The organism is Paenochrobactrum gallinarii (genome assembly GCF_014205685.1).
Lineage (GTDB): Bacteria > Pseudomonadota > Alphaproteobacteria > Rhizobiales > Rhizobiaceae > Paenochrobactrum > Paenochrobactrum gallinarii.
The window spans coordinates 57,672-173,014 of sequence record NZ_JACIIU010000003.1; the positions used below are offsets into that span (position 1 = coordinate 57,672).

The 115,343-nt window shown below is 50.6% G+C and carries 104 protein-coding genes, 1 tRNA gene, 1 pseudogene and 1 riboswitch (2 of these 107 cut by a window edge); of the genes and pseudogenes, 60 read left to right on the plus strand and 46 right to left on the minus strand.

Going from position 1 to position 115,343, the window contains the following annotated elements; genetic code table 11:
• Positions 1-923, plus strand: partial view of a chaperonin GroEL gene (gene groL / locus FHS77_RS04670; RefSeq protein WP_184220775.1) — the 3' portion only. The gene continues 730 nt to the left of window position 1, outside the view; the window shows 923 of its 1,653 coding nt (coding positions 731-1,653); the start codon falls outside the window, past its left edge; the stop codon is at positions 921-923.
• A gap of 421 nt (positions 924-1,344) precedes the next feature.
• Here groL and FHS77_RS04675 read toward each other — a convergent pair whose 3' ends face one another.
• Positions 1,345-1,737, minus strand: coding sequence for a winged helix-turn-helix transcriptional regulator (locus FHS77_RS04675; RefSeq protein WP_184220778.1), 393 nt, complete (start codon positions 1,735-1,737; stop codon positions 1,345-1,347).
• Positions 1,738-1,924: 187 nt separating this feature from the next.
• Between FHS77_RS04675 and FHS77_RS04680 the strand changes: the two genes are divergently transcribed.
• The 5 genes from FHS77_RS04680 (at position 1,925) to FHS77_RS04700 (ending at position 6,399) form a co-directional block, all read left to right on the plus strand.
• Entirely contained in the window at positions 1,925-2,485 is a 561-nt protein-coding gene (locus tag FHS77_RS04680) for an NADPH-dependent FMN reductase (protein ID WP_184220780.1), read from the plus strand.
• Positions 2,486-2,594: 109 nt separating this feature from the next.
• The gene (locus FHS77_RS04685) at positions 2,595-2,843 is read left to right on the plus strand and encodes a hypothetical protein (RefSeq protein ID WP_184220782.1); all 249 of its coding nucleotides are present in this window, start codon (positions 2,595-2,597) and stop codon (positions 2,841-2,843) included.
• Between the two features lie 122 nt (positions 2,844-2,965).
• Positions 2,966-4,366, plus strand: a complete 1,401-nt coding sequence (gene fumC, locus FHS77_RS04690) for a class II fumarate hydratase (RefSeq protein WP_184220785.1) — start codon at positions 2,966-2,968, stop codon at positions 4,364-4,366.
• Between the two features lie 143 nt (positions 4,367-4,509).
• Complete coding sequence (locus tag FHS77_RS04695; RefSeq protein ID WP_184220788.1) at positions 4,510-4,923, plus strand: DoxX family protein; 414 nt, start codon at positions 4,510-4,512, stop codon at positions 4,921-4,923.
• Positions 4,924-5,163: 240 nt separating this feature from the next.
• Positions 5,164-6,399: a sugar MFS transporter gene (locus FHS77_RS04700; protein WP_184220790.1), complete on the plus strand. Its 1,236-nt coding sequence runs from the start codon at positions 5,164-5,166 to the stop codon at positions 6,397-6,399.
• Positions 6,400-6,447: 48 nt separating this feature from the next.
• On the opposite strand, the gene hisG is transcribed toward FHS77_RS04700, so the two are convergent.
• The 4 genes from hisG to FHS77_RS04720 form a co-directional block, all read right to left on the minus strand.
• Entirely contained in the window at positions 6,448-7,149 is a 702-nt protein-coding gene (gene hisG / locus FHS77_RS04705; protein ID WP_184220793.1) for an ATP phosphoribosyltransferase, read from the minus strand.
• A complete protein-coding gene (locus tag FHS77_RS04710; protein ID WP_184220795.1) occupies positions 7,146-8,270 on the minus strand; it encodes an ATP phosphoribosyltransferase regulatory subunit in 1,125 nt (374 codons plus the stop codon). The genes hisG and FHS77_RS04710 overlap by 4 nt, the downstream gene beginning before the upstream one ends.
• A 4-nt stretch (positions 8,271-8,274) precedes the next feature.
• Positions 8,275-9,786 carry a histidine--tRNA ligase gene (gene hisS / locus FHS77_RS04715; protein ID WP_184220798.1) on the minus strand — a complete coding sequence of 504 codons (1,512 nt, stop codon included), beginning with the start codon at positions 9,784-9,786 and terminating at the stop codon, positions 8,275-8,277.
• Between the two features lie 133 nt (positions 9,787-9,919).
• Positions 9,920-10,585: a DNA-3-methyladenine glycosylase I gene (locus tag FHS77_RS04720; protein WP_184220801.1), complete on the minus strand. Its 666-nt coding sequence runs from the start codon at positions 10,583-10,585 to the stop codon at positions 9,920-9,922.
• A gap of 190 nt (positions 10,586-10,775) precedes the next feature.
• On the opposite strand from FHS77_RS04720, the gene FHS77_RS04725 reads away from it, so the two are divergent.
• Positions 10,776-10,916: a hypothetical protein gene (locus tag FHS77_RS04725; protein WP_184220804.1), complete on the plus strand. Its 141-nt coding sequence runs from the start codon at positions 10,776-10,778 to the stop codon at positions 10,914-10,916.
• 23 nt (positions 10,917-10,939) lie between these two features.
• Here the strand turns inward: FHS77_RS04725 and glcF are convergent, their stop codons facing one another.
• The 3 genes from glcF to FHS77_RS04740 are packed head-to-tail and all read right to left on the minus strand — an operon-like array spanning position 10,940 to position 14,986.
• Positions 10,940-12,241 (minus strand): glycolate oxidase subunit GlcF, encoded by a 1,302-nt coding sequence (gene glcF / locus FHS77_RS04730; RefSeq protein ID WP_184220807.1) that lies wholly within the window; start codon positions 12,239-12,241, stop codon positions 10,940-10,942.
• 3 nt (positions 12,242-12,244) lie between these two features.
• Positions 12,245-13,465, minus strand: a complete 1,221-nt coding sequence (glcE, locus tag FHS77_RS04735; RefSeq protein ID WP_184220810.1) for a glycolate oxidase subunit GlcE — start codon at positions 13,463-13,465, stop codon at positions 12,245-12,247.
• 12 nt (positions 13,466-13,477) lie between these two features.
• Entirely contained in the window at positions 13,478-14,986 is a 1,509-nt protein-coding gene (locus FHS77_RS04740) for an FAD-linked oxidase C-terminal domain-containing protein (protein WP_184220813.1), read from the minus strand.
• Between the two features lie 246 nt (positions 14,987-15,232).
• Here FHS77_RS04740 and FHS77_RS04745 point away from each other — a divergent pair, with 246 nt between their 5' ends.
• Positions 15,233-16,156, plus strand: coding sequence for a LysR family transcriptional regulator (locus FHS77_RS04745; RefSeq protein WP_184220816.1), 924 nt, complete (start codon positions 15,233-15,235; stop codon positions 16,154-16,156).
• A gap of 35 nt (positions 16,157-16,191) precedes the next feature.
• Positions 16,192-17,001 carry an FCD domain-containing protein gene (locus FHS77_RS04750; protein WP_184220819.1) on the plus strand — a complete coding sequence of 270 codons (810 nt, stop codon included), beginning with the start codon at positions 16,192-16,194 and terminating at the stop codon, positions 16,999-17,001.
• A 25-nt stretch (positions 17,002-17,026) separates the two neighbouring features.
• On the opposite strand, the gene FHS77_RS04755 is transcribed toward FHS77_RS04750, so the two are convergent.
• Positions 17,027-17,167 carry a hypothetical protein gene (locus tag FHS77_RS04755; protein ID WP_184220821.1) on the minus strand — a complete coding sequence of 47 codons (141 nt, stop codon included), beginning with the start codon at positions 17,165-17,167 and terminating at the stop codon, positions 17,027-17,029.
• Between the two features lie 392 nt (positions 17,168-17,559).
• On the opposite strand from FHS77_RS04755, the gene FHS77_RS04760 reads away from it, so the two are divergent.
• From FHS77_RS04760 to FHS77_RS04780, 5 genes are all read left to right on the plus strand, one after another.
• The gene (locus FHS77_RS04760) at positions 17,560-18,294 is read left to right on the plus strand and encodes a 16S rRNA (uracil(1498)-N(3))-methyltransferase (protein WP_343060954.1); all 735 of its coding nucleotides are present in this window, start codon (positions 17,560-17,562) and stop codon (positions 18,292-18,294) included.
• A gap of 127 nt (positions 18,295-18,421) precedes the next feature.
• Entirely contained in the window at positions 18,422-19,795 is a 1,374-nt protein-coding gene (locus FHS77_RS04765; RefSeq protein ID WP_184220827.1) for a glutamate--cysteine ligase, read from the plus strand.
• A gap of 157 nt (positions 19,796-19,952) precedes the next feature.
• Positions 19,953-20,906, plus strand: coding sequence for a LysR substrate-binding domain-containing protein (locus FHS77_RS04770; RefSeq protein ID WP_184220829.1), 954 nt, complete (start codon positions 19,953-19,955; stop codon positions 20,904-20,906).
• Between the two features lie 52 nt (positions 20,907-20,958).
• Positions 20,959-22,590: an exodeoxyribonuclease VII large subunit gene (gene xseA, locus FHS77_RS04775; protein WP_184220832.1), complete on the plus strand. Its 1,632-nt coding sequence runs from the start codon at positions 20,959-20,961 to the stop codon at positions 22,588-22,590.
• Between the two features lie 219 nt (positions 22,591-22,809).
• Positions 22,810-23,541 carry a L,D-transpeptidase gene (locus FHS77_RS04780; protein ID WP_184220835.1) on the plus strand — a complete coding sequence of 244 codons (732 nt, stop codon included), beginning with the start codon at positions 22,810-22,812 and terminating at the stop codon, positions 23,539-23,541.
• Between the two features lie 32 nt (positions 23,542-23,573).
• On the opposite strand, the gene FHS77_RS04785 is transcribed toward FHS77_RS04780, so the two are convergent.
• The 6 genes from FHS77_RS04785 to FHS77_RS04810 all read right to left on the minus strand — a co-directional run bounded on the left by FHS77_RS04785 (position 23,574) and on the right by FHS77_RS04810 (position 31,550).
• On the minus strand, positions 23,574-24,863 hold the full coding sequence (locus FHS77_RS04785) for a protease (protein WP_184220838.1): 1,290 nt from the start codon (positions 24,861-24,863) through the stop codon (positions 23,574-23,576).
• Complete coding sequence (locus FHS77_RS04790; protein WP_184220841.1) at positions 24,860-26,065, minus strand: MFS transporter; 1,206 nt, start codon at positions 26,063-26,065, stop codon at positions 24,860-24,862. The genes FHS77_RS04785 and FHS77_RS04790 overlap by 4 nt, the downstream gene beginning before the upstream one ends.
• A 213-nt stretch (positions 26,066-26,278) precedes the next feature.
• Entirely contained in the window at positions 26,279-26,725 is a 447-nt protein-coding gene (locus tag FHS77_RS04795) for a pseudoazurin (protein ID WP_374786209.1), read from the minus strand.
• 264 nt (positions 26,726-26,989) lie between these two features.
• Positions 26,990-27,811, minus strand: a complete 822-nt coding sequence (locus FHS77_RS04800; RefSeq protein ID WP_184221237.1) for a DMT family transporter — start codon at positions 27,809-27,811, stop codon at positions 26,990-26,992.
• Positions 27,812-27,896: 85 nt separating this feature from the next.
• Positions 27,897-30,308 carry a PIG-L family deacetylase gene (locus FHS77_RS04805; RefSeq protein ID WP_184220844.1) on the minus strand — a complete coding sequence of 804 codons (2,412 nt, stop codon included), beginning with the start codon at positions 30,306-30,308 and terminating at the stop codon, positions 27,897-27,899.
• Between the two features lie 24 nt (positions 30,309-30,332).
• Complete coding sequence (locus FHS77_RS04810; RefSeq protein WP_184220847.1) at positions 30,333-31,550, minus strand: ROK family protein; 1,218 nt, start codon at positions 31,548-31,550, stop codon at positions 30,333-30,335.
• Positions 31,551-31,876: 326 nt separating this feature from the next.
• Between FHS77_RS04810 and FHS77_RS04815 the strand changes: the two genes are divergently transcribed.
• The 6 genes from FHS77_RS04815 (at position 31,877) to FHS77_RS04840 (ending at position 38,492) form a co-directional block, all read left to right on the plus strand.
• Positions 31,877-33,124, plus strand: coding sequence for a sugar ABC transporter substrate-binding protein (locus FHS77_RS04815; RefSeq protein WP_184220850.1), 1,248 nt, complete (start codon positions 31,877-31,879; stop codon positions 33,122-33,124).
• Positions 33,125-33,260: 136 nt separating this feature from the next.
• Positions 33,261-34,184, plus strand: a complete 924-nt coding sequence (locus FHS77_RS04820) for a carbohydrate ABC transporter permease (protein WP_246431229.1) — start codon at positions 33,261-33,263, stop codon at positions 34,182-34,184.
• Positions 34,181-35,032: a carbohydrate ABC transporter permease gene (locus tag FHS77_RS04825; protein ID WP_184220853.1), complete on the plus strand. Its 852-nt coding sequence runs from the start codon at positions 34,181-34,183 to the stop codon at positions 35,030-35,032. Before FHS77_RS04820 ends, FHS77_RS04825 begins: the two co-directional genes overlap by 4 nt.
• Positions 35,033-35,035: 3 nt before the next feature.
• Complete coding sequence (argH, locus tag FHS77_RS04830; RefSeq protein WP_184220856.1) at positions 35,036-36,550, plus strand: argininosuccinate lyase; 1,515 nt, start codon at positions 35,036-35,038, stop codon at positions 36,548-36,550.
• The gene (locus FHS77_RS04835; RefSeq protein ID WP_184220858.1) at positions 36,550-37,596 is read left to right on the plus strand and encodes an ABC transporter ATP-binding protein; all 1,047 of its coding nucleotides are present in this window, start codon (positions 36,550-36,552) and stop codon (positions 37,594-37,596) included. Before argH ends, FHS77_RS04835 begins: the two co-directional genes overlap by 1 nt.
• Entirely contained in the window at positions 37,593-38,492 is a 900-nt protein-coding gene (locus FHS77_RS04840; RefSeq protein ID WP_184220860.1) for a carbohydrate kinase family protein, read from the plus strand. The genes FHS77_RS04835 and FHS77_RS04840 overlap by 4 nt, the downstream gene beginning before the upstream one ends.
• Before the next feature lie 122 nt (positions 38,493-38,614).
• On the opposite strand, the gene pcaQ is transcribed toward FHS77_RS04840, so the two are convergent.
• Complete coding sequence (pcaQ, locus tag FHS77_RS04845) at positions 38,615-39,529, minus strand: pca operon transcription factor PcaQ (protein WP_184221241.1); 915 nt, start codon at positions 39,527-39,529, stop codon at positions 38,615-38,617.
• Positions 39,530-39,623: 94 nt separating this feature from the next.
• Here pcaQ and pcaD point away from each other — a divergent pair, with 94 nt between their 5' ends.
• The 11 genes from pcaD (at position 39,624) to FHS77_RS04900 (ending at position 49,466) form a co-directional block, all read left to right on the plus strand.
• Positions 39,624-40,433 (plus strand): 3-oxoadipate enol-lactonase, encoded by an 810-nt coding sequence (gene pcaD, locus FHS77_RS04850; RefSeq protein WP_343060955.1) that lies wholly within the window; start codon positions 39,624-39,626, stop codon positions 40,431-40,433.
• 15 nt (positions 40,434-40,448) lie between these two features.
• Entirely contained in the window at positions 40,449-40,856 is a 408-nt protein-coding gene (gene pcaC, locus FHS77_RS04855; protein WP_184220863.1) for a 4-carboxymuconolactone decarboxylase, read from the plus strand.
• Complete coding sequence (pcaH, locus tag FHS77_RS04860; RefSeq protein WP_184221245.1) at positions 40,856-41,596, plus strand: protocatechuate 3,4-dioxygenase subunit beta; 741 nt, start codon at positions 40,856-40,858, stop codon at positions 41,594-41,596. Before pcaC ends, pcaH begins: the two co-directional genes overlap by 1 nt.
• A gap of 1 nt (position 41,597) precedes the next feature.
• On the plus strand, positions 41,598-42,215 hold the full coding sequence (pcaG, locus tag FHS77_RS04865; RefSeq protein WP_184220866.1) for a protocatechuate 3,4-dioxygenase subunit alpha: 618 nt from the start codon (positions 41,598-41,600) through the stop codon (positions 42,213-42,215).
• Between the two features lie 3 nt (positions 42,216-42,218).
• Complete coding sequence (locus FHS77_RS04870) at positions 42,219-43,268, plus strand: 3-carboxy-cis,cis-muconate cycloisomerase (protein ID WP_184220869.1); 1,050 nt, start codon at positions 42,219-42,221, stop codon at positions 43,266-43,268.
• A gap of 166 nt (positions 43,269-43,434) precedes the next feature.
• Complete coding sequence (locus tag FHS77_RS04875) at positions 43,435-44,607, plus strand: ABC transporter substrate-binding protein (protein ID WP_184220872.1); 1,173 nt, start codon at positions 43,435-43,437, stop codon at positions 44,605-44,607.
• Positions 44,608-44,754: 147 nt separating this feature from the next.
• Complete coding sequence (locus tag FHS77_RS04880; RefSeq protein ID WP_184220874.1) at positions 44,755-45,624, plus strand: branched-chain amino acid ABC transporter permease; 870 nt, start codon at positions 44,755-44,757, stop codon at positions 45,622-45,624.
• Complete coding sequence (locus FHS77_RS04885) at positions 45,621-46,607, plus strand: branched-chain amino acid ABC transporter permease (protein WP_184220877.1); 987 nt, start codon at positions 45,621-45,623, stop codon at positions 46,605-46,607. Before FHS77_RS04880 ends, FHS77_RS04885 begins: the two co-directional genes overlap by 4 nt.
• The gene (locus FHS77_RS04890; protein WP_184220880.1) at positions 46,607-47,356 is read left to right on the plus strand and encodes an ABC transporter ATP-binding protein; all 750 of its coding nucleotides are present in this window, start codon (positions 46,607-46,609) and stop codon (positions 47,354-47,356) included. The genes FHS77_RS04885 and FHS77_RS04890 overlap by 1 nt, the downstream gene beginning before the upstream one ends.
• Positions 47,353-48,069: an ABC transporter ATP-binding protein gene (locus FHS77_RS04895; protein WP_184220883.1), complete on the plus strand. Its 717-nt coding sequence runs from the start codon at positions 47,353-47,355 to the stop codon at positions 48,067-48,069. Before FHS77_RS04890 ends, FHS77_RS04895 begins: the two co-directional genes overlap by 4 nt.
• A gap of 194 nt (positions 48,070-48,263) precedes the next feature.
• Positions 48,264-49,466 carry an MFS transporter gene (locus FHS77_RS04900; RefSeq protein WP_184220886.1) on the plus strand — a complete coding sequence of 401 codons (1,203 nt, stop codon included), beginning with the start codon at positions 48,264-48,266 and terminating at the stop codon, positions 49,464-49,466.
• A 72-nt stretch (positions 49,467-49,538) separates the two neighbouring features.
• Here FHS77_RS04900 and pcaF read toward each other — a convergent pair whose 3' ends face one another.
• From pcaF to FHS77_RS04915, 3 genes are read right to left on the minus strand one after another with little or no spacing between them, the layout of a single operon-like run.
• Entirely contained in the window at positions 49,539-50,741 is a 1,203-nt protein-coding gene (gene pcaF, locus FHS77_RS04905; RefSeq protein WP_184220889.1) for a 3-oxoadipyl-CoA thiolase, read from the minus strand.
• Positions 50,742-50,749: 8 nt separating this feature from the next.
• Positions 50,750-51,523: a CoA-transferase subunit beta gene (locus FHS77_RS04910; protein WP_184220892.1), complete on the minus strand. Its 774-nt coding sequence runs from the start codon at positions 51,521-51,523 to the stop codon at positions 50,750-50,752.
• Positions 51,524-51,536: 13 nt separating this feature from the next.
• Positions 51,537-52,388 (minus strand): CoA transferase subunit A, encoded by an 852-nt coding sequence (locus FHS77_RS04915; protein ID WP_184220894.1) that lies wholly within the window; start codon positions 52,386-52,388, stop codon positions 51,537-51,539.
• 225 nt (positions 52,389-52,613) lie between these two features.
• On the opposite strand from FHS77_RS04915, the gene FHS77_RS04920 reads away from it, so the two are divergent.
• Positions 52,614-53,369: an IclR family transcriptional regulator gene (locus FHS77_RS04920; RefSeq protein ID WP_184220897.1), complete on the plus strand. Its 756-nt coding sequence runs from the start codon at positions 52,614-52,616 to the stop codon at positions 53,367-53,369.
• Here the strand turns inward: FHS77_RS04920 and FHS77_RS04925 are convergent.
• On the minus strand, positions 53,366-54,274 hold the full coding sequence (locus FHS77_RS04925; protein WP_184220900.1) for a helix-turn-helix domain-containing protein: 909 nt from the start codon (positions 54,272-54,274) through the stop codon (positions 53,366-53,368). The two genes, FHS77_RS04920 and FHS77_RS04925, sit on opposite strands and share 4 nt — an antisense overlap.
• Positions 54,275-54,384: 110 nt before the next feature.
• Here FHS77_RS04925 and pobA point away from each other — a divergent pair, with 110 nt between their 5' ends.
• Together pobA and FHS77_RS04935 are read left to right on the plus strand one after the other, a co-directional pair.
• On the plus strand, positions 54,385-55,554 hold the full coding sequence (pobA, locus tag FHS77_RS04930) for a 4-hydroxybenzoate 3-monooxygenase (RefSeq protein WP_184220902.1): 1,170 nt from the start codon (positions 54,385-54,387) through the stop codon (positions 55,552-55,554).
• Between the two features lie 140 nt (positions 55,555-55,694).
• Complete coding sequence (locus FHS77_RS04935) at positions 55,695-55,847, plus strand: hypothetical protein (protein WP_184220905.1); 153 nt, start codon at positions 55,695-55,697, stop codon at positions 55,845-55,847.
• 142 nt (positions 55,848-55,989) lie between these two features.
• Here the strand turns inward: FHS77_RS04935 and FHS77_RS04940 are convergent.
• Positions 55,990-56,066: transfer RNA gene (locus FHS77_RS04940), tRNA-His, on the minus strand.
• Positions 56,067-58,042: 1,976 nt separating this feature from the next.
• Between FHS77_RS04940 and FHS77_RS16470 the strand changes: the two are divergent.
• Positions 58,043-59,587, plus strand: a pseudogene (locus FHS77_RS16470) (PAS domain S-box protein); the annotation flags it as partial.
• Between the two features lie 194 nt (positions 59,588-59,781).
• Entirely contained in the window at positions 59,782-61,692 is a 1,911-nt protein-coding gene (locus tag FHS77_RS04950) for an AsmA family protein (RefSeq protein WP_184220911.1), read from the plus strand.
• 10 nt (positions 61,693-61,702) lie between these two features.
• Here FHS77_RS04950 and FHS77_RS04955 read toward each other — a convergent pair whose 3' ends face one another.
• The 5 genes from FHS77_RS04955 to FHS77_RS04975 all read right to left on the minus strand — a co-directional run bounded on the left by FHS77_RS04955 (position 61,703) and on the right by FHS77_RS04975 (position 67,518).
• Positions 61,703-62,524, minus strand: a complete 822-nt coding sequence (locus FHS77_RS04955; RefSeq protein ID WP_184220915.1) for an ABC transporter permease — start codon at positions 62,522-62,524, stop codon at positions 61,703-61,705.
• 4 nt (positions 62,525-62,528) lie between these two features.
• Positions 62,529-63,437, minus strand: coding sequence for an ABC transporter permease subunit (locus FHS77_RS04960; RefSeq protein ID WP_184220918.1), 909 nt, complete (start codon positions 63,435-63,437; stop codon positions 62,529-62,531).
• Positions 63,438-63,450: 13 nt separating this feature from the next.
• The gene (locus FHS77_RS04965; protein WP_184220921.1) at positions 63,451-64,596 is read right to left on the minus strand and encodes an ABC transporter ATP-binding protein; all 1,146 of its coding nucleotides are present in this window, start codon (positions 64,594-64,596) and stop codon (positions 63,451-63,453) included.
• 179 nt (positions 64,597-64,775) lie between these two features.
• Entirely contained in the window at positions 64,776-65,879 is a 1,104-nt protein-coding gene (locus FHS77_RS04970) for a polyamine ABC transporter substrate-binding protein (protein WP_184220924.1), read from the minus strand.
• Between the two features lie 223 nt (positions 65,880-66,102).
• Positions 66,103-67,518: a helix-turn-helix domain-containing protein gene (locus FHS77_RS04975; RefSeq protein WP_184220927.1), complete on the minus strand. Its 1,416-nt coding sequence runs from the start codon at positions 67,516-67,518 to the stop codon at positions 66,103-66,105.
• Positions 67,519-67,765: 247 nt separating this feature from the next.
• Here FHS77_RS04975 and aceA point away from each other — a divergent pair, with 247 nt between their 5' ends.
• From aceA to FHS77_RS05005, 6 genes are all read left to right on the plus strand, one after another.
• Positions 67,766-69,055, plus strand: coding sequence for an isocitrate lyase (gene aceA / locus FHS77_RS04980; RefSeq protein WP_184220929.1), 1,290 nt, complete (start codon positions 67,766-67,768; stop codon positions 69,053-69,055).
• Between the two features lie 20 nt (positions 69,056-69,075).
• The gene (locus tag FHS77_RS04985) at positions 69,076-69,318 is read left to right on the plus strand and encodes an SMc00767 family acetate metabolism repressor (RefSeq protein WP_184220932.1); all 243 of its coding nucleotides are present in this window, start codon (positions 69,076-69,078) and stop codon (positions 69,316-69,318) included.
• Positions 69,319-69,532: 214 nt separating this feature from the next.
• Positions 69,533-70,966, plus strand: coding sequence for a glutamine synthetase family protein (locus FHS77_RS04990; RefSeq protein WP_184220935.1), 1,434 nt, complete (start codon positions 69,533-69,535; stop codon positions 70,964-70,966).
• Between the two features lie 238 nt (positions 70,967-71,204).
• Positions 71,205-72,518 (plus strand): NAD(P)/FAD-dependent oxidoreductase, encoded by a 1,314-nt coding sequence (locus tag FHS77_RS04995; RefSeq protein ID WP_184220938.1) that lies wholly within the window; start codon positions 71,205-71,207, stop codon positions 72,516-72,518.
• 10 nt (positions 72,519-72,528) lie between these two features.
• Entirely contained in the window at positions 72,529-73,110 is a 582-nt protein-coding gene (locus FHS77_RS05000; RefSeq protein ID WP_184220940.1) for a cysteine hydrolase family protein, read from the plus strand.
• Complete coding sequence (locus FHS77_RS05005) at positions 73,107-74,366, plus strand: multidrug efflux MFS transporter (RefSeq protein WP_184221247.1); 1,260 nt, start codon at positions 73,107-73,109, stop codon at positions 74,364-74,366. Before FHS77_RS05000 ends, FHS77_RS05005 begins: the two co-directional genes overlap by 4 nt.
• On the opposite strand, the gene FHS77_RS05010 is transcribed toward FHS77_RS05005, so the two are convergent.
• Entirely contained in the window at positions 74,363-75,112 is a 750-nt protein-coding gene (locus tag FHS77_RS05010) for a glucose 1-dehydrogenase (RefSeq protein ID WP_184220943.1), read from the minus strand. The genes FHS77_RS05005 and FHS77_RS05010 overlap by 4 nt on opposite strands.
• Before the next feature lie 298 nt (positions 75,113-75,410).
• On the opposite strand from FHS77_RS05010, the gene zwf reads away from it, so the two are divergent.
• The 3 genes from zwf to edd all read left to right on the plus strand — a co-directional run bounded on the left by zwf (position 75,411) and on the right by edd (position 79,505).
• A complete protein-coding gene (zwf, locus tag FHS77_RS05015; protein ID WP_184220945.1) occupies positions 75,411-76,886 on the plus strand; it encodes a glucose-6-phosphate dehydrogenase in 1,476 nt (491 codons plus the stop codon).
• 21 nt (positions 76,887-76,907) lie between these two features.
• Positions 76,908-77,606 carry a 6-phosphogluconolactonase gene (pgl, locus tag FHS77_RS05020; RefSeq protein WP_184220947.1) on the plus strand — a complete coding sequence of 233 codons (699 nt, stop codon included), beginning with the start codon at positions 76,908-76,910 and terminating at the stop codon, positions 77,604-77,606.
• 84 nt (positions 77,607-77,690) lie between these two features.
• Positions 77,691-79,505, plus strand: a complete 1,815-nt coding sequence (gene edd / locus FHS77_RS05025) for a phosphogluconate dehydratase (RefSeq protein ID WP_184220949.1) — start codon at positions 77,691-77,693, stop codon at positions 79,503-79,505.
• Between the two features lie 58 nt (positions 79,506-79,563).
• On the opposite strand, the gene folD is transcribed toward edd, so the two are convergent.
• Positions 79,564-80,463, minus strand: coding sequence for a bifunctional methylenetetrahydrofolate dehydrogenase/methenyltetrahydrofolate cyclohydrolase FolD (gene folD, locus FHS77_RS05030; protein WP_184220951.1), 900 nt, complete (start codon positions 80,461-80,463; stop codon positions 79,564-79,566).
• Between the two features lie 241 nt (positions 80,464-80,704).
• On the opposite strand from folD, the gene proC reads away from it, so the two are divergent.
• Positions 80,705-81,517, plus strand: a complete 813-nt coding sequence (gene proC / locus FHS77_RS05035) for a pyrroline-5-carboxylate reductase (RefSeq protein WP_184220953.1) — start codon at positions 80,705-80,707, stop codon at positions 81,515-81,517.
• A 102-nt stretch (positions 81,518-81,619) separates the two neighbouring features.
• On the opposite strand, the gene FHS77_RS05040 is transcribed toward proC, so the two are convergent.
• The 5 genes from FHS77_RS05040 to FHS77_RS05060 all read right to left on the minus strand — a co-directional run bounded on the left by FHS77_RS05040 (position 81,620) and on the right by FHS77_RS05060 (position 86,588).
• On the minus strand, positions 81,620-82,390 hold the full coding sequence (locus FHS77_RS05040; RefSeq protein ID WP_184220955.1) for an ABC transporter ATP-binding protein: 771 nt from the start codon (positions 82,388-82,390) through the stop codon (positions 81,620-81,622).
• Positions 82,387-83,151 (minus strand): ABC transporter ATP-binding protein, encoded by a 765-nt coding sequence (locus FHS77_RS05045; protein ID WP_184220957.1) that lies wholly within the window; start codon positions 83,149-83,151, stop codon positions 82,387-82,389. Before FHS77_RS05045 ends, FHS77_RS05040 begins: the two co-directional genes overlap by 4 nt.
• Positions 83,144-83,947 (minus strand): ABC transporter permease, encoded by an 804-nt coding sequence (locus tag FHS77_RS05050; protein ID WP_184220959.1) that lies wholly within the window; start codon positions 83,945-83,947, stop codon positions 83,144-83,146. The genes FHS77_RS05045 and FHS77_RS05050 overlap by 8 nt, the downstream gene beginning before the upstream one ends.
• Complete coding sequence (locus tag FHS77_RS05055; protein WP_184220961.1) at positions 83,944-84,906, minus strand: ABC transporter permease; 963 nt, start codon at positions 84,904-84,906, stop codon at positions 83,944-83,946. Before FHS77_RS05055 ends, FHS77_RS05050 begins: the two co-directional genes overlap by 4 nt.
• Before the next feature lie 62 nt (positions 84,907-84,968).
• Complete coding sequence (locus FHS77_RS05060; protein WP_184220963.1) at positions 84,969-86,588, minus strand: ABC transporter substrate-binding protein; 1,620 nt, start codon at positions 86,586-86,588, stop codon at positions 84,969-84,971.
• A 386-nt stretch (positions 86,589-86,974) separates the two neighbouring features.
• On the opposite strand from FHS77_RS05060, the gene FHS77_RS05065 reads away from it, so the two are divergent.
• The 4 genes from FHS77_RS05065 to hemA all read left to right on the plus strand — a co-directional run bounded on the left by FHS77_RS05065 (position 86,975) and on the right by hemA (position 90,358).
• Positions 86,975-87,337, plus strand: coding sequence for a BRA0787 family protein (locus FHS77_RS05065; protein WP_246431230.1), 363 nt, complete (start codon positions 86,975-86,977; stop codon positions 87,335-87,337).
• 108 nt (positions 87,338-87,445) lie between these two features.
• Positions 87,446-88,186, plus strand: coding sequence for a glycosyltransferase family 25 protein (locus FHS77_RS05070; protein ID WP_184220966.1), 741 nt, complete (start codon positions 87,446-87,448; stop codon positions 88,184-88,186).
• Positions 88,187-88,196: 10 nt separating this feature from the next.
• Positions 88,197-88,907 (plus strand): polysaccharide deacetylase family protein, encoded by a 711-nt coding sequence (locus FHS77_RS05075; protein ID WP_184220968.1) that lies wholly within the window; start codon positions 88,197-88,199, stop codon positions 88,905-88,907.
• Positions 88,908-89,080: 173 nt separating this feature from the next.
• Entirely contained in the window at positions 89,081-90,358 is a 1,278-nt protein-coding gene (gene hemA / locus FHS77_RS05080; RefSeq protein ID WP_184220969.1) for a 5-aminolevulinate synthase, read from the plus strand.
• 134 nt (positions 90,359-90,492) lie between these two features.
• Here the strand turns inward: hemA and FHS77_RS05085 are convergent, their stop codons facing one another.
• Both FHS77_RS05085 and mscL read right to left on the minus strand, forming a co-directional pair.
• A complete protein-coding gene (locus tag FHS77_RS05085) occupies positions 90,493-91,581 on the minus strand; it encodes a branched-chain amino acid aminotransferase (protein ID WP_184220971.1) in 1,089 nt (362 codons plus the stop codon).
• Between the two features lie 214 nt (positions 91,582-91,795).
• Positions 91,796-92,209 carry a large conductance mechanosensitive channel protein MscL gene (gene mscL, locus FHS77_RS05090; RefSeq protein WP_184220973.1) on the minus strand — a complete coding sequence of 138 codons (414 nt, stop codon included), beginning with the start codon at positions 92,207-92,209 and terminating at the stop codon, positions 91,796-91,798.
• 217 nt (positions 92,210-92,426) lie between these two features.
• On the opposite strand from mscL, the gene FHS77_RS05095 reads away from it, so the two are divergent.
• Positions 92,427-95,927 carry a hybrid sensor histidine kinase/response regulator gene (locus tag FHS77_RS05095; protein ID WP_184220975.1) on the plus strand — a complete coding sequence of 1,167 codons (3,501 nt, stop codon included), beginning with the start codon at positions 92,427-92,429 and terminating at the stop codon, positions 95,925-95,927.
• 7 nt (positions 95,928-95,934) lie between these two features.
• On the opposite strand, the gene FHS77_RS05100 is transcribed toward FHS77_RS05095, so the two are convergent.
• Positions 95,935-96,582 carry a response regulator transcription factor gene (locus tag FHS77_RS05100; RefSeq protein ID WP_184220977.1) on the minus strand — a complete coding sequence of 216 codons (648 nt, stop codon included), beginning with the start codon at positions 96,580-96,582 and terminating at the stop codon, positions 95,935-95,937.
• 470 nt (positions 96,583-97,052) lie between these two features.
• Here FHS77_RS05100 and pip point away from each other — a divergent pair, with 470 nt between their 5' ends.
• The 3 genes from pip to FHS77_RS05115 all read left to right on the plus strand — a co-directional run bounded on the left by pip (position 97,053) and on the right by FHS77_RS05115 (position 99,671).
• Positions 97,053-98,000: a prolyl aminopeptidase gene (pip, locus tag FHS77_RS05105; protein WP_184220979.1), complete on the plus strand. Its 948-nt coding sequence runs from the start codon at positions 97,053-97,055 to the stop codon at positions 97,998-98,000.
• A 232-nt stretch (positions 98,001-98,232) separates the two neighbouring features.
• Positions 98,233-98,577, plus strand: coding sequence for a DUF952 domain-containing protein (locus FHS77_RS05110; RefSeq protein ID WP_184220981.1), 345 nt, complete (start codon positions 98,233-98,235; stop codon positions 98,575-98,577).
• Positions 98,578-98,579: 2 nt separating this feature from the next.
• Complete coding sequence (locus FHS77_RS05115) at positions 98,580-99,671, plus strand: quinone-dependent dihydroorotate dehydrogenase (RefSeq protein WP_184220983.1); 1,092 nt, start codon at positions 98,580-98,582, stop codon at positions 99,669-99,671.
• 3 nt (positions 99,672-99,674) lie between these two features.
• Here the strand turns inward: FHS77_RS05115 and FHS77_RS05120 are convergent, their stop codons facing one another.
• From FHS77_RS05120 to FHS77_RS05130, 3 genes are all read right to left on the minus strand, one after another.
• Positions 99,675-101,030, minus strand: a complete 1,356-nt coding sequence (locus FHS77_RS05120) for an MATE family efflux transporter (protein WP_184220985.1) — start codon at positions 101,028-101,030, stop codon at positions 99,675-99,677.
• A gap of 98 nt (positions 101,031-101,128) precedes the next feature.
• Positions 101,129-101,620, minus strand: a complete 492-nt coding sequence (locus FHS77_RS05125) for a CAP domain-containing protein (RefSeq protein WP_184220987.1) — start codon at positions 101,618-101,620, stop codon at positions 101,129-101,131.
• A gap of 81 nt (positions 101,621-101,701) precedes the next feature.
• Entirely contained in the window at positions 101,702-101,968 is a 267-nt protein-coding gene (locus tag FHS77_RS05130) for a DUF6460 domain-containing protein (protein WP_184220989.1), read from the minus strand.
• A 456-nt stretch (positions 101,969-102,424) separates the two neighbouring features.
• Here FHS77_RS05130 and FHS77_RS05135 point away from each other — a divergent pair, with 456 nt between their 5' ends.
• Positions 102,425-102,757, plus strand: coding sequence for a hypothetical protein (locus tag FHS77_RS05135; RefSeq protein ID WP_246431231.1), 333 nt, complete (start codon positions 102,425-102,427; stop codon positions 102,755-102,757).
• A 60-nt stretch (positions 102,758-102,817) separates the two neighbouring features.
• On the opposite strand, the gene FHS77_RS05140 is transcribed toward FHS77_RS05135, so the two are convergent.
• A complete protein-coding gene (locus FHS77_RS05140; protein WP_184220993.1) occupies positions 102,818-103,909 on the minus strand; it encodes a 2'-deoxycytidine 5'-triphosphate deaminase in 1,092 nt (363 codons plus the stop codon).
• Positions 103,910-104,103: 194 nt separating this feature from the next.
• Positions 104,104-104,183: riboswitch (SAM riboswitch) on the plus strand.
• Positions 104,184-104,240: 57 nt separating this feature from the next.
• Here FHS77_RS05140 and metA point away from each other — a divergent pair.
• The 3 genes from metA (at position 104,241) to apaG (ending at position 106,951) form a co-directional block, all read left to right on the plus strand.
• Positions 104,241-105,179: a homoserine O-acetyltransferase MetA gene (gene metA / locus FHS77_RS05145; RefSeq protein ID WP_184220995.1), complete on the plus strand. Its 939-nt coding sequence runs from the start codon at positions 104,241-104,243 to the stop codon at positions 105,177-105,179.
• Positions 105,180-105,263: 84 nt separating this feature from the next.
• On the plus strand, positions 105,264-106,457 hold the full coding sequence (locus FHS77_RS05150) for an O-succinylhomoserine sulfhydrylase (protein ID WP_184220997.1): 1,194 nt from the start codon (positions 105,264-105,266) through the stop codon (positions 106,455-106,457).
• 101 nt (positions 106,458-106,558) lie between these two features.
• Positions 106,559-106,951, plus strand: coding sequence for a Co2+/Mg2+ efflux protein ApaG (gene apaG, locus FHS77_RS05155; protein ID WP_184220999.1), 393 nt, complete (start codon positions 106,559-106,561; stop codon positions 106,949-106,951).
• 65 nt (positions 106,952-107,016) lie between these two features.
• On the opposite strand, the gene FHS77_RS05160 is transcribed toward apaG, so the two are convergent.
• Genes FHS77_RS05160 through FHS77_RS05170 form a run of 3 tightly spaced genes read right to left on the minus strand, consistent with a single transcriptional unit; the run spans position 107,017 to position 110,150 of the window.
• Complete coding sequence (locus tag FHS77_RS05160; protein ID WP_184221001.1) at positions 107,017-108,006, minus strand: Hsp33 family molecular chaperone; 990 nt, start codon at positions 108,004-108,006, stop codon at positions 107,017-107,019.
• A 7-nt stretch (positions 108,007-108,013) separates the two neighbouring features.
• Complete coding sequence (gene argF / locus FHS77_RS05165) at positions 108,014-108,940, minus strand: ornithine carbamoyltransferase (RefSeq protein ID WP_184221003.1); 927 nt, start codon at positions 108,938-108,940, stop codon at positions 108,014-108,016.
• Between the two features lie 4 nt (positions 108,941-108,944).
• Positions 108,945-110,150 (minus strand): aspartate aminotransferase family protein, encoded by a 1,206-nt coding sequence (locus tag FHS77_RS05170; RefSeq protein ID WP_184221005.1) that lies wholly within the window; start codon positions 110,148-110,150, stop codon positions 108,945-108,947.
• A 734-nt stretch (positions 110,151-110,884) separates the two neighbouring features.
• Between FHS77_RS05170 and FHS77_RS05175 the strand changes: the two genes are divergently transcribed.
• A complete protein-coding gene (locus FHS77_RS05175; RefSeq protein WP_184221008.1) occupies positions 110,885-111,460 on the plus strand; it encodes a GcrA family cell cycle regulator in 576 nt (191 codons plus the stop codon).
• A gap of 57 nt (positions 111,461-111,517) precedes the next feature.
• Here the strand turns inward: FHS77_RS05175 and FHS77_RS05180 are convergent, their stop codons facing one another.
• From FHS77_RS05180 to FHS77_RS05190, 3 genes are read right to left on the minus strand one after another with little or no spacing between them, the layout of a single operon-like run.
• Positions 111,518-112,645 carry a glycosyltransferase family 4 protein gene (locus FHS77_RS05180; RefSeq protein WP_343060957.1) on the minus strand — a complete coding sequence of 376 codons (1,128 nt, stop codon included), beginning with the start codon at positions 112,643-112,645 and terminating at the stop codon, positions 111,518-111,520.
• A gap of 11 nt (positions 112,646-112,656) precedes the next feature.
• A complete protein-coding gene (locus FHS77_RS05185; RefSeq protein ID WP_184221010.1) occupies positions 112,657-113,892 on the minus strand; it encodes a glycosyltransferase in 1,236 nt (411 codons plus the stop codon).
• Positions 113,889-114,698: a polysaccharide deacetylase family protein gene (locus FHS77_RS05190; RefSeq protein ID WP_184221012.1), complete on the minus strand. Its 810-nt coding sequence runs from the start codon at positions 114,696-114,698 to the stop codon at positions 113,889-113,891. Before FHS77_RS05190 ends, FHS77_RS05185 begins: the two co-directional genes overlap by 4 nt.
• A 155-nt stretch (positions 114,699-114,853) precedes the next feature.
• On the opposite strand from FHS77_RS05190, the gene FHS77_RS05195 reads away from it, so the two are divergent.
• A protein-coding gene (locus FHS77_RS05195; protein WP_246431233.1) for an oligosaccharide flippase family protein crosses the window boundary here: on the plus strand, positions 114,854-115,343 show its 5' end (the start). Its footprint extends 785 nt past the window's final position; the window shows 490 of its 1,275 coding nt (coding positions 1-490); the start codon lies at positions 114,854-114,856; its stop codon lies beyond the right edge, outside the window.

Here is a 115,343-nt window from a genome sequence, read left to right on the forward strand (position 1 = left end):
CCAAGCCACTCGTCATCATCGCTGAAGACGTAGAAGGCGAAGCACTGGCAACTCTGGTTGTTAACAAGCTGCGCGGCGGCCTGAAAATTGCTGCTGTTAAGGCTCCGGGCTTTGGCGATCGTCGTAAGGCAATGCTCGAAGATATCGCTATCCTTACCGGCGGTCAGGTTATCTCCGAAGATCTCGGCATCAAGCTGGAATCCGTAACCCTCGACATGCTCGGCCGTGCGAAGAAAGTTGCAATCAGCAAAGAAACCACCACTGTCGTTGACGGTGCAGGTGCAAAAGCTGAAATCGAAGCCCGCGTTGGCCAGATCAAGCAGCAGATCGAAGAAACCACTTCTGACTACGACCGTGAAAAGCTGCAGGAACGTCTTGCTAAGCTTGCTGGCGGTGTTGCAGTTATCCGCGTTGGCGGTGCAACTGAAGTTGAAGTTAAAGAACGCAAAGACCGCGTTGACGATGCTCTGAACGCAACCCGTGCGGCTGTTGAAGAAGGTATCGTACCAGGTGGTGGTACTGCATTGCTTCGCGCTTCTGCAAACATCACTGCAAAAGGCATCAATGCTGACCAGGAAGCTGGTATCAACATCGTTCGTCGCGCTCTGCAGGCTCCTGCTCGTCAGATCACCACAAACGCCGGTGAAGAAGCATCTGTTATCGTTGGTAAGATCCTCGAAAACACTTCTGAAACCTTTGGTTACAACACTGCAACCAACGAATACGGCGATCTGATTAAAGCTGGTGTTGTTGATCCGGTTAAGGTTGTTCGTACTGCTCTGCAGAACGCAGCTTCTATCGCTGGCCTGATGATCACCACTGAAGCCATGATTGCTGAACTGCCGAAGAAAGACAGCGGCATGCCAGCAATGCCAGGCGGCGGCATGGGTGGCATGGGCGGCATGGGCGGCATGGACTTCTAAGAAGTCCATCCAGGCATTTCATAGCACAGGCGCTTGCGCCGGTGCGGCAATGATAATGCGTCTAATAAATGAAAAGCCTCTGATTATTCAGGGGCTTTTTTTATGTCACTGATTCTAAAATGGACGCTTAAATTTGCTGATAAATCACTAAGCAGAGTTGATCTACGTTGGCACAATGCGCGCAGTTAGATTTAATTTTATGGTCGCGTTACCATGAAGGGTGGTTTCTTCAAGGAAACTTAGAGACTTTGCCTCAATCCCAAAGAGTTGTGATTGCGCATAGTTTTAAAACATGCTCTGTATTATGGGTGAGATATATATGAATTTCTCACCCCCCCACTTTTATGGGAAGTTCATTCTCACATTGAAAAGACAGGCCTAAAGTGCCTGTCTTTTCTCAATGAATACGACCTATAAAATTTTATTCAGCCGCCTCTGCCAATTCAGGATTTTGCGCAGCATCATATTGCAGACGTGCATTTTTAACCCGCTGCTCATTGGCAATCGCCCAAGCACTCAATCCCCGCACCGGCACAAGCAAATCACGACCCAGATCTGTGAGCTGATATTCCACCTTTGCAGGAACGCCCTGATAAACGGTGCGCAGCACAAAGCCGTCACGTTCCAGCGAACGAAGTGTTGTAGTGAGCATTTTTTGCGAAATACCGTTCACTGTACGCTTCAGCTCATTAAAACGCATCGGCCCATTGCCAAGATAGCTCACAACAAGCACAGTCCACTTGTCACCAACTCGCGATAAAATCTCGGTTACGGCCTGACAGGCAGGTGTAACTCTAAATAATTCAGGTTTCAAAAAAGTGCCTCCTTGCCGACATCTGTTAGTTACTTATATAGGGTAAGTAACCATTGGTTACCAGAGTATATTCAAATTCACTTAAACGAATAAGCTCACATCAATGGAAAAGAATTCAGGCATTTGTGGTGGGTGGCACTCCAATGCATCACCGCAAATGCAAGACACCAACAATGAGGTAATTTAAATGAGCAAGCTTAAAGTCGCCGTTATCATTGGCAGCACCCGCACCGAACGTTTTGCACCAACACCAGCAAAGTGGTTTGCAGAAATTGCAGCGCAGCGCTCTGATCTCGAAGTCGAAGTCATCGACGTTGCAGATTACCCAATGGGCTTTTACGGCGATCCGGCAACCACTGAGGCGGAGAATCAAGCAGCAGAAAACTGGAAAACCAAACTGCGCTCATTTGATGCTTATGTACTGACCGTTGCCGAATACAACCACGCCCCTACCGGCGTACTTAAAAACGCCATCGACCATGGTGACTGGATCCAGAAGCCAATGGGCTTTGTCGGTTACGGCGGCGTTGGTGGTGCGCGCGCGGTTGAACATCTGCGTCAGATCGCGGTAGAAATGACCTCTATGTCAGTTAAAACCGGCGTCCATATCCTGTTCCCGGAATATCTGGCCGTGGTCAAAGGCGAAAAAACATTGAATGAATTTGCACATCTTAACGATGCTGCAAATACCATGCTGGATCAGCTGCAATGGTGGGGTTCAGCGCTTAAAGACGCCCGTTCTAAATAATATTTGATATCAACAAGCCGGATAATGCACGTCAATTTGCAGTGATCCGGCTTGCTCTTTGCATTTTCTGCCCTATCTTCTTAAATCAAGAGACTGAAGGAGAAACTGCATGCGCAAAGAACATCCGATCAGCACAGCCCCGCAAGACGGTACCAAAGTTTTGGTGCAGTGGATTGACGAAGACGATCAGACCAATGAGTCGGTCGCGCAATTCCGCGCTTTAGATCGACTACGATCAAGTGGCGGAGACTGGGATGAAAATGACACCGGATGGTGGATTTTCACCGATAGCAAAACCCAGAAAAGAATCGAACCGGTTTTATGGATTACCGAGGATGAGGACGATCAAGAAGCCTGATCCCAAGCGGCTTTAACTTGGTTCTTCCGCTCCCATCCATTTCAGCTTATTTGCCGTGCGATGAAACCGGCGCATGGAAGCCATACCCACATCTAAATCAGATGAGAAAACGGAGTCCCTGAATGACTGCTACCCGTGTTGAAACCGATAGTTTTGGTCCGATTGAAGTTGCTCAGGATCGCTATTGGGGTGCACAAACCGAACGCTCTTTGCATAATTTCAAGATCGGCGGCGAACGCCTGCCGCTCCCTCTCATCCATGCGCTTGGCATTGTCAAACAAGCGGCGGCCGAAACCAACATGGAGCTCGGCAAACTGGATCCGGTACTGGGTCGTGTCATCACCATTGCCGCAGCCGAAGTCGTCAACGGTAATTTTGACGATCATTTTCCGCTTGTTGTCTGGCAGACCGGCTCCGGCACCCAATCCAATATGAACGCCAATGAAGTGATCTCCAACCGTGCCATCGAATTGATGGGCGGCGAAATGGGCAGCAAAAAACCTGTCCACCCGAATGATCACGTCAATATGAGCCAGTCGTCGAATGATACATTCCCGACGGCAATTCACATTGCAACCGCGCTGGAAACAGTCAATAAGCTGTTGCCGTCGCTTGAATATCTGACCAGACATCTCAAAGACAAAGAAAATGCCTTTGCGAAGATTATCAAGATTGGCCGCACCCATACACAGGATGCAACGCCAGTTACGCTGGGACAGGAATTTTCCGGTTATCGTGCAGCGCTTGAATATGCCGCGCACCGCATTAAACAGAGCCTTGAAGATGTAATGCTTTTGGCGCAGGGCGGCACTGCGGTCGGCACCGGCCTCAATGCACCGGAAGGCTTCGACACCGGCTTTGCCGATGCCGTATCAACCATTACCGGTTTAAGCTTCAAAACCGCACCAAACAAGTTTGAAGCGCTCGCCAGTCATGGCGCACTTGTACAATTCCACGGTGCCCTCAACGCGCTTGCCGCTGATCTCTTTAAAATTGCCAATGATATCCGCTTTCTGGGCTCAGGCCCGCGCTCAGGCCTTGGCGAATTGAAGCTGCCGGAAAATGAGCCGGGCTCATCAATCATGCCGGGGAAGGTCAACCCGACACAAGCCGAAGCACTGACCATGGTTGCCACCCAAGTCTTTGGTAATAATACCACTGTGAGCGTCGCTGCCAGTCAGGGGCATTTTGAGCTGAATGTGTTCAAGCCGGTTATCATCTTCAATGTGCTGCAATCGATCCGCCTGCTCACTGATGCAATGCGTTCTTTTGCCGACCATTGTGTTGCCGGCATTGAAGCCGATGAAACCCGCATTCAGGCATTGCTTGAGCAATCTTTGATGCTTGTGACAGCACTTGCTCCGGCCATCGGCTATGATAATGCTGCAAAAATCGCCAAAACTGCCCATGTTAACGGCACGACTTTGCGCGAAGAAGCGTTGAAAAGCGGTCTTGTTTCAGAAACCGATTATGATCGTCTTGTGCGCCCTGAAGATATGCTGGCGCCAACACCGAAAAAATGAGATATTTTGCAATGTCAGCGCGGTTTTACAGTTAAAATCGCGCTGCGTCGTTCACTAAATGGATACAATTAGTCGACCAAGCACTGACTTTTATGGACAGCATACAAGGTGTATTTAATCTGTAATTACAAACGGAGATACCTATGTCATTCCAAAGTGAAACTGCAAATTCCGGCCTTAACAGCATTGCTGTTCTTATCGGCCGTGTTTTTATTTCCATCCTGTTTATTCTTGCCGGTTGGGCTAAGCTGACCGCAATCGGCGGCACCGCCGGTTATTTTGGTTCACTCGGTCTGCCAATGCCAACTGTCACCGCAGTTCTGGTTGGTCTGATTGAGTTTCTCGGTGGCCTTGCAATTCTCATCGGCTTCCAGACCCGTATCGCTGCTGTGATTGTTGCCCTCTTCACCATCGGTGCCATTCTGGTGGCTCATATGGATTTCTCTGATGGCCTCAATGTTATGATGGCACAGAAAAATCTGGCCATTGCCGGTGGTCTTCTGGCTCTGGCAGCATATGGTGCCGGCAGCTATTCGGTTGACGCAAAACTACGTTAATCAAATCCCCCGCCTGATATTTTTAAAAAGCCGTGCCTTACCCGCACGGCTTTTTAGCATTTACTTATATAAAAAATCGAATTATTCCTATGCATGTTTAATAATATCCGGCAGCAAAACCAGTCAAAGATAATATTCAAACCGGCTTTTGGCCACGCATAGCCTGCTTATTTTTTTGCTGTCTTTAATGCCCATGCCGCCCCTCAAGGCACAATTTTATTTTATTGATCAGAGATTATTATGGCTCTTTCACCCGCACCAAATGGCCAGCTCAATGCGGCTACCCCACCTCATGAAAATTACACTTCAGCACTTTCCAGCCTCGCGGCACTGTTCTTCTTATTTGGTTTCATCACCTGTCTGAATGATATTCTCATTCCACATTTAAAGGGTGTCTTTCAGCTGAATTACACCCAGACAATGCTGATCCAGTTTTGTTATTTCGGCGCTTATTTTATTGTCTCGGTTCCTGCCAGCGCCCTCATCAGCCGTATTTCTTACAAGTGGGGCATTGTTGTCGGCTTACTTATGGCGGCACTTGGCTGTGTCTTATTCATTCCGGCCGCCTCTTATAAAACGTACGAACTCTTTTTAGGCGCACTCTTTGTTTTGGCTTCCGGCGTTACCATTTTGCAGGTCGCAGCCAATCCTTACATCACCATTCTCGGCTCACAAGAAACCTCAGCCAGCCGCCTGAGCCTTACACAAGCCTTCAACTCGCTTGGCACCACTCTCGCACCGTTTTTTGGCTCTTACCTGATCCTTTCTGCTGCCGTATCCGATGCAGAGTCCGGAGCCGATAGTGTGCGCGTTCCCTATCTGTTGCTGAGCCTTGCTTTATTGCTGCTCGCCATCATTTTCGCAGCTCTGAAACTGCCGGATGTGCGGCGCAAAATCGAAGTGCAAGAGGTAGCAGAAGGCTCCGCATGGCACTATCGCCATTTGCTGCTAGGCACAGTTGGCATTTTTCTTTATGTCGGCGCAGAGGTCAGTATCGGCAGCTTTTTGGTCAATTTTTTACACCTGCCTGAAATTGCTGGCCTACCGGAAAACCAAGCCGCACATTATGTTTCTTTCTATTGGGGCGGAGCGATGCTTGGCCGCTTTATCGGCTCAGCTGTGATGCGCTATGCCGATAGCCGCAAAGTGCTTGCCTTCAATGCTTCGATGGCAATTTTGCTCTTGATTGTTACTGTACTCACCAATGGTTCACTGGCCATGTGGGCGGTTTTGTCGATTGGCTTATTCAACTCGATCATGTTCCCCACCATCTTCAGCCTTGCGGTTAATGGCTTAGGCAAACATACCAGCCAAGCATCCGGTATTATATGTCTGGCAATTGTTGGCGGTGCGATTGTTCCGCTCCTGCAAGGCATGATAGCTGACTATATCGGCGTGCACCTGGCTTATATCATGCCCGTTATTTGTTATATTTATATCGGCTACTATGCTTTGATCGGCAGCAAGCCTGTTTGAAACAAAAAAGCCGGTCATCACTGACCGGCTTTTGATGCCTGTAGTCTATCAGTCAATATTGCTTATTCCTTGACGAATACGCGCAATCACATCCTGCACACGCGGATGATCAAGATTACGCCGTGCGGCCACCAGACAGGCTTGTGAACGCAGGATCACGCCATCTTCAAGCACTTTGAGCTTGTTCGCGCGCAAAGTGGAACCGGTCGAGGTAATATCGACAATCATGTCCGCTGAACCCGCCGCAGGCGCACCTTCTGTTGCCCCCAGACTTTCCACAATGCGGTAAACCTGAATGCCGTGTTTTTGTGAGAAAAACTGCTGGGTCAGGCGCCAATATTTAGTGGCAATACGCAAACGGCGACCATGACGCTGGCGGAAATCTGCTGCCACATCATCCAGATCAGCCATAGTCGTCACATCGCGCCACACTTCCGGCAGCGCCACCACCACATCGGCATGGCCAAAACCAAGCGGCACTTCAATGCTCACGCGCTCATCGGCATGGGCTAAAGTTTCGCGGATCAGGTCTTCTCCCGTTACGCCTAAATCAACCGAACCATAGCCCAGCTCGCGTGCAATTTCAGAAGCCGACAAAAACAAAATGTCGAGATCATCCACGCCTTCAACGCGGGCGCGATAATTACGATCATCGTCCGGCAAAATCACCTTGAATCCGGCAGCACCGAGAATTTCCAATGATTTTTCTTTTAGCCGCCCCTTGGACGGCAGTGCTAAAACGACACTCATAACGGCTCTCCGGCAAGTTTGCGCAACCGGTCAAGCCAGATAGAAAACCCGACGCCGGGAATAGGTTCGCTGGCACCCAGCATGGTCAGCAGACGGTCATAGCGACCGCCACCGACAATCACCTGTTCCTCGCCATCTGCCGTCTGGCGGATTTCATAAACAAGGCCGGTGTAATAATCGAGCGGACGACCAAAAGAGGCATCATAAATAAGCTTGTCCGTATCAATGCCGCTGGCAGCAATGGCACGCGCACGCGCTTCAAATTTCTGGATTGCTGATGCCAGATCCAGATCATGATCGGCTGCAAAAGCTCGCAATGTAACCGTTGCCACATTGAGAGACGCCCGAATATCGAGAAAACCTTGCAAGGCAGATAGAGCAGCAGCCGGAAATTTAATGGCGGCCAGATCTTCTTTTTCAATCAGACGGCGGGCAATTTCTGCTGGTGTACGGCCAGCGGAAGGCGAAATACCTGCCTCCTGCATTTCCAGCTCCAGCACTTGCGCCAGTCCTGCTTCATCGCCTTCTGCGATCAGTGCCATTATATTATCAGGCAGCTGATCCTGTGGTTGCGGAGCAGACAAATCCGCCAGTGTTGTGCCTAAACTTTTCTCGTCACCAAAAGCACGCAGCAGTTTTTTGCGCCAGCCTTGCGGCAGGCCAAGTGCCTTAACAAGGGCGGCAAAAACCGCCTGATCACCCAGCACAATGTCAAAATGAACATCAGGGGCAGCAGCCTTCACACAAGCCAGCGCATCCGCGATAGAACGGGCATCCGAAGAAGCCTCGTCCGTCTCGCCTAAATCTTCGATGCCGGCTTGCAAAAACTCGCTCGCACCATCACGGCGCTGGCGGAACACTTCACCCAAATAAGCGTAACGCTTCGGTGTGGCGGCATTCAAGGCAATATGATTACGGCAGACGGGTATTGTAAACTCCGGACGCAAGCACAGACTGTCGCCATTCTCATTTTCAGTGAGAAAAATACGTCTGCGCAAATCTTCGCCCGCCATATCCAGAAAAGGATCAGCAGGCTGAATCAGCGGAATAGATACCAGATCCGCTTCCATGCTGGTCAGCGCGGAAGAAAGATCGCGAATAAGAGAAGAATTACCCGTCATGCGATTAACTCAAACCTTTCGCGCGGTCATCTGCCTGAGCCGCCAAGATTTTTTGAACCTCGGTGACTAAATCCTGCTCTTTGACAGTGACCTGAGCCGGACGACTGGCGCGCCACTCTTCATTGCTTTCAATTTCACCGGAAAGACGCTTGCCTTCGATCAAATCTTTAATCTGCACTTCGCCTTGCGCGCGCTCATCACCACCTTGAATGATGGCCAGCGGCGAATTGCGACGATCAGCATATTTCAACTGATTGCCGAATTTCTTCCAATTGCCCTGATACATCTCGGCGCGGATACCTGCATCACGAAGGCTCTGGGTAAATTTCTGATAATGGCCCAAGCTTTCCGCATCACCATCCATGACGGTGACGAGAACCGGTGCAATGGTTTCTTCCTGCCCGATTTTACCGAGATTTTTCAAGGCAGTCATCAAGCGTGACACACCAATGGAAAAACCGGTTGCCGGAACCGGCTGGCCGCGGAAGCGCGACACCAGACCGTCATAGCGGCCACCGCCACCGACAGAACCGAATACAACTTTTTCACCTTTTTCATTGGTGACATCAAATTGCAATTCGGCTTCATAAACAGGGCCGGTATAATATTCGAGACCGCGCACAACTGACGGATCGATTTTCACGCGACCCTGATAGTTGCCGGCATCAAATAGTGCCTGCATCTGCGCAAGTTCTTCCACGCCTTCAACACCGCGTGCATTGCCTTCAACCACTTTGCGCAAATTGGCAATGGTCTGCTGGCCATCTTCGCTGCCTGCCGCAGTAAATTCCAGCACTTTGGCAATCGCTGCCGCATCCAGTCCGGCGCCTTTGGTAAAATCGCCCGATTCATCGCGGCGGCCTTCGCCGAGCAGCAGCTTCACGCCTTCTTCGCCGAACTTGTCGAGCTTATCGACCGCGCGCAAAACATTAAGGCGGCGATTGGCATTTTCATCACCTGCCAAGCCGATCGATTCCAGCACGCCGTCCAGTACCTTGCGGTTGTTAACGCGAATAACATAATCACCACGGGCGATGCCTAAGCGCTCCAGCGTATCCGCAGCCATCATGCACATTTCCGCATCAGCTGCGACACCCGGTGCGCCCACTGTATCAGCATCAAATTGCATGAACTGACGGAAACGGCCAGGGCCCGGCTTTTCGTTGCGGAATACCCAACCATTGCGATAGGTGCGGAACGGCAACTGAATTTCATTGAAGTTTTCAGCAACGTGACGGGCAAGCGGCGCGGTCAGATCATAACGCAGCGACAGCCATTGCTCATCATCATCCTGCAGTGAAAACACGCCTTCATTCGGACGATCCTGATCCGGCAGGAACTTGCCCAGCGCATCGGTATATTCCACCAGCGGTGTTTCAATCGGCTCAAAACCATATAATTCATAGACAGAGCGGATCGTCGCCAGCATTTTTTCTGCGGCGCGCAAATCCTCCGGCACCCGGTCAACAAATCCACGTGGCAAACGCGCTTTCATTTTAGCGGTTTTATCCGTCATATCTCATGCCCAATCACTGGTTATCACTTAATTATTGCGGCGCAGTGCCGCCTTTCCCTGTCCGTTTCCTAACCGATCAAATCCGGTGCGGCAAGGCATATATAGTCAAATGACGCTACCAAACTGCCAGCAATCAAGCTACAGGACGCTTGAACGCCGCCCGCATAGCGTCAATCTTGTCGCGGCAATGGCAGCCCTCAATATGATCATTGATCAAACCCATTGCCTGCATAAAGGCATAAACGGTTGTCGGCCCCACAAATGACCAGCCACGCTTCTTCAAATCCTTGGAGATTTTTGTCGATGTTGCCGAGGTCGGATTAGCAATTAAAGTCGGATAATCCACTATCTCAGGGCGCTCTGATTTATCCGGCTCAAAGCTCCAGAAATAAGCCGCCAGCGAGCCTTTTTCTGCAACCAGCTCAATTGCACGTTTGGCATTATTGATAGTGGAGCGAATTTTGCTCTGATGGCGCACAATGCCTGCATCACCCAGCAGACGTGCCACATCATCCTCGCCATAAAGCGCAACTTTGTGAAAATCAAAACCATCAAAAGCAGCACGGAAATTTTCACGTTTACGCAAAATCGTCAGCCATGACAGACCAGACTGGAAACCCTCCAAGCAAATCTTTTCAAACAGGCGCTGATCACTATCAACGGGATGCCCCCATTCATGATCGTGATAATGGAGATAATCAGGCAAGGTTCCCGGCCAAAAACAGCGGATTTTCCGGTCTTCACCTTTAATAAGTCCGGCTGCCAAGCCGTTCTCAATCGCCTGCTCGCTATCACTCACTGACTTTGCCTTCAAAAATCATCATTTTAAAATCTTTTTAACCACAAATCATAAGATCAGACTAACTACAATTCGTAAACTCGCTGATTATTTAAAATTTAACACCAGATAGCACCAAGCTGTTTACTATTCCGTTGGGTTTATCAGCGATGATCGTGTGATTACACCAGTGCTTTCAGGATTTACCTTCATGCAGCCAAGACATCTTTTATTAATTGCTTCGGTCTTTGCAGTCAGTGTTTCTGCGGTTTCGGCGACAGCTGTTCTGGCCAATGCACCAACGCAAACGGCACAGGCAGTGAAAATCACTCCCCATGCCGCTCAACACTGATAGTTTAACTTTTAACGCCTGAATTAAGCCGCCAAAGCACTCAATTCCACCGGCTTTGGCCCGCCATATGCCCAGTCAAGCAGCTCGACAGTGTGCACAATCGGCAAACCAGTGCCGCCCGCAATCTGCGTCATGCAACCAATATTACCCGTGGCAATCAAAGCCGCACCGGTTGCTTCAATATTTCCCACTTTTCGCGTCCGCAATTTCGCAGCGATTTCCGGCTGCATAATGTTGTAGGTTCCGGCGGAACCACAGCACAAATGCCCTTCCAAAGGCTCACGCACTTCAAAACCTGCCAGCACCAGCAAATCTTTTGGCTGACGGGTGATTTTTTGCCCGTGCTGCATTGAACAGGCCGAATGATAAGCAACACTTAAAGCTTTCGGGCTTTCAGGCTTTGGCAATTCAAGCGTCACCAAATATTCAGTCACATCTTTGGCCAAAGCTGAAACTCGTGCAGCTTTTTCTGCATATTGCTCATCCAGACGCAGCATATAACCATAATCTTTAATGGTCGTGCCGCAACCTGAAGCGGTGATAATAATGGCATCCAAGCCACCTGCTTCAATCTCGCGCGTCCAGACATCGACATTATGGCGCGCCTGTTGCAACGCTTCTTCTTCGCGCCCCATATGATGCACCAGCGAGCCGCAGCAGCCCTCGCCCTTCGGCATCACCACTTCAATATTAAAGCGTGCGAGAAGACGCAAAGTCGCTTCATTAATGCCGGGTTTTAACACCGGCTGCGCACAACCATTTAAAATCGCTACACGACCACGGCTCTGTTGTGGCTTTACAGGCTCAAGTGTTGATTTTGGTGCAATTTCAGAGGGTGCCAAGCGCAGCATTGCGGCATAGGGTTTCAGCGCATCAAATTTATCAAATACAGGCGCCAGCGGGCGACCAAGCTTTGCCATCCGCAGCGCCAAACGGAAACGCGCCGGATAGGGCAGGATTTTCGCCAAAATGCCGCGTGTGATGCGGTTCATCAACGGACGCTGATAGGTCTTTTCAATATGGGCGCGCGCATGATCAACCAGATGCATATAATTAACACCGGACGGACATGTGCTCATGCAGGAAAGGCAAGACAAACAGCGATCGACATGACGTACGATTTCCTCATCCGCGTCACGGCCGTTTTCAAGCATATCTTTGATGAGATAGATACGGCCACGCGGGCTGTCCAGCTCATTGCCGAGTGTCACATAGGTCGGGCAAGTGGCAGTGCAAAACCCGCAATGCACGCATTCACGCAGAATTTTTTCTGCTTCATTGACTGCCGGATCCAGCAATTGTTCAGGGCTGAAATTCGTCTGCATGTTTTAAGCTCCGGCCTGATTTTCAAACGGATAGATACGACCCGGATTGAGAATACGCTCGGGGTCAAATTGCCCCCGCAACCGCTCACTCAGCAGTGCCAAGGCTTTTGGCTGCGGCTCAAACACATCTAAATTCGCGCGCATTTGCTCAGTTCCACGTACCAAAGTGGCATGACCGCCACCATATTTGGCAATGAGTTTACGCAATAACAGCGCTTCCGGGTCAGCTTCCATACGCAGCCAGGCCAAGCCGCCCTGCCAGTCATAAAAAGCGTCAACACCAGTGTGAAGGCGTAGTTCTGCCACCATCTGATGTGCCATCATCGGCGTCATGGATACACGCCAAACCGCGCGACTGCCTTGATCGACGAAAGGCAAAACATCCCTGATTTCACGCCAAAGCGTGACGGATTGCGCCTCATCCAGCACTTCTATTTCGCCGCCGAGCAGCTCTTGCAGCTGCTTGCAACGATGTTTGACCGATGGTGCAAAGCCCTCAAGCCGCAAAACAGTGGCGGATTCCGCCCCCAAAGCACCGCCTAAAAACCGCCAGACAACACTGACCGGCAAATGCGCAGCAGAGGCAACCTCTTCACGCGAGCCCATCGCCATCGCCATAATGCGGGCAGCCTGCTCATCATCAAGCCCGCGCACCGCCAATGTGGCAAAGGTTTCCGGCACCGGCAGCACTTTAAAAGTCACTTCCGTCAATACGCCCAAAGTGCCCCATGAATTGGCCATGCCTTTGGAAAGATCATAACCGGTCACGTTTTTAACCACACGGCCACCGGATTTAAACAATTCACCACGCCCCGATACCACCCGCACACCCAAAACATGGTCACGGGCAGAGCCTGATTTAATACGGCGCGGGCCGGTCAAATTGGTGGCAAGCATGCCGCCTATGGTGCCTTGCCCCGAGGGTTGCCCCAGCAAAGGGCCATAATCCATCGGCTCGAACTGGAAGGACTGATTGTTTTGCGCAAGCAATGCTTCAATCTCTGCCAGCGGTGTTCCAGCCTTGGCGCTGATCACCAGCTCATCCGGCTCATATAAAGTGATGCCGCTTAAAGCCGACATATCAAGCACATGCTCGGTTGCAATCACACGGCCTTGCGTACGTTTGGAACCCTGACCAATGATTTCAAGCGCTTCGCCCGAACCTACGGCCTGTTTAACCAGTTCAACAACGGCTGTTTCGTCTTTGGGATGAAAAATCGTCATAATGTTCTCGGCTTAAAAACGCGGCAAATCAGGAAATGCCAGTGCACCACGATGCACATGCATGCGGCCAAGCTCGGCACAACGGCGCAGTTGCGGAAACACCTTGCCCGGATTGAGCAAATGTTTCTCGTCAAATGCGCATTTCACCCGCATCTGGTGATCAAGATCAACCTCGTTGAACATTTCCGGCATCAGGTCACGCTTTTCAACGCCTACGCCATGCTCACCGGTCAACACACCGCCAACCTTGACGCAAAGGCGCAAAATATCAGCTCCGAATTCTTCGGCTGCCTGCAATTCCCCCGGAATATTCGCATCATAGAGGATCAGCGGATGCAGATTGCCGTCACCGGCATGAAACACATTGGCGACACGAAGCCCGTGACGCACTGACATTTCACGCATACCTGCCAGTACTTCCGGCAAGGCTTTGCGCGGGATTGTACCATCCATACAGAGATAATCCGGCGAAATGCGCCCGACCGCCGGAAAAGCCGCCTTGCGCCCTGCCCAGAAAGCATTGCGCTCTTCTTCGGAGCGCGACAACTGACATGTGGTTGAGCCATTGCGCTGCGCAATCGCCTCCACCATTTCAATCAGATAATCCACTTCAACCGGCGGGCCATCGAGCTCCACAATCAGCAAAGCTTCCACATCCAGCGGATAGCCGACTTTAACAAAATCTTCTGCCGCTTTGATGGCAGGACGATCCATCATTTCCATACCGCCCGGAATAATACCGGCGCCGATAATTTCTGCGACACAGACACCTGCCTGCTCGCTGGATGGAAATCCGATCAGCACAGCGCGTGCTACTTCCGGTTTTTGCAAAATCCGCACGGTAACTTCCGTCACCACGCCCAGCAAACCTTCCGAGCCGGTCATCAGCCCCAGCATGTCATAGGCTTCACTGTCGAGATGTTTGCCACCGATGCGCAGCACTTCGCCGCTGATCAGCACCACTTCAAGGCCGAGCACATTATTAGCGGTCAGGCCATATTTAAGGCAATGCACACCACCGGAGTTTTCGGCAACATTACCACCGATAGAGCAGGCAATCTGGGAGGATGGATCAGGCGCATAATAAAAGCCCTCATGCTCCACCGCTTTGGTAATACCTAAATTGGTGACACCCGGCTGCACAACGGCGACACGGTTAGGATAATCGACCTGCAAAATGCGATTAAAGCGCGACATCACCAAAAGCACCGCATCGCCTAAAGGCAAGGAGCCGCCGGAAAGCGAAGTGCCAGCGCCGCGCGGTACAACACGGATCGAATTTTCATAGCAATAGCGCAAAACCTGCGACACCTGCTCAACCGTTTCCGGCAAAACCACCACTAAAGGCAGTTGCCGGTAGGCGGTCAGCGCGTCGCTTTCAAAAACGCGCATCGCATTGGTGCTGTCGACAACACCTTCACCCAAACCATTATTGGGCACAATCGCACGCAAAGCTGCAATAATTTCATCGCGACGCGCCATGACTTTTTCGTCAAGCGCAGGCATTACCAATCCACTCATGAAAGCCTCCTCACGCCAAAGTGCATTTGGCACGCTCGCCGTCAAGTGGTAAATTAATTTTACCAGCGGACAAACTGCCTCACTCCCCTTTATTATAAAGCAGTTTAGCCTGTTGTGAGGTGCATGAAAACCAGATCACTTGCACTCATAGGAGGATTAAGTTTACATCTGCCTTTTAAGTGCATCGGGCATCAACTGCTTTTCAGCTGGCAAACCGGCTTAACTTTAAAATCCTGACGGAGCGAAATGAGCAATCTGGCTGATATGGAAATTTTTGCGCGCGTTGTTTCAAGCGGCAGCATGTCTGCGGCAGCGCGTGAGCTGAGCCTTTCGCCCGCCGTTGTTTCCAAGCGCCTCAGCCGATTGGAAGAACGCTTAGGCACAAGACTTTTGCAGCGCACCACCCGCCAGATTGCACTGACCGAAGCAGGCCAAGGCTATTATGAGCGGATCTTAGGTATTTTGGCCGGCATTGAAGAAGCCGAAGATTTTGTAGCCCGGCGCTCGCAAGATGCGCGCGGCACATTAAAAATCTCAGTTCCCACCTCTTTTGGCCGTATGCATATCGCCCCGCATCTTGAGCCCTTCATGCGGGAAAATTCCGACCTCACCATCAATATGATGCTGTCGGATGAACTGGTTGATATTGTCGGCGATGGCTATGATCTGGCCATCCGCATCGGCGAATTATCCGATTCGACCCTTGTGGCACGCAGACTTGCTCCGGTCACACGCATTTTAGTGGCCTCGCCGCATTATATTGCCACACGCGGCATGCCGCAGACATTTGATGATTTAGACCAGCATTCTTGTCTGGCACCGCATAATAATGAAGCGTGGCGCTTAGAAGGCCCCGACGGCCCTGTCGTATTGCGGCCTTCCGGTCCGTTGCAAACCAATTCCAGTGAAGTGGTGCGCGAAGCGGTACTGGCTGGCATTGGCATCGCCCAACGCTCCACATGGGATATTGGCCCTGAGCTTGCAGCCGGTAAACTGGTGCAGGTACTGCCTGCCTACACAGCCTCGCGCAATGTGGCGATCCATGCAGTTTATCCCTCACGCCAGTTTCTGCCAGCCAAAGTGCGTTTGTTCATTGATTATCTGGCTGAACTTTATGGCACTGTCCCCTATTGGGACAGCGGCATTTACCCTGAACACCATAAGAAATAATTGTCCCTACCTGACTATGAAGTAAAGCTTGATCCATGACAGAGACCAACAGCGCCACGATTTTTACCACTATCAAATCGAGCAAAACCTCGGATGAAGTGGTGCGCCAGATTGAGGCTCTGATTTTGGAAGGCGTGCTGCGCGGTGGTGATCGCCTGCCTTCAGAACGCGAACTCGCCTTACAATTTGATGTCTCGCGCCCGATTTTGCGTGATGCCCTAAAGCGGCTGGAGCTTTCCGGTCTGGTTGTCACGCGTCATGGTGACGGCACATCTATTGCCAATGTCATCGGGCAGGTTTTCAGCGAACCGGTCGTAAAACTTTTTCCAGCACATCATAAAGCAGCAGCTGATTATCTTGAATATCGCCGCGAGATCGAAAGCATTGCCGCGCAATATGCGGCAGAGCGCGCCACCAGCGCCGACAAAGCCTTGCTCACCGATTTGATGGAGGGCATGGAAAAAGCGCATCAGGCTAAAGACTATGCATTAGAAGCAAAGCTGGATGTCGAGTTTCACAATGCTATCGGCGAATGCGCCCATAATATTGTGCTCTTGCACACACTGCGCTCTTGCTATCAGCTTTTGAATGATGGTGTTTTTTATAATCGCAGCATTGTCTATGACAGTGCGGAATCATCCACCCGCCTGCTTGATCAGCACAAAGCGATTTATCTCGCCATCATGGCTGCAGACAAAGAAGCCGCCGCCAAAGCCGCTGCTTCTCATATTCGTTTTCTGGAAGTGCAGATGGATAAAAAGCAGCGCGCCATGATGCGCGAAAGAACTGCTCAATTGCGCGCCCTGCAAAGAGGTGTCGCAACAGAAAGCCCTGTTGACGATTAAGCAAACAGGGCTTTAAAAATTAGGATTAATGACGGTGTGAAACCGAAACGCCGTAACCGTCGCTGGAAACCTGATCACCGGCATCTACGGAAAAAATACCTGCTGCCATGAAAACTATACCGGAAAGCATCAATACGGTTACTAAAGTCGCGTGTTTAACGGTCATCTTTTAAAACTCTCGGGCATCAAGTCATGTGGGGAATTGGGTTTTATCAAACAGGATCACGACTACCGGACTAAACGCGGCTTTGCCATCCTGTTTGAAAAGATCATGTGCCAGTTACATCTCAAAAAGATTACCGGCAACTAAACCAACAGCACTTATGCAGTTCTTTCAGGCGCCTGACAGAAATAACAGGGGGGCTGTGGCAAGCTTGCAACGAAAACTGCTCCCTTGTAGTTAATTTACCGTATCGATTTTCATCATCCGCATGGCTCTCATGCAGTTGGCGCGCATTTTTTTAAAACCGGCACTGGCGTATTGAGCTATTGATTCCTTTTACCATCCTCACCAGCCGCTCTTGACCTGCCCTGATGCTTTCTGCCATCGATAATTTCATGAGAGCAAATTACAAAATGCAACGACTATATCTGGATGCTGATTTGGCCGCAGATGCGGTGATTGAAGCACCAACTGAGGCTGCCCATTATCTGACCCATGTGCTGCGTATGAAAGCAGAGGCACAGGTGCTGGTTTTCAATGGCCGTGATGGTGAGTGGAAGGCGACCCTCAAACCTGAGGGCAAAAAGCGCCTGAACCTGCAAATCACCGAGCAAACACGCGTGCAGCCGGAAGCATCAAAACTCATTTATTGCTTTGCTCCGCTCAAGCAAGGGCGCCTTGATTACATGGTGCAAAAGGCCGTGGAGATGGGTGCAGGTGTTTTGCAACCTGTCATTACCCAGCACACGCAGGTGCCAAAACTTGGGCTAGACCGTATCAAGTCCAATGCTACAGAGGCTGCCGAACAATGCGGCAATTTAAGTCTGCCGGAGTGCCGTGAAGCTTTGCGCTTTGACGCGTTTTTAGAACAATGGGACACATCCGTTCCGCTGATCTTTTGTGATGAAGGGCACGAATCAAATAACCCCTTAGAACAGTTGCAAGCACTGCCACGCGGTGTTTATGGAATTATTATTGGCCCCGAGGGTGGTTTTTCGGAAAGCGAACGCCAATATCTGCATAACCAACCCTTTGTGACCTCAATCCCGCTAGGACCCAGAATTTTGCGAGCAGATACAGCAGCAGTTGCGGCTCTTACTCTTGTTCAGGCCGTGCTGGGTGATTGGTAAGCTATGCTGATTTTGCAAGGTCACATTTTTCCGCAACACAGAGTTTAATCGAAATAGGCTTGCTTGATTTGACAATTGCGTCCTATCACTCAACTAATTGCATCTATTAATTTAAGGATCGGACAGCATGGCGCGCGATACAACTGACGAGACAGCTATCTCGGGCGTTGAAGACTTAGCCCTTTATCTGGCTGACGGCTGCAAGCCGAAAGACAAATGGCGCATTGGTACCGAGCACGAAAAATTTCCATTCTATGCTCAGGAAAACAGCCCTGTTCCTTATGAGGGCGATAAAGGTATCAAGGCGATTCTGGACGGCATGCAGGCCAAGCTTGGATGGGAGCCGATCATCGACGAAGGCAATATTATCGGCCTCGTCGAGCCAACCGGTCAGGGTGCCATTTCGCTGGAACCAGGCGGTCAGTTTGAATTGTCAGGTGCACCGGTATCGAGCATTCACCAGACCTGCCGCGAAGTAAATGCGCATCTGGCGCAGGTGCGTGAAATTGCTGAACCGCTCGGCATCCGCTTTCTAGGGCTCGGCGGCAGCCCGAAATGGACACTGGCAGAAACCCCTGTCATGCCAAAATCACGCTATAAAATCATGACCAATTATATGCCTAAAGTGGGGACACAAGGCTTGGACATGATGTATCGCACGTCCACAATTCAGGTAAATCTGGATTTTTCGTCCGAAACGGATATGCGCCGCAAAATGCAGGTTTCGATGAAATTGCAATCGGTCGCAACCGCCCTTTTTGCAGCCTCTCCGTTTACCGAAGGCAAGCCGAACGGCCTGCAATCATGGCGCTCGGATATCTGGCGCGATACCGATAATCAGCGTTCCGGCGTTCTGCCATTCGTCTTCTCAGAAAATTTCGGCTTTGCCGATTATGTCGAATGGGCGCTTGATGTGCCAATGTATTTCATCCTGCGTGACGGCCATTATCATGACTGCACCCATGTGACCTTCCGCCAGTTCATGAATGGCGCATTGAAGGGTGAAGTTGCTGATCCGGTGCCAAATCAGGGCGACTGGGCAAACCATATCTCCACGCTTTTCCCTGAAGTGCGCTTGAAGCGCTTCCTCGAAATGCGCGGTGCCGATGGCGGCCCTTGGCGTCGCATTTGTGCACTTCCTGCCTATTGGGTTGGCCTTCTTTATGATGAAGAAGCGCTGGATGCAGCTGAGCAGCTCACCAAAGACTGGACATATGAAGAAGTGCTCGCACTTCGCAACATCGTTCCGGCACAGGGTTTGCACAGCCCGTTCCGCGGCCACAAGCTGCATGAAATTGCCCGTGAGACACTGGCCATTTCCAAGCTCGGCCTGAAAAACCGCAACAAGCTCAACAATGACGGCTTCGACGAAACCTGTTTCATCGCGCCATTGGAAGAGGTTATCGCCCGCGGCAGCACCGAAGCTGAAAAAATGCTGGAAGCATATAACTCGGTCTGGGGCGGTTCCATCGACCCGATTTTCCTCGAATATGCTTATTAAGATACTGATTTAATTTATCAGTTCTGTTTTGACGAAGGCCAGACAACCGCTCACCGGTGATCTGGCCTTTTTCTGTGCTACAATTATGCTCATTGATTTATCACAAAAATAGATAGATTATCACCGTTCAATAATAATAAAAACGGATATATAGGCAATGAATACTCCGCTCGATCTGGATCAGCTGCAAACCTTCATTGCAATTGCTGACAGCGGCAGTTTTACGCGTGCCGCAGAAATGATTTTTAAAACCCAGTCTGCGGTTTCCATGCAAATGCGCCGCTTGGAAGAGCGCATCGACAAACCGCTTTTCGAACGCGATGGCCGCAATAACCGGCTGACCGAAGACGGTCAGAAGCTGTTGATCTATGCGCGTCGCATGCTCCGCCTCAGTCAGGAAGCCATTGCCTCTTTCGACGATCAGCAGCTGGAAGGTCATATCCGCATCGGTATGCCGGACGATTATGCTGACAGATTTCTGCCCGAAATTATGGCTCGCTTTTCACGTTCCAATCCACGTATTGAACTATCGGTGGTTTGCGAACCATCAATGAACCTCAACGAACTGATCAAAAAATGTGAACTGGATCTTGCACTTGTGACCCAATGCGATCAGGTGCATCCGTCAGAAATTCTGCGCACCGAACCTCTGTTATGGGTTTCTTCAGCCAGCCATAATATTCATGAGGCGGAAACATTGCCGCTTGCTGTCGGGCGTTCCACCTGTGCGTGGCGTCGCTCGGCCATTCATACTCTGGTGGAAGCCCAGCGCGATTACCGCATCTTGTTTACCAGCTGGTCGGCCAGTGTGCTGAGTGCTGCGGTATTGGCAGGGCTTGCTGTTGCCGTGCTTCCCGAATGTGCGCTGCGCCCTGGTATGCGTGTGCTGACCGAGGCTGAAGGCTTTATGCCCTTGCCAAAATTCGGCATCGGCATTTTGCGCGGTGCCAGCAAACAAGCCGCCATTATGGATGCGCTGGTGCAGCATATTGTGGCAAGCCTTGAGACAATCTCTGCACCGCCGATTGCATCACTCAACCCTGAATATCATCTGGCCGCACACCAAAAACAAAAGAAAAGCAACGCACATTATCTGGCGATTGACTGGTGATATATGTGCCTCACTGCTTGACCCCGGAGCGTAAAAACTGGCCAATAGGCATATGAATAATCTGTTCGATTCGCCGCCTCCAGCCGCAGCAACTGCCAAAAACAACAGTTCAAACGTGGCTGAATATTCTGTCTCTGAAATTTCGGGTGCACTCAAGCGCTCGATTGAGGAGCAATTCGGCCATGTGCGCGTGCGCGGTGAAATCTCCGGTTATCGCGGCCCCCATTCATCAGGGCATGCGTATTTTGCGCTAAAAGACGACAAAGCCCGCATGGAAGCGGTGGTTTGGCGCGGCTCGATGAGCAAATTGCGCTTCCGCCCGGAAGAAGGCATGGAAGTGATTGCCACCGGTAAACTTACCACCTATCCGGGCTCTTCCAAATATCAGATCGTCATTGAACAAATGGAGCCAGCTGGTGCCGGCGCCTTGATGGCGCTGCTGGAAGAGCGCAAACGCAAGCTTGGCGCTGAAGGTCTGTTTAATCCGGCCAACAAACAACTCCTGCCATTTATGCCGAAAGTGATCGGCGTTATCACCTCGCCGACCGGCGCTGTCATCCGCGATATCATCCATCGCATCACCGATCGCTTTCCGTTGCATGTGCTGGTCTGGCCGGTACGGGTGCAGGGCGAAACCAGTGGTGCTGAGGTGGCTGCGGCCATTGATGGCTTTAATAGCCTTCAGCCTGATAGCGGCATTCCCCAGCCTGACCTCCTCATCGTGGCGCGTGGTGGCGGCAGTCTGGAAGATCTGTGGGGCTTTAATGATGAAGTGGTGGTTCGCTCCGTTGCGGCATCCCACATTCCGGTTATTTCCGCCGTGGGTCACGAAACCGACTGGACATTGATTGATCTGGCCGCCGATGTGCGTGCACCTACCCCGACGGGGGCGGCTGAAATGGCGGTTCCGGTGCGCGCTGACTTGCAGGCAAGCCTTGCGTCCCATGCTGCACGTCTTTCTGCTGCCATGTCCCGTTATTTAGATCAGCGTCGCCAGATGCAACGGGCACTTGGCCGTGCCATGCCGGGTGCCGATCAGTTGCTGGCACTGCCGCGCCGGCATTTTGATGAAATAAGCAGCCGCCTTGAGCGCAGCCTGCAAACACTGACCCAACATAAGAAAATGCAATTTGAAGGCGTGGCGCGTCAGTTTTCGCCGCATTTGCTGCGTCGTAAAATTGCCGAACACAAACGCGCAACCACACAGTTGAACGAGCGACTGCCGCGCGCTCTGGCAAGTTTTTTGCGTGAACGGCGCACCGCTTACACCTATCGCGCCAACCGTTTAAATGCTGAACCTATCATGCGCGAAGTGGCACAACATAAAGCGTCCCTCAACCAGTTTGACCGCCGCCGCGATCAGGCCATTGGTTTGCGCTTTGAACGCCTCAAGCGACGCAGCCACGAGCTGGAGCGCCTGATGCGGACATTATCGCATGAAAGTGTGCTGGAGCGGGGTTTTGCCATTGTCTTTGATGATCAGGGCAAACCGATCAAACAGGCCGCCCATATTGATAATGGCGCGGTGCTGAATTTGCGCTTTGCTGATGGCGAAGTGGCAGCAACCGCTCATAAAGATGGCGCGCCTGTCACGCCAAAACCAGTGATTCCATCGCCTGCGCCAAAACCGAAGCGCCCTGCCGCCCCCCCGAAGGACAACAGCAATCAGGGCTCATTGTTTTAAAATCGGTCTTTAAATTTATCATTCATATTTGCTTAACCATAATAGCACTGAAACTGTGCCATTACGGCAACGCTATTCGTGACATATAAGTCACAGGCAGCACTTGCTCGTCTTTTCTGCCATCAGCCGTCCTTATCTTAAGGCTCACTTAAGCTTGTTCCGGCTTGTTAGCCCAGATCTCAAGCATAAGTTTGCCTTTGTATTTAAAGTGAAAGCCCTATGAAAGATAAAACCAACAACATGACACAGCTTTTGTCCCGCAGAAACTTTCTGATCGGTGCCAGTGCCATTACGCTTTCAGGCTGCGTTTCTACCAATCCTAATATGCGCCCCGCAGCAGATGTAACACCGGCCAAAACAGCAGCTAAAGCCGCTGTACCGCCGATGTATGAAGCATTGCCATATGAAGATTTTCCGATCCCTGCCGTTGATGTTTCCAAAGTGCCGCAAAAATACTGGCGCACGGAAGTTGATTATTTCACCGATGAAAAGCCCGGCACGGTAATTGTCGACACGCCTAATAAATATCTTTATCATGTGCTGAAAAATGGCCGTGCCATGCGCTATGGTATTGGTGTTGGTCGTGACGGCTATGCATGGTCCGGCCATGCCATCATCGCCTACAAACGCAAATGGCCACGCTGGACACCGCCGGATGAAATGGTTGCCCGCCAGCCAGCACTTGAACCATACAGCATTAAAAATGGCGGTATGGGCCCGGGACTTAAAAATCCGCTTGGCTCCCGCGCGCTCTATATCCATAAAGATGGCCGCGATACTATTTATCGTATCCACGGCTCCCCTGAAGCATGGACCATCGGTAAGGCCGTTTCCTCCGGCTGTATCCGTATGCTCAATCAGGATGTCATCCATCTTTATGACAATGTGCGCGATGGCAGTAAGATTGTGGTTATCCCAGATCCAAAGGGCAGCCTTTCGATTTCAGCATAAAACAAATAAAGCGGGCTTTTCAGCCCGCTTTTTTATTTATTGATCTCTGCACTTTTAAGCCGGAACAACCGCCGCCATGTGCTCGCAGGCGGATTGACCAGCGCACTTAACGCACGCGCATAATCAAGCACCAGCCCCGGTGTCCATGCCATTGTTTCAGCCCGCTGACGCATTAAACCTGCTGCCCATAACTCCGGATAGGATATAGCACCAAGTACTGACAAAAGCGGCCAGCGACGCTCACGAAAACCACCTTCAAAAGCTGCATCCAGCGCGTGTGCCACAGATGAAGAGCAATTACGATTGGTCAGATTATAGGTTGTATCCTGACTATAACGCTTCCAATAGCTGCGCAGTTTTTGCACATCAGCACCGACAAGGCGCACTTTGACGGTGGATTCACACCAGCCATCCGCCTCTTCACGATAAGAAGATAAAAAGCGTCCCGGCACATCATTATCAACGGTTGCTCGTAAAATCCGGCCAAACTCATCCGGTGAGCGGTCGATCTCCACCGCCGGATAATGGCTGATATAAATGTCGGGCTGCATTTCCAAAGCCGCATGACCGGTTGAGATCACCCCTTGCGCATCCACCGCAGCGATATAGCGGTTGATCGCGCGCTGACGCAACGGCGTGGTGGCATTGCCGGTTGGCGTCCAGACATGCACAATCACCTCACCACGCTCGGTTTGCGCCGTTTCCTCTTCAAACGCCCCATTAAACAAGCATTGCTCGCCTTTGAACATCGAGGTAATCGATGCCCCCGGTTTCAACCGGCGAATACGCACAGCAATGCTGATAACGCCCACACTCGCCATCATCATCACCGCACCAACATTGCAACCAACAGTGCCTTCATACCAGGTTGGCCATGGCTGCAGCACAAAGATCGCCAGCACAATTTCAACCAGACCGGCAATGATCCCCGTTCTCCAGCGCGCATAACGCACCACAATGGCACTGCCAATGCGCACACCACCATCGATAAGAAAGCTGATACCGAAGATCATCGCCAGAATGAAATTGGTGGCGTAAGACGACATCAAAATCAGAATGGCAATGATAAATAACAAAATACCCTGAAAGAGCCGCATCTGCTTGGCGGTGCCGTAACTGCCAAAAGCCGCAATGACACTCACCACCGCCTCTGGCAGCAAGAAATAACCAAAGGCATAAGACGGTATCAATGTATGTCCATCAATCGCATCAATAAAAATGGCAAGACCGGCGATAAACCAGATCAGGCCAATCGCAAAAAGCTTTTTCCAATGATGCTGGATGATGTCCCGCCCCAGTAAAAGCAGCATAATTCTTATCACGATGTAGCCTCATCCATAGTCTTTTCAAAGCGACCAATGAAAAAAATAAACCCGAGAAATACCGCACAGGCCATGCCGACAAAAATCGGCAGACCATGAGCAGTCATATCCATTGAAAGACCAGCAAGGGTTGGCCCGAACAGTGCGCCGGCACCCCAAAACAGACCCATTGCCGCATAAATACCGACCAGATCGGTACCGCGGAATTTGCTGCCGATAATGGCGAGCATAGTGGTGTAAATTCCAACAAATACCCCGCCCCAGATAAACAGTGCCGGATAAGCAATCCAACCGGATTGCAAAATGAATGGCCAGAAGAACGCACCGGCAATCGACAGAACACTTAAAATCACCATCAGTCGGAAGCGATCCATTTTATCGCAAATCCAGCCGATCGGCAGTTGCAACAATATGGCTCCCACCATCAAAATGGTAATCAGATGCGTGCCGCCCTGCTCGCTCCAACCAAGACGCACCGCATAAAGAGACAAGAAAGACAAACCAGCCGTTTCAATGCCGGCGTTCAGGCCTGTCGTGCCCATTGCAATAGGTGCGGCACGCATATAGCGAAGCAAATTCAGATTATGTGTTTGCTGCATCGCCGGTGCCTGAACACCACGATAACAGATAAAAATCAGTGCCAGCAGCGCAATCACGCTACCGATAAAAAACGGCAGCACACCCTCATAACCGGTAAAAGAAAGGATCAGCGGCCCGCCGGCAAAACCAAGCGATAAAAAAGCTGTATAAGCGGCCATGATGCGTCCGCGCGTTGCATCTGTGCTCAATTCGCTGGCCCATGTCTCGGTCAGCACAAATAGAATTTCGGCGGCAATACCAAGACCAAAACGCAACGGAAACCACAGCCAAAAGCTTGGCATAGCCGGAAAAAGCGCCAATAAGACAGCAGTCATAATCAGTGCAAGGATAATGAGCCTGCGCGTGCCATAACGGCTTGCCCAGCGCGGCAACATGGGCGCCACACACAACACCCCAAGCGCGTGCATGGCGGCATTGATGCCGATGATCGTTTCGGTCACGCCCTGCTCTGTCAGCGCTAATGCAACAAGTGGCGCTGTCAGACTATAAGTTAAGCCAAAAACCGATGCAGTGCCGATAACAACTGCCAGTGACAGCAGCAGACGGGCACGGGATACTTCAAACGCAGGCCTTAACGACCCGTCATGGTTGGTATCACTCAATGAACCTCACTCGGCGGTTATTGAAATGACACCGCCCCCCTCTAACTATATTAAAAACAGCCGTTCTTTATTCTCTATAGAACTATATAGAAGGCTAATCACCATTAAAAATATAACAAATGGCATAAATTATAGTTAAACAGCAGAGATTCATTCAAAAAAAATGCCGGAAGATTTTCATCTTCCGGCACTGTTTTTACGAAACCGTAAAAATTACTTAGCAGCAGCCTGTTCAAGCAATGGCAGCATGCGTTCTTTTGCCTTTGGTGGCATTTTTGCATTTGGAGCAGTATCAATGTTGCTCAGGTCATCGCCAACAACGACGAGTGCAACCATGCCCATTGCAAAGTGTGGCAGGCACTTAACGCCGTAAACACCTTCTTTGTCGAAAGTAACTTTTACTTCCTTGTTGATCTTGCCTTTAAAGGTGGTGCCACCTTCTGGCATCATATCCTTCATGCTTTCCGCATTGTGTGAAGGATCGGTCGGTACGAAAGTTACGGTGTCGCCGACAGCAATTTTGGTGAGCGCTGGTTCAAAAACCATATCGCCGCCTTCACCCTTATTGAGCATTTTAACTTCAAAATCTGCAGCCAGTGCAGGTGCGGATGCTGCTGCGAAAGCAATCGCAGCTGTAGCGAACAATGTAGAAATTTTCAATTTTCTGCTCCAAATTCGGAACTAGTAAGAAACTTACTTAGCTTCATTTGACAAAAATGGTTTCAACCGCACAATCCGGGGGAGGTTCGATATGCGGCCCATCTCTTGGTCAAGTAGGTAAATGGTTTAAGAAAGTCAATAAATTCTGCAAAAACTTTACCAATATACATAAAAATATAAGTAAATTTGATCTTTAAAAGTCCTGTTTTTGCGCAAAAAGGACTATATTCTCATAACAAAAAAGTGAACCATTGTAACAATGTTTCAGAGGTGTTTCTTAGCGCGACGCTCCCAGACAGAAGTTAATTGTAATGAACCCAATACAATGACGGAGCCGATGATTATTTTGAGTTCCGGTATATCGTCAAAAAATACATAGCCGGTTATCGCCATCACCACGATGGAAAGATAGCTGACCGGTGCAAGCACACTGGCGTCGGCCAGACGATAGGCACGCAAAAAGCAATATTGCCCCGCTTGTGCCAGCAAACCAATGCCGATCAATGGTATCCAATCAACTGTTTTAACCGGCTGCCAAGTGATAACGGCCGGTATAGCGGTCAGCACCACCAGCCCCACCGTATAAAACACCATCATCACTGTAGTGCTTTCATCGCGCAATTGGCGCGTCTGAATAGTCGCCAGTGATCCGAAAACCACATTGACAGCAATCGCCACCAGGCCGACGCTCCAGACAAAGCCACCGCTTGGATTAAGCATAATCAACACGCCGCCAAAGGCGATGCCAGCACCAATCCACTGAATACGGCTGACCTTTTCTGACAACATTACCACCGCCATCAGCATGGTGACCAGCGGCCTTGAAAAGCTCAGGGCATTGACGACCACCAGCGGCATCAAGGCATAGGCAAAAAACTGACTTGTCAGTGCTACAGCATTGCAGACAATGCGGGTTAAGTTGCGCCACGGGTGGCGAATATGCAGCATCTGGTGCCGCTCACGCCAAATGAGCGGCAAAATAAAAATCAACCCGATCAACGCACGGATAAAAACAAGCTGAAACGCCGGGTAAGAGACCCCTTGCGCCTTCACCAATGCCGACATGGCACCGGCAACCAGCATCATATCGGCAAGAGACCAAATAATGGCCTCTCCGGTCGAGCCCTTGCCGGATGACGCGTTTTTCACGCTTGTTTTATCCGATGCTGTATCAGGCCGGTTGAACAAGATTAGCCACCAGTCGGAAAACGCCCGGCACCAATTTGTCGAGCTGATGATGCAAAACAAGACTTGTATGCGTATGGCGACCCTGACCGATTTCTGCACTCAGCAATGCGCCAAACAATGGCTGTTCATTGGCATCATGCATCGATAAGAGCGGCACATAGGCATCATCCCAACCAGAGATGAAATAGAGCCCGCGTTCTTTATCCCAACCGTCAAAATCACTCATGTCAATATGGTTCGGCCCTTTAAGCAGTTTATGCTCAGGTTGCAGGATCGTTACATCAGAGGCCGGATCGGTTACGCGCCAGCGTAAAGAAGGCGTGCCGATATTCAGGCGCAACGGTGGCGTTGTCTCCGGCACCCAGCCATCGGACGGGCGATGATAAAGGCTCACCAAATGCCCGCCTTTATGCACAAAATCATGCAATTTAGCAGTGGCCGCGGCCAGATCTTTACGCAGACCAAAAGCAAAAATACCAACGACAATGGTAGTAAATTGCGACAAATCACCAGCAAAATGCTTCTCGGTCAGCATAGTGACGTCAAGCCCCATGCGTGAGAGCCACAGACCCACGCGATCCGCTCCACCGCCGGCATAACCGATTTTAGCGCCCTTTGGCAGTGTCAGATCGAGCGCCAGCACCTGCAACAATTCCGGCTCGCGATAACTCAGCGCACCAATATGAGGATAGCTGATATGATCCACTTTAAACGCTTCGCGTCCATCAATCTGCGGCGTGAAACGCAGCAAACCCTGTTCAGGCTTTTCAGGACGCGTTAAAGTCACTTGCGCTCCGTCCTGGCTGACGCTCCAATTTTCAGGCGCAATAAAACGAACAGGAGCTTGCGCACCATTGATGCTCATATATGTCGTCAGATTTTCGGTGCTTTTATCTTGCAGCGGCAAAATAAAAGCAGGCGGATCAAGGGTCAGCGAACTTGCCGGAAGCACGGCAAATGGTTCTTCGAGATCAAATTGTGCGCTGGCCTGATAGCCGGAAAAATCCGCAGTCAAAACGATATGTGCCTGACCATTTCCTTGCAGAGATGTCCAGTCCGGCTCAAAAACAGGTGAATATTCGGCCTCTGTCTCGGCAATAATATCAAAATTAAAATGCCTGCCATTTTGTTCGGTGGCAATCACCCCAACACAGACGGGGAAAATCGCCTCGACCCGCACTTTATAGCGGCGATACTCATCACTGAGGCTAACCTTCAACCCGGTAGCTTGCCCAGGCATTAAGGTACGCGAGGTTAAAGCGGCATTTTCAAACAGATTTGCTGCCTCAAAAAGCGCATGATGAATTTGCGTCAGCTTTTTGCTCAGACGATGTTCGTGCAGTTTCAGGAAATCTGCTGAAGCATGTTCACGCGCAATTTCAATGGCTTTTGCCGCTTCAACCAGACAAGCCATAATCGCACCGCGATCAGGAAAGGCTGAAATCCCATGATCCAGCGCATCCTGCGCATCACGCAAGCTACTGACAGCCTTGGCAGAAAGCCCCGAAAATGCCGCCAACTGTTCCAAATTAGCCGGCAAACCATCCAGCACGGATGTTTCACTGCGCGTTTTAACGCTGTTAAGCAACAGATGCAGCGGCCATTCTGTTTTCGGATTTTCCGGCCAATAGCCCATGCCCTGACTGGCGTGATAATAACGTGACCATTCGCCGATACGGTCATAATCAGCACCTGTTGCCACATCACGGCCTTCCGCACGCACGGTTACAGTGGCAGATGGCGGCGGCACTTCATCATCATAATAACCATTGCTGCCACCAGTCCATGCAGGCAGATAATATTTACCCACCTGCCAAACGCTCAGGCCTTCATCAAAATGCTCCGGATAGGCTTTCGGGTCGGCTGCTAAATGAATCGCTTTTTCAGCTGCGCGTGTCATCGCACGGTGATGGCCGTGCTGTCCCGGCACATCCAGAAAAGTCGGAATAACAATATCAGGACGATCAGTGCGGTAGGCGCGAACCAAGCGCTCTATAGTGCGATCTTCGCCCCAATGTAAGAAAGTGCCATCGCCATCTTTGGAAAAACCGAAATCATGCACCGGATCCTGCGGGCCATGACCAAGCCATGTCACATCGCTGTCTATGGCACGGGCGGCTTCTTCCAATTCGCGGCTGCGCACAGCGCCCAAGGCACCGCTGCGTTCAGGCCCCAGCACATTTTGCCCGCCTTCGCCGCGGGTGGAACAGCCGATAATCACCCGCATGCCTAAAGCAAAACGGAAATAAGCCAGCATACCGCTCTGCTCATCATCAGGATGCGCGCCGGTGTTCATCATAGTGACAGTTGATTGCAAACGGCTAAGGCTGCGATGCAGGCGCACCAATGCCGGTGCTGCCATCTGCTTTTCAATTTTTTGACGTGCCGTAAGCATGTTTATTCTCCAGATATTGAATTTTTAAAGATCAGATGCCGTATCAAGCTTCGGCGTCATAACCTCAAATAGCGGCAGGGCAGCAGCGCCCAAAGCCGCGGTAAACTGGCCGGTTGCCCCGAGAATCACCCGCGGCATCACCCGTTCCTGACGGCTTGCCACCGAAATCGGCAGCGTTCCCATCATGGTCACCAGTTCCTGCAAAATAGAATCCGGCAGCATGCCGCTTAAAATCACGGTCTGCGGATCCAGAATATTTTCTATCATCGCGATCATCGGCGCCAGATGCGCTGCCGCCTCATGAAGCCAGTTCATCAGAACCGGATTTTTCTCCTCATAGAGTGTTACCAGATCATCAAATTCTGTATTTTCAATGCCGGCCTGATTAAGCGCTTCACGCAATGAATAATGCGAAGCGTAGCGCTCAAGACAGCCCTGCTGGCCGCATGCACACGGGCGCCCTAATGGCGAAACCACCACATGGCCGATTTCGCCCGCATTGCCGAATGCACCGCGAAACGGCATGCCATCAACAATCATACCAAGCCCGATACCAGCGCCGAAATAGATCATCGCGAAACTGGAAATACCGTGTCCGGCACCAAAAAGTCGCTCGCCCACGGCGGCCGCAGAAGCATCATTTTCAATGATAACTGTCTCGCCGCATGCTTCACTTAAAAAAGCCGCCGCATCAATATCCGCCCAGCCCGGCAATGTTGTCGGGCCGACCGAGGTCATGCCTTCCACATCAAAAGGCCCTGGCATCACAGCACCAACACCCAGCAAAGGCGCGGTAAAACTCTGTTTTATTTCAGCAATTTCATTTGCAAACTGTTTGGAAAGTTTTGCAGGGCTGGTGTCTTTCACTGTCGTAATACGACGCAGACGCGGCTGACCGGCAAGATCAAGCACCGTTGTCACCAAATGATCAGAGGCCATTTCAATGCCGATCGTCATCGCGCCATCGGGATTAACCGCAAATTGCTTGGGCGGCTGGCCGCGGCCGGCGCGCAGACGTCCCGTTTGCATCAGCAGATTTTCACTGACCAGCTCATCAACAATATTGGCAATCGCTTGTGCAGTCAGATGCGTCAGACGCGCAATATGCATACGCCCGAGTGAACCGTGCTGGCGCACGACATCCAGCACCACACGACGATTATGATCGCGAATCCTCTCCGGATTTTTGCCCAAAGTGACCTGATGGGTCGTCTGTTGATCATTATCGAGCTGGAAAACCATTCTACTCACCCTGCTATCCCCTGAAAAAGTGATAGCTCAAATACCTCAAACACAGCAATAGATTAATTCAAGTAAATTATCTTATTGACAAAACCATGTTTTATAGGGAACCGTAAGGACTAACACTTTGGTGTTTTCTGTAGCACATTAAATTCCACAAACGAATAAATGTTCTGCGGAAGAAATAAGTGGCGGAATGGTATATTGTTGATGTTGCGACAGTTGAAGTCCGTTCATTTGTAACACTGGAATGAAGGTTCCGGGCAATTGGTTCAGCAGCCTCTTCGCAATCGATTAAGCGAGGCGGCGCTTAGGGAGGTTCTAATATGCGTAAACTTATGCTTGCGAGCTTGGTTGCTGGTTTCAGCACAATGGCTTTTAATGCAGCTCAGGCTGTTGAAATTGAATATTGGCAGTATATTTTCGAAACCCGCGTTAAAGCTATGGACAAGCTGATCGCCAATTTCGAAAAAGCCAACCCAGACATCAAGGTCAAACAGACCACATTCCCTTACGATGATTATCAGACCCGCGTTATCGCTGCCAAAATGGCCGGTAAGACCCCTGATGTGATGCAGCTCTTCTACGGCTGGCTCGACAAATTCGTAGCTGGCGACATTCTGCAGCCGCTGTCTAAGGAAGCATTCCCGCACGATAAAATCGAAAGCGACTTCTTCTCCATCGTCAGCGCCATGAAGCGCGGTGAAGAATATTACGGTCTGCCGACTGCTGTGCGTTCACTGGCTGTTTTCTACAACAAGAAATTGTTTGAAGAAGCTGGTCTTGATCCAAACAACCCGCCACAGACACTGGAAGCTTTTGTTGAAGCTGCCAAGAAAACCACCAAGCGCGATGGTGCTGGCAACCTCACAACTGTTGGTGTGACCATGGATATGGCTGGTCAGGATCACCATTGGTGGCGTGAAGTGCTCGTTCGTCAGTATGGCGGCGTGCCTTACACCGACAATGACCGCAAAGTAGCCTATGACACCGAAGCCGGTGACAAAGCTCTGAAGTTCTACACAGATCTTCAGCTTGAACATAAAGTCAGTGAACAGAAGTTCATGGACGAAGGTCAGGCTGCATTCCGCGCCGGTATGGCTGCAATGACCATTGACGGCACCTTCCGTCTGGGTTCATTCCGCACCATCGAAGGTTTTGAATGGGGCGTAACCGAGCTTCCTGCTAATGCTGAAGGCGTTCGTTCCAACTATGCGAGCTATTTTGCCAATGGTATCGGCTCCACTGTAGAAGGTGAAAAACTCGTTGCGGCACAGAAGTTCCTCGACTATATTTCTTCACCTGAAGCTATGGAAATCTGGCTGGAAGAAGTAGGCGAACTGCCTGCACGTCGTTCCGCTGCCCAGACCGAAAAGAACCTGGCAGATCCGATCTATGGTCCATTCCTTAAAGGTTTGGAATATGCTCACACAACCATGTTTGTTGATGAAGCAGCCCAGCGTCAGACTGCAATCGACATGGTCAACCGCGTAGCACTTGAAAAGCAGCCTACCAAAGATTCACTCGCTCAGGCGGCAAAAGCTGAGCAGACTGTAATCGACGACGCACAATAAGACTGCAAAAATAAAAAGCGTGGCCCCAACGCTTAATTGAGCATCGGGCCACGCCGCATTTTATTCCATACTTTGCGTCTGCTTTTTAAGTAAATATTACGCTTATCTCGAACCATACCAAAAGGTATTGTGAGCCATGACTGTGACAACAGCCCGATCGGATGACACTTTTTGGAACCGCTTCCCAATGCGCGTAAGACGGTTGATTTGGATCTGGAGCTTCCTTGCTCTGCCTATCCTGTTTTATTCGGTTATCCGGTTTTATCCGACAATTGAAGCATTTTGGCTTTCATTGACGAACTGGAATTTGATGAAGCCGCCAAAATTCATCGGTTTCGACAACTACACCAAACTTTTTGCTGATCCGCAATTCTGGAAAGTGTTTAAAAACACCTTCAGCTATTTGCTGATTGGTACACCAATCAGCCTCATTCTGGCGTTTACGATTGCGTTCTATCTGGATCGCGTCCGCTTTATGCATGGCCTGATCCGCGGTCTCTATTTTCTGCCATACCTCACCACCGCTGCCGCAATGGCATGGGTTTGGCGCTGGTTCTACCAGCCTGCCCCCATCGGCGTTATCAATAATGCGCTGGCTCTGGTTGGTATTCCGCAGCAAGGTTTCATCCGCTCGGTTGAGCAGGCATTGCCATCCATCATGGTGACATCTATCTGGGCAGGCCTCGGCTTCCAGATTATCATCTTCATGGCCGGTCTGCGCGCTATTCCGAATACTTTCTACGAAGCAGCCCGCATTGACGGTCTGGGTGAATGGGCAATTTTGCGCAAAATCACCATTCCGCTTTTGAAGCCGACAACTGTGTTTCTGGTTGTTTTCTCCTCGATCGGTTTCTTGCGTATTTTCGATCAGGTCTACAACATGACCACCAATGATCCGGGCGGGCCGCTTGGCTCGACCAAACCATTGGTGCTGATGATCTATCAGACGGCGTTTTCATCTTATGCGATGGGCTATGCCGCAGCACAAACTGTTGTCCTGTTCACCATCCTGCTTTTCGTATCGCTCTTACAGCTCTGGATTTTGAGGGAAAAGAAATGAGTACCACTGTTCAATCCCCCTCAATCAATTACAAAAACGTCAGACCAGGCCGTGTGCTGACATGGACATTGTTGTTCATCGGCGGCATCATTATGGTCATTCCGCTGGCATTCATGTTTTCAACATCGCTGAAAACAGCCGGTCAGGTTTATGATCTGCGTTTGATCCCGAGTGCACCATCGTTCCAGAACTATGTCACCATTCTGGCTGACGGACGCTTTCTGCGCTGGTTCTTCAACTCAATGTTTGTGGCGGTTGTCGTCACACTCTCCAACGTGTTTTTTGACAGTCTCGTCGGCTACACATTGGCGAAGTTCAAGTTCCGCGGCCGTAATTTCATCTTTATCGCCATTCTGTCGACACTGATGATCCCGACAGAAATGCTGGTTATTCCTTGGTATGTCATGTCGTCGAAGCTCGGCTGGCTCGATAGCTATTGGGGCATTATATTCCCGGGCCTGATGACCGCTTTCGGAACCTTCCTGATGAAGCAGTTCTTTGAAGGTGTGCCGGATGATTTCCTCGAAGCAGCCCGCGTTGATGGTCTCAACGAGTTCCAGATCTGGTGGAAAGTGGCCATGCCGCTTGTGACCCCTGCGCTCTCGGCACTCGCCATCTTTACCTTCCTTGGTAACTGGACAGCCTTCTTCTGGCCGCTGATCGTCACCACCAGCAAAGAGCTTTACACCTTGCCGGTTGGTCTATCGAGTTTTGCGGTTGAACAATCCATCCAATGGGAAATGATCATGACAGGTGCAGCGATTGCAACTCTGCCGACCCTGTTGGTCTTCCTTGTGCTGCAACGCTACATCGTACGCGGTGTGATGCTTGCCGGACTGAAAGGATAAATCATGTCAGACCTAGATCCACGCTTGAACGACAAAAGCGTCTTTCCTGATCCGACCTATAAAGAAACGGTTTTGAAGCCTCTCTTTGACGGTGCCAAAACCCATCATGTCGACGGCTTCCGCCGGATTGATCGCGCCCATCTGGTTATGCTGGTGGAAACCGGCATTCTTGACAGCGCCCAGGCATCGGCTATTGCCGGTGCTTTGGAAGCTATCGACCGCGATGTTGATCCGACACAGCTTGTTTACACCGGTGAAGTCGAAGATTTCTTCTTCCTCATCGAGAAAGAGCTTAAAAGCCGTCTTGGCGCTGATATTGCCGGTCGTCTTCACACCGCACGTTCACGCAACGACATCGACCACACTCTGTTCAAACTTGGCCTGAAAGAGCGCATTGATGCCCTGATCGCCAAAGCACAGAACCTGCTGGAAGCGATGATCCGTGCAGCAGAACGTGAGAAAGCAACCCTGATTGTGGCTTATACCCACGGTCAGCCGGCACAGCCTTCTACTTTCGGTCATTATCTTTCTGCCGCCATTGAAGTGCTCATCCGTGATATCGAGCGCTTTGCAGAGGCACGCAAAATCGTCAATCTGTCGCCAATGGGCGCAGCTGCGATCACCACATCCGGCTTTCCGATCAACCGTGAACGTGTTGCGGAACTGCTCGGCTTTGCGGCGCCTTTGCGTAATTCCTACAGCTGTATTGCTGCTTCCGACTATATCACCTCGACCTATTCATCGATCGAGCTGATGTTCATCCATCTTGGCCGCCTCATTCAGGACTTCCAGTTCTGGACAAGTTTTGAAGTTGGCCAAATGTATGTGCCGAATGCCTTTGTGCAGATTTCTTCAATCATGCCACAAAAGCGCAATCCGGTGCCGATTGAACATATGCGCCATTTGTCCAGCCAGACAATGGGTCGTGCGCGCACGGTTCTGGATGTTATTCACAACACACCATTTACCGATATGAATGACAGTGAAGGCGAAACGCAAGCAATGGGTTATGAAGCCTTTGCATCAGCCAGCCGCGTGCTGGATTTGCTGGCAGCTTTCATCGAAGCAGTGCGCATTGATCCGGCTCGTGTTCAGGATAATATCCGCCGCTCTTGCATCACTATTACAGAGCTTGCGGATTCACTGGTTCGCATCGAAGACCTCTCCTTCCGTCAGGCACACGAAATTGCCGCGACAGTTGCCAAGGCTGTTGTCGCTAAGGGCGGCGGCTTAGCCAAAGACGGTTATGAGCCGTTCCTGGAAGCCTTCAAACATGCAACCGGCAAAGAGCCATCTTTTGACCGTACGAAGTTTGAAGAACTGGTTTCGCCTGAATATTTTGTGCGCATCCGCGACCGCACCGGCGGCCCGGCTGACAAGCCAATGATGGATGCACTTGCCCATTATAAGGCGACTGCCCAAGCCTTTGCGGCACAAACTGCCAAACAATCTGCCGACGAGGCCAATGCCGCGCGCGCGCTCAATGAAAAATTCCAAACATTGGTGGAGACACGCTGATGGCCACAATCGAACTTGAAAAACTGGTAAAGCGCTACGGCAATGTTGAAGCTGTTCGCGGCATTGATCTGAAAATTGCCGATGGTGAATTTGTGGTTTTTGTCGGCCCTTCGGGCTGCGGTAAATCCACCACCTTGCGTATGATTGCCGGTCTGGAAGACATCTCCGGCGGCACGCTGAAAATCGGTGACGAAGTTGTCAACGAGCGTGACCCTAAACAGCGCAATATTGCGATGGTTTTCCAGAACTATGCGATCTACCCTCATATGACTGTGCGCCAGAATATCGGCTTTGGTCTTTATACCTCCAAACTCTCGAAGGAAGAAAAGAACAAGCGCATTGAAGAAGCCGGCAAGATTTTGGGTCTGGAACCTTATCTCGACCGTCGTCCGGCTGCTCTTTCGGGTGGTCAGCGTCAGCGCGTTGCTATCGGTCGTGCGATGGTGCGTAATCCGTCTGCTTTCTTGTTTGACGAACCATTGTCCAATCTGGATGCGCAATTGCGCTCGCAGATGCGCATTGAAATCAAACGTCTGCATCAACGCCTGAAAACCACCACCGTTTACGTCACCCACGATCAGGTCGAAGCCATGACCATGGCTGACCGTATTGTGGTGATGAAAGACGGTCATATTTTGCAGACAGGCACCCCGACCGAGCTTTATGAAAATCCGGTTGATGTGTTTACCGCCCGCTTTATCGGCAGCCCTTCGATGAACCTTATCAAAGGCCGTCGTTCCGGCGATGCAGTTGAATTCACTGAAAGCGGTGACATTCTCATCGGTGTGCGTCCGCATGATCTGATTGCGCTAGCTGATGGTGAAACAGTTCCGGCTAACGGCATCAGCCTCACCGGCACCGTGCTGGCCGTTGAGCCTTTGGGTCCTGAAACACTCATCCATTTGAGCGTTCATGGCACAGAAGTCATTGCCACAGCACCGGCGAAATTCATTCCGGCAGCAGACAGCACTGTAACAGTGCATGCAACAAGCGGCAGTCTCTATCTGTTTGATGCAAAAACCGAGAAAAGCTTAGGCCGACTATGAGTTCTGCATCATCACCACGTCCGGCTGTCTTAAGCATCGGGCGCATATATTGTGATTTGATTTTCACCGGTCTGGAAGCTCTTCCGGAACTCGGCAAGGAAACATTTGCACAAGATATGAATATTGCAGCAGGGGGCGGCGCGTTCATCACCGCCGCTCACCTTGCCCACAAGGGACGTGCTTGCGCTTTGCTTGCACGCCTCGGGCTTGATCCGCTATCCGTTGGCATTCTGCCGGAACTGATGGCCACTGGTGCAGATCTGCGTTTTCTGGAACGCTGCGAAACAGCAGGGCCGCAAGTAACCGTCGCCAGTGTTGTGGATAATGACCGTGCCTTTCTCTCACGCCGCGCCGGTACTGCGCTGCCTGCAACGCTGGAAGACGCATTGAACTGGAGCGAAGCTGGTCATCTGCATATTGCAGAATATGCCACTTTGCATGAAATCCCTGATCTGATCACGCGTGCCAAGGCCAAAGGCCTGACCGTTTCGCTTGATCCGAGCTGGGATGAAACGCTGATTTATGATCCGGCATTGCTAGAGGCTTGTAAGGGCACAGATATATTCTTGCCCAACCAGGAAGAAGCATTGGCGATCACCGGCCATAAAGATCCGGTTGCGGCATTAAACGCATTGGCCGAGCATTTCCCATGTGTGGTGCTCAAAGGCGGTGCGGATGGTGCATGGCTGAAGGCTGGCGATCTGCAATTGCATCAATCAGCAGAGGCCGTCACCGTTGTGGATACAACGGGTGCCGGTGATGCGTTTAATGCTGGCTTTATTGATAGCTGGATGCAGGGTGTGGGCTTTGAAGCGGCACTTGGTGAAGGCATTATCTGCGGTAGTCTGGCTGTACAGGCTGCCGGCGGAGCCGCTATTTTAGCGGCGAAGCCATAAGGTGCTAATGCGGAGCCGCTATTTTAGCGGCAATGCCATAACTAAACATAGCGGAGCTGCGATTTTGGCAGCAAAGCCGTAATGTGAAAGTGTGGCGCCGCGATTTTAGCGGCAAGCCACAATCAAATATCTTCAGCCGCCTCGCGAATAGTCTGGATCAGAATTTGCAGGGCGGCTGATTGCACCATATCGGTGCGCATGGTCAGTCCGACCGGCCCCTTGGTTTCATCCGTATCAATATCAAGCGGCACCAGCTTGCCTTCGGCGACATCCGCCGCAGCAACCCCTTCTGAAATAATCCACACTGCATCGCTTTCCCGCACAAATGCACGTCCGAAAGCGTCCGACACTGTTTCAATCTGGATTGGAAGTGCACCGATGCCATTAGCAATCAGCAAGCGATCCACAAATGGGCGGATGATAGATTTACGCGTCGGCATCAGCACCGGAAATTGGGCGATATGATCAAAAATAGGCGTATTTTCATGCGCCAGCGGATGACCGGCACGCACTAAAAACAAAACTTTTTCCGAATATAAATGTTCGAAAAAGAACCCCGTCATCTTCTCCGGCGCGGCCAGTCGCCCAACCACCAGATCCAGATCACCAACGCGCAACTGTTCAAGCAGAACCGAGTTTTCACCCGTTACAATTTTAATCCGGCTGCCGGTTTTTTCTGTCAAAAACAAGCTCATCGCACGCGGCATGATGCGGGTGGAAACCGTTGGCAAAGCGCCTATGCGGATCGGTGGCCCCGAACCGTCAACCTCTTGCGAGACAGAATCAAATCCTTGCCGCAGCGCCGTTAAAGCGGTTCCGGCATGGCGCAAAAACACATCACCAAAGCGCGTAATTTTAATGCCGCGCCCGTCGCGTTCCAGCAAAGGAACACCTAAAATCTCCTCCAGCTCGCGCATGGTTTTGGTAACAGCAGGCTGGCTGACATGCAGGATTTGCGATGCTTTCATCACACTTTTCTGACGTGCGACTTCCACAAATGTATGCAAATGACGGAACTTGATGCGGTTGCTGAGCATATTCACATAACCTCCCAGTTATGAATATGCGCGTTAATATCATTTTACTTAACCAGATGAAAGCGCCAGATTAAAAATCGTGAGGAGACAGTCAGTGCAATTTATTCGTCTAAACAATCAGACCACCCATTATGCTTTTGACAAATCCGGTCTAGCAACCAATTCGGCAGCCGGTTCAGCGCCGGTAATTGTTTTCATCAATTCGCTCGGCACCGATATGCGGATTTGGGATGATGTGAAGACGCAGCTTGCAGGTGAATTTTCGCTGCTGACTTATGACAAGCGCGGTCACGGCCTCTCCGACACCGGCACTACACCTTACACGATTGATGAACTCGCTGATGATCTTATTGCATTGCTTGAAGCGCTGAAGCTTGAGCGCGTCATCTTATGCGGCCTTTCAATGGGCGGCTTGATTGCGCAAGCACTCTTCGCCAAAAAACCAGAACTTGTTGCAGGGCTTATCCTCTCCAACACCGCCCATAAAATCGGCACGGCTGAGATGTGGCGCACACGCATTGATGCCATTTACCAAAACGGCTTGAGCAGCATCTTGGCGCCTACGATGGAGCGTTGGTTTACGCCTGCATACCGCATGCCGGACAATGCGGCTTTTGCTGCCTATTGCAACATGTTTACCCGCCAGCCGGTTGATGGCTACACCGCCACTTGTGAGGCGCTGGCACAGGCTGATTATACGGCGCAAGCGCCACAGATTTGCGTGCCCACCCTATGCCTTGCCGGTGATCAGGATGGCGCAACCCCGCCTGCCCTTGTGCAGGAAATGGCCGGTCTCATTCCGGCAGCTGAATTTATCATGCTTGAAAAATGCGGCCACATTCCTTGTGTGGAACAGCCGCAAATTTTCAGCCAAACAATAGCAAAATTCATAAAAAATATCTGAAACGGAGAATAACCCATGGCCGAGAATTCCGCGTCACCGTCGCGTTATGAGCTTGGGATGCAAGTGCGCAGATCAGTACTTGGTGATGATCACGTTGATCGTGCATCAGCATTGATTACCGATATTGACCGTAAATTTCAGCAACTGATTACGGAATCGGCATGGGGTACCGTCTGGGCAAGTGAAGGCCTGACCAAACGTGAGCGCTCGATTGTCACCATTGCTTTGCTGGCGGCACTCGGTCAGGATGAAGAACTGGCCATGCATATTCGTGCGACCGTCAATACGGGTGCCACACAACAAGATATTTGCGAAGCACTGATGCATGTCGCCATTTATGCAGGCGTTCCGGCATCCAATCATGCTTTTAAAATCGCCAAGAAAACCTATGAGGGTATGGACGCAGCCGGAGGGGAGAAATGATGAAAAACAGCAAGCCTGAAAACGGCCCTTTTTACGGGCGCGATCATGCGATCCATGCGCCGGCCTTTACGCCTCAATATAAGACATCCGTCTTACGCTCACCGACCCGTGCGCTCCTGTCGCTGGAAGGCACTAAAAGCGAAATTACCGGCCCTGTCTTCGGCCATAACATGCTCAATGAATTGGATAATGACCTTATCCTCAATTATGCCAAACCTGGCGAAATGGCGATTGGCTCGCGCATTTTAGTGCATGGCCGTGTGCTGGATGAAAACAACCGCCCTGTTGCCGGTGCTCTGGTCGAGTTTTGGCAAGCCAATGCGGGCGGCCGCTACCGCCATAAAAAAGACAGCTATCTGGCTGCCATCGACCCGAATTTTGGTGGCGTTGGCCGCACCATCACCGATGAAAACGGTTATTACTGGTTCAAAACCATTCAACCCGGTGCCTATCCGTGGCCAAATGGCGTGAATGACTGGCGACCAGCCCATATTCACTTTTCCGTTTTCGGCTCCGGCTTCTCACAGCGTCTGATTACGCAGATGTATTTTGAAGGTGACCCGATGATCTGGCGTTGCCCGATCGTAACCACGATACCGGATAAAGCAGCGATTGAACGGCTGATTGCCGCCGTTGATATGAATGCGACCATGCCAATGGATATGCGCGCCTTTAAATTTGATATTACCTTGCGTGGTCGCCGTTCGACCATGTTTGAAAACCGCATGGAAGGAAACTAACATGGTTCAGCCACTCGGTTATTTAAAAGAAACAGCCTCGCAAACGGCAGGCCCTTATGTCCATATCGGCCTGACACCAAATTTTGTCGGCATTCACGGTATTTTCAAAGACGATCTCGGCTCCGGCTCATTGGTAAATGACAAGACCCGTGGTGAGCGCATCACCATTACAGGCCGTGTTTTTGACGGTATGGGCGCACCGCTCAAGGATGCTTTGGTGGAAATCTGGCAGGCTGATGCGCAAGGTTTTTACAACAGCCCGATGGAAACCGCTGGCAAAGCGGATGAAAATTTCAAAGGCTGGGGACGCTGCCCTGCCCATATGGATACGGGTGAATTTAAGTTTGAAACTATCAAGCCCGGCCAGGTTGCCTTTAAAGACGGGCGCATGATGGCACCGCATGTCACTTTATGGATTGTGGCGCGTGGTATTAATATGGGGCTGCACACCCGCATGTATTTCTCTGATGAAGAGGAAGCCAATGCACAAGATCCGCTGCTGGCACGTATTGAACACAGAGCACGCGTTGACACACTGATTGGCAAACGTGACGGTAACAATTATCACTTCGACATTTACATTCAGGGCGAAAAAGAAACCGTCTTTTTGGATATTTAACGCATGAGTATTTGTGTTTTTGATCATCCGTTTCTCTCAGGTCTTTTCAAAGATGAAGCCGTAGACAAATTGTTTTCGGCCAGCTTCGATGTGGAGGAGATGATCCGGTTTGAAACGGCGCTGGCAAAAGCACAAGCGGAATTGGGCCTGATCCCTGAAGCAGCGGCTTTGGCAATTGCTGAAGCCGGCTCAAGCTTTCAGGCTGATATGGCCAAGCTTAATCAGGCAACGGCACGCGACGGTGTGGTGATACCGGAGCTGGTCAAACAATTACGCGCCCATGTCGGTGAAACCTATAGCCAATATGTGCATTTTGGTGCCACCAGTCAGGATGTGATTGACACAAGCCTGATGCTGCGGCTGAAGGTTTTCAGGCAATTGATCCAAGAAAAACTGGCGCAATTGCTGCAAAGGTTAGAAGCACTCGATCAAACCCATGGCAAACGTGGATTGACCGCTTATACGCGGATGCAGGCAGCTCTGCCCGTGACAGTCCATGACCGCATAATAAGCTGGATTGAACCTTTAAAACGCGCTCCAATCCGGCTTGAGCAATTACATTTTCCGCTGCAACTGGGCGGCGCGGTTGGCACATTGCGTGATTTTGGCGATCAAGCCACAGCCTTACGCGCAAAGCTTAGTCTTATGCTCGCCCTTGATGATCTGCCGCAATGGCAAAGCGTGCGTGATATCATCACCGATATTGCCCATGTCTTTGTGACGCTCAGCGGTAGTTTAGGCAAAATGGGACAGGATATTGCGCTGATGGCGCAAGGGGCAAATGAGATTGCTTTATCGGGTGGCGGCGCATCATCAGCCATGCCGCACAAGCAAAATCCGGTTAATGCAGAGATTTTAGTATCGCTGGCGCGATTTAATGCGGTGCAAATATCCGCGATGCAGCATTCCATGATCCATGAACAGGAGCGTTCAGGCGCAGCATGGAGCCTTGAATGGATGGTACTGCCGCAAATCTGTGCCAGCCTTGCAGCCGCCTTAAATATAAGCATTCGTCTGACAGATCAGATTCAATCACTTGGAAAGGATCATTAATCGCGCCATAGATAACCTAAGGGTTATCGTTACTCGCGATTAATTCATTTTACATTACCAGTTTCACGGTCAAACTAAGCTGGAGAATACATATATCTCGTTGTTACATCCGTCCACTAAGTCAACATGCAACGGATTGCTACAACGGTTTTCTCGGGAGGAAAACATGAAAAAACTGACGCTTACCGCTCTGGCCGCCTTTGCGCTCACCGCAAGTGCTGCTTATGCTGATGTGATTAAAGTGGGTATTATCGGCCCGATGTCGGGGCCTTTCGCCTTGCAGGGCAAGAATTTTAAAGCCGGTATTGATGCTTATATTGCCGAACATGGCAATAAAATCGGCGATGATACCATCGAAGTGATTTATCGTGACGTTCCGCAAGCTGATCCGGCACAGTCAAAATCTTTGGCACAGGAGCTGATCATCAAAGAAAAGGTTCAGTATCTGGGCGGTTTCTTTTTTACCCCTGATGCGATGGCCGTCACGCCTATTTTGCAACAGGCAAATGTGCCGATGGTGGTTATGAATGCTGCCACATCAACAATCGTCACCAAAAGCCCTTATGTGGTGCGTACATCTTTCACCACATGGCAGACATCCCTGCCGATCGCGCAGGTAGCGCTGGATAAAGGTGCGAAGAAAGTCATCACTGTGGTTAGTGATTATGGCCCGGGTATTGACGCTGAAAACGCATTTAAAGCTGGCTTTACCAAGATTGGCGGTGATGTGGTTGAAACCATCCGTATGCCGCTCAACACCAATGATTTCAGCCCGATCATGCAGCGCGTGAAAGATTCGGGCGCGGAAGGTGTTTTTGCATTTCTGCCAGCTGGCCCGACCACACTCGGCTTCATGAAATCATATGTCGATAATGGTCTGAAATCCGCAGGCGTACAGCTTTTTGCACCCGGTGATCTGACACAGGAATCCGATCTTCCGGCGCTGGGTGAAGCAGCGCTTGGCGTGCTGACAACCTTCCATTATGCGCTGTCGCATGATTCCGCCGAAAACAAGAAATTTGTTGAAGATGCCAGGAAAGCCATCGGTAATCCTGAAGAGCTTTCCTTCCCGTCTGTCGGTGCTTATGATGGCATGCATGTCATTTACAAAATGATTGAAGCCACCGGCGGCAAACAGGATGCAGCAAAGGCCGTTGATGCGGTTAAAGGCATGGAATGGATGAGCCCGCGCGGCCCTGTTTCCATTGATGCTGAAACCCGTCATATCACGCAGAATATTTATCTGCGCGAAGTCGCGAAAGCCGATGACGGCACCTATTACAACAAAGAAATCCAAGCCTTTGAAAAACAGGGCGATCCGGGTCTGGACGCACAATAATCCTGACCATAAATGAACACGCATACGGCCTCTCATATCAGGCCGTATGCTTCCATTGCCCCCGTTTAAAGGTGTTACTCAGGCCTTTCACGCTTCAGACACATATCTATTGTGAGATGATCTGATGAACTCTTCAGGAAAATACTGATGCAAACTGTGCTCAGCATAGCTGTCGATGCCCTTGCTTATGGCATGGTGCTTTTTGTCATCTCCATCGGACTGTCCGTGACAATGGGTCTGATGCGGGTTGTCAATCTTGCCCATGGTGCCTTTGCGATGATCGGCGGCTATTTCGCTTCTTATGCCACCCAAGCACTCGGCCTTCATTATAGCGTTGCAATTTTACTGGCCGTGATCGGCACTGTTATTATTGCTGTGCCTATGGAGAAACTGCTCTATCGGCGCATTTATGGCGCACCGGAACTGACACAAGTGCTGATGACTATCGGCATCACATTTTGCATCATCGGGCTTACCAACTATATTTTCGGGCCAACGCTCAAAACCGTGCCGATTGCCGAAACTTTGCGCGGGTCGGTTGATCTTGGCTTCCGCTCTGTTGCCAAGCACCGCTTATTTGCAATTGTCTGCGGGTTAGTTGTGGCAGGCGGCCTCTGGTATCTGATTGAACGCACCAGCTTCGGCGTCAAATTACGTGCAGCTGTCGATAATGCCAATATGGCTGCAGCCTTAGGTGTGCGCACAGAAATCATCTATGCGGTGAGCTTTGCGCTGGCCATTGCACTGGCTGCTTTTGGCGGTGTGGTGGGTGCAGAAATGTTGCCATTAGAACCTTATTATGCGCTGCGTTATATGGTGACCTTTCTGGTGGTGGTTTCTGTGGGCGGCCCCGGTTCTATTCCGGGTGCATTATTTGCCTGTCTGCTGCTTGGCGGCATCGACACCACAGCCCGCTATCTCGCACCAGAATATGGCGAATTCTTCTTCTATCTGGCGGTTATCATCATCGTCACATTATTCCCGCGCGGTCTGGCAGGGAGACTGAAAAACAAATGAGCACTTTGTCTTCGATCCCGACACGACATCAATCACGCTTTTCCGGCCTGACCGGCCTTGGCATCATCATTTTATGCAGCATTGTCGCTTACTTTATGTTTCCCGACAATCTGGCGCTTCTCACCCGTATTGTTGCGATTGCGCTGCTTGTACTGTCGCTTGATCTGGTCACCGGCTATTGCGGCATTGCCACCCTTGGTCATGCAGCCCTTTTTGGTGCCGGTGCATATGGTGCGGGCATTGCCTCTGCCCATTTTGGTATTCATGACCCGATCCTGATGACGCTGATCGGCGCAACCGGCGGCGCCATTGCCGGTCTCTTTTCCGGCTTCATTATTCTTCGTGCCCATGGGCTGGCGCAATTGGTTCTCTCCATTGCAGTGGTGCATCTCTTTCACGAAGCGGCCAACAAGCTCTCTAGCTGGACAGGCGGCAGTGATGGCTTGGGCGGCATCATGCCGTCACCATTACTTGGCATGTTTGAGTTCGATCTTTGGGGGCGCACGGTTTATGTTTATGCCATCGTGTTGCTGGTTGTGGTTTTTGCCCTGCTCAAACTCATCACCCGCTCACCATTCGGCATGTTGTGCCGTGGTGTCAAAGAAGACGAAATCCGCATTTCTTCCATGGGTGCATCCGTACAAAAAGCCCAGTTGCAAATGTATGTAATTTCCGGATTTGTGGCTGGTATCGGCGGCTCGTTAAACGCGATTTCAACACAAGTGGTCGGCCTCGACAGCCTCTCCTTCACCATGTCGGCAGAAAGTCTCGTAATGCTGGTTCTGGGCGGCGCCGGCTCGCTTTACGGCGCCCTCATTGGCACAGTTTCCTTCATGTGGTTTGAAGATGTGGTTTCAGCGGCTAATCCGTTCCATTGGCTCACCATGGTTGGCGCTTTGCTCATTGCCGTTGTTCTTTTTGCACCACGCGGCCTTTACGGCACCGCCGTGCAGTTTATTTCCAGCAGGAAAGGTCGAAGCTGATGAGCACGATCTTTGAAGTCAGTAATTTACGCAAAAACTTTGGCGGACTGGCCGTCACCAATGATGTGTCCATGTCCATTGCCAAGGGCGAACGCGTAGCACTCATCGGCCCTAATGGCGCCGGTAAAACCACCTTCGTCAATCTTGTTACCGGCAATCTTGCCCCCTCTTCCGGTTCGGTCTCGCTAAACGATAAAGACATCACCCATTTAAGTGCGATGGATCGGGTTAAGCGTGGTTTGGTGCGCTCATTTCAGGTGACACGCCTTTTTTATGAAATGACACCGGAAGAACATGTGGCCTTGGCGATTTTGCAACGTGAGGGCAAAACCTCGCGCATTTTCGGCAATTACCGCCATATGCCTGCCGTTATGGAGGAAGCCTATGAGATCCTGCATATTCTGGGTCTCACCGAACTGGCACAACTGAAGGTCAGCGAAATTGCCTATGGCCAGCAACGCCTGCTTGAAATTGCATTAGCCTTGGCGCTGCGACCAAAAGTTCTGCTGCTTGATGAGCCTGCTGCCGGTGTGCCGCAAAGTGAAACCGCCCGTATCGAGCAGGCACTTGACGAATTACCGGCCGATCTTGCCGTGATCATGATTGAGCATGATATGGAACTGGTTTTCCGCTTTGCTAAACGGGTGATTGTTTTGGCCGCAGGGGCCGTTATTTTTGACGGTCTGCCGGAAGATGTGGTGCAGGATGCGCAAGTGCGTGCCGCTTATCTGGGGAGTTATGCGCAATGAGTGCTGCATCACTGGAAATCCGTAACTTAAGCAGCGGTTATGGCCCGACCCGCGTGATTGAAGATATTTCTCTGAACGTCGCTCCGGGTGAAAGACTGGCGATTTTAGGTCGCAACGGCGTCGGCAAAACCAGCCTTTTTGCTTCTATTGCAGGGCAAACGAAGCGCTATGGCGGGGAAATCATTTTGGGTGGCAAAAACATCACCAGTCTTGCCCCTGCCGCACGCGCACTGGCAGGGCTTGGCTATGTGCCGCAAACACGCGATGTTTTCCCAACCCTCACCGTTGAAGAAAACCTGTTTGTCGGCCTGAAAAAGCGACCGCAAAGCGCGCTTGAAGAAGCCTATGAAATGTTTCCGCGGTTGAAAGAACGACGCAAGAATTTAGGCTCGCAATTATCAGGCGGCGAGCAGCAAATGCTCTCCACCGCCCGTTCGATTTTAGGCCAGCCAACCCTGCTTTTGCTTGATGAACCATTGGAAGGTTTAGCGCCTGTTATCTGCGAGGAGCTGATGGCGGCTTTTTCCCTGCTCGCGCAATCGGGCAAAATGACCCTGCTACTGGTGGAGCAACGCATCCAAAGCGCACTCGATTTTGCTGATCGGGTCGTTATTCTGGAGCGCGGGCAAATTGCATGGACAGGCAGCTCGGCAGAACTATCCGCCGACAAAGAAACTGTCGAGCATTTACTTGGTGTCGGCGGGTTGCATTAATACCCGCCCCACAACTCCAATGATGCAAAAACCGTAAAGCCTATAATAAAGTTGTAAATCCCCCAAAAACCCTGCTATTTAAAGAATACTCATGCAGGAATAATTTTCCACTGTACGCACAGTATTTAGCAAGGTAATCCTGCTATACATGTCCAAAAAGACATTTCATTCAGGATGAAAGACAGGGTTTTAGCATGTCCGATCAAGCGCTCGCGCGCCGCAATGTTATGGTGCTCACCGCCGCTCAGGCTTTAGGTGCTGCTGCCCCGCCAATTATTATTTCATTGGGTGGCATTGTCGGACAAATGCTCACCCCCGACCCGACCCTTGTGACACTGCCAGTCAGCCTGTTCAATTTAGGCCTTGCCGCCGGCACCATTCCTGCCGCCATTGCCATGCGCTATTATGGCCGCCGTACCGGTTATTTGTTTGGTGCTACCATCGGCTTGATTTCTGGTCTGATTGCCACTTTCGGCATTGTCAGCCAAAGTTTCCTGATTTTCTGTCTTGGCACTTTTGTGGCCGGTTTTTATGGCTCTTATGTGCAGAGCTATCGCTTTGCCGCAGCCGATGCCGCAACCGGCGAGTTTAAAGCCAAAGCCATCTCTTATGTGATGATCGGCGGCCTGGCAGCAGCGGTCATTGGCCCTCAACTTGTGATATGGACGCGTGATGCTTTCATCACCGCACCATTTGCCGGCAGCTTTTTAAGTCAGGCCGCTTTGGCAGCGCTTGCCATCCCTGTTCTAATGATGCTGAAAGTGCCGCGCGAACGTAAACCATCCAAAACCGATGTCAGAGAAGGCCGCCCGTTAAGCGAAATCATCAAAAGCCCGCGCTTCATTCTGGCGGTGGCCGCCGGTATGGTTTCCTATGCTTTGATGAGCTTTGTCATGACCGCCTCGCCTATTGCGATGGTAGGCTGCGGCTTCACCGTTGGGGAAGCTGCCATGGGCATCCAGTGGCACGTGCTTGCCATGTTTGGCCCAAGCTTTTTCACCGGCAGTCTGATTGCGCGCTTCGGCAAAGAAACCGTCACGGCCGTCGGCCTGCTGCTGATTGCCGCCTCCAGCGCCGTTGCGCTTGCTGGTCTGGAACTTGGCAATTTCTGGTCGTCCCTCGTGCTGCTTGGCATCGGCTGGAACTTAAGCTTCATCGGTGCCACCGCTCTTGTCACCGAATGCCATACGCCTGAAGAACGTGGCCGTGTGCAGGGTGCGAACGACTTCCTGATTTTCGGCACAGTTGCCGTTGCTTCCTTCTCCTCCGGCACATTGCTTTCCGCATCCGGCTGGGAAGCGATCAACTGGATGGTGTTCCCGATTGTTACCGCCATCATCATTCCATTGATGATTCAGGCTCGTAACAAAAAGAAAGCGCGTCAAGCCATCGCCTGACACGCATGAATGAATAAAAAAGCGCAAGGTTTTGATGAAAACCTTGCGCTTTTTTCGTTTTATAGGTGAATATTATTCGCGCTCTAATGCAACGGCAATGCCCTGGCCAACACCAACACACATGGTGGACAGTGCATATTTACCGCCTGTCAAACCAAGTTCCAATGCCGCTGTGCCAGTGATACGCGCACCCGACATACCAAGCGGATGACCAAGGGCAATCGCACCGCCATTCGGGTTTACTTGATCTGCATCATCCGCCAATCCCAGCTCACGCAAAACCGCCAGACCTTGCGATGCGAAGGCTTCGTTAAGCTCCACTACATCAAACTGATGCGGTTTAAGGCCAAGACGCGCACATAGTTTTTGCGTGGCAGGCACAGGCCCAACACCCATAATGCGAGGGCTGACACCGGCAGAAGCGCCACCCATAATGCGGGCGATCGGTGTCAGTCCATATTTATTAACGGCTTCTTCCGACGCAATAATCAGCGCAGCCGCACCATCATTGACACCGGACGCATTACCAGCTGTTACGCTGCCACCTTCGCGGAAAGGTGTGCGTAGTTTGGCCAGTGCTTCCATTGTCGTCTCGCGCGGATGCTCATCTGCGTCCACCACAACCGGATCGCCTTTACGCTGGGGAATGGAAACAGGTGTGATTTCCCGTGCCAAACGGCCATTGTCCTGCGCTGCTTTGGCTTTTTGCTGGCTGCGCAGTGCAAAAGCATCCTGATCCGCACGCGACACATTGTAATCGGCGGCAACATTCTCACCGGTTTCCGGCATGGAATCGACACCATATTGCTTTTTCATCAACGGATTGATGAAGCGCCAGCCGATGGTTGTGTCATAAATTTCAGCTTTACGCGAAAAAGCACTATCGGCCTTCGGCATCACGAAAGGCGCGCGGCTCATGCTTTCCACGCCACCGGCAATCATCAATTCTGCTTCACCGGCACGAATGGCACGGGCAGCATAAATAACGGCATCCATACCGGAGCCGCAAAGACGGTTGATGGTGGTGCCGGAAACATTCACCGGCAAGCCTGCGAGCAACAAAGACATGCGTGCGACGTTACGATTATCTTCACCCGCCTGATTGGCAGAGCCATAAATCACATCGTCGATGGCTTCCCAATCAACATCAGGATTACGTGCCATCAAAGCCCGCAAAGGCACCGCGCCCAGATCATCCGCACGCACAGAAGACAAAGCACCGCCATAACGACCGATTGGTGTGCGGATATAATCGCAAATATAAGCTTCACTCATGATAGCTTTTACGCCTCCCCTTGGTGCGCACGTTTGGTACGGGCATGGATATCACGCAATACGCGCAGTTCATTTTCCGTCGGCACCGGTGTTTCCACCACATGATCGGCAAAACGAATATCCCAGCCGCAATTTTCAACGATCTGCTCACGGCTGACACCCTGATGGATAGATGTCACTGTCAGCTCTTTTGTTGTCTCATCCGGTTCCAGAATACACAAGTCTGTAATCACACGGGTCGGGCCTTTTGTTGTCAGCCCCAAGCGTTCGCGGTGATTGCCGCCTTCGCCATGTCCCATAGAGGTGATGAAAGGCAGTTTCTCAACAAAACCACGTTTGCTGAGCGCCATAGTGATGAAAATCTGACCGCAATTGGAAGCAATTTCCGGTGCACCGCCACCACCTGGCAAACGCACTTTTGGCTGATCATAATCACCAACCACGGTGGTATTCAGATTGGCAAAGCGATCGATCTGCGCACCGCCCAAAAAGCCGGTCGTGACATGACCGCCCTGCAACCAGTAGCGGAACATTTCCGGCACCGAGACAGTAAACAAAGCAGTGTCGCATAATTCGCCATCACCAATGGAAAGCGGCAATACATCCGGCTTGGTGCCGACAGTGCCGCTTTCATAAATCAGGGTAATGTCAGGTGCATGGGTCAAGCGCGCCACATTGCAGGCGGCAGACGGCGCACCGATGCCGACAAAGCACACATCTTCATTGGTCAACGACCGCGCAGCAGCAATCGTCATCATCTCATTCGGAGTAAAATCAGACATCACGCTCTCCCGCTTAATTCTTGGCCGGTTTGGCATATTGGGCAAAATCTTCCGGTGTTTTTTCCAGAATATTTTCCTTCACCCATTGCTGGAAACTGTCGCGATCACGCGCGATTTCATCCCATGCCAGATAAAAAGCATTGTTGCGCTTGTAATAACCTTGCGCATAAGACGGGAAAGCACCGCCCGGCACAGCAACAACAGCTGTAACCGCCCACGAAGGCAGCACCAGCGAATTGGGCGAAGCCGGCTGCAATTCATCAACGATTTCTTCAACCGTCACAACCGAGCGCTTGGCCGCCAGAACGGCTTCCTTTTGCACGCCGACAATACCTTCGATCAGCACATTACCTTTGCGGTCAGCACGCTGCGCATGGATAAGCGTCACATCAGGACGAATAGAAGGAACGGCTGCCAGCACCTCACCGGTAAACGGGCATGTTACCGATTTAATTTGCGCGTTTACCTTTGGCAGATCTGCGCCGATATAACCGCGCAACATGGCAAAAGGTAAGTTAGCAGCACCGGCCTCATAGGCATTAGCCATTGCCGCATGGGAATGCTCCTCCACTTCCAGCTTATGCGGCCAATGTTTTTCTACCGCATCGCGGAAACGGTGCAGCGATCCCACACCCGGATTGCCGCCCCATGAGAATTTCATCTTTTTGACAGCACCGACACCAATCAGCTGATCGTACAAAATATCCGGTGTCATACGGATAATGGTCAGATCTTTGCGCCCCTGACGGATAACCTCATGACCAGCCGCATAAGGGATGAGATGGGTGAACCCCTCCATCGCAACTGTATCGCCGTCTTTGACATTTTCTGCAATCGCTTGGGCGAGCGTCATTATACGCGCCATAACTGCTTAACTCCCGATTTTTCAAAACCGCCCGCAATGCTGCGCCTGATCAAAGGTCAGCACTGCCTCTTAAAATCAAGATTAGGCATTATCGCTCTTATCGGTCAAATAATTTGTGCGATATTTGACATTTGTTCAATAATCGCACAAATTGATTGCAATGAAACCGCACTGTTACAGACTATAAGACCACCCCAAAGCGATCAGAAAAGGCAAATAAACCAAATGCAAAAAACAGATTTTATCGGTGGTCTAGCCAAGGGTTTACAGGTGATTGAGGCTTTTGCAGCCGATAAACCAAGAATGTCGATTACTGACATTGCCAATGTAACCGGCCTTGATCGCGCCACTGCAAGACGATGCCTGCTCACCCTCGCGCATCTGGGCTACGCAGAATATGACGGCAAGTTTTTCATGCTTCAGCCCAAAATTCTCCGCCTTGGCCATGCCTATTTATCGGCAACGCCATTGCCGACGATTCTCCAACCCGTGCTGGATCAGCTCTCTGAAGAGGTAGGCGAAAGCGCTTCTGCATCGGTGCTGGACGGCAATGAAATTGTTTATATCGCACGCGCCGCACAAATGCGGGTGATCTCCATTAGTCTCACCTCCGGCAGCCGCCTGCCTGCCTATTGCGCCTCAATGGGGCGCGTTTTGCTCAGCGCCTTGCCACCACAAGAAGCGCTCCACATTCTCAACACCACCGACAGAATTACCAAAACCGAATTTACCCGCACATCCATTGCCGATCTGACCGCCGAACTTGATCAGGTGCGAAGCCATGGCTATGCGATTAACGATCAGGAGCTGGAACTGGGTTTGCGCTCCATTGCCGTTCCGGTTTTCAACCATCGCAATCAAGTGGTCGCCGCCATCAATATCGGCGCGCCTGTCGCGCATGTTTCGGTAGAAAAATTACGCAAGCGCTTTTTACCCGCCATGCTCAAAGCCCAGGCAACCTTGCGCGCTTTACTTGGCTAAAGCTCCGCAACCTGCTCACTTAAGCGCTGATGTTCACTCAAACGATATTGGCGCGGGGTTTGCCCTGTTTCACGCAGAAAAAATCTGGAAAAATAAGCCGGATCGCTAAAACCGAGATTATAGCTGATTGTCTGCACCGAATGCGGCATAGCCACCAATTCGCGCTTGGCCGCTTCAATCAGCTGAGCGCTGAGCAGTTCCTGCACAGTTTGTCCCGTTATTTCACGCGTTACACGGTTGAGATGAATAGGTGTTAAGTGCAGAGCCTCAGCATAAAAACCAACCGGCAAATGCTCGCGAAAATGGCGGCGGATCAATTCCAGCAGCCGCTCTATGCGCCGCTCATTTTGCGTGGCACCAAAGCCAGCTCTCTCGGAATGCGCCTTAACCGCATGGCGCCCGACCATCAGCAAAGCACTGGTCAGATGGGTTTCCAACATATGATTGCGCAAATGATTGCGGGCGGAAAACTCCTCATAAATCAGCCTGACCGTTGCGGCCAGATAGTTCTGAACAGGCTCTGGTGCATTGTGCATCAGCACCAATTGCGGCTTGTTCAGCCAATCTGCCGATGAGCGCCCATCTTGCAAAGCCGGCATTTCCGGCTGCAAAATCGTAGTGATATGACCAATAATATCACGCGAAAAAGCAAAGCCATGGCTAAAATCCGGTGGCATTAAAATGGCGCAAGGGCCGGTAAATTGCAGTATTTCATGTTCCAGAAACACACTGCCCTGCCCGCTTTCAATGTAAAGAAACTGATAGAAATTATCATGCCGGTGCAATTTGATTTCAAATTGATGCAGACTGCTACGGGAGAAAATCGTTTCGCAATGCAGCCAAAAATCCGGCTTTTCGTCGGATTTCTCACCATAAAGCTCATATGTGGGCACAGATTTAAGCATATTCCAAGCTAGCACAATGTTTCAAAAGTACAACTCTATGTGTGAAAAGTGCATTGTAAGAAATTACGACCCACTCAGAATAAGCGCTTCAGTATGCGTCGGAGGATTGAATGCGCACACAAGTGGTTATTATCGGGTCGGGACCATCAGGGCTGTTGCTTGGCCAATTACTGACCAAAGCCGGTATTGATAATATTATTCTCGACCGTGTCAGCCCGGATTATATTCTTGGTCGTGTGCGCGCAGGTGTGCTGGAAGAAGGCATGGTCAGCCTGATGGATCAGGCCGGTGCATCAAAAAGATTGCATCAGGAAGGCCTGCCACATGAAGGCATTTCATTAGCCTTTGACGGGCAAGACCATCGCATCGACCTGACAAAACTGACGGGAAAACGCGTTATTGTCTATGGCCAGACAGAAGTGACCCAAGACCTGATGGATGAGCGCACAAAAAGTGGCGCACAAGGCTTTTATGAAGCGCAAAACGTAACACCGCATGACTTCGACAGCGATCAGCCTTATGTCACTTTTGAAAAAGACGGCGTCACCCATCGCATTGATTGCGATTACATTGCAGGATGTGACGGCTATCACGGTGTCTGCCGCAAATCTGTGCCTGAAAAATCCATCCAGAATTTTGAGAAAATTTATCCCTTTGGCTGGCTTGGAATTCTGATTGATCAGCCGCCCGTGGATCACGAGCTGATCTATGCCAACCATCCGCGCGGTTTTGCGCTTTGCTCTATGCGCTCAGAAACCCGCAGCCGCTATTATATCCAATGCGCGCTGGATGAAAAAATCGAAGATTGGAGTGATGAGCGGTTCTTTGACGAGTTACGTCGCCGCCTGCCTGCAGTTCATGCCGATAATTTAACAACCGGCGCTTCCTTTGAAAAATCCATTGCGCCTTTGCGGTCGTTCGTGGCCGAACCGATGCGCTTTGGCCGGATGTTTCTGGTGGGCGATGCAGCCCATATTGTGCCGCCAACCGGCGCCAAAGGACTCAATCTCGCCGCCAGCGATGTGCATTATCTGTTTGAAGGCTTGCGTGAATTTTACGCAGAAAAATCCAAAGCCGGTGTGGATGCCTATTCTGCCCGCGCTTTGGCGCGCGTGTGGAAGGCTGAGCGCTTCTCGTGGTCAATGACCACCATGCTGCATCGTTTTCCTGAAATGGGTGCATTTGACCAAAAAATTCAAGAAGCTGACCTTGAATATCTTGTTCATTCAACTGCCGCTTCTACTGCACTGGCAGAGAATTATGTAGGGCTTACCTATTAATTACTAAATATATATTTCAATAATCAAAATGGCCGCATTATAATTCATGAATATAAATCATGATAAGTGCGGCCATTTTGACCATCCATTGAAATAAAAAATATAAACACTACATATAGCAGGCAATATGGAGTGTTTTTATGTCAACAAATACCAATGAAAGACCTGAAAACAGGCATGAACGCGCTGATAGAATTGCGCGTGAACTGATTGATGCTGAACGTAACAAAGTTCAAAAGAAAACCGAACGGCTTCGTGCTCTACGGTTAGAAATGGAAAAGTGGGACAACTGATCTGATATCAGCAGTCTTAGCTTTTAAATAAAGCCTTCGACATGCCGCGGCGCTATACCAGCGAAGCGGCATTTTTTATGCGCAAAGATGAGGCACATTTAAAAGCATTTTAGTTTTTATTTTAAGGGGAAGTGTTTCGAAATGGTACGGTCGAGTGGATTTGAACCACTGACCTCAGGAGCCACAATCCTGCGCTCTAACCAACTGAGCTACGACCGCGTACCTTTTCTTCATCAACAGGAGCATGTGCTGCACTGCTGATAGGGGTCACATACGGAGAATCGTTCCATATTGCAAGCCATTATCGTGCTCTTTCCTATGAAATATTGTAAGAATTTCAAAGAAGCGCCAAAAATTCACAGCAAAATCCATATTCACCGCTAAAATCACCCGCAAATCCTCTGCCAGCAATGCGCGTTAACTAAGCTTTGAAAAACTCCGCCTCAAAAGAGCTGTAATTATAGACCAGCAACAGCATTAGCTTTATTAAGAGAATATTAAGGTTTTGATCTGAGCAACGGCGAGAATTGAGCATGCAGGGACGTTATCCCTTTATTGATATTGTAGCATTGGCAAAAATCCGCAGTGGTTTTGCCAGAGCAAATGCTCAAGCTCTTTTTAGTACCGATCTCAATGCACTCATCTGGATCAATGCCGCAGGAGCCGTACTTTTTGGTGTTGCCGATATTTACAGTGCTGACGAAGCCAAGGATATCCTCAATGCAACAAGCCAGCGGCAAATTGCAAGTCAGCTCAGCTCTATGCTGCCCGATGAAAACCGTGTGATTTCCCTGCGGCTGGGAAGCCAGTTACAACAATTTCAAATTTCACAACTCATCCTGCCGGATGGGGCGAAAGCCGTTTTGCTGGAATCAAGCCAGCAATTTGAGCACGCCCCCACCCTCACCGATCATCCGGTTCTGCGCGGGCTTGATAGCGCCAACAGCCATGCGGCTTTGCTGGATGCAAATGGTAACATCATTGCCAGCACCAAAAGCTTTAGCAAAGCAGGCATTGCAGCAAGCACGCTGACCGATCTGACCGTTGAAGTAGCCGATGCCGCCGATCATATACTGAAGCGTCGCATCCGCGCCGACGACCGCTCAATCCCCGGTGCCATTATCCGCCTTGAGCATGAGCCAGCCTTGCATCTGCTTTATATTGTTGCTGATGAAGCTGAGTTTAGCGACAAGCCTGTACTGCCGGAAGCCATTCCCGTGCCGGCGCAACAGCAGCAGTCGCAGCGTTTCAACTTTAATCCGGAAGCGCCGATTACACGCTTTGTCTGGAAAGTGGACGCAGATCACGTCTTCACCGAATTATCCGACAATTTTGCCCAAGCTCTTGGCCCCAAGGCTGCTGACATTATCGGCCGTCGTTTTAATGATGTCGCCAATGTTTTCGGCCTTGATCCGCATAATGAAATTGCACAATTGCTGCAAAGTCGCGCCACATGGTCCGGTCGCCGCATCATGTGGCCAGCGGAAGGCACATCTTTGCATGTGCCGGTAGAACTTGCGGCTCTGCCTGTCTTTACGCGTGAGCGTGAATTTGCCGGCTTTAATGGTTTTGGCGTTGTGCATATTGCCGATGCTTTGCCGGACCCTGAAAAAATCGGCCTCTGCCTTTCGGGTGACTTGCCACCGCTCGCAGTTGAAAAGCCCGCTGAACCAGCAAAGATTGAAGCGCCCTCACCGGCCGCAGTGGCGGCTGAGGTGCAATCTATTTTGCCAAAGCGCAGCGAGGAACTGATTGCCGAACTTGCCAGACAGCAAGTGCAGCAAACTGCAAAACAAACCAAAGAATCAAAACCGGCAGAAACCGCCACACGCTCCGAAAGCGGATTAAGCGACACCGAACGCAATGCTTTCCGTGAAATTGCAGATCGTCTGCGCCGTCAGGGTCTGGCGAGCCAGCGCGATGATTCGCCTTTTGCCAAAACGTCTGCACCAGCAGAAGAAGCAACAAGCGAAGCTGACGCGCCCGAACAGCACACATTGCCTTTCCGCAATGATGCGGCCTCACGCATTGAGCGCCCGCTGTTAAACCTGCCTGAGTTCAACAAAAAGCCATCAATTGCAGAAGCTGATGCAAAGCCTGCCGTCAAAGCAGCCACTCAGCCACAACCGGCACCAGTGTTGCAAGATGTCCAAAAAGAAGACAAGCCAGCACCCGTTGCGGCGAAGCCTGTTGATGAATCGCATATGCTTGCCCATGTGCCGTTTCCGCTAATTCTGCACACCAATGGCAATGTGATTTATGCCAATCCGGCCTTTTTGACACTGACCGGCTATAATGACTTCGATGAAATCAATCAGAGCGGCGGTATTGATGCGCTTTTCAACACCGAGCATGATGATGGCAACCATGATGATTCTATGGTGCTGCGCCATCAGGATGGCAGTGAGCATCCCGTTGATGTTCAGTTGCAATCTGTGCCATGGCATGGCCAAAAAGCCTTGATGCTCAGCATTATGCCAAAACAGCTTGCCGTTGCCTCAGCTGTGGCTGAGACAACACAGCCAGCGGCAGAACACGAAAACCAAACAATAGCAGAATCAACACAGTTTAAAGACAGTGAAGCCTCGCGTCGCCGTCTGCAAACGCAAGTGGAAGAACTGACCTCCATCTTGGACACAGCTACCGATGGCGTTGTTCTGATCGACAATGACGGCCTCATCCGCTCTCTCAACCATTCAGCGGCTGCGCTTTTCGGCTATGAAGAAACAGACCTTCGTGGCAAGAATTTTTCGGTTCTTTTTGCCATCGAAAGCCAGCGCTCAGCCATGGATTATCTCAACAGCCTTTCCGACAACGGCGTAATGAGTGTGCTCAATGACGGGCGTGAAGTGATTGGCCGCGAAGCTCAGGGCGGCTTTATTCCAATGTTCATGACATTGGGTAAATTACCCGGCTCCAACAGTTTCTGTGCCGTTTTGCGTGATATCACCCAATGGAAACGCGCCGAAGAAGAATTGACCTCTGCAAGGCGCGAGGCCGAACATGCTTCCGGCCAAAAAACCGAGTTTCTGGCACGGATCAGCCATGAAATTCGCACACCTCTCAATGCAATTATCGGTTTTTCCGAACTGATGGCAGACGAAAAATTCGGCCCTATCGGCAATCAGCGTTATCGCGATTATCTGCGCGACATCAACCGTTCCGGCAATCATGTGCTGACACTTGTCAACGATCTGCTTGATATTTCCAAGATCGAAGCCGGCGCGCAGGAAATGGACTTTGAAGCCGTATCACTCAATGATGCGATTTCAGAAGCTGTTGCCCTGATGCAGCCGCAGGCCAATCGCGAGCGGGTGATTATCCGCTCTAGCTTTGCTTCCAGCCTGCCGGAAATTGTAGCTGATACGCGCTCGATCAAACAGATCGCATTGAACCTGCTTTCCAATGCAGTGCGCTTTACGCAAGCCGGCGGACAAGTGATTGTCTCCACCAGCTATGAAATGAACGGCGATGTGATTATGCGCGTGCGCGACACTGGCGTGGGTATGGACAAAAGCGAAATTGAACAAGCTCTTAAACCCTTCCGTCAGGTCAACAACCGAATTCGCCGCCATGCTGACACATCAAAAGACTGGCGCGATGAGGGCACGGGGCTTGGTCTGCCGCTCACCAAGGCGATGGTGGAAGCCAATCGTGCACAATTGACAATTAGTTCCAATCCGGGTCAGGGCACAGTGGTGGAAATCACCTTCCCGCCAACCCGCGTCCTTGCTGATTGATCGTATTGAATGCAGTCAAACCGGCTGCAATGAGTTTGCCTCCGGACCGCCTTTGAGAAATCAGCTTCTCAAAGGCGTTTTTTTGTCCATCACCCCTATATTTATCTGATTTTGAGACTAAAGTTTAAAACATTGATTATAAGAGGGCTCAATTCCCGCTTTTATCCGGCACCAACACGACTTTCAGGACATTCATGCCCAAAACGCTGCGCCTCATTCTGGCAATCATCGTTATGATCAGTGCAGCTGCAATCGCAGCTTTGACCGCACTGCCCTATATCGTATCAAGCGATGCTATCCGTATTCGTGTGGCGCAGGAATTGAGCAGCTGGACGGGTTACACTGTGGAATTACGCCAGGCGCCGCAGCTGAAGTTTTTCCCGACCTTACGGGCTTCTCTCAATGATGTGGTTTTGAGCGATTACAACGATGCCAGCACAAAAAAAGTCATGAGCGTCGAGCGTATTGATGTCGAATTATCGCCTTTTGATGCATTGCTCGGCCATATTTCTTTTTATGAAACGCAATTGGTGCGTCCTGTTTTTGATCTGGGCGAACCGGTGATTGACCCGCAGCAATTGCTGGAAGGACTGGCCAAATCAGACGGGCGTCTGGGCGTTGCCATTCGCGCCGCCAAAGACCTGATGACTGAGCAAAAAAGCGATGTGGAAACCCGCCAGCAGACGTCCCAGCCTTTTGGCCGGATTATCGTGCGCGACGGCACACTCACTTTCCGCAAATATGGCTCGGATGTCGATGAGGTGGTCAATGGCATCAATGCCACACTTAACTGGCCGCGCACCACACAATCGGCGTCGCTGAAAGGCAATGCACGCTGGAAAGATGAAGTCACTGAATTTGACCTCTCCGCGCCCAATCCTTTGCAGCTTTTTGCCGGCGCAACCGCTGCCGTCACCGCCTCAATCACTTCCAAACCACTTGAGCTGAGCTTTAACGGCAAGGCCAACATCTCCAGCGATTATATGTTTGAAGGCGCCTTAAACGCCAAAACGCCCGATTTAAGCCGCACCATGTATTGGCTTGGCGCGCCTGCTGCACCGGGCTCTGCCCATGTCGGCGCGTTGACAGTTGCCAGCAACTTAAGCGCCACACGCTCGCTCATCCGCCTCAATGATCTGGTGCTGGATAATGAAAATAATCCTGCCAAGGGCGTAATTGAATTTGTGCCGCAAGCCCCGCGCCCTTCCATCAGTGGCACACTGGCTTTTCAGCATCTCAATTTTCGCGGGCTTATCAGCGCCTTTATTCCCCTGCCCGACAAGCGTGGCAATAATGCTTTTTATGATTTTGAGCGCGGCGAGAGCGACAAGCGCGATCTGATCAACACTGATTTTATGCAATTGGCCGAAGTGGATCTGCGCCTTTCCGCCCAAACTGCCAGCGCAGGCCCCCTCAGCATGAATAATGTGGCCGCCGCAGTGCAGGTGCGCAACGGACGGGCGCTGTTTGATATTGGCGACGCCAAAGCCTTTAAAGGCAATGTCTCTGCCAGTGTGCAAATTCAGCGTGACCTGCAAGGCACCAATGCTGAATTACGCTTTAACGGCAACGAGATCGACAGTACCGATTTTACCAAAGTGTTTGGTCTGAGCAGCGGCTTTATTTCTGCGCGTGGCAATATTGCTCTCATTATGAAAGCGCCGCTGACAAAATGGTCAAAACTGCCAACCAATGCAGAAGGCGAAATCAGTCTCAATTTTGGCAATGGTAAATTGCAGGGTTTTGATATTGATAGTTTTATCAAAAATGCCAGTTCAGAGCGTTTTTTCGCGCTGGAACGCAAAGAAAATATTTCGCTGAATTTCAAACGACTGGATTTGCAAGCAGGACTTGCCGATGGTGTTGCTACTTTCAACACCGCCAAGCTTGAAACCGAAAGCGGAACGCTCTCGCTTGCAGGTATTGTGCCATTTCTTGATCGTTCACTCGCCCTTTCCGGCACACTCACTTTACCGGTCAAGGAAGCAGACAATACCGACACGCCTGAAACAGAAGAGGCGCCGGAAAAACCGGCGCCTGCCATTCAGTTCTTTGTCGGCGGCTCATGGGATCGCCCTTTTATCTCGCCAATGAACAGACCTTAAGAAAGTAGTCTCAGCCAGCCTGATACATAGCCTTCTCATCACGCTGGCGCTGCACTTCCTGGCGTTTGTTAACCAGTGAAACAATGATCACGCCTGTGGTCACCAGTGCAATCAAAATTGTGCTGATTGCATTGATCTCCGGGGTGACACCAAAGCGCACCTGCGAATAAATCTTCATCGGCAAAGTGGTTGCACCCGGCCCCGAAGTGAAGCTGGAAATAACCAGATCATCCAGTGACAAGGTAAATGCCAGAACCCAACCGGACAAAACCGCAGGCAAAATAAGCGGTAAGGTGATTTTCATAAATGTCACCACCGGTGTGGCACCCAAATCTTGCGCAGCCTCTTCCAGTGAGCGGTCAAAGCTGATGAGGCGTGACTGCACAACCACCGCCACAAAACACATGGAAAATGTGATATGCGCCAACAGCAATGTCCAAAAACCACGATCAAGATTGATCGACACAAAAAGCAGCAACAGCGACAGGCCGGTGATAACTTCCGGCATCACCAGCGGTGCATAAACCATGCCAGAAAACAGCATCCGCCCGCGAAACCGCGTATAACGGGTGAGCGCCAATGCCGCTAATGTGCCAAGCACCGTTGCAATTGTTGCCGATAAAAGTCCGACACGGATAGTGACCCATGCAGCATCGATCAACGCATGGTTATTAAAAAGTGTGACATACCACTTGGTGGAAAAGCCCGACCAGACTGTAACCAACCGGGACTCGTTAAACGAATAAACCACCAGAAGCACGATCGGGAAATAAAGAAATGCAAAGCCGAAAACGACCGAAGCAATATTAAAACGTGACCATTTCGTATTCATAATGTCAGCCCTTTTCCTGCATTCGCGCTTGCATCTTCTGGAAGATCACAATCGGTACAATCAGTATGAGCAGCAAAACAACAGCCACTGCCGATGCAACCGGCCAGTCACGATTGGAGAAAAACTCACTCCAGATGGTTTTACCGATCATCAGCGTTTGTGATCCGCCCAAAAGATCAGGAATAACAAACTCGCCCATTGCCGGAATGAAAACCAGAAAACAACCAGCCGCCACGCCGGACAACGACAGCGGAAAAGTAATTTTCCAAAAGGCTGCCAATGGCGGACAGCCCAAATCCTGCGCCGCTTCAATCAGCGAGTGATCCATTTTTTCCAAGGCTGCATAAAGCGGCAATACCATGAATGGCAGGTAAGAATAGACAATACCGATATAAATCGCTGTATCCGTGTTTAAAATGATCAAAGGCGTATCAATGATATTAGCCCAGATCAAAAACTGGTTGAGCAAGCCTTCCGGCTTCAAAATCGCAATCCACGCATAAACGCGAATCAAAAAAGAAGTCCAGAACGGCAGAATCACCATCATCAGCAACATCGGGCGATGTTTCAACGGCGAACGTGCAATGCCATATGCCATCGGATAACCGATCAGCAATGTCAGCGCGGTGGAAATCAGTGCGATTTTCAGACTGGAGAGATAGGCTTTGTAATAAAGTGCATCTTCCAGCAGCCAAAAATAATTATCAAAAGAGAGCTGTTTTACCTTAGCCCAGATTTCAGCGAAACTATCAGTGAAATTAAAAGCAGGCGAATAGGCCGGAATGGCCATTGCCACCTGCGAGAGCGACATTTTAAAAACGATGAAAAACGGAATCAAAAACAGTACCAGCAGCCATAAATATGGCACTGCGATAACCAGTCGGCTGGTGAGACCTGTGATCAGTTTTTGCATGGGGTCAGCCTCCTCAGGCGGTCAGCACCAAACCGGCATCGGTGTCAAAGGACACCCAGACGCGATCATCAAAGGCAAACGGATCATCGGTTTTACGCACGGCATTCATGCTGGATGCCTTGATGGTAAAACCGTTATCAAGCCGCACATGGAAAACTGTCATATCGCCAAAATAAGCAATATCCCACAATTCACCTTCAACCGCATTGATGGAGCCATCCAGCGGCTTTTCACGCTCGATGCGCGTTTTTTCAGGGCGTACCGCATACCAGACCTTTTGCCCCGCGCTCAAGTTTTCGCGCGTTTCAGTTGAGATTGTCAGCCCCAGTTTTTCAGCATGGATTTCCGCCATGCCATTGGCAGACTTGACCACTTCACCTTCAATCAGGTTCACATTACCGATAAAGTCGGCAATGAATTTCGACTTCGGTGCCTCATAAACCTCTGCCGGTGTTGCCACCTGCATGATCTGGCCGGCATCCATAATCGCAATACGGTCAGCCATCGTCATGGCTTCTTCCTGATCATGAGTGACGATGATAAAGGTGAGCCCGAGCTTATATTGCAAATCCATCAGTTCAAACTGGGTCTGCTCGCGCAGTTTTTTATCCAATGCGCCCAATGGTTCATCCAAGAGCAGCACTTTCGGGCGCTTGGCCACAGCACGCGCCAAAGCCACACGCTGACGCTGGCCACCCGACAGCTGATGCGGTTTGCGCTTGGCAAACTTTTCCAGCTTCACCAGTTTTAGCATTTCGGCCACGCGATCATCAATTTCGGATTTCGCCATCCCGTCTTGTTTCAGGCCAAAAGCAATATTGGCCTCAACGCTCATATGCGGAAACAAAGCATAGGACTGAAACATCATATTGACGGGACGCTTATAAGGAGGAATACCGGTCAGATCCTGACCATCCAGCTTAATACGGCCGGAAGTCGGCTCTTCAAAACCAGCCAGCATCCGCAGCAAAGTTGATTTACCCGAACCGGAAGCGCCCAGAAGAGCAAAAAACTCACGGTGAAAAATATTCAGCGACAGATCATCCACCACCGTGGTATCTGCGAATTTCTTCGTCACATTTTCAAACGAAATAAACGGCTTTGCTGCAGGATCACTCCAAGGCGCAAATTTACGGCGAAAACTGCCAAAAGATTCCATATTCTTCACCATATATCCGGTTCAACGGTCTTTTAAATTTGATACTGCCACCGGCCTGTCCAATGGCTGCAATCATCCGTTAAAGTGCTGATATTTAAAATAAATGTGACAGTTTCTAACTGGACACAGGATTTAAAAAACCGCCCCGTTTTTAACGGGGCGATTTCTGTTTGAATTTGTTACTGGCCGGTGACGATTTTTGTCCAGGCGCGTGTCACAAAACGCTGCGTTTTTGCGTCATATGGCGTTGGCACAAACAGCTTTTTCATCACATCTTCATTTGGGTAAACTTCCGGATCCTCCAAAAGTTCCTTATCCAGAAATTCCTGTGATGCCTTGTTACCATTGGCATAGAAAACATAATCCGATGCTTTGGCGATAACTTCCGGACGCATCATGTAATCCATGAACGCAAAAGCTTCATCGACATGCTTGGCATCGGCCGGAATTGCCATCTGGTCAAACCAGATCAAGGCACCTTCTTTAGGGATCGAATAGCCGATTTCAACGCCCTGACCTGCTTCTTCTGCACGGTCACGCGCCTGGAACACGTCACCGGAATAGCCGACAGCCATGCAGATATCGCCATTGGCGAGCGCATTGATATATTCAGACGAATGGAATTTGCGGATATTCGGGCGGATGCTCAAATAGAGATCCTGCGCCTTTTCCAGATCTGCCTGATTAGGTGAATTTGGATCAAGACCCAGATAGTTCAGCGCCGGACGCAGCATTTCACTGGCGGAATCCAGCAAATAAATACCGCAATCTTTGAACTTCGCCGATTTTTCCGGATCAAACAGCACGTCCCACGAGTCGATCGTATCGGTGCCTAAAATCTCTTTGACTTTGGCCTTATTATAGCCAATGCCGGTGGTGCCCCACATATAGTTGACCGAATATTCATTGCCCGGATCGTAAACCGATGCGCGCTCCGAAATATCGTCCCACATATTCTTCAGGTTAGGCAGTTTTTCCTTGTCCAGTTTCAGGAAAACACCGGCTGGAATCTGCCGCCCCAAAAACTCACCTGACGGCACAACCAGATCATAACCGCTACCACCGGCCAGCAGTTTGGTTTCCAGAATTTCATTGGAATCGTAAACGTCGTAAACGACTTTGATACCCGTTTCCTTGGTGAAATCTCTCAGGATTGAATCGTCAATATAATCCGACCAATTGTAGATATTGACGACTTTTTCCTGCGCCATTGCCGGCAGAGCAGCTGCCATTACAAGCCCGGATAACGCACCAACTGTCAGAAGAAAAGGCTTCAGTCTCATAAGGCACTCCAGTCTGCATATTGTTAAATTATGCAGGTTAAAGACAACGAGATTATTTCTCTCGCCTACCTTTTTAGATAACTTAACTTTCGTCAACAGGAAGCTTTCGCACAAAGGGCAAAATCCATCCTTTCCGCGTAAGAAATTGGGGACAGTAAAGCAAAATAATCCGCAGAACGATATTTTTGCTCCACGAATACCCAAAACAGCCTTGCCCGCCCCCTTATTGGAAGTCGAAAGCCGATAATCCCGACACAGATTCATCCAATGCCAGAGGCCTTGTCAAAGGTGGTTCAGCACGCGCAACGCAGCCCTGCCGCTCGCATAAACGACAAGCTTTTCCAACCTGTAAAACTGTGTCCGACGGCACCGCACGGCGATAAATCACCCCCTCGCCCTCAGGCATTGAAATACCAAGCAAAACTGCGGTGCGGCGCGGCCTTTCATCAAAGCCCGCCTGCATGCCTTCAACCGTGCGGCAGATGGTAAGATAGCGGCTTTGATCAGGCATTTCTGCCATCTCTGTCAGCACCTGACCAGAATTGGCAAAACTGGCATAAAGTGACAGCTTCGGGCACTGTCCGCCAAAACCGGAATGGGGAAAACCTTGCGCACCGATCCGCCTGAAAATATTGCCCGCATGGTCAATTTCCATCAGGAAAAACGGCAGGGCCGATGCGCCTGTTTTTTGCAAATTAACCAGCCGGTTAGCAGCTTGCTGAAACGACACTTTAAAACGCGCAGCCAGTACATCAATATCATAGTGAACACGCTGGGCAGTCTCACGGAAATTGCGATAAGGCATCATCAGCGCGCGCGCCGCATAGCGGGCAAGTTCCTGCATCATAATGCGCCGCGCTTCACGCGAGGATAGTTTTAAAGCTTCCGCTTCCGCAGTGATTGCCACCTGCATGCGCAACATCACCGCCTCGCAGGCAATCTCCTGCAACTGGTCCGTTAGCGGCAGACGCTCAGAAATAAACAAACGCTGCGAATGGCGATCATAATGGCGACGCCAATCCGGCATGGTTGCAACCGGTAACGTGCGCACCGTAATACCGTGCTCCGTCCGCAGCCAGTTTTTTAAACTAGTTTGCAGATCGTCACCCGCATTCAATAATTTTAAAAAGGCATCCGCCTCTTCTTCCAGCGAAGCATAATAATAAGGGTGACGCGCCAGCACATCCTGCACTTCATCAAATGGCAGGCGTGTTGCGGTCAGGGATGTGGGGCGGCCATCTTTTGCCAGCATATCCGACAAGTCCGATAAGCGCTGGCGCTGTTCTTTATAAGCGCGGTAAAGTTTGATCACCCCAAGCGCTGCATTGGGGGCAGCCTCGCCAATTTCAATCAGCTCCTGATCACCGGGCAATTCACCGCTCAGCAAAGGATCAGAGAACACTTCTTTCAAGGCAGAAACCGTACTGCCGCTTTCACCCTGCAACTGGTTGATATCAAGCTGATAGACAGATGTTAATTTGAGTAAAAGCTGCACGGTCAAAGGCCGCTGATTACGCTCAATCAGATTGAGATATGACGGCGAAATGCCAAGCGCTTCCGCCATTGCGGTTTGCGTCAGTTCACGCTCGTTGCGGATGCGGCGGATACGTGGTCCGGCAAAAATCTTACGCTCGCTCATCAACTCCCCCTTTGAGTTACGCACGAGATTGACATGTTTTTACAAGATTGTGAAACGAAAAACTTATGACAGTTTTTACAAATTTACAGCGCTACCTAGTCAAAACCTTGACAGAGTTACTTCAATTATCTGGCTGAAATCATCATTTTTCTGGCTGCTCAGAGCGGCAATCTGTAAAAAAAGTAACAGACAGCCAAACAATTTTGTTTTGGCCTTACAAAAGTTCATTCATGTGAGGAGACCAGAAATGACTGATTTTTACAACCTGATCCCATCCGCTCCAAAGGGTCGTTTTGACGGCATCAAACGCGCGCATAGCGCCGAAGACGTCAAGCGCCTGCGCGGTTCTGTAGAAATCAAATATTCGCTGGCAGAAAACGGTGCCAACCGTCTTTGGAAACTCATCCACGAAGAAAACTTTGTTAACGCACTGGGCGCACTTTCCGGCAATCAGGCCATGCAGATGGTTCGTGCAGGCTTGCAGGCCATTTACCTCTCCGGCTGGCAGGTTGCCGCCGATGCCAATACGGCTTCTGCCATGTATCCGGATCAGTCACTTTATCCGGCCAATGCGGCACCGGAACTGGCCAAGCGCATCAACAAAACCTTGCAGCGCGCCGACCAGATTGAAACTGCAGAAGGCAAAGGCCTTTCTGTTGACACATGGTTTGCACCGATTGTTGCCGATGCAGAAGCCGGTTTTGGCGGCCCGCTCAATGCGTTTGAAATCATGAAAGCCTTTATTGAGGCAGGCGCTGCCGGTGTGCACTTTGAAGACCAGCTGGCATCGGAGAAAAAATGCGGCCATTTGGGCGGCAAGGTTCTTATTCCAACGGCTGCCCATATCCGCAACCTCAATGCAGCACGCCTTGCAGCCGACGTAATGGGCACACCAACACTGGTGATTGCACGAACAGATGCGGAAGCTGCCAAGCTTTTGACCTCGGATATTGACGAGCGCGACCAGCCATTTGTTGATTATGACAAGGGCCGCACCGTGGAAGGTTTCTATCATGTAAAAAATGGTCTGGAGCCATGCATTGCCCGTGCTGTCGCTTATGCCCCGCATTGCGATCTGATCTGGTGCGAAACATCAAAACCTGATCTGGAGCAGGCACGTAAATTTGCCGAAGGTGTTCATAAAGCGCATCCGGGCAAGCTTCTGGCATATAACTGCTCGCCATCCTTCAACTGGAAAGCCAATCTGGACGATGCCACAATCGCCAAATTCCAGCGTGAACTGGGTGCAATGGGTTATAAGTTCCAGTTCATCACGCTCGCCGGTTTCCACCAGCTCAATTACGGCATGTTTGAGCTCGCCAAAGGCTACAAAGAGCGCCAGATGGCCGCTTACTCCGAATTGCAGGAAGCTGAATTTGCAGCCGAAGCACGCGGTTACACAGCAACCAAACACCAGCGCGAAGTCGGCACCGGTTATTTCGATGCCGTATCCATGGCAATCACCGGCGGACAGTCATCAACAACCGCCATGGGCGAATCCACCGAGCAGGCACAGTTCCTGCCCGCAGCTGAATAAGTTTTAAAAGGGGAATAAAAATGTCAACCGCTTCACCTGCACGCGTTAAAGAAAGAGCCGAGGAGCAATCCTCTTCCATGAATAACGACCAGCAGACTGCTATCCGTATGCTGGCCAATGATTTGCATCGCCTCAACTATGCAGTGATGAAAGCGGTTGATGCCGGTGTTTCGGTGGAGCTGATCCGTTCAGCCCGCCATCACGGCGGAGACGGTAACTGGGGCGATCTCCTCATCCCTGTTATCGTTTCCAAATCTGCCTGATCAAAGCCTTAAAACGTCTTGAATACGCGTTGATACAGTTTTGAATGTTCCTGTCATACAATCATTGCTCCGGCAGCTGCGGTTGCCGGAGTTTTTCTTTTAAGGCTCATTTAAATCGTCAAAAAATATTCATAGTTTTATTGCCACATCCCTATTTGTAAAACTTTAACGATAGGGCTATCATGCGGTTCTATAGTTCATATTTTGGTGATTAATGTCTGCTGATACACCTGAGAAAAAAATTACTAAGCCCACAACCAGACGCCGTACTCCGCCCCATGTCAAATCATTGCGCGGCGTTAAAAACTGGAAACAAGTTTCCGAATGGCTGGAATGGCGCGATATTGAAGATATTGAATGTATCACTCCGGATCAGGCCGGTGTTGCACGCGGCAAAATGATGCCGTCGAAAAAATTTACCTCTAACACATCACTGGCGCTGCCTTCTGCTGTTTTCATGACCACTATTTCAGGTGATTACCCTGAAGACGGTCACGGCTTTGCCTATCCGGAAAATGACGGCGATCTGAAACTGGTGCCTGATTTGTCGACCCTTTGCATCGTGCCGTGGGAAACTGATCCGACTGCGCAAGTCATCTGCGATCTGGTCAACCAAAACGGCAAAAATGTTGAATATACACCGCGCAATGTGTTGCGCAGTGTCGTTGCCGCTTATCACAAGCGCGGGTTAAAACCTGTTGTTGCACCGGAAATCGAGTTTTATCTGGTTAAGAAAAACCCTGACCCTGACTATCCGCTCACCCCGCCGGTCGGGCGTTCCGGCCGTGCAATTGGTGGAGGTCAAGGCTATTCGATTGCCGGCGTCAACGAGTTTGACGAGCTGATCGACGATATTTATCATTTCTCCGAAGCGCAGGGCTTGGAAATTGACACGCTGATCCACGAAGAAGGTGCGGCGCAGCTGGAGATCAACCTGCGCCATGGCGATCCGGTTGAGCTTGCCGATCAGGTTTTCATGTTCAAGCGCACCATTCGTGAGGCAGCGCTTAAGCACGATATGTATGCCACTTTTATGGCTAAGCCTATTCAGGGCCAGCCCGGCTCTGCCATGCATATCCATCAGTCGATTGTCGATAAGAAAACCGGCCGCAATATTTTCAGTAATGAAGATGGCAGCGAGAGCGATCACTTCCTGCATTTCATTGGTGGCATGCAAAAACATGTCCCCAATGCACTGGTGATGTTTGCGCCTTATGTGAACTCCTATCGCCGTCTGACACCGGATGCGTCCGCACCGGTTAACGTCAAATGGGGTTATGATAACCGCACCACCGCTTTCCGTGTGCCGCGTTCGGAGCCGGGCAGCCGCCGTGTGGAAAATCGTATTCCATCCTCTGATGCCAATCCTTATCTGGCCTTGGCAGCATCACTGGCCTGCGGTTTGATCGGTATTATCAACCAGATCAAGCCGGATGAACCTGTGGCAACCTCCGTCAACCGCAATGAAATTGAACTGCCACGCGGTTTGATTGAAGCGGTGGAGCTGTTTGAAAACGACAAAGAACTGCAAAAATTCTTAGGTGAATCTTTCGTCACCACCTATGCCGCCATCAAACGTGCAGAATTTGAAACTTTCATGGAAGTTATCAGTCCATGGGAGCGCGAATATCTGCTCCTCAACGTTTAAAAGCCCGCCCTCACCCCATATATAAAAAAATAATAAAGTCAGAGAGGTTTTCATGGATAAACATCCGGTTTTGATACTCCTCTCTGGCTTTAATGCATGCCTTCCAAAAGAAGATACCAGTTTTGGGATAAGGCAATGCATAAAATCATTGATAGAGTGAGCGCGATACGCTCTCACTGCTCTGCTTCACACGTCAGATTTATATTTGATACGATAACACTCTAACGGGACAGCCCGTATGTTGCAGCAAAATCAAAGCCCTATCTCCCATTACCTTTCCCCGATCTCTCCGGGATTTTCCTGGTATGAAGCGAGTGTAGCCGAAAGGCCGGCCTACCCTGCCCTTGATGGTTCAAGGCAGGCCGATGTTGTCATTATTGGTGGTGGCTATACGGGGCTTTCTGCAGCCTTCCATCTGGCACAAAATGGTGTCGATGTGGTGCTGATTGATGCAGCGCGCTTTGGCGATGGCGCATCGGGGCGCAATGGCGGCCAGTTTGGCACCGGCCAGCGCTCGTGGGCTGAAGATCTGGAAAATGAATATGGCTTCACCCGCGCCAAAGCCCTGTTTGAACTGGCCGAGGACAGCAAGCCGCTGATTAAAAGCATCTGCAACCAGCACAATATCGATATTGAATATGCAACAGGCCAGATGTCTGTTGCCCATAAAAAGCGCTATTTGAAGCAATATGAGCGCCATGTGGAGCTGATGCAAACACGCTATAATTATCCGCATGTGCGGATGATGGATGCACAGGAAGCCGCCGAAAAGCTGGGTTCAACACGTTATTACGGCGGTACTTATGATAGTGGAACCGGCCATATTCACCCGCTTAAATTACTGGTAGGCATGGCAAAACTGGCGGCTCAAGCTGGCGCTTCACTATTTGAAAACACCAAAGCCACGAAACTTGAATGCCAGAACGGACGCGTGACCGTCACGACGGACAAAGGCACCATCACCGCCAAACATTGTTTGCTTGCTGTTAACGCGCATGGCGGCCTGCTGGAGCCGGTAAGTGCTGCGCATGTGATGCCGATCCGCTCTTTCATGGGCGCAACCGTGCCGCTGGACAAGAAATACGGCGTTTTGCATGGCGGTGAAGCGGTGGATGACTCACGCTTTGTCGTGCGTTATTTCCGCCTCACCCAAGATGGCCGCCTGCTATTTGGCGGACGTGAAGCCTATACAGCCGATAATCCGCGCGAAATCAGCACCCATATCCGCCGCCAGATTGCAGAAATTTATCCGCAACTGGCCGATGTTGAAATCACCCATTCATGGGGCGGTTCGGTTGGCATCACCATGCCGCGCCAGCCTTTTGTGCGCGAAGTGATGCCTAATGTCATTTCTGCCGGTGGTTATTCCGGCCATGGCGTGATGCTTGCCAATCTGATGGGGCAGCTTTACGCTGAGAAACTGGCGGGTAAAGGTGAAAGACTGCAATTATTGCAAGACCTCAACATTCCGGCTTTCCCTGGTGGTCGCCGCTTCCGCTCACCACTTTTGTTTGTAGCGCTGTCTTGGTTTGCATTGATGGATCGTATTTAAGAGTAATGAAATGTCAGCATTAAAGTTCAATCAGGCTAAATCCGCTTTGATCATTATTGATGTGCAGCAGGCTTTTAGTGAAATGGCGGCATCTGGTGCTCAGCGCAACAATCTTTCTGCCGAAGATAATATTGCCCGGTTACTCAGCGCTTTCAGAGCAAGCAGTGCAGCGATTTTTCATATCCGCCATCGTAATGATACTGAAAGCTCACGCTTCAATCCTAAAAACAGCGGTTTTCAACCAATGCAATCTGCGCTGGAGCAAGCCGGTGAAACCGTGATTGTCAAACAGGTCAACAGCTCTTTTATCGGCACTGATCTGGAAGAGCGTTTGCGTGCCGCAAATATTGAAAGTGTGATTATCTGTGGCGCGACTACCAATCACTGCGTGGAAACCACCACACGCATGGCCGGCAATTTAGGCTTCGACACATATCTCGCCCATGATGCGACCTGGACATTTGACCGCACAGGGCCGGACGGTGCAGTGCATAAAGCTGATACTATTCAAGCCATATCACTTGCCAATCTCCATGATGAATTTTGTACAATTACCGATACGGCCAGCCTGACCAGCTATATGGCACCATGACCAATAACCCGTCAGGCCAAAATGCAGGCTCGGATATCATCCCCGAAACCGACCAATATTGGCGGCAAAATCTGCTGGTGAGCTTTTTCGGCTCCTTCACCACAATCATCGCCATGACATTGCTTCTGCCTTTTTTGCCGCTCTATGTGGAACAACTGGGCATCGAAGACCACGCACAAATCGTGCAATGGTCGGGCATTGCCTATGGCGCAACTTTCTTTGCCGCAGCGCTTGTTGCACCGCTTTGGGGCCGCATGGCTGATCGTTATGGCCGCAAACTTATGCTGGTGCGCGCCTCACTTGGCATGGCCATTGCAATGTCGCTGATTGGTATGGCTACCAATGTCTGGCAGTTGGTGGCGCTTCGTTTATTTGCAGGGCTTGCCGGTGGTTATGCCTCCGGCTCCACCATTCTGGTTGCCACCCAAACCCCAAAAGAACGCACCGCTTGGGCGCTTGGTGTTTTATCCTCCGGCATTATGGCAGGCAATCTGGTCGGGCCATTGATCGGTGGTGCTTTGCCGCCAGTCATCGGCATCCGCGCCACGTTTTGGCTGGCTGGCGGCGTGATTTTTATCACCTTTCTGGCGACCAGTTTTTTCATCCGCGAAGATAAAAAACCGAAAGAAAAACACACCAACAAACAAACCCTAAAGCCCAAAGGTGTATGGGCGCAAATACCCGATAAACGTCCGATCATCGCCATGTTGATTACCGGCACTTTGCTGATGGTTGCCAATATGTCGGTGGAGCCAATCATCACGGTTTATGTGGCGCAATTGCTGGACGACCAGCGCTCGCTGACTATGGTTTCCGGTGTGGTGATGGCGGCCGCAGCCTTGGGAAGTATTTTGTCAGCGTCAAAGCTTGGCAAAATTGCCGACCAGATCGGCCACAATAAAGTGATTATCGCCGCACTTGCCATTTCAGCGCTGCTGCTTATTCCGCAGGCTTTTGTAACTGAAAGCTGGCAATTGATAATTTTACGCTTTTTGATGGGGCTGGCGCTCGGCGGCTTGTTGCCCTGCATCACCAGCGTCATTCGTCACAATGTGCCCCACACCGTTTCCGGCAGTGTTTTGGGGCTGTCCACCTCAGCGCAATATGCCGGACAGGTGATCGGCCCCTTAACCGGTGGCTTTATTGGCGGACATTTTGGTATGCGGGCGGTGTTTTTAGGCACCTGCCTGATGATGGCGGCAGGTGCATTTTATAATTGGCATATTTTTGCTCGCGGAAAACAAAAACAGGCTTAAATACTATAACCGCCATCCACATCAATGGCGGCACCGGTGATAAAGCCAGCCTCATCAGAAGCCAGCCACAAAGCGGCATTAGCCACATCTGCCGGTGTCGACAAACGGCCCATCGGAATTGTATCCACCAATTGTTCGCGTGCTTGTGGCGTGTCGTTTTTCAGGAAAAGCGGCAATGTACCGCTATCGCTTTCCACCGGACAAATGCAATTTACGCGAATATTTTTTTCAGCCAGTTCCAGCGCCATTGCCTTGGTTGCGCTGATGACCCAACCTTTGGAAGCACTATACCACGCCAAACCTTTGCGCGGATGACGCCCCGAGGCGGAAGCGGTATTGATGATAACGCCACCGCCTTGTTGTTCCATCAAAGGTGCCAAAGCAAGGGTCGAATAATAAATCGCCTTCATATTTACCGCACTGATGAGATCGAAATTATCTTCGCTCACTTCGGTCAGCGGCTGATTGCGATGGGTGAAACCAGCATTATTGACCATGATATCAATACGGCCAAAGCGATCATAGGCTGTCTGCATGATATCGGCGACACTGTCTTTGCGCGAGACATCCCCACGCACCGCAATTGCCTCGCCCCCAAGTCCATCCAGCTGATCTTCAATATGTTTGGCGTTTAAATCCACCAAGACGATCCGAGCGCCCTCCTCAGAAAAACGTTTGGCCATTGCGGCACCAAAGCCCGAGCCTGCTCCGGTAATGATTGCGACTTTTCCGGCTAACCGTTGCATAAACCAATCTCCTTGATGCCTGATATAAAAATTCTGACTGATTATGCAGCCAAATCACTTAACAACATCTATATTCCTCTCTATGGCTTAAAGATGAACCATAGCTACGAGCAAGAACTAAATGCCTGTCATTTTAACCGAGGTGTTGCTGGCACTTTTTACAAGACTGACATCAAGGCGCATTATAAATTCATGCAACCTGAAAATTGGACAGTTGAATTTAAATCGATTTAATATTATGCATGCAAGCGTTAAATCGTGATAACACTGTCAGAACGAATGATAGAAGAGAGCGACCATGACTAGCCAGATAATTCCGGTAGATCCGTTTGACTGTGTCGTCTTTGGCGGTTCCGGCGATCTGGCGGAACGCAAATTGCTTCCCGCCTTGTATCAGCGCGAGCGCGCCGGACAAATAAGCAACCCGACCCGTATCATCGGTGCTTCACGCTCGGAAATGAGCCATGAAGACTATCGCGCTTTTGCCCGCAAAGCCATTGAAGAACATGTGAAGGCTGAAGAAGTTGACGCGCAAGTGCTCGACACTTTCATTGCACGCCTGAGCTATATCACCGTCGATGCCAAGTCCGACAATGGCTGGCAGGAGCTGAAAGCCTTTATCGATGAGGCACCTGCCACTTTGCGCGCCTTTTATCTGGCGGTCAGCCCAAGTCTTTTTGGTGACATTGCCAACCGTATCCAGTCAACCGGCCTGATTACGGACGAAACCCGCATCATCGTTGAAAAGCCGATTGGCCGCGATCTGGCCTCTGCCAAAGTGCTGAATGACACCATCGGCAGCGTTTTCCGTGAAGATCAGATTTTCCGTATCGACCATTATTTGGGCAAAGAAACGGTTCAGAACCTGATGGCATTGCGTTTTGCCAATGCGCTTTATGAGCCATTGTGGAATTCTGCACATATTGATCACGTCCAGATTACCGTTGCTGAAACTGTCGGGCTGGAAGGCCGTGCCGGTTATTATGACACGGCTGGCGCATTGCGCGACATGGTGCAAAACCACATGTTGCAGCTTTTGTGCCTTGTCGCGATGGAGCCGCCATCATCAATGGATGCGACCGCCGTTCATGATGAAAAAGTCAAGGTTCTGCGCTCTCTCGCGCCAATAACGGAAGCCAATTGTGAAGAAGTGACTGTGCGCGGCCAATATCGCGCCGGTGCCTCTGCGGGTGGCCCTGTCAAAGGCTATCTTGATGATTTAGGCGCGGAAAGCAGCAATGCGGAAACTTTTGTCGCCATTAAAGCCGAGATTGAGAACTGGCGCTGGGCGGGTGTGCCTTTCTATATGCGCACCGGCAAACGACTGGCAGCACGCGTTTCTGAAATTGTTGTGACCTTCAAACAGATCCCGCATTCGATCTTTGGTGATGAAGCCGGACGCGTCATGGCTAACCAGCTGGTTATCCGCTTGCAGCCGGATGAAGGGGTCAAACAATGGCTAATGATCAAGGATCCGGGCCCTGGCGGCATGCGTTTGCGCCATGTGCCATTGGATATGAGTTTTGCAGCATCATTCAATGAACGTAACCCCGATGCATATGAACGTCTGCTAACTGACGTCGTACGTGGTAATCAAACTTTGTTTATGCGCCGTGATGAGGTAGAAGCGGCATGGCAGTGGGTTGATCCTATCCTGCAAGGATGGAACAATAGCGGCCAGCAGGTACAAGGTTATACCGCAGGAACGTGGGGCCCGAGTGCTTCGATCGCCTTGATCGAACGTGACGGCCGCACATGGCACGACAGTTTGTAACGTTAATGTAAAGGGAAAGAAATGAGCATCGAACGGCACGATTTCAGCAATAGTTCTGATCTGGCGGAGGCGCTGGCAACTGCTATAGCTGAAAAGCTTGACGAGGCTATTCAGGCTCGCGGCCATTCTGTGCTTGCTGTTTCAGGCGGCACAACGCCAAAGCGTCTGTTTGAAGTTCTTTCCCGCAAAAACATTGATTGGAATCTGGTCACCATCACGCTGGTTGATGAGCGTTTTATCAGCCCCGACCACGAGCGCTCAAATGAGAAACTCGTGCGGGACAATCTGCTCAACAATCAGGCAGGTGTTGCCAAGTTCATCGGCCTCTACAACCCTGCGGCCACCGCTGAAACGGCAGGTATTGCTGCGGCAAACCGTATCAGTGCTTTGCCGCGTCCGTTTGACGTGGTGGTTTTGGGTATGGGGCTTGATGCGCACACGGCTTCATTCTTTCCCGGTGGTGACCGGTTGGATCAGGCACTTGATCCGAATGAAAAAGCCCTGGTGGTTCCGATGCAGGCAGAAGGTGCAGGAGAGCGCCGCCTGACATTGACACTGCCATTGCTGGTCGAAGCCAGAATGTTGGTGATGCACATTGAAGGCAACGACAAACTAACCGTACTGGACGAAGCGCTGGCCTGCGAAGATTCAATGAAAAAGCCGGTTCGCGCCGTTTTCCAACACGCCAAAACACCGGTTCAGCTGTACTGGGCGCCGTAAAGCGCCCTTGCGTCAATAACAGTAATGGCCGGCATTATTAACTGTCCCCGTTAGCCAGCACGGGCGACGGACGAGGAGTTATTGATGAGCGCCCATAAAACACTGTCAGCTATCACCAATCGTATTATCGAGCGCTCGAAGCCGACCCGCGAAACCTATCTTGGTCACATGCGGGCGGCAGCGTCCGGATCGCCCAAGCGCGGCGCATTAGGCTGCGCCAATCTTGCCCATGGCTTTGCCGCCTGCGGGCCTGCCGATAAAGCAGCACTGGCCGCTGATATTGTGCCTAATGTGGGCATCATCACCGCCTATAATGATATGCTTTCAGCCCATCAGCCATTTGAAACCTATCCGGCACTGATCAAGCAAGCAGCCCATGAAGCGGGCGGTGTGGCGCAAGTGGCGGGCGGCGTGCCTGCCATGTGTGACGGCGTAACACAAGGTTTTGCAGGCATGGAATTGTCGCTTTTTTCACGCGATGTCATCGCCATGGCAACCGCTGTCGGCCTTTCGCACGACATGTTTGATGCCGCCATTTATTTAGGCGTTTGCGACAAGATTGTGCCGGGTCTTGTGATCGGCGCTTTGTCCTTTGGCCATTTGCCTGCGGTTTTTGTGCCAGCAGGGCCAATGACTTCCGGCCTTTCCAATGATGAAAAAGCCAAAACCCGTCAGCTTTATGCCGAAGGCAAAGTGGGGCGCGCGGAACTGTTGGAATCCGAATCAAAATCTTATCATGGTCCGGGCACCTGCACTTTCTACGGCACCGCCAATTCCAATCAGATGCTGATGGAAATCATGGGATTACATATTCCCGGTGCGAGCTTTATCAATCCGGGCACCCCATTGCGCGATGCCTTGACCAAAGAAGCCACCAAACGTGCGCTTGCCATCACCGCTTGCGGCAATCACTACACGCCGGTTGGCGAAATGCTCGATGAGCGCGCTTTCGTTAACGGCGTTGTTGGTTTGAACGCAACAGGCGGCTCCACCAACCACACTATCCATTTAATTGCTATGGCAGCGGCGGCTGGCATTAAACTGACATGGCAGGATATTTCTGACATTTCTGACCTCGTGCCACTATTGGCACGGGTTTATCCGAATGGTCTTGCCGATGTGAACCATTTTCACGCTGCCGGCGGCATGGGTTTTATGATCCGCGAATTGCTGGATGCGGGACTCTTGCATGAAGATGTGCGCACCGTCTGGGGCGAAGGTTTGCGCGATTATACTATCGAGCCAAAGCTTGGGAAAAATGGTCAGGTGGTGCGCGATGCAGCGCCTATAATCAGTGGTGATGCTAAAATTCTGGCCAAGGCCGATCAGGGTTTCCAGCCTAATGGCGGCATTAAAGTGCTGAGCGGCAATATCGGCAATGCGATTATCAAAATCTCTGCCGTCAAAGCCGACCGCCACATTATCGAAGCCCCTGCCAAGGTTTTCCACGATCAGGAAGATATGCAGGCCGCCTTCAAGGCTGGCACATTAACCGGCGATTTTATCGCAGTGGTGCGTTATCAGGGGCCAAAAGCTAACGGTATGCCGGAATTGCACCGCCTGATGACGGTGCTGGGCATTTTGCAAGATCGCGGACAGCGTGTGGCACTGGTCACGGATGGCCGTTTATCGGGCGCATCCGGCAAAGTGCCTTCTGCCATTCATGTGACACCGGAAGCACTTGATGGCGGCCTCATCGGCAGAATTGAAGATGGCGACATTATCCGCCTTGATGCACAGGCAGGCACGCTGGATGTGCTGGTTGCTGCCGATGTGCTTCAGCAGCGCAGCAGCAACGCGCCGGATTTATCTGCAAATCAATTTGGCATGGGGCGTGAATTGTTCACCGCCTTCCGCAATATTGCCGGACGTGCGGATTTGGGTGCCAGCGTCTTTTAACTAATAAAAAAGGGCGGCTTATGAAAACTATAAGCCGCCCTTTTGTTGCCTTATAATCTTAGAACTTTGGTGCAGGCACTTTGGCTGCACGGCAGGCGGCAACAAGTGTGTTTGCCATCAGCATAGCAATTGTCATTGGACCAACACCACCCGGCACCGGTGTAATGGCGCCAGCGACTTTCTCGGCGCTGTCAAAATCAACATCACCAACAAGGCGGGTTTTACCCTCGCCCTTTTCAGGCGCAGGAATGCGGTTGATGCCCACATCAATAACAGTCGCGCCCGGTTTGACCCAGTCACCTTTAACCATCTGCGGACGGCCAACGGCAGCCACAAGAATATCGGCGCTGCGTGCCAGATCTTCCAGATTTTTGGTACGGCTATGCGCAACGGTAACTGTCGCATTAGCGCTCAAAAGCAGATTGAACATCGGCTTGCCAACAATGTTGGAACGACCGATAACCACGGCGGTCAGGCCGGAAAGATCGTGCCCGTGCTGACGCTCGATCATGATCATCGCACCTGCCGGTGTGCATGGCACAAAGGCAGAAGCGGCATCACCGGCACCCAGCTTTCCGACATTGATGTAATGGAAACCATCCACATCCTTATCCGGATTGATCGCCTGAATGACCAGACTTTCATCAATATGTTTCGGCAGTGGCAATTGCACTAAAATGCCGTGAATGGCCGGATCATTGTTCAGCTCATCAATCAGAGCCAGCAATTCCTGCTCGGTAGCTGTTTCTGCCAAAGTGTGCTGCACTGAATGAAAACCACATTCCTTGGCTTTGCGTCCCTTGGAAGCGACATAGACCTGAGAGGCCGGATCTTCACCAACGATGACAACAGCAATACCCGGCGTCACTTTCGTGGCGGCAACCAGCTTTTCCGTTTCACTTTTGACGGTTGAAATAACATCCTCAGCAAGCAACTTGCCATCGATCAGTTTTGCCATATCCGAAACTCCGTTCGCGGCTTGGTCTTGTGATCTTAGATTTAAGAATAGAAAAAGACCTGAACGCATAAGGCGACAGGACATGACGATTCCACTCTCGATTGATTAAGCCTTTGCCATACGCCGGAAGCCTCGAAATAACAACTCCAATTGTTAAGAACACGATCACAGAAGCACTCTTGACCCGCCCCCGCCATAGCGGCAAAGTGCAGCCGGTTCTTTAATAGCGGAAATAAACATTATGAATCTCAAGGTTGTACTGGTCGGTTGCGGAAATATGGGTTTTGCCATGCTGAAAGGCTGGGTCAACCAAGGCGCATTACAACCTGAAGATATTTATGTTGTCGAGCCAACAGAAATATTACGCCAGAAAGCCCAGAGCCTTGGTGTTCATGCGCTGCAGAGCGCTGACAATCTGCCGCAAGGCTTTGACCCTGCCTTCATCATTTTGGCGGTTAAACCGCAGGTGATGGCGGATGTTCTGCCCGCCTATCAGCAATTTAGCCCGAAAGCTGCTTTTTTGAGCGTTGCCGCAGGTATTCCGGTGGCACAATTTGAGACAATTTTAGGCACTGAGACTGCCGTCATCCGTTGTATGCCAAACACCCCTGCCGCAATTGGTCAGGGTATGCTGGTGACCTATGCCAATAAAAATGTGAGCGCTGCACAGGCGGAATTTGTCAAAACCCTGCTTAGCACCAGCGGTGCTGTCGCAAGCGTTGATGATGAAGCGCAAATGGATGCTGTCACCGCTGTTTCGGGCTCGGGGCCAGCCTACGTGTTTTATTTCATTGAAGCCTTAACCGAAGCAGGTGTTAAATCTGGTTTGCCGCGTGAAACGGCAAGCCTGCTGGCAATGCAGACCATTGCCGGAGCCGGAGCCTTAGCAGCACAATCAAACGAAGATCCGGCGGAACTCCGCCGTCAGGTGACAAGCCCCAACGGCACCACCGCTGCTGCCCTTGATGTTTTAATGGCTGGCGATATGCAAGACATCATCAATAAAGCAGTGGATGCTGCCCGTCTGCGCTCAGAAGAACTCGGACGCGGCTGATGAGAGTGTGTAACATTTTTTCATACTGCCCGCGCTCACTGTAATATATTTTTCACGCATGTCTTTATCCCAAAACCGGTTCCCACTTTTGGGAGACATGCTTTAGCGCTTCAAGCGTGGTGAAGCCGCAATCAATGCTTTAGTAATTGCGGTTTGCGGATCGTCAAGAATATCGTCTGCCCGCCCGTATTCAACAATTTTGCCCTCATCCATCACTGCAATCTTATGCGCTATTCTTTTTGCCACCGCCAAATCATGGGTAATGAAGAGATATGAAGTTTGGTCTCGCGCCTGAATGTCTTGCAGCAAATCTAAAATATGAGCGCGCACCGAAACATCAAGTGAAGCCACGGCTTCATCCAGCACGATCAGCTCAGGCTTGGTTGCCAAGGCGCGGGCGATAGCAATGCGCTGTCGCTGCCCGCCGGACACCTCATCCACACGCCTTGTAATAAGTGCGGGATCGAGCGCCACGCGATATAAAAGCTGCGTTATCATAATCGCACGCTGATGCACTTCACGCATGCCGTGGATGCGTAACGGCTCATCCAATAAAGTGCAGATTGTCGAATTTGGGTTGAAAGCGGCCAACGGGTCTTGAAAAACCATCTGCATTTTAGCGCGCATTTGGCGCAAGTGCTTGCCTTGCAATGCCAGCCAGTCAGCCCCGTTAAAACTGATTTGCCCTCTCTGCGGTTTTATCAAACGCAGTAAAATACGCGCAAGCGTTGATTTTCCACTGCCCGACCGGCCAACCAGCGCTAAAGTTTCACCGCGACTGATTGAAAGGCTGACATCATTGAGGATAAGCTTATTGGTACCAGGAAAGCCGAATTTCAGCCCCTCGGCCTGCAAGATCACTTGATCTGTCATGCCGCACTCCCGTCATCTAATGTCAGGCAATGGGCGATCAGCATTTTGGTGTAATCATGGGACGGATTGCTCAACACCTGCTCACGCGCGCCGATTTCCACCAATTGCGCCTGCTTAAATACCGCCAAACGATCCGCAAATTGCGAAGCAAGCGCAATATCATGGGTGATGAACAGCAGTGTCATATCCGTTTGCCCCACCAGCTCTTCCAAAAGGCTGACAATTTCACCCTGCACGATTGTATCAAGCGCACTGGTTGGTTCATCCGCGATCAATAGTTTCGGCGCTGCCGCAATAGAAGCAGCAATTGCCACGCGCTGTTTCTGCCCGCCCGACAATTGATGCGGATAGCGCTGCAAAGCAGCCTTTGGCTCTGCGATCTGCACACGGTTCAGTAAGTCGGCCGCTTCTCCAAGCGCCTGGGTTTTAGATAAGCCTTGATAGGTAGTGATAATTTCTGCCAATTGGTTGCCGATTGTCATCACCGGATCAAAACTTGCAGACGGATTTTGAAAGATAAAACCGATATCGCGCCCTGTTTTAGGTTTTCCCTCAAATTCCTGCCAATTAATCTGGCCGGTTTGCTTACTATTGAACGGCAATAATCCTGCCAGTGCATAGGCAAAAGTGCTTTTACCCGAACCGCTTTCACCGATAATCGCCAGTTTTTCGCCTGTCTGAATATCAAGGCTGATATTTTGCAGCGCATGCACATCGCCATATTGCACCGACAGATTGTTGATTGCAGCCAGTTTACTCATCGCGCTTAAAACCTTCGCCGATCAGATAAACGCCGATGACGGTCAAAACCAGCGCAATGCCCGGCACAACCGACAAGAAAGGCGCTGAGCGCAAAACCGTGCGGCCTTCTGAAATCATCGCGCCCCATGTCACGCGGTTAGGATCGCCCAAGCCTAAAAAGGAAAGTGCTGCTTCGGTTAAAATAGCACCTGCAACAATGACGGGTGCAAGGGCAAAAACCGGTGCCAACGCATGAGGCAAAATCTGTTTACAGGCAATTTCTACCGGATGCATACCAATAACTTTGGCACTTGCGACAAAGTCACGTTCCCGAAGCGATAAAACCTGCCCGCGCACCAGACGTGCGGCTTGCGTCCAGCTGGATAAAGTGATCGCCACCACAATCATGCCAATTGAAGGGCCAAACAAGCTGACCAATGCCAGCGCCAGCAAAAATCCCGGTACGGTTTGAAATGCTTCTGTAATCCGCATCAGGGCTTCGTCGAGCATACCACCGGCAAAGCCGGCAGCAACGCCAACCAGACTGCCTATCAGAATGGCTGAGAAACTCGCAGCTAGACCAATCACCAATGATGTGCGTGCGCCATAAAATAACTGCGCGAGCACATCACGGCCAAGCCGGTCTGTGCCAAGTGGAAAGCTGTTATTTTCAAATGGCAGCAATAAAGGGCTCGCCACGATACTCAGCGGATCACTGGGATAAAAAACCGGAGCCAGCAAGGCAGCAAGCAGCAAAAACACCAGCAGCCCGATCCCTAACCAAAACTCGACCGAGAGATTAACTCCTTTACTCATGCCGCATCTCCGGCCTTAGCAATGCGCGGATCAAGCCATGAATAGAACAAGTCAGTGATAAAATTGACGATAATCACCATCAATGCGCTGATGAGAATAATACCCATCAACAAAGCTGTATCGCGTGCATTCACCGCTTCTTGCGCCAAGCGCCCAAGCCCCGGAATGGCAAATACACTTTCAATTACCACCGAGCCGCCAAGCATGGTGGCAGCTTGCAACCCCAACATTGTCACCAATGGCAACAAAGCATTGCGCACAACATGGCGCCATAAAATGCGCCGTTCCGAAAGCCCGCGTGCGCGCAAAGCCCCGACAAAATCCATCTGCCAGACCTGCCCCATCGCGCTTCGCATCACCCGCAAATAAAGTGCCAGATAAATCATCGACAAAGACAAAACCGGCAAGGTCAGATGACGCACAATATCAAGCGCACGCGCCAGTCCATATTTACCTGATGCAATGGTTTCCACCCCGCCGGAAGGAAACCAGCGCAAAGAAATAGAGAAAAAGATAATCAGCACCAGTGCCAGCCAAAAGCCCGGCACGGCATAAAGCGCCAGTGACGCAGCCGACAAAAACCGGTCACGAAAACTGCCAGGTTTTGCACCGGCATAAATGCCAAGCAGGGAACCGATAAAAAAAGACAAAGCGGTGGATGCGCCCATCAGCAGCAAAGTGTTGGGCAAGCGCTCTGAAATAATATCAAGAATGGGGCGTGAAAAAGCGACGGACCAGCCAAGATTGCCCTGCGCCAGACTGATGAGATAAACCTGCAAGCGGCGGCTTAAAGATTGATCCAGGCCCCATTGCGCGCGCAGCTCATCCATCATCGCCGCATCACCGCCAAGCGAAACCGCATAGGCGTCCACCGCATCACCGGGGGCGGCTTCCATCAATAAAAAAGCACCAATAACAACAACCAGCAGCACAATCATGCTGCTGGCCATTCGTCTCATCAGTCGTGCAACCAAAGGTAAGCGTATCCGGGGCTGATTAAATGTCACGCTTGTTCAATTCTCTAATCCTGCTGCACCCAGACATTTGACCAGTTTGACGTAGCCCAACGCGGATTATCAGCAATATTGCGCACGCGGTCACGTGCAACGGTAATAAAGCCCCATTCTGCCACATTGATCAATGGCAGATCGTCCTCAACCAAGGCCTGAAACTGGTGATAAAGCGCAGTACGCGCTGTTTCATCAATGGTTTTTGCAGCACTTGCGATAATTTTATCCATTTCCGCATTGGCATAACCGCCCTGATTGGAGAAAGGCACACCAGCAGGCAGACCGCTTTCCACCAGAATTGTGGTCGAAATGGCCGGATCGCCACGATAAACCGGCGGCGCAACGGCCAGATCAAAATCATGATCCGTATAGACCGCCTTTTGATGCGCGGCAGAATCATTATTGACCAGCCGTGCATCAATGCCGATGGCCGCCAGCGCCTGACGCAGATAATCGCCAAACTGGCGGGTTTCATTGAAATAAGGTGCCGGCAGTAGTTTCAGCGAGAAGCGCACACCGTCACTGCCGCGCTTATAGCCGGCATCATCAAGAAGCTGATTGGCTTTTGCCACGTCAAACGGATAGGCCGCCACTTTGTCGGTGTAAAACTGCTTATCATAGCGCGGCACAGGGCCGGTTGAACTATGCGCATAGCCCAAAAAGATCGTGTTCACGACAAAATCACGGTCAATCGCATGGGCAATGGCGCGGCGCACCTGCACATCAGCCAGCTCTTTGCGGCGATGATTGATTTCAACTACCAGCTGATAGGTCAGCGCTTCATAGCCTTTGGAAAGGACGCTCAGACCCGGCACTTTAGCAATGCGCGCCAGATCGGCCAAAGGCACGGCAGAAAATGCCGCCAGATCAATTTCTTCTGCTTCCAACGCACCAGCCGCAGCAGAGCGATCCGCCAGCACACGGTAGATGATTTCATCCAGATATGGCTCGCCCTCGCCCCAGTAATTTTCATTACGCGTCAGGCGATAATATTCACCGGCTTTATGCTCGGCATATTTAAACGGACCGGTGCCGACCAGCTGTTCATTAGCCGGATTACTCGCAATATCTGTGCCACTATAAACATGAGCAGGCAGCACACTGCTTAAGGCAGGCAAAGCATTGCGGATCAGCTGAAAGGGCGTTGGCGCAGAAAACTTGAAAATCGCGGTGTGATCATCCGGCGTTTCAACAGCTTCCAGATTTTTAAACACCACCCGGCCAAGATTTTGCAGTTTCTTCCAGACTTCCATAGCCGAGAAAGCCACATCGGCAGAGCTAAATGACTTACCGTCATGCCAGCTGACATTTTCACGCAAATGGAATGTCGCGCTCAAACCATCATCCGAGCCTTCCCATGAAAGTGCCAGACGTGGTGCCAAGCCGTTTTCACCATCAAAAGAGGCCTCAGCCAATGGCTCGATCACTTTGCTCGCGACAAAAAACACACCATTGGAAGCAACAATTGCCGGATTAAGATTACGCGGCTCAGAATCAGCCGCCACCACCAACCGGCCGCCCCGCGTCACGGGTTCGCTTTGGGCAAAGGCTTTGCTGCTCAAAGAAGTAGAAGCCAAAAGCGCCGATGCGCCAATGAGAAAGGTTCGCCGTGACAATGATAAATTGCGCATAATCTTTTTAAATCCCCGCATTGTGCTGACGGATATGTTATCCGGCCACATTATTGCCGTAAAACACCACCGTCCTTATCAATTCTGCCATAGCAAAATACTGCTTTTTTCCGGTCTTTAGATGGTCCGGTTTCCACACAATATTCCAGCCGGAAAACATGCTTTAACATCTTGTTTACTATTTGTAATTGGCACTGAAAAGCAAAAATATTTCAACCCAAATCAACATGATAAAAGCATTTCTCCCCCAATAGAGAACTTCTTTTTTGTTGCGTCATTTCTAATATAAGCGTTTAATTTGCCTGTCGGCACCAAGCCGTATCTTACCCACGAAAGGCAATGCCGAGACAGAATTTCCAAACCAACACCAGAAGAGAGGACACGAAATGACGTATTTAATGACAAATTTGCTGCCCCCGCTTCATGAAGGTCACGCCCCGATTTATCTTCATCAGGCTTTTCATCATGCAATTGAAGCTTATGAGGACTGGGAAAGCGGGCAAGCTGAGCCAAGTGTGACGGTTAACGGAAAACCAACCCGCATCAGCATCATTTTCAGACGTCTTTGGAACTGCAACGACATCATCCCCAATCACACATTAGATGCCATGCGCGATGTGGTTCCCTATTCTTATATTGGTCCTGAAGAATGGGACACAGTGGAGCGGTTTTCACATGGCGCACGGATTATGCGCTTAGTGTTGCAGGAAAGAAGAACCCCTTCCCTGCCTTTGATCATTTATCTCTAAATCCCGCAGAATGGATAGGAAAGCGGTTCATCAGCAACCGCTTTCTTGTTTTTTGCGTCTCACTTGGCTATCTAGTTTTTATAACCATTCAAGCCAAGGTAAAACACCATGCAGATCAAAGCCTTTATTATCCATCTGCATCGTGCCGCCGACCGCCGCGCACAGGTTGATCAGTTGCGCGAGCAACTTCCTGTCGAGACCGAAATTCTAGACGCGATCGACAATAAAAATCTGTCTGAGCAAGATATTTTAAGCACCTATCAGCGTCATCTGCACAAACCACGCTATCCCTTTCCGCTAAGTCGCAACGAGATTGCTTGTTTCCTGTCACATCGCAAAGCATGGCAGGCGATTGTCGACCAGCAATTGGATGCAGGCTTTATTCTGGAAGATGATGTGGCACTGACCGCCGATTTTGCTGCCTGTTTTGCAACTGCCCAAACAATGCTGCAACAAAAGCCTGATTGTTTCATCCGCTTTCCCTTCCGCGATCGCGAAGAAGGCGAGCTTATCTTGACGCAAAACAATATCAAAGTGCTGCGCCCGCGCCATATCGGCCTTGGCATGGTTGCACAAATTGTCAGTCGAGAAGCCGCCCTTAAACTGCTACAAGTAACGCAGCAGTTTGACCGGCCTGTCGATACATTTGCCCAGATGAACTGGATTACCAATGTCGATATGCTAACCCTGCAACCCGGTGGTGTTGCGGAAATCTCGCGTGATCTGGGCGGCAGTACCATTAAGAATAAAAAAGGCTTATTCGATAAATTATCGCGTGAAATCTTACGTCCGCTCTATCGCAGCCGTTTGCGCAAAAAAATCGACAGCCTGCCTATAAAGTCCGGATAAAGGTGATTTCGTGTCTGTACCAATTTTACTTTACCATCAGATCGGCCAGCTCCCGCGACGCAAAATGTCGGGACGCAGCCTGATAGTTGACCCGAAATCCTTTTATGCCCAGATGAAAGCCTTGAAAAAGCTAGGCTATCAGGGCATCTCAATGCGCGAGGGCATGCCTTATATTCGTGGTGAAAAAACCGGCAAAGTGGTGATCATCACCTTTGACGACGGCTTCGTGAATGTGCTGGAAAATGCGGCGCCCGCTTTAGCCGAATTTGGCTTTACCTCCACCAATTACTGCGTCTCGAACCAGACCGGTGGCAGCAATGAATGGGATCAGAAATCAGGCGCACCTTTCGTGCCTTGCATGACCAAAGAGCAGATCCGCGAATGGGCAGATCTTGGCCATGAAGTGGGTGCGCACACTTTAGATCACGCGCATCTGTCGCAATGTTCTCAAGATGAGGCGCGCCGCCAGATCACTGATTGCAAATCCGCGCTGGAAGATATAGTGGGCGTATCTGTGCCAAGCTTTGCCTATCCTTACGGCGACAATAATGCGACTCACCGCAAGATCGTGCAAGAAGCTGGCTATGAAAGTGCAACCACAACAGTGCGCCGCCGTGCCAATGCACAAGATGATCCATTTGGAATTCCGCGTATTTACGTGCGTCGCAATGATATTCTGCCGCTATTTCTCTTCAAAACATTGTTACAAAGACGCAAGTAATTTCAATTTTATTAGCAAAAGCTGATAAATCAGGCCGGATAAATTTAAAGCGCTGCATTTTTGATCGAAATCAATGCGTTTTAGCCTTTACCCGTGGCAAATTGACCAAGATGTCACAATGGACGTTGCGCTTCAAACGCGCTAATTAAAAGCGAAGAATTAAGGAGCGCATGATGGATTATCGCCGTTTTTTCCAGGAAGCGATTGATCAGTTGCATGCTGAGAAGCGTTATCGTGTTTTTGCTGATATGGAACGTATCGTTGGCAAATTCCCGCGTGCGCTTTGGCGAAATGAAGCAAGTACACGTGAAATCACAGTTTGGTGTTCAAATGACTATCTCGGCATGGGTCACCATGCGGATGTCATCAAAGCCATGTGCGACACCGCCAATAAGATGGGTACCGGCGCCGGTGGCACGCGTAATATTTCCGGCAATAACAACCCGTTGGTTGAGCTGGAGCGCGAACTGGCAGACCTGCATGGCAAAGAGGCCGGACTTGTTTTCACATCCGGTTTTGTGTCCAACGAAGCTTCAATTTCCACCATTGCGCGCTTGCTGCCAAACTGTCTGATTCTCTCGGATGAGCTGAACCATGCCTCGATGATCGAAGGTGTGCGCAAGTCCGGTTGCGACAAGAAAATCTTCCGTCACAATGACGTTGAGCATCTGGAACAATTGCTGAAGGCTGCCGATCCGCATCGCGCCAAGCTGATTGTTTTTGAATCCGTCTATTCGATGGATGGTGACATTGCCCCGATTGAGCAGATTGCTGATCTGGCGGACAAATATAACGCCTTGACCTATATTGATGAAGTCCATGCCGTCGGCATGTATGGCGCGCGTGGCGGCGGCATCACCGACCGCGATAACCTCGCACATCGCATCGATATTATCGAAGGCACATTGGCAAAAGCTTTTGGCGCACTTGGTGGTTATATCACCGGCTCGCAGGCGATTATTGATGCTGTGCGTTCTTATGCGCCGGGCTTCATTTTCACCACATCGCTGCCGCCATCAGTTGCAGCCGCTGCAACCGCATCGATCCGTCATCTGAAGGCTTCACAGGTCGAGCGTGATATGCAGCAGCGTCAGGCACAGCGTGCCAAGGATGTGCTGTCGGCAGCGGGCTTTCCTGTGATGCCGTCGGAAACCCATATTGTGCCGATTTTGGTGGGCAATCCGGAGCTTTGCAAACAGGCAACCGACCGCCTGCTGGATGTTCATAATATTTACATTCAGCCGATCAACTACCCGACCGTGCCACGCGGCACAGAGCGTCTGCGCATCACACCGACACCATTTCATGATGATGCACTGATTGACACGCTGAAAGACGCGCTGATCGAAGTCTGGAACCATTTAGGCATTCCGTATGCAGACAATAGCGCCCCTGTTGTAGCCAAATCTGACCGCGTTGTACCATTGATGGTTTCAAAAGCTGGCGGCTGATTAATAAGCGCACAGAATTTTATAAGCCCCGCTTAGCTTGCTGAGCGGGGCTTTTTTGTATCAGCCATCAGGCAAAATAAAAAAGGGCGGTCAATTAAGACCGCCCCTTTTCTATTAAACTTAAAAGCTTCGGATCAAAGGCTAACGGTGCGAACCCAGCCATGCGTATCTTCAACTTCACCACGCTGAATGCCGACGAGTTTCGCACGCAATTTTGCAGTTACTTCGCCGTCGCCGCTATTACCAATAGCAAACTCACCACCGCGATAACGAACAGTGCCGATACCAGCAACAACAGCCGCTGTGCCGCAAGCAAATGTTTCACGCAGCTTGCCGCTTTGAGCGTCGTTTTTCCACTCTTCAAACGAATATGGGCGCTCTTCCACTTTCATACCGGCTTCTTTAGCCAGTGTGAGGATGGAATTCCGGGTAATGCCCGGCAGGATAGTGCCACCAAGCGGCGGGGTCACCAGCGTGTTATCATCCATCACGAAGCAGACATTCATGCCGCCGAGTTCTTCAATCCAGCGATGCTCAACCGCGTCAAGGAACACCACCTGATCGCAGCCATTTTTGGTGGCTTCAGCCTGAGCAACCAAGCTTGACGCATAGTTGCCGCCACATTTGGCAGCGCCGGTGCCGCCAGGTGCGGCACGAGTATAATGTTCGGATGTCCAAACGGTCACAGCCTGATAGCCGCCTTTGAAATAAGCACCAACCGGCGAAGCAATGACGCAGAAAATATACTCGAGCGATGGACGCACGCCGAGGAAGTTTTCGCTCGCGAACATGAACGGACGCAGATAGAGGCTGCCGTCACCTTCCGGCACCCAGTCAGCATCAACGCGCACCAGCTCTTCAACGGCCTGAATGAACAGATCTTCCGGAATGGCAGGCATTGCCATACGCTCAGCAGAAAGTGCCATGCGGCTGGCATTCTGATCAGGGCGGAAAAGCACAATACCATCTTTGGTGCGGTATGCTTTCATGCCCTCAAAAATTTCCTGCGCATAGTGCAAAACCGATGCAGCCGGATCAATTGCAAAAGGTGCGCGTGCTTTCACTTCGCCTTTATGCCAGCCTTTTTCTTCGGTCCAGGTCATCACCACCATATGATCGGTGAACACTTTACCAAAACCTGGATTTTGCATCGCCACAGCGCGTTCTTCCGCGGTTTTAGGGGACGGATGCGGGGTATGTGTAAACAAAGATGTCGTTGTCATCAAAAATACTCTTTATAGCACAGCAAGACGAATTATTTTTGAAACTAATCCTCTGTGACCAATGTCGCAAGCCGTTACTGACGTATAATTCTTTTATTATTGAAGATATGAAAAAGCCCTGAAAAATTCAGGGCTTTTTCATTTCAACTCCGCCTTTTAAGTACAGCAGTCGCTGCCACTTTCGAAGCAAAATCAATAATGCAGGCGTTTTTGCTTACTTCTTCGCGAGCAGATCGCGAATCTCAGTCAGCAGAACTTCTTCACGCGGAGTAACCGGTTCCGGCGCAGGTGCTGCTTCCTCTTTTCTTTTCATCTTATTCATGCCCTTAACAACAAGGAACAGAACCCAGGCGATAATGAGGAAGTTGATCAGCAGAGTGATGAAGTTACCATAAGCAATGGTTGCACCAGCTTCACGGGCTGCTGCCAATGTGGATTGCGGATTGCCCGCCAGCTGAACATACATGTTGGTGAAATCAATACCACCGGTAATCAGACCGATAATCGGCATGATGATATCATTCACGATCGAATTTACCAAGCCACCAAATGCGCCACCGATGATGACACCAATCGCCAGATCAACCATGTTACCCTTTAGGGCAAATTCTCTAAACTCTTTTAGCATCAATCTTTCTCCGTTAAGACAGCATCGTTTTGTTACAATACTTAACTTGACAATTTTTTATATCAGTAAATATTTTAAACCACTAAAAAACGATATTTTAAACTGCTTATTACCATAAAGGTTAACGCTTTTAAGGGTATGTTGTCGTTACGCTTTCACATCAGCGCAGAATAGCTTATCACTCAAAGCTGAGTGATAAGCATGAGGAGAGCGTAGTATGCAGGGCTGGGCAGTAATCGGGCTGGCATTTTTATATTTATTGCTGCTCTTTGCCATTGCCAGTATCGGCGACAAACGCGCGGCCAATAAAAGCAATGCACCCCGCCCTTATATTTTTTCACTCAGCCTTGCCGTCTATTGTACCTCGTGGACATTCTTCGGTTCTGTCGGCATGGCAGCCACCAGCGGTTGGGAATTCTTAGGGATTTATATCGGCCCTGTGCTGGTTTTCGTCTTCGGCAACCGCTTTTTACGTCACATGGTGCGGCTGGCCAAATCCGAACATGTCACGTCCATTGCTGATTTTTTAGCGGCACGATATGGTAAAAGTTTCAGCGTCGCCTCCCTTGCCACCCTAATTGCCGCTGTTGGCTCCATTCCTTATATATCACTGCAATTGAAAGCCGTTTCCGGCAGCGTCGACATGATCGTCATCAATTATAATCCTGACTTTGACCCGTCAGTGTTTATTTTTGGCGATATATCCTTGGCGGTCGCGGCAGTCCTTGCACTTTTTGCGATTCTTTTTGGCACCAGGCATACGGATGCAACCGAGCATCAGGATGGCTTGATTTTAGCTGTTGCAGTTGAAAGCTTAATTAAACTCAGCGCCTTTTTGCTTGTCGGCATCGCCTGCACCTTCTTTTTGTTTGGTTCGCCTTCAGAGCTTCTTGATACACTTTATAATTCTCCCGAAGCACTCAGCGCTTTGGAGCATAAGACCTCAGCCGCAACCTGGATTGTCCATACTGTTTTAAGTGCCTGCGCCGTTATTATGCTGCCGCGCCAGTTTCACGTCACCGTTGTGGAAAGCCGCAGTGATAAAGAGTTGCACACAGCGCGCTGGATGTTTCCGCTCTATCTGATTTTGATCAATATATTTGTACTGCCTATCGCTTTGATCGGGGTGATGAAGCTTGGAACAAGCGTTAACGGCGACCTTTATGTGCTGGCTTTGCCGCTGTTAGCACATGCGGATACAATGGCAATTATCGCCTTTATCGGTGGTTTGTCGGCAGCAACAGCAATGGTGATTGTTGCTTGCGTTGCACTTTCCATCATGATTTCCAATCATCTGGTGCTGCCATTACTCATTAAATATTTCATGCAGCAAGAGCGCAAAAAAAAGCGCGATTTAACGCAAATTATTCTGATCACCCGCCGCCTGACAATCATCATTATTCTGGCACTGTCCTTTGCCTATTATCGCGCTACATCCAATAATGTGCATCTGGCCTCCATCGGCTTTATTTCCTTTGCCGCAATTGCCCAATTTGCACCGGTTTTGATCGGGGGCTTGTGGTGGCGAAATGCCAATGGGCGCGGCGCTTTATTGGGGCTGAGCGCCGGCTTTATTGTCTGGGTCTACACATTGCTGATCCCGACACTTGCCCCGGACAATGCCGCCCTTCTTATCGACGGTCCTTTTGGCATAAGCTGGCTGCGCCCCAATGCGCTGCTTGGCAGTGACGCCCTGCCACTCACTCACGGGGTGATCTGGAGCCTGGCGATCAATACGCTCTTCTTTATCGCAGGCTCATTATCGCGTGCCGCTTCGCCGGTCGAACGTATTCAGGCTAGTATTTTTCTGCCCCGCCATGTCATGACCATGCCGACATTGCGCCGTTTCCGCACCGAAGTAACCGTTGCAGAACTGCAAAGCACTATTTCCAGTTATTTGGGTGCAGACCGCGTCGCACGTGCATTGATGCATTATGAAGACAAGCATCAGGAACATTTATCTCCTAATAAAACCATCGATATCACGCTATTACGCTATGCAGAGCAAATGCTTGGAACGGCGGTCGGATCCTCTTCTGCGCGCCTGATTTTGTCTTTGCTGCTTCACCGCAAAGATGGTTCGGCTCGCGGTGCCAGACAATTGCTCGACAACGCATCCGAAGCCCTGCAACAAAACCGCGACCTGTTACAAATCGCCATCGACCAGATGCCGCAAGGCGTTACGGTTCTTGATAAGGACCTGCGCATCACCTGCTGGAACCGTCAGTTCCGTTTACTGCTCAGTCTGCCGGAAGAGGTTATTCAGGTCGGATTCCCGATTTCCACCATTCTGGAATATCTGGATCAGCGCGGAGACATTCCAGTGAGCGAGCGTGCAGCTATTATCCGCTCATTCGGCCGTGCCAATCAGGTCTGGCGCTTCCAGATTTATTCTACAGGCAGAACTCTGGAGATCCGTTCCAATCCGATGCCAGATGGTGGTTTGGTTGCATCCTATACCGATGTGACTGCAAGCGTTGAAGCCGAAGCCACCCGCCAGCGTGCCAATGAACTTCTGGAACAGCGGGTTGCTGACCGGACAGCCGAGCTTACCGCCGTCAATCAGGAACTGGCTCAAGCGCGCGGTCTGGCTGAAAAAGCCAATCTCGGCAAAACACGATTTTTGGCTGCTGTCGGCCATGATATTCTGCAGCCGCTTAATGCGGCACGCCTTTACAGCACCCTGCTCAGTGAAAAACTCGCTAACTCGGAATATACCGAATTTGCAGAAAATATTAATTCGTCGCTTGAATCCGTCGAGGCGATCTTAGGGCTGGTTCTCGATATTTCGCGCCTTGATACAGGTGCGTTAAAACCTGAACCTTCCGTCTTCCGGCTGGATGCGCTGATGACGCAAGTGGCTAAAGATTTTGCGCCTTTAGCTAAAAATCGCGGACTGGAGCTGCGGGTCATTCCCAGCAGTTTAACAGTCAAAACCGACCGTAATATGTTGCGCCGCTTGTTGCAAAACCTGATTTCCAACTCGATCAAATATAGCCATACCGGCAAGATCGTGTTTGGGGTGCGGCGCCGCGGCGATCATATCGATCTGCAAGTGCTTGATAGTGGTATCGGCATTGCTCCCGACAAGCTGGCTACTGTTTTTCAGGAGTTTACCCGCCTTGATGAAGGTGCACGCGTGGCAGAAGGTTTGGGGCTTGGCCTCTCCATTGTTGATCGTATCGGCCAAGTGCTTGGCCTGCCAATCAGCATCACCTCTATTGTCGGGCGCGGTACAGTTTTCACCATCACCCTCACACCTTCCAATGAGACAATTGAACCCGACCAAAAAACACCGCAGCTTCAGTCTGGCGGGATTACCTCATTGCAAAGTTTACGTGTTCTGTGCCTTGATAATGATGCCAAAATCTTAGGCGGCATGCAGGCTTTGCTTGGTAATTGGGGCTGCCATGTCGAAAGTATCCGCAATCACAGCGATCTGATTTTCTACTGTCACCATTCCAAACAACCGCCACATATCATCATTGCAGATTACCATCTGGAAGAAGGCAATGGCTTGGAAATCATCGACTATGCCAGAAATTATTTTGCAAAAAATATGAACTGCCCGTTCATTGCGGCCATACTTTTGACTGCTGACCGCTCACCGGAAGTGCGCGCAGAAGCGGACGAGCGACAAGTGATTATCCTGAACAAGCCTCTGAAACCGGCCGCATTACGCAGCCTGCTTTCCAAATTCACCCCAACATGCAGATAGCTTCGCTTTAAGAGCGCAAGCTTTCCGCACCAATTTTTGACAAAACAATCACCGCTTGTGTGCGGCTGTCAACATTAAGCTTTTGCAGCACAGCCGAGACATGCGCCTTCACTGTTGCTTCCGAGACAGACAATTCAAAAGCGATCTGCTTGTTCAGCAGCCCTTCGCCCAACATGGTCAGCACCCGCATTTGCTGTGGTGTTAATGTGCGGATCCGTTGCAACAAATCACGGGTTTCGGCATCTGGTTCAGCCGTAATTTCCACACCTGCCGGCACCCAGATGTCCCCATCCAATACGGCTCGCACCGCATCACCGATCCCGTCCATGCTGGTGGATTTGGGAATAAAACCGGACGCGCCCAGCTCAAGCGCCCTTGAGATTGTTGCATTGTCATCCGTGCCGGACACGATAATGATAGGAAGTGCAGGTTGCAGGGCTTTTAATGCAATCAGACCAGACAATCCGGTACCGCCCGGCATGGTCAGATCAAGCAATAATAAATCAAGATCATCCTGATCTTTGATAAGCTGAACAACCGATTCAAAATCTCCCACTTCAGTGATGCTCACCTCAGCAGAAACTGCTTCTAAAACTTGCCTTAATGCGCCACGAAACAGCGGATGGTCATCGGCAATAATAAATTTTAAGTGCATTGCGCAGTCATTTACTCTTGGGTTTCGACGAAGTTCGCACGCGTCTTTCAAGATTTCACCTGAGTTTCCGATGCGACATCATCATTCCATGATTAGCTGTTTTGTGACCAGGAATCACGGCCATAAACTTGCTGGCACATATTGAAATCATCGCGTCTGGCATATCAAAGCTTGCAGGCAATGAGTATTGAACAGCAACAACTGCCAAAACATCTTCATCATCACCATAGTGCAAAGCTGATTTCAGACAATTTTGCCTGATGTAAGAACCCCTTCCCCACTTAACATGCGCTTATTAAAGTATTTTTCAGCAGTTTTTTCAAGTCATTCATTACACGCAACATGATCAAAAGCCATATATTGTGATATCAATCGTGCCTATGCCGCGATCCGGCCTTATTATTCATTCAGCATTACAATGGTTTTTCATCAACCTATTCGAGATTTTTTAAACCAAAAGAAGGCAATCTATGGCGCAGCATCAGCTTTATCCGGAAATTCAGCCCTATAGTCAGGAAATGTTGCAAGTCTCGGGCTTACACCGCATCTATCTGGAACAATGCGGCAATCCGGATGGCAAGCCTGTCATTTTATTACATGGCGGCCCGGGCGGCGGCTGCACGCCGAATATGCGTCGTTTTCACGATCCGGAAAAATACCGCATCATTCTGTTTGACCAGCGCGGTTGCGGGCGTTCTACTCCCCATGCAGAGCTGCGCGAAAATACCACATGGGATCTGGTCGGAGATATGGAAAAAATCCGCGAGCATCTCAATATTGAAAAATGGCAGGTCTTTGGCGGCTCATGGGGCTCCACCCTGTCGCTGGCTTATGCGCAAACCCATCCTGACCGCGTCAGCGAACTGGTGTTGCGGGGCATTTTCATGGCCAGAAAATTTGAAATCGACTGGCTTTATTCCAATGGTGCCAGCATTGTCTTCCCTGATCACTTTGAAGATTATCAGGAACATATCCCTGAAAATGAGCGCCACGACATGGTGAGCGCCTATTATAAGCGCCTCACCGACCGCAATCCGAAAGTGCAGATTGAAGCGGCACGCCGCTGGGCACGCTGGGAAGCCTCGGTTATTTCACTTCTGCCCGACCCGTCAAGAGTGGAAGAATTTGGCGAAGATAGCTACGCTATCGCCTTTGCCCGTATTGAGTGCCATTATTTCCAAAATAAAGCCTTTTTCAAAACGGATGATCATTTATTACGCCATATTGACCTTATCCGCCATATTCCGGGGGCTATCATTCATGGTCGCTATGATATGTGCACTCCCTTTATCAATGCGTGGCAATTGAAAAAAATGTGGCCGGAAGCCGATCTCCACATCGTTGAAGACAGTGGCCACGCCTCCACTGAAAAAGGCATTATCCATCAGCTGGTTGCGGCCACCCGTAAATTTGCCTGAAACTGACAAATGGCGCAGCATGGACTCAAATCCGGCAGCGCCATTTATTGGCCACAGCAAATTTGACTATAGATTATTGCAGCTGCAGCCATGAGCCTCATGCACATGAGCTATGCTGCCAAGGGTTTAACTTTGCCTTTTTATATTTTTCGTTCTAAAGCAGTTCGCTACTAACAATCTGACGTGATTAAAAACAGTTCAATTTCAAGGGCAAATGCTTTAGAGAACAAGAATGAGCTCAAAAATCATTTATAAAATTGTCCCACAGCAAATGTGGCAGGAGGCGCAAAAAACCGGTATTTTCACCGGCGCTCCGATTGATATTGAAGATGGTTACATTCACTTTTCAACGGCAGATCAGGTGAAGGCGACAGCCGCAAAGCATTTTGCCGGTCAAAATGATTTACTACTTGTGGCCGTTGATGCGGCCTTGCTTGGGCATGAGCTCAAATATGAAGTTTCGCGCGGCGGCGCTTTATTCCCGCATCTTTATGCTAATCTTGATTTGCAATATGTTCAGTCTGTCGTTGCTTTGCCTTTGGGCGAAGACGGTGTTCATCTTTTTCCGGAGCTGTAATCATGCCTCGTTTATTCGAAAGTTTTGGCCGCCGCGCCCTGTTTGCGCTTGATGCCGAACAAGCGCATGCTTTATCCATCACAGGCTTGAAAACCGGCCTAGTCAGCGGCAGCTTTCCGGAAGATCCGGCATTGCGCCAGAAAATCGCCGGTGTTTGTTTTCCAAACCCGCTCGGCATGGCCGCAGGCTATGACAAAAACGCTGAAGTACCAGACAATCTCTTAAAGCTCGGCTTCGGCTTTACAGAAGTTGGCACTCTTACCCCACGTCCGCAAAGCGGCAATCCGAAGCCACGCATTTTCCGTCTTGTCGAAGATGAAGGCGTTATCAACCGTCTGGGCTTCAACAATGAAGGCCATGAAGCAGCCTATAAGCGACTGGCTGAACGCGGCAGCACCGGCATTATCGGTGTTAATATCGGCGCAAACAAAGATGCCGAAGACCGCATTGCTGATTATGTGGCAGGCATCAAACGCTTTCATGCGGTTGCGCGTTATTTCACCGTCAATATTTCATCGCCGAACACTCCCGGTTTACGCAACTTGCAAAGCCGTGAAAGCTTGCGCGAATTATTGCAGCGCGTGCTGGAAGCCCGCGATGACGAATGCCAGAAATGCACGTTGAAACGTCCGGTTTTCCTGAAAATCGCGCCTGATTTAAGTGAAACAGAGCTGGATGATATCGCGCAGGAAGCCTTGGCTCAAAAACTCGACGGTTTGATTATCTCCAATACAACCCTGTCGCGCACTGGTTTGAAATCAAAAGACAACACCGCGGAAACCGGTGGTCTTTCCGGTGCCCCTGTTTTTGAACGTTCCACCATTGTGCTGGCCAAAATGCGCCAGCGTGTCGGCAAAGAAATGCCGCTTATTGGTGTCGGCGGGGTGGACAATACCACCAAAACTTTGACAAAGATTAAAGCCGGTGCCGATCTGGTACAGCTTTACACGGGCATGGTTTACAAAGGCCCTGGTCTGCCGGCAGAAATCATCAAAGGCTTGAGCCAGGTGGTTGAAGCTGAAGGCGTTGCCAATATTTCCGCTTTCCGCGACCGTGAAACCGATGAATGGGCAGCGAAAGAAATCCCTGCATAAAACCTATAGGCCTCTGCCAAATTGTGCGCGGTAACGTGCCGGCAATAAAGCCAGCAGGGTTAGTCCCCGGATCGACAAAAACAGATTTAATGCCAGCCAAAGCCCGTGATTTCCCATCGCGGGCTTTGCTACATAAAGCACTGCGAAAAAGAAAATCAGCGAGAAAAACATCATGTTGCGCATATCACGCGACCATGTGGCGCCGATATAAACCCCGTCCATATGAAAGGCTAAAACCCCTGTCAGGCCGGTTAACACCGCCCAAGGCAGGTATTGCACGGCTACCAGATAAACATCTTCGGACTTTGACAAGAGATGAATGATTGTATTGCCAAATAGCAATAAAAGTGACGAAACGATCAGTGTCATCACCATGCCCCAGAGGAATGTCAGCTTGGCACCGCGCTTGAAAGCAGGTGAATAATGCGCCCCAACCGCACGGCCTGTTATTTGTTCGGCAGCCATTGCCATGCCATCCAAAAAGAAGCCGATCACCAAAAAGAAATTCAATAAGACCGAATTGGCGGCCAGTGTCACCGAACCCATTTCTGTGCTGGCGCGGGTAAAAAAGGCAAAGGCTGTGAGCAAAAGAAAAGAACGTATGAGAATATCACGGTTGACAGACACCATATGCAACAAAGCCTGCGTGTCAAAAACTCGCTTTGAATCCGGCTGCGCCACCTTTCGAAAGCGCAAATAGATAAAACTGACACCTATTAGTGCCGTTACCGTTTCACCGATAAATGTGCCCCATGCCACACCGGCAATACCCCATTCCAGCACCAGCCCCAAATAAAATGACAGGCTGATATTAATACCGTTGAGCAAAGCCTGCAGGCCAAGGCCGAGCATTCCCTCGCCTCGACCAAGCAGCAAACCCAAAACAGAGTAATTCAACAGGGCAAAGGGTGCCGATAAAATCCGGATCGACACATAGGTTGTCATCGCAGCAATTGTTGCTGGTGTGGCCTGCATAAAATTATCTGTCACTGACAAAACCAGCGGCAAGCATAAAATCATCAAAATGCCTGCCACAAGGGCGATAATCACCGCGCGCCAGAAAATAGCCTGCTCTTCCAACGGATCTTCACGCCCCATCGCCTGCGCCACCAGCCCTGTGGTACCGGTGCGCAAAAAGCTAAAAATCGTCAGTAAAAAGTCAAAAACCAGCGCGCCGATCGCCAGTCCGCCAATCAGCTCCGCATCTCCGAATTGCCCGACAACGCCCATATCGACAAGGCCAAGCAAAGGCGTTGTGATCGCCGCCAAAGTCATTGGCACGGCAATCATCACAATCATACGATGGGTGACATGAAACGGACGAATAGCGGGCACGCCCGTATTAAGTAGCTGGTTCATCAATAATAAAGCTCCGCGTTGGCCAGCCACCCCTCTTGTGACTTGCTCAACAATCCGCTCCTATCGTGATTTTTAACCGCGTGCAATTGCCCTGAACGTCACGCCTGTTGCGCAACACCCAACATCATCGCCCAATAAATATAATGGGGTTTATTTTCCGGCGTTGCCCATGCCAGACCATAGCGGTCAAACACCGGATCAAGCATGTTTTTGCGATGTCCGGCAGAATTCATCCATGCTTTAAAAACTGCATCCGTATCAGATTGACCGGAGGCAACATTTTCCGCCGCGGGCCCGCGAATGCCCGCTTGCTGCAACCGCGCGACAAAACCATTGCCCCAACCGATATTGTGACCGATTTTCCCGTGGCTTGCCATTCTTTTAGCCTGATAGAGCGCTGCCTGCTCCAGCTTTGGATCGGTTGCCATCAAGGACAAACCATGTTGGCGGCGGATCGCATTGAAAAGCCCGGTCGGGTCGCTGGCTGCCTGCGCGGATGTTATCTTTAACACGGCAGGTGCAGATAAAATCACTGCACCTCCGGCTAAAATCTGTAAAACAGCACGGCGCGTCACCAGTCCGGTTTTCATAGCAATCACTCTGTCGTCAAATTTTTCAAATCTGCTGTTTTCTATGCAAACAATCTGCACTTATTGTGGCAGATTGCGGCTTCAGCGACGATAATTGAGCAAACGCAAAATGATAAAGACCGGAATAACCACGGCAGCGCCGAGCAGGAAATAATCGGCAAAATTGCCCAAAGCGGCAAAGCCCATATTCCAAAGACGCACGAAGAAATCACGCACCGCCCATAAAAGATCATAGGGTGACCAATGGAATGCGTTCATCACAAAGCCGACAACAAGTGACACGATCACCAGTTTCACCAGCACACGGGCGGGTGTATCACCGAGAAAACGATTAACTTTATCGGACATGGTTTGATGCTCCTGCGGCTGCGTTCTTGGTTCTCAAGTAAACGCTCTTCGCCCGAGTTGCAAGTTATGCGCCCCGAACAAGCTGTTATCAGCGTGATTTAAATCATTTTGTCGCCACTGGCAGATTTATAGAAAATCTCTGCCGCAAAGCGCTGAAAATTACAAAACCCATGCCTGTCCGATTTTTATCCGCTCTTTATCATCTGTCATCAGCCATCGATGATAAAGGGGATAGCCATGCCGAGCGATATTCTGCTGACCACAGATATATTGGTGATCATCACCATCTGCCTTTCTGTGATCTATCTCACATGCCGTCATTTCTTCCTTTAAAATCTGCCACGACCATGAGCAATCAGGGCTTCAAGCATAATTTACAGGCTTAAAGGTTGAAAAAAATCTGATAGCACCTATACCAGATTTATGAGAAAAATCGGTTTACCTCTGATCTTTTTAATGGGCATCTCCGGTTCTGCGGCCTATGCCGCAACCGACAGTGAAGTTGTGGCCGAAATGGCCAGCCAATGTTGGAAACTGCCTGAAGGAATTGATTATCAGAAAGCTGTGGCCGTTTTTGAGGTCAAATATGACCGTGAAGGCAAGCTCACCGATATTGCTACAGTGGAATATCGCCCTGTGCGCAAGGCAGGCCAGCTTTTTGCCATCAGCGCAATGGAAGCCATTCAGGAATGCGCCAATGAAACGCGTGTGCGCTCCCGAACGGTGCGCGTGGTGATGAATTATAGCGCGGCCAAATCCAATGACCCGCTCAATATGAAACGCCGCTGATATTCAAAAATAAAAAAGCCGGAGCACTTCACACCGCTCCGGCTTTATTTTTACGTCCGTTTAACGGAAATGTTTTGACAGTTTCAAACGCTGCGCCTGATAATGCGAGCCACGCTCCGAGCCATAAAGAGCGCTTGGACGATGCAACATTTTTTCATAAATCAAACGGCCGATAATCTGGCCATGTTCCAAAATGAACGGCACTTCATGGCTGCGCACTTCCAAAACCGCACGGCTTCCGGTGCCGCCAGCAGCTGTATGGCCAAAGCCCGGATCAAAGAAACCGGCATAATGAACACGGAATTCACCAACAAGCGGATCAAACGGGGTCATTTCAGCAGCATAATCCGGCGGCACATGCACAGCTTCGCGTGAAACCAGAATGTAAAACTCATCCGGATCAAGCACCAGCTCACGCGCGCCGCGATCATAGATCGGCTCCCAGTAATCATAAAGATCATGGGCATTGCGCTGATCGACATCAACAACCGATGTGTGATGCTTACCGCGATAACCGATCAGGCCATTTTCATCGCCGGACAGATCAATCGAAAGGGCAATACCGCCACCGGAAATATTAGGTGTTTCGGAAGCAACCAGCGTTTCGCGCTCATGCAAGACAGCCAGTTCAGCTTCATCCAATTGCGAGCGTCCCTGACGGAAACGGATTTGTGACAGTCTGGAACCGGTACGCGCCACAATCGGGAAAGTGCGCGGGCTGACTTCGAGATAAAGCGGACCTTGATAACCGGCAGGCACTTTATCAAATTCCTGCGCGCCATCGACAATCACGCGGGTGAAAATATCAAGACGGCCGGTCGAGCTTTTCGGATTGGCAGCGGCTGACAATTCTTGCGGCAGATGCACGCTTTCCAGCAGCGGCACAATATAAACGCAGCCGGTTTCCAAAACGGCACCTGATGTCAGGTCAATCTCATGCAGCTTCAGGCGTTCCAGCTTGTCGATAACCGGTGTATCACGACCCGGCATGAAGGAAGCGCGCACACGATAAGCTTTGGTGCCAAGGCGCAGATCAAGGCTGGCTGGCTGGATCTGGTCGTCATCCAACGGGCGGGCAGATTTTAACGCACCCACCTCAAAGAGCGCCGCGATATCTGCATCCGCCAATATTCCGAGCTGCTCATTTGCCATTACCAAAATCCCTGACACCTAGACGAAGAACAATAAATAGTCCCAACTCGATACGACATCTCAAGCATTAGAACAACAGGGCTGCACCCGTTCAGTTGCTCATATGGTAAATTACGCTTTCTTTTCCTCAGAAAAGGAGATAGTAGAAATCCTGACCTTGCTTGTTGACTCAATTCGTCATGCAGGTCTAAATATATTTCTACCGTGGTGATTTGGCCGGCCGGCTTGCAGCCACGTAAAATAAATCGCTAAATAGGGCCGCGGTTGACCTCCTTCCGGGTACTTGTTGCGATTTTTTTACTTGCACCGGCACCAGAGAAGAGAGTTGAATATGCCGATTAAAATCCCTGACACACTTCCAGCTTTTGCGACCCTTGTCAGTGAAGGCGTGCGCGTGATGAGCGAGACCCAAGCGACTCGCCAGGACATTCGCCCTTTGCAGATCGGCCTGCTCAACCTCATGCCGAACAAAATCCGCACCGAAGTGCAAATCGCACGTCTCATCGGCGCCACCCCTTTGCAGGTGGAGCTGACCCTTGTGCGCATCGGCGGACATCGTGCCAAAAACACTTCCGAAGAACATCTCTTGTCCTTCTACAATACATGGGACGAGATCAAACACCGCAAATTTGACGGCTTCATCATCACCGGCGCACCTGTGGAAACGCTTGATTATCAGGATGTGACCTATTGGGACGAAATGGAGCAGATTTTTGAATGGACAAAAACCAATGTCCACTCAACCTTCAATATTTGCTGGGGCGCAATGGCTGCTGTCTGGCACTTCCACCGTGTGCCAAAATATGAATTGGCGAAAAAAGCCTTCGGCGTTTACCGTCATCGCAATCTGCAACCGGCCTCCGTTTATCTCAACGGTTTTTCCGATGATTTCCAAATCCCGGTCTCGCGCTGGACAGAAATTCGCGGAGAAGATGTGCGCCAAGTGCCGGAGCTGGAAATCCTGATGGAATCCGATGAAACCGGTGTTTGTTTGCTGCGTGAAGAAGACGGCAACCGCCTCTATATTTTCAACCATGTTGAATATGATTCAACATCGCTGGCAGAGGAATATTTCCGCGATATCGAAGCTGGCAACCAGATCGACCTGCCGCAAAACTACTTCCCGCAGAATGACCCTAAGCTGACGCCGCAAAACCGCTGGCGCAGCCATGCCCATCTCTTATTCGGCAACTGGATCAACGAAATTTACCAGACCACCACTTATGATCTGGAGATGATCGGCCAGAAAAAGACCGAAGAACCAGAATAAAGTAATCGCATTTTTAAACGCATATCAGGCTCGCCCGCTCCTCGCATCATCAAGACGAGCCTGTTAAATTTTACAGGTTGGAAAATGACTGATAAACCAAAACGCAATTTTCGCCCCGCCACACAGCTTGTGCATGCAGGCACGGAACGCTCGCCATTTGGCGAAACCTCGGAAGCGCTCTTCCTGACCCAAGGCTTTGTTTATGAAAATGCCGAAGCCGCAGTGGCACGCTTTAATGGTGAAGATCCGGGCTTTATTTATTCCCGTTATGCCAACCCGACCACCAATATGTTTGAAAAGCGCATGTGCGCACTGGAAGGTGCGGAAGAAGCACGCGCCACGGCTTCCGGCATGGCCGCAGTTGCTGCCGCCATTTTGTGTCAGGTGAAGGCCGGTGACCACGTCATTTCGGCACGCGCTGTTTTCGGCTCCTGTAATTATATCGTTGAAACATTGCTGCCGCGCTATGGCGTGGAAATTTCCATCATCGACGGCTCAAAGCTGGAAAACTGGCAGGCAGCAACACGCCCGAACACCAAAGTGATGTTTTTGGAAAGCCCTTCCAACCCGACATTGGAAGTGATCGACATTGCCAAAGTTGCCGAGATCGCCAATTCAGTTGGTGCAAAACTGATCGTCGATAATGTGTTTGCAACCCCGCTTTTCCAAAAGCCTTTGCAGCTTGGTGCGCATATTGTTGTTTATTCCGCCACCAAACATATTGATGGTCAGGGACGCTGTCTGGGCGGTCTTGTTTTGTCGGATCGTGAATGGATCGAAAACGAGTTTCAGGAATATTTCCGCCATACCGGTCCGGGCCTCAGCCCGTTTAACTCATGGATCATGCTGAAAAGCCTTGAAACCATGCCGGTGCGCATTAAACAGCAGGCACATTCGGCACGCGCTCTGGCCGATTTCCTGGCGGAGCAAAATGCGGTGAGCAAAGTGATTTATCCGGGACGCGCCGATCACCCGCAGGCCGATATTATTGCACGCCAGATGAGCGGCGGTTCCACCATGATCGCACTGGAATTGAAAGGCGGCAGAAAGGCTGCTTTTGAATTTGAAAATGCGCTGGAAGTCATCCGTATTTCCAACAATCTGGGCGATGCTAAAAGCCTGATTACCCATCCGGCGACCACCACGCATAAGAACCTCACCGATGAAGCGCGCCTTGAGCAAAACATCAGTGAAGGCTTGCTGCGTCTCTCCGTCGGCCTCGAAGATACCGACGATCTGCTTGAAGATGTCGCTGAGGCATTAAAGGCCATTAAATAGGCTGCTTTCAGCATAAATTTATGCCATGACTATGCAACCGGCACATTGATGTGAACCATCAACTGTGCCGGTCAATTGTCAAAATCATAAGAGTTGAAGCAATGTACCGTGCCACCACCCATGATATTGAAATAACGGTCGAACCTTTTTATCTGGAAGAGCAATCCGAACCGGATGAAAGCCGCTATTTTTGGGGATATCGGGTGACCATTGCCAATCTCTCCAAAGCAAGTGTTTGCCTGCGCTCCCGCTATTGGAAAATTACCGATGGTGCGGGCAAAACAGAAGAAGTACATGGTCCGGGCGTGGTCGGCGAACAGCCTGTGATTGAACCGGGTGACAGCTACCAATATTCATCCGGCTGCCCGCTGAAAACCGATTCCGGCATGATGGTCGGCAGCTATCAGATGCAAAGCGCCAATGGCGAAGCGTTTGAAGTCAGCATTCCGGCTTTTTCGCTGGATATGCCCGACAGCCGCCGGACACTCAACTAATCCCAATAAAAAAGCGGGTTTTCAGCTGAAAACCCGCTTTTCTTTAAATTGATCAAGACCAAATCTTATTTGGCAAAATCTGCCGGATCGAACACATAATTGGTCGAGCAGAATTCGCAATTGACGACGATCTGACCGTCTTCAGTGCTTTCCAGAATTTCCTCCGCGGAAAAACCGGACAATACACCTTCGATCTTCTCGCGCGAGCAGGAGCATTTTGCCACCACCGGTGCCGGTTCATAAACGCGCACACCGCGCTCATGGAACAAGCGATAGAGCAAACGCTCAACAGCCACCTGCGGGTCGGTCAGCTCGGAGCTTTCGATTGTGCCAACAAGCGCACGCGCTTCCTGCCATTCATCTTCCGCATCCACCTGGCCTGCGACCTCACCTTCGGGCGCATCACCACCTGGCAAATCTCGATGTTTGGCGTGAATTTCTGATTGTGGCAGAAACTGGATCATCAGACCACCGGCGCGCCATTGCTTTTGCAAGGTGCCGTCGCTGTTACGCTCCATCAACTGCGCCACACTAATGCGCACATCGGTCGGGATCTGTTCCGACTGCATGAAGTAATTGCGGGCAATTTCTTCCAGTGATGAGCCGTCAAGCGCCACCAGCCCCTGATAGCGCTGCATATGGGCACCCTGATCAATGGTCAGTCCCAATGTGCCGCGGCCAAGCAGGTCTTCCGGCTGGGTTTTACCCTCAGCAATCGCTGCATTCAGGCGCTCTTCGTCAAATCGTGCATAAGCGCGCACGGCATCCGGTGTCTGGAAATCCACCACCAGCATATCTACAGGCCCGTCAGACTGCGTTTGCAGAATGAATTTGCCCTGAAATTTAAGCGTTGTGCCAAGCAGAACCGTTAAAATAACGGTTTCTGCCAAAAGACGTGCAACCACTTCCGGATAGTCGTGGCGCGACAGGATCTGGTCGAGTGCGCCACCCATCTGAATGGCGCGGCCGCGGATATCCAGCCCTTCCACCTGAAAAGGCACCACGGCATCATCACCGGCATAGGTCATATCCGGTTCAAATGTTACATTAGCCATGTTTCTTTTACTCTCCCTTCAGGCACCAAGCCAAAATGGCCTTTTGTGCGTGAAGTCGATTTTCCGCTTCGTCAAAAACAACAGATTGCGGCCCGTCGATCACTTCATCTGTGACTTCATCACCGCGATGCGCCGGCAGGCAGTGCATGAACAGAGCCTTTGGGTCAGCCTTTTCCATCAGATAGGAATTCACCTGATAAGGCATAAAGACATTATTGCCGCGCGCATTATCTTCCTGCCCCATGGAAACCCATGTGTCGGTAACGATGCAATCTGCGCCTGCTGCTGCTTTGTAAGCGTCGGTTGTAGACATGATCTTCGCACCATTTTGCCAAGCCCAGTCCAGATATTGTTGCTTTGGTTCGCTGCCTTCAGGGGTGGCGATATTTACGTTAAAGTTAAAACGTGCCGCCCCTTCAACGAGTGAATGAAGGACGTTGTTGCCATCGCCCATCCATGCAAAGGTTTTGCCTTCAACGGGGCCGCGATGTTCTTCATAAGTTAGGATGTCGGCCATGATCTGACAAGGGTGCGTATCATCTGTCAGCGCATTAATAACCGGAACAGTAGCATGTTCAGCCAGTTCCAGCATCCGGTCATGCGAGGTGGTGCGGATCATGATCGCATCAACAAAACGCGAAAGAACCTTGGCGGTATCAGCAATCGTCTCGCTGCGGCCAAGCTGCATTTCCGAGCCGGTCAGCATCAAGGTTTCGCCGCCTAGCTGGCGCATACCCACATCAAAAGACACGCGCGTTCTGGTCGATGGTTTTTCAAAAATCATCGCCAGCACTTTGCCGGATAAGCTCTTATTGATTTCGCCAGCCTTGGTGCGGGCTTTCAACTGCTTCGCATCATCCATGATCATGCGCAATTCCGCAGAGCTGATATCTGCCAAATCTGTAAAATGTTTTACGCCGTTTTTGCTGATCATGATTTTATGCCGTCTTTACTGGGTTTGCGACAGATAATCTTTCCACTGCCGTTTCTAAACGCTTCAATGCTTCACGTGCTTCTTCTTCTGTTGTCACCAATGGCGGCAGCAGACGCAGCACATTATCACCGGCAGTCACTGCCAGCATATGTTCATCACGCACGGCCTGAAGCAGCATTGTATTTGGCACAACGCATTTAAGGCCGATCAAAAGACCGCGACCGCGCACTTCCGAAACAATATTCGGGAAGCGGTCGATCAAAGAGGCAAAGCCCTGTTTCAAAATAAGAGCGATTTTCTGCACATGCGGCAGAAATTCGTCATCCAACATCACATCAAGCACCGCATTGCCCACAGCCATCGCCAGGGGATTACCGCCATAGGTGGTGCCATGGGTGCCCGCTGTCATGCCCTTGGAGGCCTCAGCCGTTGCAAGACATGCGCCAAGCGGGAAGCCGCCGCCAATACCTTTGGCAATAGCCATAATGTCAGGGGTGATGCCTGCCCATTCATGCGCGAACATGCGACCTGTACGGCCAACACCGCTCTGCACTTCATCCATAATCAACAAAATGCCGTTATCATCGCAAAGCTGACGGATAGCGCGCAACATTTCATCAGTGAACGGACGCAAGCCGCCCTCGCCCTGCACAGGCTCCAGCAGAATACCGGCAGTTTCATTGGTGACGGCAGCCTTCAATGCTTCCTCATCGCCAAAAGGCACCTGATCGAAACCATCAACTTTAGGGCCAAAACCTTCCAGATATTTTTCCTGACCGGTAGCGGCAATCGTTGCCAATGTACGGCCATGGAAAGCACCATCAAAAGTAATAATGCGATAGCGTTCCGGCTGACCATTGACAAAGTGATAGCGGCGCGCAGTTTTAATCGCGCATTCCAGAGCTTCCGCACCGCTATTGGTGAAGAAGACACGATCAGCAAATGTATTTTCGGTCAGACGCTTTGCCAGTTTTTCCTGACCCGGCACTTCATAAATATTCGATACATGCCATAATTTATCAGCCTGATCTTTCAGTGCTGTTACCAGATGCGGATGGTTATGGCCGAGTGCGTTCACAGCAATGCCGGCAGCAAAATCGAGGTAGCGCTCACCCTTATCGGTAATCAGCCAAATGCCCTCTCCTCGCTCAAAACGCAGAGCCGCACGATTATAGGTTTCGTAAAGCGGGTGTACGGTTGCGTCGGTCATTTGAGTAGGGCCTCCATAAGCCTCAAACGGTTGTAACATACGATCCGGTTCCGGAACCCATTATGGCGCTCCGGGATCATGGTTTAAATCAACGTCTTTCACGCTGATGAAACTAAAAAGCCGCCCTCAGGCGGCATTTGCATAATTGACTTAAAAATCGGATTCGACAAGCTATCAATTACACAAGTCTTCCATAGCTTACATATACGGTCTTGACCACCGGACACCAGCCATAGAATAAGGTAACGAATATTGGTTGCCGGATATAAAAAGTCAATCAATCTTGCTGAAAAACCAGCGATTTTACCCTCAAAGAATGGGCTTTTTTGCACCATTCTGCTTAAGTTGTAGTTATATTCCTGTCATAAAGATAGCAATTTGCATCTAAATAGCTATATAGACAGGCAGTTGCGGTAGTCAGACCGGCAGCGCCTGACAATCTACAAACACGATTTGAGCAGGGCGAAGTGGTCTGGCCTCGGTGCAATAAACAATTTAAATGCCATTACAAAAATAGGACTTGACAACCTATCTGGGGAAAACCCCGAAAAGCAAATCAGCCGAGCTGCGAGAGCCTTGTCAGGGTCAAGCTCGATATTGTAGCTTTATGGTCAAGTAATACTAGATTTCGTAAGGCGGACCTAGTCACCCGGAAACGCATGGTGGGCTGTCAGGAAATTTCCTGTTGCCCCTGACGGATTCCGGCTAACAAATAACGATTGGAGCCTATGGCGATGAGCTGGACAGACGAGCGCGTCGAAGTTCTGAAAAAACTGTGGAGTGAAGGCCTCAGCGCAAGCCAGATCGCTGCACAGCTTGGCGGTGTGAGCCGCAATGCGGTCATCGGCAAAGTGCATCGGCTGAAACTGTCAGGTCGCGGAAAAACCACCACAGCTGCCCCGCGCAGCAAAAAAGTGGCTCCGGCACCGAGCGTTACAGCCTCCGCGCCACCAAGACCGGCAACCCCGCCGGTAACACCGGCAGCAACAGCAGCTCACATTCATGTGCAGGCGCCTGTGCGCCCGACCGTCACCAAGACAGTTGGCGCTGCGGCACTGCAAATGGAATATGTAGCCGATACAGCCATTGCCGAACCGGTTATGAAGCCTGCGTCAGATGTGGTTATTCCGATCTCACGCAAGCTGACTTTGTTGCAGCTCACCGAGCGCACCTGCAAATGGCCGCTTGGCGATCCATTGTCGGAAGAGTTTCACTTCTGCGGTCATGAATCCGGTGAAAGCAGCCCTTATTGCGCTTATCACGCCAAGCTTGCTTATCAGCCATCTTCAGAGCGCCGTCGCGCCCGATAAGCTGGCTTAAAAATGCAAATTGAAAAACCACATCATGCGCGTCGCTGATGTGGTTTTTTATTGCTTGCTGCCGGACAAAACCTTTTCGTAAATCGCGCAAGTCTGGTCAGCGATATGATCCCAGCTGAAATCGTGCTGTAATTTGGTACGCTCTGCACCATCACCTGTCGCCGTTTTGGCGGCAATGAGCTGCCTTTCCAGCGCGCGGGTCAGTGCCGCAATATCCCCAAGTGGAAAATAACACTCATCTTCAAGCCCTATTTCCTTATTGGCCACAATATCGCTGGCCAAAACCGGCATGTCGTAATGCAATGCTTCCAGCAATGCGATCGGCATACCTTCATGGCTGGACGGCAAAATAAACATGCCTGCATTGGAAAAAATAGCGGCGAGTTCTTCGCCCGCTAAAGCGCCAGTCATAATCACACCGGCCACTTCACCGGCACGCGCGGCCACTTGCATGTAATAATCAGAATATTCATTACCGCCGCCAACAAGCACCAATGGAATGTCCGGCCGGTTTAAATCCGCATAGGCATTAATTAAATCAAGCTGACGCTTTTCCGGCACAATCCGCGCGACATTGATCAGATAATTGTCAGGGGTGAGCTGAAATTTCTTCAGATAATCGGCATTTGCGCGTCCTTCAAAAACGGAAACGCCATTCGGGATAAACTCCACCTCAACACCATAGCGCTTTTGCATAGCGCCAGCGATATTGCGTGATACGGCAATGCGGGCATTGCTATATTTCATGCCCACATATTCCCCAAGCTTCAAAACTTTGCGCGCGACTGCGCCCCATTTTTGCCGATCATAGTCAAAACCGTGATGCGTAACCACCACTTTCAAGCCCAAAACACGAGCCAGCGGTGCTGTTAATGCGGGGCCAATAGCATGAATATGCAAAATATCCGCTTTATGTCTCGCGGCATAAAACACCCCCGCAATACTATTAACTAAAGCTTCCAGATATGGCGAGCACGGCGCATAAAGCGGCACCACAAAAACATTGCGCCAGCGATAGAGGTTTTTTTGCTTCAGATAATTCCGCCGTCCGATAACCGTGACATCATAGCCTTTGTCAGCGCATAGCTGGCTTAAAGCTTCGACATGCTTTTCCACGCCGCCCTGCACATCAGGGATGCCTCGCAAACCAACCATAAAAATACGTTTACGCGCCACGTCTGCCCTCATCAGCGGCTTTCAAGTGATGCATAAAGATCAAGCATCGCATTTTTATATTGTATGCTTGAAAAAGCCTCACGCACCCACTGCGCTCCCTCAACTGCCATTGCGCCACGTTTTTGCGCGGTAAACCCTGCCATCATCGCGATTTTTTCGGCCAGATCCTGCACATTGCCAGGCTCTGCCAACAAGCCGGTGACGCCTTCGCGCACGAGTTCCGGTATGCCGCCAATCCTGCTGCCGATGACCGGCACCCCCAAAATATAAGCTTCCAAAATACTCAGCAGTGCATTTTCATACCATTGCGATGGCAAGATAAGCGCCGTTGCCCCGTTGATTGTGCGATGTAAATGATCCGCTTGCAAATGTCCTGCAAATTCGACATCCGCCTGAAGCTTTGCAACTAATTGTTTAAGCTGTTGCTCCAAGGGGCCGGAACCGGCAATCAGTAGTCTTTGTTTGGTCTCAGCCACCGCTTCAATGAGTGTTACCAATCCTTTTTCTTCCGACAATCTTCCGGCATAAAGAAAATAATCGCTGTTTCTTACAGGAGCGCGCGCCAGATCAAGATCAACGAAATTCGGTATATAAATCAGCTTGTCTTCCGGCCAGCCCCATTCAATCAGTTTTTCGCGGTAAAACCGGCTTGGCACAATAATGCGATCCAGATTATCGCGGTAAAGCCCAAGACTTCGATGCACCAATGTTTCAAGAAACACCAAACCGCTAAGCGCCACGGAATCTTTAATGCAGCGCTGTCGCACCACATTATAAATCCGCCCGCCCTTGCAGCGCTCGCAGACCTGATCATGGCTCAGCATCTTATAGGCAGGACAGGCCAGTTTAAGATCATGCGCTGTCATCACGGTCGGGATACCGGCTTTTTTCAGCACCGGAAAAATGGCCGGAGAGAGATGATGGTAAACATTATGCGCATGGGCAATATCAGGGCGCACATCTTCGATAAGGCGCTCAATATTGCGCTGTGCTTCGCGTGAATAAATAACTTTCGCGGCCTGCGATAGTTTTTGGCTCAACGAGAGACGGCGGCCATATTCAATTTCGCCCACGAAATAGGACGCATAATCAGAGGGCAAATTTTCCGGATGCTGCATGGCAAAAGGTATGGAACGCCAATCAGCATTATTGAAAAGCTGCATATGCTCAAAGAATAAAGTTTCCGCGCCACCACGGCGATAAAAATAATTATTAATCGCAAGAAGTGTCTGCGCTGGCTTCTTCATTCTCTGTTTTGTCCCTGCAATAAAGCCATCGCATCTCTGACCGGCAGAATGCGGCAGGATTTTTCGGCAGCATATGCCACCAGCTTTTCAAACAAATCCCGTGTGCAGCCATATGGGCTTGGATTATCATCCACATCATGCGTGAAGAAAATCAGCCAACCCGGATTTCTCGCAACATCTTCAATATAGGAAGAAAGCGTGCTGAATTTTGCATCCGCACCGCCGATTTCCACACCATATAAAAAATCACGATTGACCCGTCCGCGATTAATCTGATTGCCGCCACCGCGACAAGAGCTAAACCGGTCAGCCAATAATGTTCGTGCCCGCCATTGTGGGGCATTATACGGATAGGCAAAATTGCGAAGTCTACCTTCCTGCGGCGCCAAACCATCCAGATAGGCTTTATTGCGCGCCAGATCACGCTCCAGGATTTCGCGCGATAGCTTGCTCATTTTGCGGTGTGAAAAACTATGGCACGCCACTTCATGTCCGGCACGCGCCAGATATTGCACATCGGCGGGCGAAAACATCCGCATCTCGCCTTGCATCTTATCTTGCAAGCCACCAGCAATATAAAAAGTACCGCGCGCATTATAGCGCTCTAAAAGTGTAGCACCGCTGCGCACTGCCGAATGCGGCACATCGTCAAAAGTAAAGGACACAACCGGTTGTTCCAAGCGAACATCCAGTTTGCGGCGTGGAAAATAACGCATCATCCGGTCTGCAACCCGATCAGACCAGTCATTAAAGTTGAGAAGCTGTCTTGTCACGCGTCGTCCTGCCTGACCATTATTCCATTCCATTTTGCAAACGCTATAGTGAAAGGCGTGAAGGAACCAATTGACGATAGATTGAAAACTATCATAAGCCACAAGATCAGAACAAAGAGTAAAGCTTCGCCGCAACGAGGCAAGCAGAATAAAAAAAAATACAGCCACTGCCATTAAGGAAATTCAGCTTGGGGCAAGATCAATCAGCCAAGGTTAAGAAGCAATCGCGACCATTGGGTCAGATGTTGCTTTCCTATGCTGCGTCAAGCGGCAGCCTGCTGGCCGCCAATGTGGCGCAGTTGATGACCTTTGCGATTCTTGCCCGCTCGCTGGGGTCTGAGCATTTTGGTTTGCTTGTCACCATTCTCGCCATCACAGCCATTGCCACCCATATTTGCGGCCTTGGCTCAACCGAATCTCTTGTGCGCCGTGTTGCCCAAAACAAGCAGGTTTACACTGTCCTTTTCGGCCATTGCCTCAGCCTTATTGCTTTAACAGGTGCTGCACTTGTGCTGCTTGGCATGAGTATTCTGCCGCTCTGGATTGAGCTCACAACCCAAGGCAATTTTAGCGAATTTTCCATTCTGTTGCTGCTGATCACCAATATTGTATTGGTGAGGCTCATTTTGCTGGTTGAGCAGATTTATATAGCGCATGGTCAATATCAAGCGGCCAATC

What these genes read in the sequence shown, in the direction of transcription:
- FHS77_RS04950 (WP_184220911.1), top strand. Translation starts at nt 59,782, where the DNA reads ATGCCCAAAACGCTGCGCCTCATTCTGGCAATCATCGTTATGATCAGT.
- pcaQ (WP_184221241.1), bottom strand. Translation starts at nt 39,529, where the DNA reads ATGCTCAGCAACCGCATCAAGTTCCGTCATTTGCATACATTTGTGGAA.
- pip (WP_184220979.1), top strand. Translation starts at nt 97,053, where the DNA reads ATGGCGCAGCATCAGCTTTATCCGGAAATTCAGCCCTATAGTCAGGAA.
- FHS77_RS04825 (WP_184220853.1), top strand. Translation starts at nt 34,181, where the DNA reads ATGAGTACCACTGTTCAATCCCCCTCAATCAATTACAAAAACGTCAGA.
- folD (WP_184220951.1), bottom strand. Translation starts at nt 80,463, where the DNA reads ATGGCAAAACTGATCGATGGCAAGTTGCTTGCTGAGGATGTTATTTCA.
- FHS77_RS05160 (WP_184221001.1), bottom strand. Translation starts at nt 108,006, where the DNA reads ATGGCTAATGTAACATTTGAACCGGATATGACCTATGCCGGTGATGAT.
- FHS77_RS05085 (WP_184220971.1), bottom strand. Translation starts at nt 91,581, where the DNA reads ATGACAACGACATCTTTGTTTACACATACCCCGCATCCGTCCCCTAAA.
- FHS77_RS04895 (WP_184220883.1), top strand. Translation starts at nt 47,353, where the DNA reads ATGAGTGCTGCATCACTGGAAATCCGTAACTTAAGCAGCGGTTATGGC.
- FHS77_RS05115 (WP_184220983.1), top strand. Translation starts at nt 98,580, where the DNA reads ATGCCTCGTTTATTCGAAAGTTTTGGCCGCCGCGCCCTGTTTGCGCTT.
- FHS77_RS04745 (WP_184220816.1), top strand. Translation starts at nt 15,233, where the DNA reads ATGAGCAATCTGGCTGATATGGAAATTTTTGCGCGCGTTGTTTCAAGC.
- FHS77_RS05140 (WP_184220993.1), bottom strand. Translation starts at nt 103,909, where the DNA reads ATGGCAAATGAGCAGCTCGGAATATTGGCGGATGCAGATATCGCGGCG.
- FHS77_RS04820 (WP_246431229.1), top strand. Translation starts at nt 33,261, where the DNA reads ATGACTGTGACAACAGCCCGATCGGATGACACTTTTTGGAACCGCTTC.
- xseA (WP_184220832.1), top strand. Translation starts at nt 20,959, where the DNA reads ATGAATAATCTGTTCGATTCGCCGCCTCCAGCCGCAGCAACTGCCAAA.
- FHS77_RS05150 (WP_184220997.1), top strand. Translation starts at nt 105,264, where the DNA reads ATGACTGATAAACCAAAACGCAATTTTCGCCCCGCCACACAGCTTGTG.
- edd (WP_184220949.1), top strand. Translation starts at nt 77,691, where the DNA reads ATGAGCGCCCATAAAACACTGTCAGCTATCACCAATCGTATTATCGAG.
- FHS77_RS05050 (WP_184220959.1), bottom strand. Translation starts at nt 83,947, where the DNA reads ATGAGTAAAGGAGTTAATCTCTCGGTCGAGTTTTGGTTAGGGATCGGG.
- FHS77_RS04965 (WP_184220921.1), bottom strand. Translation starts at nt 64,596, where the DNA reads ATGGAATCTTTTGGCAGTTTTCGCCGTAAATTTGCGCCTTGGAGTGAT.
- FHS77_RS05045 (WP_184220957.1), bottom strand. Translation starts at nt 83,151, where the DNA reads ATGAGTAAACTGGCTGCAATCAACAATCTGTCGGTGCAATATGGCGAT.
- fumC (WP_184220785.1), top strand. Translation starts at nt 2,966, where the DNA reads ATGACTGCTACCCGTGTTGAAACCGATAGTTTTGGTCCGATTGAAGTT.
- pcaG (WP_184220866.1), top strand. Translation starts at nt 41,598, where the DNA reads ATGGTTCAGCCACTCGGTTATTTAAAAGAAACAGCCTCGCAAACGGCA.
- aceA (WP_184220929.1), top strand. Translation starts at nt 67,766, where the DNA reads ATGACTGATTTTTACAACCTGATCCCATCCGCTCCAAAGGGTCGTTTT.
- argH (WP_184220856.1), top strand. Translation starts at nt 35,036, where the DNA reads ATGTCAGACCTAGATCCACGCTTGAACGACAAAAGCGTCTTTCCTGAT.
- FHS77_RS05070 (WP_184220966.1), top strand. Translation starts at nt 87,446, where the DNA reads ATGCAGATCAAAGCCTTTATTATCCATCTGCATCGTGCCGCCGACCGC.
- FHS77_RS04805 (WP_184220844.1), bottom strand. Translation starts at nt 30,308, where the DNA reads ATGCTTACGGCACGTCAAAAAATTGAAAAGCAGATGGCAGCACCGGCA.
- FHS77_RS05100 (WP_184220977.1), bottom strand. Translation starts at nt 96,582, where the DNA reads ATGCACTTAAAATTTATTATTGCCGATGACCATCCGCTGTTTCGTGGC.
- FHS77_RS04765 (WP_184220827.1), top strand. Translation starts at nt 18,422, where the DNA reads ATGGCGCGCGATACAACTGACGAGACAGCTATCTCGGGCGTTGAAGAC.
- FHS77_RS05040 (WP_184220955.1), bottom strand. Translation starts at nt 82,390, where the DNA reads ATGACAGATCAAGTGATCTTGCAGGCCGAGGGGCTGAAATTCGGCTTT.
- FHS77_RS04810 (WP_184220847.1), bottom strand. Translation starts at nt 31,550, where the DNA reads ATGGTTTTCCAGCTCGATAATGATCAACAGACGACCCATCAGGTCACT.
- proC (WP_184220953.1), top strand. Translation starts at nt 80,705, where the DNA reads ATGAATCTCAAGGTTGTACTGGTCGGTTGCGGAAATATGGGTTTTGCC.
- glcF (WP_184220807.1), bottom strand. Translation starts at nt 12,241, where the DNA reads ATGCAGACGAATTTCAGCCCTGAACAATTGCTGGATCCGGCAGTCAAT.
- FHS77_RS05130 (WP_184220989.1), bottom strand. Translation starts at nt 101,968, where the DNA reads ATGTCCGATAAAGTTAATCGTTTTCTCGGTGATACACCCGCCCGTGTG.
- FHS77_RS04770 (WP_184220829.1), top strand. Translation starts at nt 19,953, where the DNA reads ATGAATACTCCGCTCGATCTGGATCAGCTGCAAACCTTCATTGCAATT.
- zwf (WP_184220945.1), top strand. Translation starts at nt 75,411, where the DNA reads ATGACTAGCCAGATAATTCCGGTAGATCCGTTTGACTGTGTCGTCTTT.
- FHS77_RS04760 (WP_343060954.1), top strand. Translation starts at nt 17,560, where the DNA reads ATGAGAGCAAATTACAAAATGCAACGACTATATCTGGATGCTGATTTG.
- FHS77_RS04990 (WP_184220935.1), top strand. Translation starts at nt 69,533, where the DNA reads ATGTCTGCTGATACACCTGAGAAAAAAATTACTAAGCCCACAACCAGA.
- FHS77_RS04985 (WP_184220932.1), top strand. Translation starts at nt 69,076, where the DNA reads ATGTCAACCGCTTCACCTGCACGCGTTAAAGAAAGAGCCGAGGAGCAA.
- FHS77_RS04840 (WP_184220860.1), top strand. Translation starts at nt 37,593, where the DNA reads ATGAGTTCTGCATCATCACCACGTCCGGCTGTCTTAAGCATCGGGCGC.
- FHS77_RS04685 (WP_184220782.1), top strand. Translation starts at nt 2,595, where the DNA reads ATGCGCAAAGAACATCCGATCAGCACAGCCCCGCAAGACGGTACCAAA.
- FHS77_RS04935 (WP_184220905.1), top strand. Translation starts at nt 55,695, where the DNA reads ATGTCAACAAATACCAATGAAAGACCTGAAAACAGGCATGAACGCGCT.
- FHS77_RS05065 (WP_246431230.1), top strand. Translation starts at nt 86,975, where the DNA reads ATGACGTATTTAATGACAAATTTGCTGCCCCCGCTTCATGAAGGTCAC.
- FHS77_RS04890 (WP_184220880.1), top strand. Translation starts at nt 46,607, where the DNA reads ATGAGCACGATCTTTGAAGTCAGTAATTTACGCAAAAACTTTGGCGGA.
- pcaF (WP_184220889.1), bottom strand. Translation starts at nt 50,741, where the DNA reads ATGAGTGAAGCTTATATTTGCGATTATATCCGCACACCAATCGGTCGT.
- FHS77_RS04910 (WP_184220892.1), bottom strand. Translation starts at nt 51,523, where the DNA reads ATGTCTGATTTTACTCCGAATGAGATGATGACGATTGCTGCTGCGCGG.
- hemA (WP_184220969.1), top strand. Translation starts at nt 89,081, where the DNA reads ATGGATTATCGCCGTTTTTTCCAGGAAGCGATTGATCAGTTGCATGCT.
- FHS77_RS05000 (WP_184220940.1), top strand. Translation starts at nt 72,529, where the DNA reads ATGTCAGCATTAAAGTTCAATCAGGCTAAATCCGCTTTGATCATTATT.
- FHS77_RS04780 (WP_184220835.1), top strand. Translation starts at nt 22,810, where the DNA reads ATGAAAGATAAAACCAACAACATGACACAGCTTTTGTCCCGCAGAAAC.
- FHS77_RS04995 (WP_184220938.1), top strand. Translation starts at nt 71,205, where the DNA reads ATGTTGCAGCAAAATCAAAGCCCTATCTCCCATTACCTTTCCCCGATC.
- FHS77_RS04920 (WP_184220897.1), top strand. Translation starts at nt 52,614, where the DNA reads ATGCAAAAAACAGATTTTATCGGTGGTCTAGCCAAGGGTTTACAGGTG.
- argF (WP_184221003.1), bottom strand. Translation starts at nt 108,940, where the DNA reads ATGATCAGCAAAAACGGCGTAAAACATTTTACAGATTTGGCAGATATC.
- FHS77_RS04880 (WP_184220874.1), top strand. Translation starts at nt 44,755, where the DNA reads ATGCAAACTGTGCTCAGCATAGCTGTCGATGCCCTTGCTTATGGCATG.
- FHS77_RS04700 (WP_184220790.1), top strand. Translation starts at nt 5,164, where the DNA reads ATGGCTCTTTCACCCGCACCAAATGGCCAGCTCAATGCGGCTACCCCA.
- FHS77_RS04960 (WP_184220918.1), bottom strand. Translation starts at nt 63,437, where the DNA reads ATGCAAAAACTGATCACAGGTCTCACCAGCCGACTGGTTATCGCAGTG.
- FHS77_RS04885 (WP_184220877.1), top strand. Translation starts at nt 45,621, where the DNA reads ATGAGCACTTTGTCTTCGATCCCGACACGACATCAATCACGCTTTTCC.
- FHS77_RS04725 (WP_184220804.1), top strand. Translation starts at nt 10,776, where the DNA reads ATGCAGCCAAGACATCTTTTATTAATTGCTTCGGTCTTTGCAGTCAGT.
- pgl (WP_184220947.1), top strand. Translation starts at nt 76,908, where the DNA reads ATGAGCATCGAACGGCACGATTTCAGCAATAGTTCTGATCTGGCGGAG.
- FHS77_RS05005 (WP_184221247.1), top strand. Translation starts at nt 73,107, where the DNA reads ATGACCAATAACCCGTCAGGCCAAAATGCAGGCTCGGATATCATCCCC.
- FHS77_RS05185 (WP_184221010.1), bottom strand. Translation starts at nt 113,892, where the DNA reads ATGAAGAAGCCAGCGCAGACACTTCTTGCGATTAATAATTATTTTTAT.
- hisS (WP_184220798.1), bottom strand. Translation starts at nt 9,786, where the DNA reads ATGACGGATAAAACCGCTAAAATGAAAGCGCGTTTGCCACGTGGATTT.
- FHS77_RS05120 (WP_184220985.1), bottom strand. Translation starts at nt 101,030, where the DNA reads ATGAACCAGCTACTTAATACGGGCGTGCCCGCTATTCGTCCGTTTCAT.
- FHS77_RS04970 (WP_184220924.1), bottom strand. Translation starts at nt 65,879, where the DNA reads ATGAGACTGAAGCCTTTTCTTCTGACAGTTGGTGCGTTATCCGGGCTT.
- FHS77_RS05175 (WP_184221008.1), top strand. Translation starts at nt 110,885, where the DNA reads ATGAGCTGGACAGACGAGCGCGTCGAAGTTCTGAAAAAACTGTGGAGT.
- FHS77_RS05055 (WP_184220961.1), bottom strand. Translation starts at nt 84,906, where the DNA reads ATGAGACGAATGGCCAGCAGCATGATTGTGCTGCTGGTTGTTGTTATT.
- apaG (WP_184220999.1), top strand. Translation starts at nt 106,559, where the DNA reads ATGTACCGTGCCACCACCCATGATATTGAAATAACGGTCGAACCTTTT.
- FHS77_RS04750 (WP_184220819.1), top strand. Translation starts at nt 16,192, where the DNA reads ATGACAGAGACCAACAGCGCCACGATTTTTACCACTATCAAATCGAGC.
- FHS77_RS04740 (WP_184220813.1), bottom strand. Translation starts at nt 14,986, where the DNA reads ATGAGTGGATTGGTAATGCCTGCGCTTGACGAAAAAGTCATGGCGCGT.
- FHS77_RS05190 (WP_184221012.1), bottom strand. Translation starts at nt 114,698, where the DNA reads ATGGAATGGAATAATGGTCAGGCAGGACGACGCGTGACAAGACAGCTT.
- FHS77_RS04695 (WP_184220788.1), top strand. Translation starts at nt 4,510, where the DNA reads ATGTCATTCCAAAGTGAAACTGCAAATTCCGGCCTTAACAGCATTGCT.
- FHS77_RS04835 (WP_184220858.1), top strand. Translation starts at nt 36,550, where the DNA reads ATGGCCACAATCGAACTTGAAAAACTGGTAAAGCGCTACGGCAATGTT.
- mscL (WP_184220973.1), bottom strand. Translation starts at nt 92,209, where the DNA reads ATGCTAAAAGAGTTTAGAGAATTTGCCCTAAAGGGTAACATGGTTGAT.
- FHS77_RS04815 (WP_184220850.1), top strand. Translation starts at nt 31,877, where the DNA reads ATGCGTAAACTTATGCTTGCGAGCTTGGTTGCTGGTTTCAGCACAATG.
- FHS77_RS04800 (WP_184221237.1), bottom strand. Translation starts at nt 27,811, where the DNA reads ATGATGCTGGTTGCCGGTGCCATGTCGGCATTGGTGAAGGCGCAAGGG.
- FHS77_RS04955 (WP_184220915.1), bottom strand. Translation starts at nt 62,524, where the DNA reads ATGAATACGAAATGGTCACGTTTTAATATTGCTTCGGTCGTTTTCGGC.
- FHS77_RS04755 (WP_184220821.1), bottom strand. Translation starts at nt 17,167, where the DNA reads ATGACCGTTAAACACGCGACTTTAGTAACCGTATTGATGCTTTCCGGT.
- FHS77_RS05170 (WP_184221005.1), bottom strand. Translation starts at nt 110,150, where the DNA reads ATGACCGACGCAACCGTACACCCGCTTTACGAAACCTATAATCGTGCG.
- FHS77_RS04915 (WP_184220894.1), bottom strand. Translation starts at nt 52,388, where the DNA reads ATGGCGCGTATAATGACGCTCGCCCAAGCGATTGCAGAAAATGTCAAA.
- hisG (WP_184220793.1), bottom strand. Translation starts at nt 7,149, where the DNA reads ATGAGTGTCGTTTTAGCACTGCCGTCCAAGGGGCGGCTAAAAGAAAAA.
- FHS77_RS04870 (WP_184220869.1), top strand. Translation starts at nt 42,219, where the DNA reads ATGAGTATTTGTGTTTTTGATCATCCGTTTCTCTCAGGTCTTTTCAAA.
- FHS77_RS05010 (WP_184220943.1), bottom strand. Translation starts at nt 75,112, where the DNA reads ATGCAACGGTTAGCCGGAAAAGTCGCAATCATTACCGGAGCAGGCTCG.
- FHS77_RS05060 (WP_184220963.1), bottom strand. Translation starts at nt 86,588, where the DNA reads ATGCGCAATTTATCATTGTCACGGCGAACCTTTCTCATTGGCGCATCG.
- FHS77_RS04710 (WP_184220795.1), bottom strand. Translation starts at nt 8,270, where the DNA reads ATGACGGGTAATTCTTCTCTTATTCGCGATCTTTCTTCCGCGCTGACC.
- FHS77_RS05110 (WP_184220981.1), top strand. Translation starts at nt 98,233, where the DNA reads ATGAGCTCAAAAATCATTTATAAAATTGTCCCACAGCAAATGTGGCAG.
- FHS77_RS04900 (WP_184220886.1), top strand. Translation starts at nt 48,264, where the DNA reads ATGTCCGATCAAGCGCTCGCGCGCCGCAATGTTATGGTGCTCACCGCC.
- pcaC (WP_184220863.1), top strand. Translation starts at nt 40,449, where the DNA reads ATGGCCGAGAATTCCGCGTCACCGTCGCGTTATGAGCTTGGGATGCAA.
- pobA (WP_184220902.1), top strand. Translation starts at nt 54,385, where the DNA reads ATGCGCACACAAGTGGTTATTATCGGGTCGGGACCATCAGGGCTGTTG.
- FHS77_RS05095 (WP_184220975.1), top strand. Translation starts at nt 92,427, where the DNA reads ATGCAGGGCTGGGCAGTAATCGGGCTGGCATTTTTATATTTATTGCTG.
- FHS77_RS05125 (WP_184220987.1), bottom strand. Translation starts at nt 101,620, where the DNA reads ATGAAAACCGGACTGGTGACGCGCCGTGCTGTTTTACAGATTTTAGCC.
- FHS77_RS04875 (WP_184220872.1), top strand. Translation starts at nt 43,435, where the DNA reads ATGAAAAAACTGACGCTTACCGCTCTGGCCGCCTTTGCGCTCACCGCA.
- pcaH (WP_184221245.1), top strand. Translation starts at nt 40,856, where the DNA reads ATGAAAAACAGCAAGCCTGAAAACGGCCCTTTTTACGGGCGCGATCAT.
- metA (WP_184220995.1), top strand. Translation starts at nt 104,241, where the DNA reads ATGCCGATTAAAATCCCTGACACACTTCCAGCTTTTGCGACCCTTGTC.
- glcE (WP_184220810.1), bottom strand. Translation starts at nt 13,465, where the DNA reads ATGACGATTTTTCATCCCAAAGACGAAACAGCCGTTGTTGAACTGGTT.
- FHS77_RS05135 (WP_246431231.1), top strand. Translation starts at nt 102,425, where the DNA reads ATGGGCATCTCCGGTTCTGCGGCCTATGCCGCAACCGACAGTGAAGTT.
- FHS77_RS04925 (WP_184220900.1), bottom strand. Translation starts at nt 54,274, where the DNA reads ATGCTTAAATCTGTGCCCACATATGAGCTTTATGGTGAGAAATCCGAC.
- FHS77_RS04680 (WP_184220780.1), top strand. Translation starts at nt 1,925, where the DNA reads ATGAGCAAGCTTAAAGTCGCCGTTATCATTGGCAGCACCCGCACCGAA.
- FHS77_RS04975 (WP_184220927.1), bottom strand. Translation starts at nt 67,518, where the DNA reads ATGAGCGAGCGTAAGATTTTTGCCGGACCACGTATCCGCCGCATCCGC.